The organism is Bacillus sp. F9_6S_D1_P_5 (genome assembly GCF_054823925.1).
This window is the reverse complement of sequence record NZ_JBTREW010000008.1, coordinates 1-115,343: the sequence shown is the minus strand read 5'-3', so window position 1 is coordinate 115,343 and position 115,343 is coordinate 1. Positions and strand designations below refer to the sequence as shown.

The 115,343-nt window shown below is 32.4% G+C and carries 123 protein-coding genes, 13 pseudogenes, 2 riboswitches and 1 other annotated feature (1 of these 139 running past the window's edge); of the genes and pseudogenes, 29 read left to right on the top strand and 107 right to left on the bottom strand.

Translation table 11 applies throughout. The features are described 5' to 3' along the window. The 4 genes from ACUXEY_RS12005 to ACUXEY_RS11990 all read left to right on the top strand — a co-directional run. A protein-coding gene (locus tag ACUXEY_RS12005) for an FAD-dependent oxidoreductase (protein ID WP_461300780.1) crosses the window boundary here: on the top strand, positions 1–458 show its 3' end. Its footprint begins 865 nt before the window's first position; only the last 458 of its 1,323 coding nucleotides appear in the window; its start codon lies beyond the left edge, outside the window; it ends in the stop codon at positions 456–458. A 63-nt stretch (positions 459–521) separates the two neighbouring features. Further along, complete coding sequence (locus tag ACUXEY_RS12000; RefSeq protein ID WP_461300779.1) at positions 522–1,049, top strand: GNAT family N-acetyltransferase; 528 nt, start codon at positions 522–524, stop codon at positions 1,047–1,049. Between the two features lie 16 nt (positions 1,050–1,065). Beyond that, a complete protein-coding gene (locus ACUXEY_RS11995) occupies positions 1,066–1,587 on the top strand; it encodes a YfiT family bacillithiol transferase (protein ID WP_461300778.1) in 522 nt (173 codons plus the stop codon). A gap of 1 nt (position 1,588) precedes the next feature. Beyond that, entirely contained in the window at positions 1,589–2,062 is a 474-nt protein-coding gene (locus tag ACUXEY_RS11990) for a GNAT family N-acetyltransferase (protein WP_461300777.1), read from the top strand. A gap of 121 nt (positions 2,063–2,183) precedes the next feature. Here ACUXEY_RS11990 and ACUXEY_RS11985 read toward each other — a convergent pair whose 3' ends face one another. Continuing rightward, entirely contained in the window at positions 2,184–2,561 is a 378-nt protein-coding gene (locus tag ACUXEY_RS11985) for a PH domain-containing protein (RefSeq protein WP_000522465.1), read from the bottom strand. 164 nt (positions 2,562–2,725) lie between these two features. Here ACUXEY_RS11985 and ACUXEY_RS11980 point away from each other — a divergent pair, with 164 nt between their 5' ends. From ACUXEY_RS11980 to ACUXEY_RS11955, 6 genes are all read left to right on the top strand, one after another. Beyond that, a complete protein-coding gene (locus ACUXEY_RS11980; protein ID WP_461300776.1) occupies positions 2,726–3,577 on the top strand; it encodes a patatin-like phospholipase family protein in 852 nt (283 codons plus the stop codon). Between the two features lie 13 nt (positions 3,578–3,590). Continuing rightward, a complete protein-coding gene (locus ACUXEY_RS11975; RefSeq protein WP_461300775.1) occupies positions 3,591–3,962 on the top strand; it encodes a YxiJ-like family protein in 372 nt (123 codons plus the stop codon). A gap of 269 nt (positions 3,963–4,231) precedes the next feature. Beyond that, positions 4,232–4,597 carry a hypothetical protein gene (locus ACUXEY_RS11970; protein ID WP_461300774.1) on the top strand — a complete coding sequence of 122 codons (366 nt, stop codon included), beginning with the start codon at positions 4,232–4,234 and terminating at the stop codon, positions 4,595–4,597. 75 nt (positions 4,598–4,672) lie between these two features. Next, positions 4,673–5,869 carry an alpha/beta hydrolase gene (locus ACUXEY_RS11965; protein WP_461300773.1) on the top strand — a complete coding sequence of 399 codons (1,197 nt, stop codon included), beginning with the start codon at positions 4,673–4,675 and terminating at the stop codon, positions 5,867–5,869. Positions 5,870–5,890: 21 nt separating this feature from the next. After that, positions 5,891–6,298, top strand: coding sequence for a DnaJ family domain-containing protein (locus tag ACUXEY_RS11960; RefSeq protein WP_461300772.1), 408 nt, complete (start codon positions 5,891–5,893; stop codon positions 6,296–6,298). A 78-nt stretch (positions 6,299–6,376) separates the two neighbouring features. Next, positions 6,377–7,192 carry a YwqG family protein gene (locus ACUXEY_RS11955; RefSeq protein WP_461300771.1) on the top strand — a complete coding sequence of 272 codons (816 nt, stop codon included), beginning with the start codon at positions 6,377–6,379 and terminating at the stop codon, positions 7,190–7,192. Positions 7,193–7,908: 716 nt separating this feature from the next. Here ACUXEY_RS11955 and ACUXEY_RS11950 read toward each other — a convergent pair. Together ACUXEY_RS11950 and ACUXEY_RS11945 are read right to left on the bottom strand one after the other, a co-directional pair. Beyond that, a pseudogene (locus ACUXEY_RS11950) lies at positions 7,909–8,088 on the bottom strand (RidA family protein); the annotation flags it as partial. A gap of 1 nt (position 8,089) precedes the next feature. Continuing rightward, positions 8,090–8,488: pseudogene (locus tag ACUXEY_RS11945) on the bottom strand (LAGLIDADG family homing endonuclease); the annotation flags it as partial. A 293-nt stretch (positions 8,489–8,781) separates the two neighbouring features. Between ACUXEY_RS11945 and ACUXEY_RS11940 the strand changes: the two are divergent. Continuing rightward, positions 8,782–9,727 (top strand): annotated as a pseudogene (locus tag ACUXEY_RS11940) (MBL fold metallo-hydrolase). Positions 9,728–9,787: 60 nt separating this feature from the next. On the opposite strand, the gene ACUXEY_RS11935 reads toward ACUXEY_RS11940, so the two are convergent. The 14 genes and pseudogenes from ACUXEY_RS11935 to ACUXEY_RS11870 all read right to left on the bottom strand — a co-directional run bounded on the left by ACUXEY_RS11935 (position 9,788) and on the right by ACUXEY_RS11870 (position 21,494). Beyond that, positions 9,788–10,726 carry a hypothetical protein gene (locus ACUXEY_RS11935; RefSeq protein ID WP_461300770.1) on the bottom strand — a complete coding sequence of 313 codons (939 nt, stop codon included), beginning with the start codon at positions 10,724–10,726 and terminating at the stop codon, positions 9,788–9,790. Between the two features lie 82 nt (positions 10,727–10,808). Continuing rightward, complete coding sequence (locus ACUXEY_RS11930; RefSeq protein ID WP_376903638.1) at positions 10,809–11,321, bottom strand: NUDIX hydrolase; 513 nt, start codon at positions 11,319–11,321, stop codon at positions 10,809–10,811. Between the two features lie 22 nt (positions 11,322–11,343). Beyond that, the gene (dnaN, locus tag ACUXEY_RS11925; RefSeq protein WP_431113487.1) at positions 11,344–12,474 is read right to left on the bottom strand and encodes a DNA polymerase III subunit beta; all 1,131 of its coding nucleotides are present in this window, start codon (positions 12,472–12,474) and stop codon (positions 11,344–11,346) included. Between the two features lie 30 nt (positions 12,475–12,504). Then, on the bottom strand, positions 12,505–12,948 hold the full coding sequence (locus ACUXEY_RS11920; protein ID WP_429603428.1) for an NUDIX hydrolase: 444 nt from the start codon (positions 12,946–12,948) through the stop codon (positions 12,505–12,507). A gap of 211 nt (positions 12,949–13,159) precedes the next feature. Further along, a pseudogene (locus ACUXEY_RS11915) lies at positions 13,160–13,543 on the bottom strand (GNAT family N-acetyltransferase). Positions 13,544–13,772: 229 nt separating this feature from the next. Further along, positions 13,773–14,399, bottom strand: a complete 627-nt coding sequence (locus tag ACUXEY_RS11910) for a cadmium resistance transporter (RefSeq protein WP_376903633.1) — start codon at positions 14,397–14,399, stop codon at positions 13,773–13,775. Between the two features lie 288 nt (positions 14,400–14,687). Beyond that, entirely contained in the window at positions 14,688–15,896 is a 1,209-nt protein-coding gene (locus ACUXEY_RS11905; protein ID WP_144611511.1) for an L-lactate MFS transporter, read from the bottom strand. Between the two features lie 284 nt (positions 15,897–16,180). Beyond that, positions 16,181–16,324 carry a hypothetical protein gene (locus ACUXEY_RS11900; protein ID WP_000653369.1) on the bottom strand — a complete coding sequence of 48 codons (144 nt, stop codon included), beginning with the start codon at positions 16,322–16,324 and terminating at the stop codon, positions 16,181–16,183. A gap of 31 nt (positions 16,325–16,355) precedes the next feature. Then, on the bottom strand, positions 16,356–17,372 hold the full coding sequence (locus ACUXEY_RS11895) for a serine hydrolase domain-containing protein (protein WP_431113486.1): 1,017 nt from the start codon (positions 17,370–17,372) through the stop codon (positions 16,356–16,358). 102 nt (positions 17,373–17,474) lie between these two features. Continuing rightward, the gene (locus tag ACUXEY_RS11890) at positions 17,475–17,747 is read right to left on the bottom strand and encodes a heterocycloanthracin/sonorensin family bacteriocin (protein ID WP_431113485.1); all 273 of its coding nucleotides are present in this window, start codon (positions 17,745–17,747) and stop codon (positions 17,475–17,477) included. 199 nt (positions 17,748–17,946) lie between these two features. Then, positions 17,947–18,393, bottom strand: coding sequence for an NUDIX domain-containing protein (locus ACUXEY_RS11885; RefSeq protein WP_098094794.1), 447 nt, complete (start codon positions 18,391–18,393; stop codon positions 17,947–17,949). Between the two features lie 25 nt (positions 18,394–18,418). Further along, on the bottom strand, positions 18,419–18,886 hold the full coding sequence (locus tag ACUXEY_RS11880; RefSeq protein ID WP_461300769.1) for a GNAT family N-acetyltransferase: 468 nt from the start codon (positions 18,884–18,886) through the stop codon (positions 18,419–18,421). 202 nt (positions 18,887–19,088) lie between these two features. Next, positions 19,089–20,441: a glycosyl hydrolase family 8 gene (locus ACUXEY_RS11875; protein WP_461300768.1), complete on the bottom strand. Its 1,353-nt coding sequence runs from the start codon at positions 20,439–20,441 to the stop codon at positions 19,089–19,091. 138 nt (positions 20,442–20,579) lie between these two features. Next, the gene (locus ACUXEY_RS11870; RefSeq protein ID WP_000551632.1) at positions 20,580–21,494 is read right to left on the bottom strand and encodes a DMT family transporter; all 915 of its coding nucleotides are present in this window, start codon (positions 21,492–21,494) and stop codon (positions 20,580–20,582) included. Between the two features lie 151 nt (positions 21,495–21,645). Here ACUXEY_RS11870 and norG point away from each other — a divergent pair, with 151 nt between their 5' ends. Next, positions 21,646–23,079: an efflux pump transcription regulator NorG gene (gene norG / locus ACUXEY_RS11865; RefSeq protein WP_461300767.1), complete on the top strand. Its 1,434-nt coding sequence runs from the start codon at positions 21,646–21,648 to the stop codon at positions 23,077–23,079. 44 nt (positions 23,080–23,123) lie between these two features. Here the strand turns inward: norG and ACUXEY_RS11860 are convergent. Then, positions 23,124–23,654: pseudogene (locus ACUXEY_RS11860) on the bottom strand (DUF4269 domain-containing protein). A gap of 174 nt (positions 23,655–23,828) precedes the next feature. Between ACUXEY_RS11860 and ACUXEY_RS11855 the strand changes: the two are divergent. Further along, positions 23,829–24,290: a DUF2306 domain-containing protein gene (locus ACUXEY_RS11855; RefSeq protein WP_098094804.1), complete on the top strand. Its 462-nt coding sequence runs from the start codon at positions 23,829–23,831 to the stop codon at positions 24,288–24,290. A gap of 271 nt (positions 24,291–24,561) precedes the next feature. Here the strand turns inward: ACUXEY_RS11855 and ACUXEY_RS11850 are convergent. Further along, positions 24,562–24,822: pseudogene (locus ACUXEY_RS11850) on the bottom strand (glycerophosphodiester phosphodiesterase family protein); the annotation flags it as partial. Positions 24,823–24,916: 94 nt separating this feature from the next. Beyond that, positions 24,917–25,705 carry a GNAT family N-acetyltransferase gene (locus ACUXEY_RS11845; protein ID WP_461300766.1) on the bottom strand — a complete coding sequence of 263 codons (789 nt, stop codon included), beginning with the start codon at positions 25,703–25,705 and terminating at the stop codon, positions 24,917–24,919. A gap of 508 nt (positions 25,706–26,213) precedes the next feature. On the opposite strand from ACUXEY_RS11845, the gene ACUXEY_RS11840 reads away from it, so the two are divergent. Further along, positions 26,214–26,912 carry a hypothetical protein gene (locus ACUXEY_RS11840; protein WP_097952155.1) on the top strand — a complete coding sequence of 233 codons (699 nt, stop codon included), beginning with the start codon at positions 26,214–26,216 and terminating at the stop codon, positions 26,910–26,912. Positions 26,913–27,050: 138 nt separating this feature from the next. On the opposite strand, the gene ACUXEY_RS11835 is transcribed toward ACUXEY_RS11840, so the two are convergent. Beyond that, on the bottom strand, positions 27,051–28,346 hold the full coding sequence (locus tag ACUXEY_RS11835) for an MFS transporter (RefSeq protein ID WP_144611502.1): 1,296 nt from the start codon (positions 28,344–28,346) through the stop codon (positions 27,051–27,053). A 245-nt stretch (positions 28,347–28,591) separates the two neighbouring features. Then, a riboswitch (purine riboswitch) is annotated at positions 28,592–28,691 on the top strand. A gap of 57 nt (positions 28,692–28,748) precedes the next feature. Between ACUXEY_RS11835 and ACUXEY_RS11830 the strand changes: the two genes are divergently transcribed. After that, positions 28,749–29,933 (top strand): MFS transporter, encoded by a 1,185-nt coding sequence (locus tag ACUXEY_RS11830; protein ID WP_461300765.1) that lies wholly within the window; start codon positions 28,749–28,751, stop codon positions 29,931–29,933. Between the two features lie 92 nt (positions 29,934–30,025). Here the strand turns inward: ACUXEY_RS11830 and ACUXEY_RS11825 are convergent, their stop codons facing one another. The 11 genes from ACUXEY_RS11825 to ACUXEY_RS11775 all read right to left on the bottom strand — a co-directional run bounded on the left by ACUXEY_RS11825 (position 30,026) and on the right by ACUXEY_RS11775 (position 42,461). Then, entirely contained in the window at positions 30,026–31,243 is a 1,218-nt protein-coding gene (locus tag ACUXEY_RS11825; protein WP_431113478.1) for a MerR family transcriptional regulator, read from the bottom strand. Between the two features lie 244 nt (positions 31,244–31,487). Then, the gene (locus ACUXEY_RS11820) at positions 31,488–31,901 is read right to left on the bottom strand and encodes a DUF6892 domain-containing protein (protein WP_431113477.1); all 414 of its coding nucleotides are present in this window, start codon (positions 31,899–31,901) and stop codon (positions 31,488–31,490) included. A 252-nt stretch (positions 31,902–32,153) separates the two neighbouring features. Further along, positions 32,154–32,960, bottom strand: coding sequence for a DegV family protein (locus ACUXEY_RS11815; RefSeq protein ID WP_431113476.1), 807 nt, complete (start codon positions 32,958–32,960; stop codon positions 32,154–32,156). 200 nt (positions 32,961–33,160) lie between these two features. Beyond that, positions 33,161–33,667, bottom strand: a complete 507-nt coding sequence (locus tag ACUXEY_RS11810; RefSeq protein ID WP_461300764.1) for a DUF3189 family protein — start codon at positions 33,665–33,667, stop codon at positions 33,161–33,163. A gap of 363 nt (positions 33,668–34,030) precedes the next feature. Then, entirely contained in the window at positions 34,031–34,624 is a 594-nt protein-coding gene (locus ACUXEY_RS11805) for a GNAT family N-acetyltransferase (RefSeq protein ID WP_429603414.1), read from the bottom strand. Between the two features lie 4 nt (positions 34,625–34,628). Next, a complete protein-coding gene (locus tag ACUXEY_RS11800) occupies positions 34,629–35,651 on the bottom strand; it encodes a serine hydrolase domain-containing protein (protein WP_431113474.1) in 1,023 nt (340 codons plus the stop codon). Between the two features lie 105 nt (positions 35,652–35,756). Next, a complete protein-coding gene (locus ACUXEY_RS11795; RefSeq protein WP_431113473.1) occupies positions 35,757–36,995 on the bottom strand; it encodes an MFS transporter in 1,239 nt (412 codons plus the stop codon). Between the two features lie 65 nt (positions 36,996–37,060). After that, positions 37,061–37,319: a binding site (T-box leader), on the bottom strand. 177 nt (positions 37,320–37,496) lie between these two features. Next, positions 37,497–39,635, bottom strand: a complete 2,139-nt coding sequence (locus ACUXEY_RS11790) for a penicillin-binding protein (RefSeq protein ID WP_461300763.1) — start codon at positions 39,633–39,635, stop codon at positions 37,497–37,499. A 324-nt stretch (positions 39,636–39,959) separates the two neighbouring features. After that, positions 39,960–40,559 (bottom strand): undecaprenyl-diphosphatase, encoded by a 600-nt coding sequence (locus ACUXEY_RS11785; RefSeq protein ID WP_461300762.1) that lies wholly within the window; start codon positions 40,557–40,559, stop codon positions 39,960–39,962. A gap of 261 nt (positions 40,560–40,820) precedes the next feature. Further along, on the bottom strand, positions 40,821–41,810 hold the full coding sequence (locus tag ACUXEY_RS11780) for a zinc-binding dehydrogenase (RefSeq protein ID WP_461300761.1): 990 nt from the start codon (positions 41,808–41,810) through the stop codon (positions 40,821–40,823). A gap of 147 nt (positions 41,811–41,957) precedes the next feature. After that, a complete protein-coding gene (locus tag ACUXEY_RS11775; RefSeq protein ID WP_166703886.1) occupies positions 41,958–42,461 on the bottom strand; it encodes a GrpB family protein in 504 nt (167 codons plus the stop codon). A 127-nt stretch (positions 42,462–42,588) separates the two neighbouring features. Here ACUXEY_RS11775 and ACUXEY_RS11770 point away from each other — a divergent pair, with 127 nt between their 5' ends. Further along, a complete protein-coding gene (locus ACUXEY_RS11770) occupies positions 42,589–43,470 on the top strand; it encodes a protein kinase domain-containing protein (RefSeq protein ID WP_166703887.1) in 882 nt (293 codons plus the stop codon). 86 nt (positions 43,471–43,556) lie between these two features. Further along, a complete protein-coding gene (locus ACUXEY_RS11765; protein WP_461300760.1) occupies positions 43,557–44,825 on the top strand; it encodes a LytS/YhcK type 5TM receptor domain-containing protein in 1,269 nt (422 codons plus the stop codon). A gap of 92 nt (positions 44,826–44,917) precedes the next feature. Here ACUXEY_RS11765 and ACUXEY_RS11760 read toward each other — a convergent pair whose 3' ends face one another. From ACUXEY_RS11760 to ACUXEY_RS11745, 4 genes are all read right to left on the bottom strand, one after another. After that, positions 44,918–45,025 (bottom strand): YjcZ family sporulation protein, encoded by a 108-nt coding sequence (locus ACUXEY_RS11760; protein ID WP_000120182.1) that lies wholly within the window; start codon positions 45,023–45,025, stop codon positions 44,918–44,920. A 135-nt stretch (positions 45,026–45,160) separates the two neighbouring features. Then, positions 45,161–45,961, bottom strand: coding sequence for an energy-coupling factor transporter transmembrane component T family protein (locus ACUXEY_RS11755; protein WP_461300759.1), 801 nt, complete (start codon positions 45,959–45,961; stop codon positions 45,161–45,163). Beyond that, positions 45,954–47,654, bottom strand: a complete 1,701-nt coding sequence (locus tag ACUXEY_RS11750) for an ABC transporter ATP-binding protein (protein ID WP_461300758.1) — start codon at positions 47,652–47,654, stop codon at positions 45,954–45,956. Before ACUXEY_RS11750 ends, ACUXEY_RS11755 begins: the two co-directional genes overlap by 8 nt. A 10-nt stretch (positions 47,655–47,664) precedes the next feature. Then, on the bottom strand, positions 47,665–48,213 hold the full coding sequence (locus ACUXEY_RS11745) for an ECF-type riboflavin transporter substrate-binding protein (protein WP_001038201.1): 549 nt from the start codon (positions 48,211–48,213) through the stop codon (positions 47,665–47,667). A gap of 139 nt (positions 48,214–48,352) precedes the next feature. Then, positions 48,353–48,468, bottom strand: a riboswitch (SAM riboswitch). A gap of 153 nt (positions 48,469–48,621) precedes the next feature. On the opposite strand from ACUXEY_RS11745, the gene ACUXEY_RS11740 reads away from it, so the two are divergent. Beyond that, positions 48,622–49,302, top strand: coding sequence for an aspartate/glutamate racemase family protein (locus tag ACUXEY_RS11740; RefSeq protein WP_429603404.1), 681 nt, complete (start codon positions 48,622–48,624; stop codon positions 49,300–49,302). A 49-nt stretch (positions 49,303–49,351) separates the two neighbouring features. On the opposite strand, the gene ACUXEY_RS11735 is transcribed toward ACUXEY_RS11740, so the two are convergent. The 7 genes and pseudogenes from ACUXEY_RS11735 to ACUXEY_RS11705 all read right to left on the bottom strand — a co-directional run bounded on the left by ACUXEY_RS11735 (position 49,352) and on the right by ACUXEY_RS11705 (position 58,428). Beyond that, a complete protein-coding gene (locus ACUXEY_RS11735) occupies positions 49,352–50,530 on the bottom strand; it encodes a macrolide family glycosyltransferase (protein ID WP_461300757.1) in 1,179 nt (392 codons plus the stop codon). Between the two features lie 337 nt (positions 50,531–50,867). Next, positions 50,868–53,004: pseudogene (locus tag ACUXEY_RS11730) on the bottom strand (peptidoglycan D,D-transpeptidase FtsI family protein). A 213-nt stretch (positions 53,005–53,217) separates the two neighbouring features. Beyond that, the gene (locus ACUXEY_RS11725; RefSeq protein ID WP_461300756.1) at positions 53,218–55,005 is read right to left on the bottom strand and encodes an ATP-binding protein; all 1,788 of its coding nucleotides are present in this window, start codon (positions 55,003–55,005) and stop codon (positions 53,218–53,220) included. Positions 55,006–55,465: 460 nt separating this feature from the next. Then, positions 55,466–56,317 carry a Cof-type HAD-IIB family hydrolase gene (locus tag ACUXEY_RS11720; protein ID WP_461300755.1) on the bottom strand — a complete coding sequence of 284 codons (852 nt, stop codon included), beginning with the start codon at positions 56,315–56,317 and terminating at the stop codon, positions 55,466–55,468. A 177-nt stretch (positions 56,318–56,494) separates the two neighbouring features. Further along, positions 56,495–57,073 carry a cysteine dioxygenase family protein gene (locus ACUXEY_RS11715; RefSeq protein WP_048529787.1) on the bottom strand — a complete coding sequence of 193 codons (579 nt, stop codon included), beginning with the start codon at positions 57,071–57,073 and terminating at the stop codon, positions 56,495–56,497. Positions 57,074–57,165: 92 nt separating this feature from the next. Then, positions 57,166–58,032, bottom strand: a pseudogene (locus tag ACUXEY_RS11710) (cytochrome P450); the annotation flags it as partial. Positions 58,033–58,125: 93 nt separating this feature from the next. Beyond that, a complete protein-coding gene (locus ACUXEY_RS11705; RefSeq protein WP_461300754.1) occupies positions 58,126–58,428 on the bottom strand; it encodes a hypothetical protein in 303 nt (100 codons plus the stop codon). 257 nt (positions 58,429–58,685) lie between these two features. On the opposite strand from ACUXEY_RS11705, the gene ACUXEY_RS11700 reads away from it, so the two are divergent. Together ACUXEY_RS11700 and ACUXEY_RS11695 are read left to right on the top strand one after the other, a co-directional pair. Further along, positions 58,686–59,207 (top strand): DinB family protein, encoded by a 522-nt coding sequence (locus tag ACUXEY_RS11700; protein WP_000568385.1) that lies wholly within the window; start codon positions 58,686–58,688, stop codon positions 59,205–59,207. Between the two features lie 217 nt (positions 59,208–59,424). Beyond that, positions 59,425–59,829, top strand: a complete 405-nt coding sequence (locus tag ACUXEY_RS11695) for a PadR family transcriptional regulator (RefSeq protein ID WP_461300836.1) — start codon at positions 59,425–59,427, stop codon at positions 59,827–59,829. Positions 59,830–59,930: 101 nt separating this feature from the next. Here ACUXEY_RS11695 and ACUXEY_RS11690 read toward each other — a convergent pair whose 3' ends face one another. From ACUXEY_RS11690 to ACUXEY_RS11665, 6 genes and pseudogenes are all read right to left on the bottom strand, one after another. Next, positions 59,931–60,086: a DUF1540 domain-containing protein gene (locus ACUXEY_RS11690; protein ID WP_000046091.1), complete on the bottom strand. Its 156-nt coding sequence runs from the start codon at positions 60,084–60,086 to the stop codon at positions 59,931–59,933. Positions 60,087–60,159: 73 nt separating this feature from the next. Then, the gene (locus ACUXEY_RS11685; RefSeq protein WP_461300753.1) at positions 60,160–60,789 is read right to left on the bottom strand and encodes a Vat family streptogramin A O-acetyltransferase; all 630 of its coding nucleotides are present in this window, start codon (positions 60,787–60,789) and stop codon (positions 60,160–60,162) included. Next, the gene (locus ACUXEY_RS11680) at positions 60,779–62,062 is read right to left on the bottom strand and encodes an MFS transporter (protein WP_461300752.1); all 1,284 of its coding nucleotides are present in this window, start codon (positions 62,060–62,062) and stop codon (positions 60,779–60,781) included. The genes ACUXEY_RS11685 and ACUXEY_RS11680 overlap by 11 nt, the downstream gene beginning before the upstream one ends. 267 nt (positions 62,063–62,329) lie before the next feature. Further along, the gene (cypA, locus tag ACUXEY_RS11675; protein ID WP_461300751.1) at positions 62,330–63,565 is read right to left on the bottom strand and encodes a cytochrome P450; all 1,236 of its coding nucleotides are present in this window, start codon (positions 63,563–63,565) and stop codon (positions 62,330–62,332) included. Between the two features lie 159 nt (positions 63,566–63,724). Beyond that, positions 63,725–64,129 (bottom strand): annotated as a pseudogene (locus ACUXEY_RS11670) (hypothetical protein). Positions 64,130–64,277: 148 nt separating this feature from the next. After that, positions 64,278–65,282 carry a DUF1835 domain-containing protein gene (locus ACUXEY_RS11665; protein ID WP_461300750.1) on the bottom strand — a complete coding sequence of 335 codons (1,005 nt, stop codon included), beginning with the start codon at positions 65,280–65,282 and terminating at the stop codon, positions 64,278–64,280. 228 nt (positions 65,283–65,510) lie between these two features. On the opposite strand from ACUXEY_RS11665, the gene ACUXEY_RS11660 reads away from it, so the two are divergent. Continuing rightward, positions 65,511–65,723 (top strand): hypothetical protein, encoded by a 213-nt coding sequence (locus ACUXEY_RS11660; protein ID WP_166703903.1) that lies wholly within the window; start codon positions 65,511–65,513, stop codon positions 65,721–65,723. A 234-nt stretch (positions 65,724–65,957) separates the two neighbouring features. Here the strand turns inward: ACUXEY_RS11660 and ACUXEY_RS11655 are convergent, their stop codons facing one another. After that, positions 65,958–66,161, bottom strand: a complete 204-nt coding sequence (locus tag ACUXEY_RS11655; protein ID WP_461300749.1) for a hypothetical protein — start codon at positions 66,159–66,161, stop codon at positions 65,958–65,960. A 229-nt stretch (positions 66,162–66,390) separates the two neighbouring features. On the opposite strand from ACUXEY_RS11655, the gene ACUXEY_RS11650 reads away from it, so the two are divergent. Both ACUXEY_RS11650 and ACUXEY_RS11645 read left to right on the top strand, forming a co-directional pair. Next, positions 66,391–66,567: a hypothetical protein gene (locus ACUXEY_RS11650; RefSeq protein WP_461300748.1), complete on the top strand. Its 177-nt coding sequence runs from the start codon at positions 66,391–66,393 to the stop codon at positions 66,565–66,567. 213 nt (positions 66,568–66,780) lie between these two features. Then, entirely contained in the window at positions 66,781–66,972 is a 192-nt protein-coding gene (locus ACUXEY_RS11645) for a hypothetical protein (protein WP_461300835.1), read from the top strand. A gap of 730 nt (positions 66,973–67,702) precedes the next feature. Here the strand turns inward: ACUXEY_RS11645 and ACUXEY_RS11640 are convergent. From ACUXEY_RS11640 to ACUXEY_RS11620, 5 genes are all read right to left on the bottom strand, one after another. Further along, a complete protein-coding gene (locus ACUXEY_RS11640; protein ID WP_461300747.1) occupies positions 67,703–68,182 on the bottom strand; it encodes a homoserine dehydrogenase in 480 nt (159 codons plus the stop codon). A gap of 373 nt (positions 68,183–68,555) precedes the next feature. Further along, a complete protein-coding gene (locus tag ACUXEY_RS11635) occupies positions 68,556–68,972 on the bottom strand; it encodes a DUF3995 domain-containing protein (protein WP_461300746.1) in 417 nt (138 codons plus the stop codon). A 129-nt stretch (positions 68,973–69,101) separates the two neighbouring features. Then, complete coding sequence (locus ACUXEY_RS11630; protein ID WP_461300745.1) at positions 69,102–69,872, bottom strand: DUF3959 family protein; 771 nt, start codon at positions 69,870–69,872, stop codon at positions 69,102–69,104. Between the two features lie 208 nt (positions 69,873–70,080). Next, positions 70,081–71,769, bottom strand: coding sequence for an RNaseH domain-containing protein (locus ACUXEY_RS11625; RefSeq protein WP_461300744.1), 1,689 nt, complete (start codon positions 71,767–71,769; stop codon positions 70,081–70,083). A 387-nt stretch (positions 71,770–72,156) separates the two neighbouring features. Next, entirely contained in the window at positions 72,157–74,478 is a 2,322-nt protein-coding gene (locus ACUXEY_RS11620; RefSeq protein ID WP_461300743.1) for a tetratricopeptide repeat protein, read from the bottom strand. Between the two features lie 564 nt (positions 74,479–75,042). Between ACUXEY_RS11620 and ACUXEY_RS11615 the strand changes: the two genes are divergently transcribed. Beyond that, complete coding sequence (locus ACUXEY_RS11615; RefSeq protein WP_000249931.1) at positions 75,043–75,951, top strand: WXG100 family type VII secretion target; 909 nt, start codon at positions 75,043–75,045, stop codon at positions 75,949–75,951. A gap of 12 nt (positions 75,952–75,963) precedes the next feature. Continuing rightward, a complete protein-coding gene (locus ACUXEY_RS11610; protein WP_001173690.1) occupies positions 75,964–76,317 on the top strand; it encodes a DUF6572 domain-containing protein in 354 nt (117 codons plus the stop codon). 196 nt (positions 76,318–76,513) lie between these two features. Here the strand turns inward: ACUXEY_RS11610 and ACUXEY_RS11605 are convergent, their stop codons facing one another. From ACUXEY_RS11605 to ACUXEY_RS11445, 33 genes are all read right to left on the bottom strand, one after another. Next, entirely contained in the window at positions 76,514–77,215 is a 702-nt protein-coding gene (locus tag ACUXEY_RS11605; RefSeq protein ID WP_461300742.1) for an N-acetylmuramoyl-L-alanine amidase C-terminal domain-containing protein, read from the bottom strand. Positions 77,216–77,231: 16 nt separating this feature from the next. Then, complete coding sequence (locus ACUXEY_RS11600) at positions 77,232–77,462, bottom strand: phage holin (protein WP_061129248.1); 231 nt, start codon at positions 77,460–77,462, stop codon at positions 77,232–77,234. A gap of 14 nt (positions 77,463–77,476) precedes the next feature. Further along, positions 77,477–77,770, bottom strand: coding sequence for a hypothetical protein (locus ACUXEY_RS11595; protein ID WP_461300741.1), 294 nt, complete (start codon positions 77,768–77,770; stop codon positions 77,477–77,479). A 29-nt stretch (positions 77,771–77,799) separates the two neighbouring features. Then, positions 77,800–81,705 (bottom strand): phage tail spike protein, encoded by a 3,906-nt coding sequence (locus ACUXEY_RS11590; RefSeq protein ID WP_461300740.1) that lies wholly within the window; start codon positions 81,703–81,705, stop codon positions 77,800–77,802. Next, complete coding sequence (locus tag ACUXEY_RS11585) at positions 81,702–83,192, bottom strand: distal tail protein Dit (protein WP_461300739.1); 1,491 nt, start codon at positions 83,190–83,192, stop codon at positions 81,702–81,704. Before ACUXEY_RS11585 ends, ACUXEY_RS11590 begins: the two co-directional genes overlap by 4 nt. A 41-nt stretch (positions 83,193–83,233) precedes the next feature. Then, positions 83,234–86,854 carry a phage tail tape measure protein gene (locus tag ACUXEY_RS11580; RefSeq protein WP_461300738.1) on the bottom strand — a complete coding sequence of 1,207 codons (3,621 nt, stop codon included), beginning with the start codon at positions 86,852–86,854 and terminating at the stop codon, positions 83,234–83,236. 230 nt (positions 86,855–87,084) lie between these two features. Further along, entirely contained in the window at positions 87,085–87,447 is a 363-nt protein-coding gene (locus ACUXEY_RS11575) for a hypothetical protein (RefSeq protein ID WP_431084185.1), read from the bottom strand. Between the two features lie 6 nt (positions 87,448–87,453). Continuing rightward, the gene (locus ACUXEY_RS11570; RefSeq protein WP_461300737.1) at positions 87,454–88,050 is read right to left on the bottom strand and encodes a major tail protein; all 597 of its coding nucleotides are present in this window, start codon (positions 88,048–88,050) and stop codon (positions 87,454–87,456) included. Further along, on the bottom strand, positions 88,051–88,380 hold the full coding sequence (locus tag ACUXEY_RS11565) for a hypothetical protein (RefSeq protein ID WP_461300736.1): 330 nt from the start codon (positions 88,378–88,380) through the stop codon (positions 88,051–88,053). Further along, entirely contained in the window at positions 88,380–88,721 is a 342-nt protein-coding gene (locus tag ACUXEY_RS11560) for an HK97 gp10 family phage protein (RefSeq protein ID WP_098082066.1), read from the bottom strand. The genes ACUXEY_RS11565 and ACUXEY_RS11560 overlap by 1 nt, the downstream gene beginning before the upstream one ends. 1 nt (position 88,722) lies before the next feature. Next, entirely contained in the window at positions 88,723–89,076 is a 354-nt protein-coding gene (locus ACUXEY_RS11555; RefSeq protein WP_461300735.1) for a phage head closure protein, read from the bottom strand. Between the two features lies 1 nt (position 89,077). Further along, on the bottom strand, positions 89,078–89,371 hold the full coding sequence (locus tag ACUXEY_RS11550; RefSeq protein WP_461300734.1) for a hypothetical protein: 294 nt from the start codon (positions 89,369–89,371) through the stop codon (positions 89,078–89,080). A 5-nt stretch (positions 89,372–89,376) separates the two neighbouring features. Then, entirely contained in the window at positions 89,377–90,528 is a 1,152-nt protein-coding gene (locus ACUXEY_RS11545; RefSeq protein WP_461300733.1) for a phage major capsid protein, read from the bottom strand. 3 nt (positions 90,529–90,531) lie between these two features. Beyond that, positions 90,532–91,275: a head maturation protease, ClpP-related gene (locus ACUXEY_RS11540; protein ID WP_002054371.1), complete on the bottom strand. Its 744-nt coding sequence runs from the start codon at positions 91,273–91,275 to the stop codon at positions 90,532–90,534. Between the two features lie 6 nt (positions 91,276–91,281). Next, positions 91,282–92,421, bottom strand: coding sequence for a phage portal protein (locus ACUXEY_RS11535; protein WP_461300732.1), 1,140 nt, complete (start codon positions 92,419–92,421; stop codon positions 91,282–91,284). A gap of 4 nt (positions 92,422–92,425) precedes the next feature. Next, entirely contained in the window at positions 92,426–94,081 is a 1,656-nt protein-coding gene (locus ACUXEY_RS11530; RefSeq protein WP_461300731.1) for a terminase TerL endonuclease subunit, read from the bottom strand. Next, the gene (locus tag ACUXEY_RS11525) at positions 94,078–94,434 is read right to left on the bottom strand and encodes a hypothetical protein (protein WP_078985595.1); all 357 of its coding nucleotides are present in this window, start codon (positions 94,432–94,434) and stop codon (positions 94,078–94,080) included. Before ACUXEY_RS11525 ends, ACUXEY_RS11530 begins: the two co-directional genes overlap by 4 nt. A 152-nt stretch (positions 94,435–94,586) precedes the next feature. Next, positions 94,587–94,922: an HNH endonuclease gene (locus ACUXEY_RS11520; protein ID WP_461300730.1), complete on the bottom strand. Its 336-nt coding sequence runs from the start codon at positions 94,920–94,922 to the stop codon at positions 94,587–94,589. Then, a complete protein-coding gene (locus ACUXEY_RS11515) occupies positions 94,919–95,089 on the bottom strand; it encodes a hypothetical protein (protein ID WP_461300729.1) in 171 nt (56 codons plus the stop codon). Before ACUXEY_RS11515 ends, ACUXEY_RS11520 begins: the two co-directional genes overlap by 4 nt. Positions 95,090–95,095: 6 nt before the next feature. Continuing rightward, on the bottom strand, positions 95,096–95,299 hold the full coding sequence (locus ACUXEY_RS11510; protein WP_461300728.1) for a hypothetical protein: 204 nt from the start codon (positions 95,297–95,299) through the stop codon (positions 95,096–95,098). Continuing rightward, complete coding sequence (locus ACUXEY_RS11505; protein WP_461300727.1) at positions 95,300–95,545, bottom strand: hydrolase; 246 nt, start codon at positions 95,543–95,545, stop codon at positions 95,300–95,302. A 6-nt stretch (positions 95,546–95,551) separates the two neighbouring features. Then, positions 95,552–95,767: a hypothetical protein gene (locus tag ACUXEY_RS11500; protein ID WP_461300726.1), complete on the bottom strand. Its 216-nt coding sequence runs from the start codon at positions 95,765–95,767 to the stop codon at positions 95,552–95,554. Continuing rightward, positions 95,758–96,111 (bottom strand): hypothetical protein, encoded by a 354-nt coding sequence (locus ACUXEY_RS11495; RefSeq protein ID WP_461300725.1) that lies wholly within the window; start codon positions 96,109–96,111, stop codon positions 95,758–95,760. The genes ACUXEY_RS11500 and ACUXEY_RS11495 overlap by 10 nt, the downstream gene beginning before the upstream one ends. A gap of 13 nt (positions 96,112–96,124) precedes the next feature. Beyond that, entirely contained in the window at positions 96,125–96,346 is a 222-nt protein-coding gene (locus ACUXEY_RS11490) for a hypothetical protein (RefSeq protein WP_044797994.1), read from the bottom strand. A 400-nt stretch (positions 96,347–96,746) separates the two neighbouring features. After that, complete coding sequence (locus ACUXEY_RS11485; RefSeq protein WP_461300724.1) at positions 96,747–97,694, bottom strand: hypothetical protein; 948 nt, start codon at positions 97,692–97,694, stop codon at positions 96,747–96,749. A 440-nt stretch (positions 97,695–98,134) separates the two neighbouring features. After that, positions 98,135–98,554: a VOC family protein gene (locus tag ACUXEY_RS11480; RefSeq protein ID WP_461300723.1), complete on the bottom strand. Its 420-nt coding sequence runs from the start codon at positions 98,552–98,554 to the stop codon at positions 98,135–98,137. A gap of 483 nt (positions 98,555–99,037) precedes the next feature. Further along, positions 99,038–99,439 (bottom strand): hypothetical protein, encoded by a 402-nt coding sequence (locus ACUXEY_RS11475; RefSeq protein ID WP_135277310.1) that lies wholly within the window; start codon positions 99,437–99,439, stop codon positions 99,038–99,040. Positions 99,440–99,489: 50 nt separating this feature from the next. Further along, positions 99,490–100,611, bottom strand: a complete 1,122-nt coding sequence (locus ACUXEY_RS11470) for a hypothetical protein (protein WP_461300722.1) — start codon at positions 100,609–100,611, stop codon at positions 99,490–99,492. Between the two features lie 535 nt (positions 100,612–101,146). Beyond that, positions 101,147–101,689 carry a site-specific integrase gene (locus tag ACUXEY_RS11465; protein ID WP_326275569.1) on the bottom strand — a complete coding sequence of 181 codons (543 nt, stop codon included), beginning with the start codon at positions 101,687–101,689 and terminating at the stop codon, positions 101,147–101,149. Then, positions 101,689–102,171: an ArpU family phage packaging/lysis transcriptional regulator gene (locus ACUXEY_RS11460; protein ID WP_098345036.1), complete on the bottom strand. Its 483-nt coding sequence runs from the start codon at positions 102,169–102,171 to the stop codon at positions 101,689–101,691. The genes ACUXEY_RS11465 and ACUXEY_RS11460 overlap by 1 nt, the downstream gene beginning before the upstream one ends. 26 nt (positions 102,172–102,197) lie before the next feature. Continuing rightward, entirely contained in the window at positions 102,198–102,368 is a 171-nt protein-coding gene (locus tag ACUXEY_RS11455; RefSeq protein ID WP_461300721.1) for a hypothetical protein, read from the bottom strand. 116 nt (positions 102,369–102,484) lie between these two features. After that, on the bottom strand, positions 102,485–102,607 hold the full coding sequence (locus ACUXEY_RS11450) for a DUF3983 domain-containing protein (RefSeq protein WP_461300720.1): 123 nt from the start codon (positions 102,605–102,607) through the stop codon (positions 102,485–102,487). 17 nt (positions 102,608–102,624) lie between these two features. After that, the gene (locus ACUXEY_RS11445) at positions 102,625–102,798 is read right to left on the bottom strand and encodes a hypothetical protein (RefSeq protein ID WP_461300719.1); all 174 of its coding nucleotides are present in this window, start codon (positions 102,796–102,798) and stop codon (positions 102,625–102,627) included. Positions 102,799–102,992: 194 nt separating this feature from the next. Between ACUXEY_RS11445 and ACUXEY_RS11440 the strand changes: the two genes are divergently transcribed. Beyond that, positions 102,993–103,277 carry a DUF4183 domain-containing protein gene (locus ACUXEY_RS11440; RefSeq protein ID WP_001123250.1) on the top strand — a complete coding sequence of 95 codons (285 nt, stop codon included), beginning with the start codon at positions 102,993–102,995 and terminating at the stop codon, positions 103,275–103,277. Between the two features lie 1,401 nt (positions 103,278–104,678). On the opposite strand, the gene ACUXEY_RS11435 is transcribed toward ACUXEY_RS11440, so the two are convergent. From ACUXEY_RS11435 to ACUXEY_RS11380, 12 genes are read right to left on the bottom strand one after another with little or no spacing between them, the layout of a single operon-like run. Further along, positions 104,679–105,134: a nucleoside triphosphate pyrophosphohydrolase family protein gene (locus ACUXEY_RS11435; protein WP_461300718.1), complete on the bottom strand. Its 456-nt coding sequence runs from the start codon at positions 105,132–105,134 to the stop codon at positions 104,679–104,681. 19 nt (positions 105,135–105,153) lie between these two features. Then, positions 105,154–105,405, bottom strand: a complete 252-nt coding sequence (locus ACUXEY_RS11430) for a helix-turn-helix domain containing protein (RefSeq protein WP_098849791.1) — start codon at positions 105,403–105,405, stop codon at positions 105,154–105,156. Between the two features lie 25 nt (positions 105,406–105,430). Next, a complete protein-coding gene (locus ACUXEY_RS11425) occupies positions 105,431–105,598 on the bottom strand; it encodes a DUF3954 domain-containing protein (RefSeq protein ID WP_461300717.1) in 168 nt (55 codons plus the stop codon). An 18-nt stretch (positions 105,599–105,616) separates the two neighbouring features. Continuing rightward, the gene (locus ACUXEY_RS11420; protein WP_461300716.1) at positions 105,617–105,976 is read right to left on the bottom strand and encodes a cell division protein SepF; all 360 of its coding nucleotides are present in this window, start codon (positions 105,974–105,976) and stop codon (positions 105,617–105,619) included. Beyond that, positions 105,969–106,247, bottom strand: a complete 279-nt coding sequence (locus ACUXEY_RS11415; RefSeq protein ID WP_461300715.1) for an AbrB/MazE/SpoVT family DNA-binding domain-containing protein — start codon at positions 106,245–106,247, stop codon at positions 105,969–105,971. The genes ACUXEY_RS11420 and ACUXEY_RS11415 overlap by 8 nt, the downstream gene beginning before the upstream one ends. Before the next feature lie 16 nt (positions 106,248–106,263). Next, positions 106,264–106,458, bottom strand: a complete 195-nt coding sequence (locus ACUXEY_RS11410) for a hypothetical protein (RefSeq protein WP_461300714.1) — start codon at positions 106,456–106,458, stop codon at positions 106,264–106,266. Positions 106,459–106,460: 2 nt separating this feature from the next. Further along, a complete protein-coding gene (locus ACUXEY_RS11405; protein ID WP_461300713.1) occupies positions 106,461–107,324 on the bottom strand; it encodes an ATP-binding protein in 864 nt (287 codons plus the stop codon). Beyond that, entirely contained in the window at positions 107,272–108,147 is an 876-nt protein-coding gene (locus ACUXEY_RS11400) for a DnaD domain-containing protein (RefSeq protein WP_461300712.1), read from the bottom strand. Before ACUXEY_RS11400 ends, ACUXEY_RS11405 begins: the two co-directional genes overlap by 53 nt. 6 nt (positions 108,148–108,153) lie before the next feature. Next, positions 108,154–108,330, bottom strand: coding sequence for a hypothetical protein (locus ACUXEY_RS11395; protein ID WP_461300711.1), 177 nt, complete (start codon positions 108,328–108,330; stop codon positions 108,154–108,156). Between the two features lie 29 nt (positions 108,331–108,359). After that, positions 108,360–108,524, bottom strand: coding sequence for a hypothetical protein (locus tag ACUXEY_RS11390; protein WP_088122880.1), 165 nt, complete (start codon positions 108,522–108,524; stop codon positions 108,360–108,362). Then, positions 108,524–108,790, bottom strand: coding sequence for a helix-turn-helix domain-containing protein (locus ACUXEY_RS11385; RefSeq protein WP_229138006.1), 267 nt, complete (start codon positions 108,788–108,790; stop codon positions 108,524–108,526). The genes ACUXEY_RS11390 and ACUXEY_RS11385 overlap by 1 nt, the downstream gene beginning before the upstream one ends. A gap of 56 nt (positions 108,791–108,846) precedes the next feature. Further along, positions 108,847–109,038 carry a helix-turn-helix domain-containing protein gene (locus tag ACUXEY_RS11380; RefSeq protein ID WP_000854271.1) on the bottom strand — a complete coding sequence of 64 codons (192 nt, stop codon included), beginning with the start codon at positions 109,036–109,038 and terminating at the stop codon, positions 108,847–108,849. Positions 109,039–109,237: 199 nt separating this feature from the next. Here ACUXEY_RS11380 and ACUXEY_RS11375 point away from each other — a divergent pair, with 199 nt between their 5' ends. Next, positions 109,238–109,591 carry a helix-turn-helix domain-containing protein gene (locus ACUXEY_RS11375; protein ID WP_053564396.1) on the top strand — a complete coding sequence of 118 codons (354 nt, stop codon included), beginning with the start codon at positions 109,238–109,240 and terminating at the stop codon, positions 109,589–109,591. A 35-nt stretch (positions 109,592–109,626) separates the two neighbouring features. Here ACUXEY_RS11375 and ACUXEY_RS11370 read toward each other — a convergent pair whose 3' ends face one another. The 3 genes from ACUXEY_RS11370 to ACUXEY_RS11360 all read right to left on the bottom strand — a co-directional run bounded on the left by ACUXEY_RS11370 (position 109,627) and on the right by ACUXEY_RS11360 (position 111,246). Next, entirely contained in the window at positions 109,627–109,755 is a 129-nt protein-coding gene (locus ACUXEY_RS11370; protein ID WP_000836785.1) for a hypothetical protein, read from the bottom strand. A gap of 155 nt (positions 109,756–109,910) precedes the next feature. Next, entirely contained in the window at positions 109,911–110,057 is a 147-nt protein-coding gene (locus ACUXEY_RS11365; protein WP_000720288.1) for a hypothetical protein, read from the bottom strand. Between the two features lie 37 nt (positions 110,058–110,094). Next, positions 110,095–111,246 carry an AimR family lysis-lysogeny pheromone receptor gene (locus ACUXEY_RS11360; protein WP_461300710.1) on the bottom strand — a complete coding sequence of 384 codons (1,152 nt, stop codon included), beginning with the start codon at positions 111,244–111,246 and terminating at the stop codon, positions 110,095–110,097. Positions 111,247–111,790: 544 nt separating this feature from the next. On the opposite strand from ACUXEY_RS11360, the gene ACUXEY_RS11355 reads away from it, so the two are divergent. Beyond that, entirely contained in the window at positions 111,791–112,900 is a 1,110-nt protein-coding gene (locus ACUXEY_RS11355) for a site-specific integrase (protein ID WP_461300709.1), read from the top strand. A gap of 83 nt (positions 112,901–112,983) precedes the next feature. On the opposite strand, the pseudogene ACUXEY_RS11350 reads toward ACUXEY_RS11355, so the two are convergent. The 4 pseudogenes from ACUXEY_RS11350 to ACUXEY_RS11335 all read right to left on the bottom strand — a co-directional run. Continuing rightward, a pseudogene (locus ACUXEY_RS11350) lies at positions 112,984–113,640 on the bottom strand (pPIWI_RE module domain-containing protein); the annotation flags it as partial. A 297-nt stretch (positions 113,641–113,937) separates the two neighbouring features. After that, positions 113,938–114,199 (bottom strand): annotated as a pseudogene (locus ACUXEY_RS11345) (thiaminase II/PqqC family protein); the annotation flags it as partial. A 268-nt stretch (positions 114,200–114,467) separates the two neighbouring features. Next, positions 114,468–114,554 (bottom strand): annotated as a pseudogene (locus ACUXEY_RS11340) (Bax inhibitor-1/YccA family membrane protein); the annotation flags it as partial. Positions 114,555–114,559: 5 nt separating this feature from the next. Beyond that, positions 114,560–114,872, bottom strand: a pseudogene (locus ACUXEY_RS11335) (hypothetical protein). Positions 114,873–115,022: 150 nt separating this feature from the next. Here ACUXEY_RS11335 and ACUXEY_RS11330 point away from each other — a divergent pair. Then, positions 115,023–115,220 (top strand): helix-turn-helix transcriptional regulator, encoded by a 198-nt coding sequence (locus ACUXEY_RS11330; RefSeq protein WP_327960740.1) that lies wholly within the window; start codon positions 115,023–115,025, stop codon positions 115,218–115,220. Positions 115,221–115,343 lie beyond the last annotated feature (123 nt).

Genomic DNA, 115,343 nt, shown 5'->3' with positions numbered 1-115,343 from the left:
ACAAAATTCCATATCAAGTACGTAGGCGATTTGATTTAGTGGATAATCTACCCGAAAGATTGTTAGTAGTTGGGGATGCACATTGTCGTTTCGATCCTGTTTTCGGTCAAGGTGTTTCAGTTGCTGCTATGGAAGCTCACCAATTACAGTTACTTTTACAAAAGAAACAAAAGCTTGATAAAGCATTTACACAGCAATTTTATAAAGAGACTGCTCATATCATACAAACTCCATGGGAGATGACTACAACGGAGATATCGCGTCATCCCCAGTTAAAAAGAGAATTAACGATAAAGCAAAAATTTCAGCTATGGTATACGAAACAAATATATCAACTATCTGCAACTGACTCTGACGTTTATATTCGATTAGTAAGAGTGATGAATTTAATTCGTAGTCCATTGCACCTATTTCATCCGAAAGTGCTACTTGCTGTATTACTGAAGCGAAAGAAATAGAAGGAAATTAATTGATTGAAAAAGAATATATAACAGTTAGTAGATATAGAAGGAGTAATCGAGATGAAAATATACATAGAACAATTAAAGAAACACGATGCTAATGATTTATTTACGTTTGAACTTACAAATAAATCTTTTTTTGAAACAATGGTACCAAATCGTGGCTCGCAATATTTTGAATTTGAATATTTCCAAAAACTACTAGATAATTTATTAATAGAACAGGCTGATGGAGATTCTTACTTTTATTTAATTCGTAATGAAGAAAAAGAAATTGTAGGACGAATAAATTTAGTAGATATAGATACAGAATCCCGAAGTAGTTCACTAGGCTATCGAGTCGGAGAAAAGTTTACTAAAAGAGGCGTTGCAACAGCAGCTGTAAAATTAGTTTTAGACGTAGCGAAAAATAATGAAATCACTGAAGTACACGCTAAAACAACTACTAATAATTTCGCATCACAAGTTGTACTAGAAAAAAGCGGATTTTCTTCTTATCAAAACGAAGCAGATACAAATTCTGTAGAATTAAACGGGGAACATGTGAAGTTTGTACATTATATATGGAGAAATACTTCGCACTTATAATAAGGGGGACTTATACATGAATGATTTACGTTATCCAATTGGCCAATTTACATACAAACGTCCTATAACTGAAGAAATGATTGATACATGGATTCAAGAAATTGAAGATTTACCTAATGAACTAGCAAAGGCAATTAAAGATTTAGATCAGAAGCAGTTAGATACACCGTATCGCGTTGGTGGATGGACAGTTCGTCAAGTAGTTCATCACGTTGTTGATAGTCATATGAATAGCTACATACGCTTTAAATTAGCATTAACAGAAAAGAATCCAACAATTAAACCGTATAAAGAAGAGAAGTGGGCGGAACTACCTGATTCCAAATTACCAGTAGATGTTTCATTAGTAATGTTAGATTCATTACATAAAAGATGGGTTAACCTTTTATATTCTCTAGAACTTGAAGATTTAGAAAAGACATTTAACCATCCAGATACAGGTGAAACAAAACTCGCTGCTGCAATTGGGTTATATGCATGGCACGGACGTCATCATACAGCTCATATCACTTCATTAAGAAAAAGATTAAATTGGTAACATGGAGATTATTTTAGAGAAGGCGATAGAAAATGATGCAGCAGCTATATTTCAAATGCAAATAGACTCGTTTAACTCTTTATTAAATAAATATAAAGACTACGCAACAAACCCAGCAAATGAATCTATTGAAAAAACGATTATAAGGATAAATAATCCCAGTAATAACTATTATAAGATGATAATAGATTCTAACCTTGTTGGAGCGATATGCATATCCAAAAAAGAAATACCTAATAAATTTTGGATCAGTCCAATGTTTATTCATCCAATCTATCAAGGGAAAGGAATCGCTCAGAGGGTACTTATTTTAATTGAAGAGATGTTTCCAGAAGCACGAAGCTTTGAACTTGCTACGATTTTAGAAGAAGAAAGAAATTGTTTTCTATACGAAAAGATGGGGTATAAAAGAACAGAAGTAATAAAGAAATTAAATGATAAAACAACACTTGTTTATTACAAAAAAGAAAGGTAAAGCATTTGAAATACGCTTTACCTTTTTCTGTTATTTTAGATTAAATATACAAAATTGATGAATATTCTTCCAAAATACTCGGGTTAGTAATTTCAGAAATGAATAAACATACGAAAAGACGTTATTTTGTCGTATATGTTACTAACGCTTTTTGAATGCTTAAAACACTATCGTCACCTTTAAATTCTTTCGTAATTGGCGTACTCAAACTAGATACCCAAATTTTAAGCTCAGCATCTAAATCAAAATGCCCAGCTGTTTCAATGCTAAATTGTGTAATGCTTTTATAAGGAATAGAATGGTACTCTGTTTTTTTACCTGATATCCCTTGTTTATCTACTAAAATAAGACGACGATTTGTAAATACGATTAAATCACGAATTAATTTATAAGCATGTTCAACTTTCTCGTCATCTAACATAATCTTCTCTAAATCACGTTCTACACTTTCTGTACTCGCATTTGATGCATTTCCTAAAATACCGCTAAATAAACCCATATGAAATTCCTCCTCCATTATTTATGGATAGTGTTACTTATATTGTACCATGATATTTACTAAGAGATTATGACATTGCTTTAGTAGTTTCTGGTTATATATAACCTCATCTTAAAATCTTGTGCTAACATATAAGTAAGAAAAAAGAAGCAGAGGGATATAGCATGAAAAATATCGGTTTAGTGTTAGAGGGCGGAGGAATGAAAGGATTATATACTGCGGGCGTACTCGAATATTTTATGGAAAAGAACTTATACTTTCCTTATGTAGTCGGTGTATCGGCCGGAGCATGTATGGGAGCAACTTATTTATCACGTCAAAAAGGAAGAAATAAAAAAGTAAATACAGAGCTCGTATCAGATCACCGTTATATATCTTATCGAAATTTCATTCAAAAACGTGAATTATTCGGAATGGATTTTCTATTTGATGAAGTACCGAATAAAATTGTACCATTTGATTTTCAAACTTTTTTACACTCAAATGAACAGTTTGTAATAGGGACGACGGATTGTGATTCAGGAAAAGCAGTTTATTACAATAAAATAGAACACGGTAATGACATATTAAAAATCATTCGTGCATCAAGCTCGGTCCCATTTATAGCGCCTGCTGTAGAATATGATAATCGAAAATTGCTAGATGGAGGGATTATTGATCCTATACCAGTTTTAAAAGTGCAAACTGATGGTTATGAAAAGAACGTCGTTATTATGACAAAGCCAGAAGGATATGAGAAACAGCGAAATAAGTTTTCTGGACTAGCTAAAATTTTATATAGAAAATATCCGAATATCGCACAATCTTTAGTAGAACATTATCGTTTTTATAATGAGACGATATCTTATATGGCGCAAATAGGACAAAAAGATTATTTTTATGTTATTCAGCCTAGCGTGCAGCTTCCTATAAGTGGAATAGAAAGAAATAAAGAAAAGCTCGTCAATCTATATAACCTTGGCTATACAGATGCTCAATATCATTATGAAAAATTATTAAGTTGGATAGAGAAATAAAGGGGGTGGAAAGTTGCTATTAGGTAAAAAAGTAATTTTTAATGAATTGCAGAAAATGCATAGTCCGCTACATAAACCGTTTCCGTATCGTGCTTCAGCAAAATTGCAGCGAGACTTAAAAAGTAAATTTACCGAAGATGACTGTATAAACGCTGATTTTAATCATTATTGGATGCATACAGCCGGTACTTTAAGTTCTGTACTAAATGGAAACGAACAGAACATTACGTTTCAACAAATAAAGTGGTTAAGGAAATCGTTTTTTGAATGGTTTCCGCAATATCGTTTTATTGAAACGGAAATTGTGAAGTACCCCATTTTATATCGAGATTTCATGAATTATGAAAAGACACGAAAACTATTACTATATTATCTTACTGAATAAAAATAAAAACGTACAAGTTATGCTGCTTGTGCGTTTTTTGTTCATAAAAAATACAATTTTAATACCTTGTTTAAATAGGGATTCTAATAAGAAAAAAGAAGTACATATAGAATGATATAAGGGAGGGAGAGGCGTTTAGATACCGTTTTCCTTTAATCCATTATCCAACTCGAATATAGTTAGTTATTTATGATAAAATATTTCGAGTGAATTCAAGTACTTATTATATCCAGTATTTAATAAGTTAATCTAGGAGGGACAACATTAAAATGGAAAACGTATCAAATATAGATAAATTGGAATCAATAAAATCTTTACAATCAACAATTCGTAAACTTGAAAATGCACTAACACAAATGACTCAAAAAGGTGCAAATACTACATTAGTGAAAAAACGACTTAAAGCTGTTAGCGTAGGATTAGCAGTGCTAGAAAACATTTGGAATCAAGAAAGTCACCAGTATAACCAAGAAGAGTTAATAGAAGCTCGTAATGTCCTTGCTGGTTTACTTCCATCAATTGAGAAGGCTTATGATAAATCTAAAACTGGAAGTCCGCAAAAAACGCTTTTAACAAGACGGATAAAAGCATTGGAACTTTCTATTCAGGCAATTGATAAACTTTCTAATAAATAACTCATCTAAATACATAACATCCTACCTAAATTTTATAAAAGCAATATTGAAAAGAAATACAAAGGAGGAAGATCGGTGACTCCGATAATTAGTCCTAAGTTAGAGGAGCTTAATAATCAATTAAAGAATGGAAACGAGAAAGCTTTTTATACTTTTTTGCATGAAATAAAGTCGAATAGTACGCCACTAGTAGAACAATGCCCTGTAGATAGTCAGTATAGGCTTATAACGTATATATGGTTAGGGGACCGAAAAACTGAAAATGTTTATGTATTCGGTAGTTTTCCTGGTTGGGATCTGTCTGTAAATCAACTACAACGGTTGTTACAGACAGATATTTGGTATGTAACGTTTAGGACAAATGAACGATTTATTTCAACTTACTATTTTTCAGTAAACGATTTTTTCGAAAATGACTGGATAAAGCGTAGTGAACTGTATCAACTAGACCAATTTAATAAAAATACATTTGAAGAAGATGCCAATAAAGCGTCTTTGTTAAATATAGGAATGGAAGTACAGTATAGCAGTCGTTTTCCTTCAAACCATTATCCATCCGGAAAAATTGAAACATATTCTTTTCATAGTTCAATTTTAAATAACACACGTAAAATTCATATTTATACGCCTCATGATTATTCTCACATTTCACATCTTCAAGAACTTCTCATTATATTTGATGGGAATTCATTCATTAATAACCTTTCAATCACAAGAACACTTAATTATTTAATTTACGAAAAAGAAATCCTATCGTGTATTGCTGTTGCTATAGAACCAGTTAATCGGCTAGAAGAGCTAACTTATAACGATAAAATGAATGCATTTTTAACAGAGGAATTACTTCCGTGGATTCAGGCGAAGTATCGTGTGCATCAAGAAGCGAACCATACAATAATTGCCGGTTTCAGTCTGGGTGGCTTAGCAGCTTGTTATGCAGCGCTTCAAAATCCACACATTTTCGGGAACGTGTTGTCAATGTCTGGATCCGTACATTGGAAAAAAGATGGTTATGAAAATAAAATTCCTTGGATTGAAAATCAAATTTCATCTATAGATTCAAATGCGACCCAACCTCATTTTTATATAGCAGCAGGAGAACTTGAAAACAAACCTCTTTTAACGGCTAATAGACGTCTGTATAAAGCTTTAAAAGAAAAGGAATACCAAATTACTTATGAAGAGTTTCAAGGCGGCCATGACGGTGTTTGGTGGCGAGAAAAGTTATTTGATGGGTTGAAAGCTTTAAAACTTACAAAAAAAACACTATAAAATAAAAAGGAGAGAGAATCTATGAATCAAGAAGAACTAGATAAAAAACTAAAAAAGCAAGAGATTTTAGTAAAAGATGAGAAAGTTTGGACCTTTACGTATGAGGACCATATTAGTTCTATCGTGAAAGAAGCAGAAAAGAAAGGGTCTTTTGATAATTTACCTGGTAAAGGGAAACCTTTAAATCTAGATAAAGATCTTTCGTACAATCCTGAAAAGCAACTGTATAGAACTTTGAAAAATAATCATGTATTACCTAGGTGGATTGAGCTTTCAAAGGAAATTGATGATTTAAAAGAAAAGCTAAAAAAAAATACAAATACTGCAGAAGCAGCGAATTTAATTCGAACTATTAATAAAAAGGTTTTAGAACATAACTTACTTTGTCCACCAAGTGCGCAAAAAACGAGGGTGAAAACGGATTTTTAACGATTTTTAATGAAGCTATCTTTTGCTATATAATTAAGTAAGGCATTTTCAATTCATTATTAAAGGGAGGCAAATGCAATGAAGAATACGTATCAACTTCAAATTCCGAAAAAACTAGAGCAGTATCGTAGTATTTTAGAAGAAAGTGTGAAACCATATATTAACGTGTCTGGAACATTAGCAGAGACAACGCTTTTTGAGAGTAAGTTTGGTGGTTATCCGTATTTACCTATAGATCAAGAGCATCCTAAAGATTCAAATGGACAACCTATGATGTTACTTGCGCAGCTAAACTTTGAAGAAATACCGCATGTTGAATATATGCCTCAGGAGGGAATGTTACAGTTTTTCGTAAGTGCTGATGATGAGCTTTATGGAGCCGATTTTGATCATCCAACAATACAAAAAGACTTTCGAATTATTTATCATTCTACAATTATAAAAGATTTAAATAAGGTAATTACTGATTTTAGTTATTTAAACACTTTAGAATTAGAGGACTTTATTATTCCCGAAGCAGCGAAATTAAAGTTTGAATTAGGTTATCAACCAGTAACATCTAGAGATTATCGATTTGAAAAGATGTTTAGTGAGGAAATTGATTGGGAGGAAATTGTTGATGAAGAAAATAATACAGAATTAGGCGAACTGTATGATGATTTATGTGAAGATCAAGGACATAAAATTGGTGGTTACCCATTTTTTACACAGACAGATCCAAGGGAATGGGATGAAAAATACCAGCAACATGACATGTTATTGCTACAAATCGATACAGACGATTCATTAAATATTATGTGGGGAGATTCTGGTGTTGCTAATTTCTTTATAAAGAAAGACGATTTATTAAATCTAGATTTTTCCAATGTTATTTACAATTGGGATTGTTATTAAAAACTTATAAATGAAATACTAGCAAGCTAAAAAATCTTCCTGAAGGTGAGGGAGATTTTTTTATGTTAAAAATAAACGTTATGTTAACTAGAATAAAAAAACGATGCGTGTAATGAAAGTCAAGCATAAATAACAACAAATAATACAAAGTTATAAAACGTGTGCAAATAGCAATAAATTCATAAAGTAATACATAAAATAAAAATATAAATTTATATTTTGTATAGAAATAATTTTTCTGTATTAAAATTTCTTGCCAATCAAAAATGTTTTTGATTCGTAAAATCGTAAGCGATTATTAATTAAGATTTGCTGTGATGAATTTATAACAAATAAAAACGATAAAAACTGTAGAAATTTGTTTAGATACGATTTTGTGTGAATCTCACTAAAAATCTCCGTTTCGTCTCATTAAGTATAGTTTACTTGGTTTTTGATACCTGATATCACTTTCGTTATATAACTGCCTATAATATATATTATGTTAACTGATTTAAAATAATAAACTTATTATATGTTAGTTGAAAGTTGTTAGGCTCCCCTTTTTACGAGATTCATTCTGTGTGATCAATTATGTAATGATTTGTTATTTTATAAGTTGTTAATGATAATGTCTCTAGATATTAATGATATTTAAGACAATAAAAAATACAATTCGTTTAATGCATTCATTTTAAACGAATTGTATTGATATGATTGCAAATACGTTTTTAAAATTAGTTTGCTACAACAATTGCTTCGATTTCAATTAATAAGTTATCGTTAATTAACTTTCTAACTTCTACAGCCGAACTTGCTGGTGGATTATTAGTGTCAATGTATTGATCTCGTATATCTCTAACTATGGCCATTTGAGAAATGTCTGTTAGGAAAAATGTTAATTTTACTACATCATTTAATGTTTAGCATATATACGCCTGTTTTCTTATTTTGATACAGTGGCTGTTTGGTGTGTAGTTCTTGTTTTATATCTTCTAAAATGTAACTTTCTTTTTGAGATATACTGACACATTGATTTTCTTTCTGTATAACACCATCTGCTGCTATAAACCCTAATATATAAGCCATGTTATTTGACCACGTTTTAAAATAATCTTCTGCTATTGCATATTTCCTCTTCCAACTCCCTATAGCACGCCTTGGAACGTTATTGTCTGTTAAAACCATACGAATATACCTAGCAGACACATTAGCAAGTATGGCGATTTCTGAGGTGCTCTTCCCTTCTGCATATAGCTGCGTTATTTCAGATTTTGATAGTTTACATTTTGATTTCTTTTTTCTCTCTATTTGCACTTACATCCTCTCCTTTCTTTTAATAATTAGAGACGTATTTTCTTCTATAACATATAACGAAACGTATGTTCTTTGTTACTTATAAGAAAGTATTTACCAAATTAAAACAATTTACATTTGCTTTATATTAGTTTTAACTGCTGCACGATTTGTTTTTTGTATATAAGAATAATGAATTTAAAAAATTTACGAAATGTACTGCATTTAAGATGAAAGGTAAAATGATTTCGTTTAAACTACAATTAGCTACAATAACAACATACGTATATTGTTAAACGTGAAAAGGAGAACGAATGAAAAAGAAATATGTAAATCAAATTCATACTGAGGTAAGTTTTAAACCGAAAGATATTATACGTTTAATGAATGATTACTTTAAAATGAAAACAAAGCTGCGTCCTGTAAAGAATTTACCTATTGTTTTATCAGATAAAAATAATAAGTCTTTAGAGAGTGTTACATGGTTTGGGCACTCTGCTTCTCTTTTAAAAATAGAAGGTAAAACATTGTTATTAGACCCGATGTTTGGAGATGCCTCTTCCCCATTTCCTCTGTTTAATAGTAAACGTTATAGTGGTGTTTTTTCTTTAGAACGTGAAGACCTTCAAGAAATTGATGCGATTATCATTTCTCATAATCACTATGACCATTTGAATTACAAGAGTATTCTGCAGTTGAAAGATCGTACAAAGCACTTTTATGTCCCAACTGGAGTTGCACAATATTTAATTAAATGGGGAGTTTCATCTAGTAAAATTAGTGAGCATAATTGGTGGGACGAAATTACGTTTGATAATATAAAATTAGTTTGTGCACCTGCAAGGCATTTCTCAGGACGAAGTATGACAGATAGAGATTGTTCTTTATGGTGTTCATGGCTTATTCTTGGACAAGAGACTAAAGTTTTCTTTAGTGGTGATAGCGGGTATGCCCCTCACTTTAAGGAGATTGGTGATAAGTACGGTCCATTCGATCTTACGTTAATGGAATGCGGGCAATATGATCCGAGGTGGTCTGCTATTCATATGTTGCCTGAAGAAACGGTACAAGCCCATATTGATGCTAAAGGAGAACTCCTTCTTCCAATTATTAGCATTACACGAATGGAGTGATCCGATAGAGCGTGTTACGAAAGAAGCTAACCGTTTAGGAGTTAAAATTACAACGCCTCAAATTGGCGAATCTATTACGTTAAAATCTACAGACTATCCATCATCTACTTGGTGGAGAGAAATTTAATTATAAATAAAAAAGAGCGAACTCTCTTATAAGGAATTCGCTCTTCTTCTGTATTTAAACTTATTTCACTATATTTGCTTTCCCGCTATCTAAAATTCTATTTGTTGATACGCTGGACATTTCAATCACTGTATTCATACTCTTATCAGTTAGTTCAATGAGTTCTTTTTCGTGACTGATTTTCTGTAAATCCCACACCATTCCACTGAACACGTTATGCTGTCCACTTACTCTTAATATATTTTTCGTTTTACTGAATGGCTGTATTTGTAGATTTGTAAATTGATTACCACTAATTTCATTTGGAGTAGTTACATTACTATCCATATAAATCATATTTACACAATCTTCGAGAGAGAAGTTCATAAAACGGTTGGCATTTATCCATGCATGTCCAGATTGTGGTTTCTTTGCTACTAATTTCACCCCAGTTTCCATTCCTACAACTTTTATATTTTCAAAATTAATAAATGAAATTTCATTTTCCTTCCCACCAGAATACAAAGAAATGCCGGTACCTTTATTCGTTTCTGTCCAATTAATAATATTTATATCTTTTATTTGAGTCTTGTGCCACGTGTTATAATATTTATTTTTGCCGTCTAAATATATAACTTCAGAATTAAATGTAGGATCGTCTATAGCTATATAGGCTCCTTCGATAGAAGCATTTTTTTCTAATTCTAAAACTCTAAAATTACCTTCGACAACAAATTGTGTTCCATACCCAAATAATAACTTTACACCTTGTTTCACTGTAATTGGTGAGGTGATTTTGTACTTCTTATCATCCAGCAATACTGTTTTAATTTTACTAGATTCTGCTTTATTAATAGCAGATTGTATTTTGTTTGAATCATTTTTGCCTTTAAAGTCTTCTACATACACCTTATCATTTTTAGATAAACCATCTTTTTTGTTATATTGATAAAAAGCAAAAGTAATTAGAACTACAGCTATGAGTAAAATAATTAGTTTCTTCATTACACTCATCCTCATATAAATTTTCTCCTTAGCTACTCTTCGAATCATTTACGTTAAAATTATTTTGCTGTGTATGATAGATTACAATTCCTGCTTTTTATAATTGAACTATATTATATATAGAGCTGTCCTGCTTAGCCAATTCTTCATTCCTATAATCTATTAGTTTATGATTAGATAAAATAAAATTGTGCTCTAATATTAGTTCATTGTGGAGTACTTCATATAAAAATTTTGGTATCATCTCTCCTACGCCGTAATTATAGTCACTTAGAATCCAAGAAATCTCTTTCCAATCTAAAATTCCTTCTGCTACTTTTTTAGGAGTTTGATATGTAAATTCATTAAGTATCTCTACTAGATAAATATACATGCCGCCAGAATATGAAGAGTCCTCCCACTTAATAATCCCTTTAAATTGAATTTGGTCATGCGTAACTTCTATATTAGTCTCTTCTTTTATTTCACGAATTGCATTTTCTAAAGGTGTTTCTCCCTTTTCGATCTTTCCTCCTACCCCATTCCACAATCCTTTTACAGGGTCATATTCTCTATTTAACATAAGTATCTCTTCATTTCTTTTTATAAAACATAAAGTATGCTTGTACATAATGTGATTCCTTCCTATGGTTTTAATAAGCTCTTACTGGTGATATAAGATGTACCGCTACAGATGGTGTCCCTGCTTCAATTAATATAGGTCTCATCGAACCGCTAAAGCTTAAAGTAACCGTTTCTTCTTTTATTGCTTTTAAAGCATCCATCATAAATCGTCCATCAAAAGATATGTTTAATTGTTTTTCACCTTGAATCGTATCTATCTGTTGTGTCTCGGATATTTTTCCAATCTGAGAAGCATTAGAAGAAATTTTAATTGTTGATTCGTTTATGATTTCTAAGTTGACATTGTTATTTGCCCATTCACTTGCTAATAAGCTGGATCGATCTACACCTTGTAAAATCCTTTTTCTATCTACGTTAATAACTGTCTGAAATTCATTTGGAATTAAACTAGATATATTAGGATATTTCCCTTCAATTAATCTTGAATATAACGTAGTTGTGCCGAATGTAAAAATAATGTGACTTTCTGAAAGATAGATGTATACGAATTCTGAATTACTACTCATTAATTTTAGCAGTTCACTAATAGTTGCACTTGGTACAATACAACTTGCTTTCGCAAACGAAGAAATTATCGTTTCGCGTATAGCAAGTCTATGAGAATCAGTTGCTACGCAAATTAACTTATTATAATCTAACTCTAAATGAACGCCAGTAAGAACAGCTCTAGATTCATTTTTAGCTACTGCAAAGACAGTTTGTTTAAACACTTCAATCAATTGTTCTGTTTCTACTTGTACCTTTGCATGATCGTCTATAAGTGGTACATTCGGAAACTCATTTGTTGGAAGTCCATTTAAGTTTAATATGATTTCTTCTGACTGTATCGTGATAATTTGCTCATCCTTACTTGTTATTGTTATATTGCTTGGCATTTTCTTTATAATTTCAATAAAATATTTTGCAGGTACTACAATAGTTCCTGCTTTTACTATAGTTGTAATTTGGTCATCTTCGTTGGAACTAGGGATGAATTTTTCAATGAAAATATTTGAATTACTTGCGATTAAAGTAATTCCAGATTGATCTGCGGTTATTTTTATACCAGATAGTATAGGGATTATAGCTTTGCTAGATATAGCTTTACTTACTTCTGAAAGTGCTTGAGTGAAATGTTTATGATTAACGATAAACTCCATTTTTTCCCCGCCTTACATGAAATGATAATGTTATGAAGATTGATGAATGATTGTTCCGTTAAAAAAGTAAGGTGCTGTTTCTTTCCTTTGTAATGTATTTAATAATTGCTCTGGTATACGTAAATACGGTGCTGCTCTATGTGATTCCATCCAAATAATCTCTTCGATTTCTTTTGGCCTTGATATATATGTCTCTCCACTGATTATTTCGCCTAAAAAATTAAAGAAAATTGCATGATGTCCTCTCTCTTCGAAAAAAGCTTCACTAATGTAACAAATACCGTTTACAGTTATATGTAGACCGGTTTCTTCTTTCACTTCCCGAATGACTGCCTCCTCTAACGTTTCCCCAAATTTAACTGCGCCACCTGGTAACGTGTAATAAGAACCATTTTTCCCTTTGTTTTTTACCATTAAAATCTTTTTATTTGTTTTATCGTATAAAAGTGCATATGTAACATTTACTTTTTTCATCTAAGTCCACCTCTAATAACAGGAATTTTCTGTCTTTGTTACATTCTACCATTTAATTGTTTTAAAATATAAAAAAGTTAATAGAGTAGTTCATTTATCTGCTCTTAGTAAAGTTAATAATCGATAACCCCTCATTGCTATATAAAAAAGAACGTATTTTGAAAGTGATTATTCAACGTACGCTCTTTTTGCTTTGATTTATTTTGAGATTCTATATATTTTCTAACCTTTTTTCTAAATAATATCGATTGTGCCCTTTAGGGTGACCTCCACTTACTCCAATTACTTTATATCCATGCTTTTTATAAAAAGCATGCGCTTGAAAATTAAAAGTATCTAAATTGATTTATCTACACTCTTTTTCAATTGCAAATTCTTCAATAAGTTTTAATAACTTGCTTCCGTAGCCTTCGTGTCTATACTCTTCAGAAATCCAAAGGAAATCGACATGTACGTGGTGCCAAAATATAATTCCAGTTATTCCGCCTACAATTTCTTCCTTTTCATTTCTCACTATAAAACTAATTTTTTATGAAGGCTTCTTCTCTTCATCTGAAATATGTTTTTGGTTATATTCAATTACTTTTTCTCTTATGTAATCACTATCTTCTTGGACCTATTGTTTTACTATTTTCATTTTCATTATCACACTCCTTTTAAAGTATCTATTCAATTTAATAACCGTAATATCCTGTCTAACTTAATAGTGGTAGAGCACTGTTTCATTTCGCTAAAATAAAGAAAAGCCGTACTACATTTTATCTGTAATAAGGCTTTATACGTAGTTCGATTCATTTAATAAAAACTTCCGTAAGTTCAATATGTTAGTACAATAATTCAATTGTATTACTACGCAAAAGAATGAATATTCCTAAACCAACTAGAACAATTGGAACGATTATATGACAGTTTTTCTCAAGTACTTCAGCTAAAATAGGGGCTCTTAACAATTTGTAACTAATAAAACACCATATTGCTATCATGCAAAAAAAGATAACTAATGTAACAATATTTGTTTTAAGATTTTGACTAGCGAACATTGGTATATAAATTGAAATATTGTCAGCTCCATTAGCTAATGTAATCGAGGCTACTTTAAATAACGAACTAGAAGCGTTATCAATGACTTCATTACTTTTATAAGAACGAAGTGACAACAGTCCTTTCACTCCCATATAAATTGGCACGAATCCTAATAACCCAATCCACGATATAGGAATGAAAAAAGTGCTTAAAGAGCCAATGATACTTAGTAAAATAATTACACTAAACCCTAAATATTGTCCAACAACAATATAAAGTTCTTTCATCTTAGTTTTTCCCCGGACAGCTCTACCTTCTTTCTTAATTATTCCTGTCTTTACTTGTGAAAATAAAACAAGGAGTATAAAAATGTCATCAATATTTGTTGAAGTGAATGCAATAAAAGAAGACATTATGGTTGTAACCAATATAATCCAACTACCTTTATAATAAAATAATGGTATACAAATGAATTGCATATCTAATAACAAAGGAGTTTAATGTAGTTTTATAACATGACTTCAGTACCTTTATAAAACAATATGAATATTTTACTAATCTGCTACTTAGTTCGTTGAGAAATAAATCACTTTATTACTTTTCAAATTATTTTACTTAGAATTAAGTAATTCTTTTCTTCCTACACGATTAGTAAAAGCGGAAAATCAAATATTTTGCAATATAAAAAGAGCCCTATATAAGGACTCTTTTTATATTTAAGCTACTTTCCGATATAAATGTTGCGTTTCTTTTTTCTTTTCTGCTTTTGGTGGACGAATTAATATCGAAATAATGAAGGAAATAACGCTTAAAACACCGATTATAATAAAGGTCGGTTGAAATCCACCAAGTAATGCTCCAATGAATGCTCCTGCAAGTGCACCAAACCCGAAACCTTGATATACAATCCCGTAATTTGTACTATGGTTTTTTAATCCGAAGAAATCTCCAACAATTGCTGGGAAGATTGTGATATTACCACCAAAGCAAAAGGCGACACTTGCTACACAAGCGAAATAAATACCGTAATTTAGTGGAATGAAACTTAAAGTAAAGACTGACAATCCAATTATAATAAACGTTGCAGAGACAATTTTCATTCGGCCAATTTTATCTGATAACGTTCCAAGAACGATTCTACCTACCGTATTAAAAATTGCAATCATTGCAACGGCATTAGCTGCAGTTGCTGCACTAAGTCCAACGAGCTGCACCCCGATATCTTTTACCATACCGATTAAATATAGACCGCCCATACACGATGTGAATAGCATAAAAAACAAAAGATACACTTGTTTCGTTCGCATCATTTCACGAGGCGTATAATCATTGTGTAACGTCTCAGTTACAGTATTACTCACAATTGCTTCACGTAAGAAGAACGATCCGGTTAATACTAAAAGTAAAACGATGATACCCCAATATAAAAATGCTTGTGATACACCAAGGCTATCGATGAGACTTCCGTTTATATATCTAAAGATTAGGCTGCCCATTCCATATGCAGAAACAGATATACCAGAAATAAGTCCTTTTCGATTTGGAAACCATTTAATTAAATTAGATAATGATGTAATATAAGCAGTTCCATCAGCATAACCAACTACTACACCAGCTAATAAATATAGTAATGGTAAGGAAGAAACTTGTGAACTAAGTATTAAACCGAGTCCCAGCACAATCCCTGCAGTAGCGATGAGTTTTCGAAGCCCTAATTTTTGCTGCAACTTTCCTGCAAATAAGGTTGAAAATGATAAAGAAAAACTTGTTATGGAGAAGGTTATTGCAACTGCATTGAGATTCCATCCAAACTTACTAACAAGGGGCTGATTAAATAAACTCCATGTATAAATTGTCCCAAGGCCAATTTGAACAATAATTGTACCTAAAACAATTAGTAATGGATTTATAGAAGTTTGTTTCATACTAACTGTCCCCTTCTTTTATCATGACATGAATTTTCACAGTTAGTATAACCATCATAAAAAGCAAGATACTGTACGGAAAATGGAAATTGAATTCATGTACACAAAAAGACACTCCATAATGAAGTGTCTTTTTGCAGGTTATATTAGATTTACTTAAAGAAAGCTTTGTTAAGATAAGACATTTTCAAATGCTTATGTAAATAGAATACCAAAAGATTTCAATCATGTGATGGGACTTAAGATGTATTTTTCATTCATCATATAGTCGGATGGACGAAAAATTAATATTCAATTTCATCAAAATCTTTCGGCTGCGGTACCGTTTGCATATTAGCTGCATCTTTCGGATCGCTATAAATCGCATTTTGTTCTGTATTTACATCTTTGATATTTTGCTTTTTGTTTTTATTCATTTTATCTTTCACTTTCTCTCACTCCTTTTCATTATAGGAGTAATTATGCCCTATTACCGTTACGAAATGTATCAGCGACTAAATTGCTAAATTCACGTAAATAATATAAATAATTATCACCGCCATAGTTATATCTTTTATTATACATTTTCGCAACAACTACTTTATATTCAGGTATTACTAAAAGAGTCGGTCCTGTAATTCCTAGTATTTCATACGATCCTTTTGGAACTCTTTCACCAAGCTCACTTAAAAGCGAAGGTTCATTTTGGACGAACCAAAACACCCCATTTTGTGGTAGTTCTTTGTTTACAAATGTTGGACTTTGCAAACTCGTAGCAATTTTTATAACTTCTTTCGGAACAATTTGTTTACCGTTTATCATACCTTGATTTAAATGAAGATTGCCCCACTCTGCAAATTCTCTAGCTGAGACAAACAGATTTTTTTCAGTACCATCATCTACTGTACCAATTTCACTAATCGCGTCTTCACTTGGATTATTAACAACTTTAACTAATTTTTCATCTTGCTGAATTCTCCAACCTGTTTCTTTGAAGTTAGCTAGATCAAATACACGCTCCTTTAACAATTCAGGAAAACTTTTGTTATATAGCTGATAAATCAGATGTGTCATCATTCTTACATTAATATCTCTATACGCCCAAGCTTGTCCCGGTTCAAATTCACGAAAAATTGTCCCGTCATTCGTTTCTCCTAAACCGTGCGAATGAGTTACTAAATGCCTTATCGTTGTTTTACCGAGCAATGCAGAATCAAAGTCTTTAACATACTTTATCGCTGCATCATCAATAGAGTTTATTTTCCCTTCGTAAAGTGCGTATGCTACCATTAAACCTAAATAACTTTTTCTCGCAGAAGCAACGTTGAATTGTGATGACGCGGTTACTTTTTTACTTGTAGAGGTATTTGAGTGGTAACCACTATAATGCTCTAGTACAATTTTATTATCTTTTATAATGCTCAGTGCTGCTGCAGAACTATGATTTTCTTCTTTTATATTTTCTACCCAAGAAATTAACTTATCATATGTATACAAATACATCCCCCTTAACACGAATAAAAAATTACCGCATGAAAGAAAAGTATAAAATAATATTTACACCTTTCTTTCATGCGAAATATTATTGATTTTCTACACTTATATGATCCACCAGTTCCAGCAGTTCCAGCAGTTAAAACAACCGAAACAACCAGCGCATCCTACACAACGACCACCACAACCTCCGCATCTTCCGCCGCCACATCCACCACAGCGACCACCACAACCTCCGCATCCGCCACAACGACGTGCATCGTCTTGGATGTAATAGTATGGATATTGATTTTGTTGTAGTTGATCCCAATACACAACATTACCAGATTGATAATCATTAAGATTTAATGATTGTAGTTCTTGTTGAAACTGATTCATTATGAAACCCTCCATTTATAAAAATAAATTCCGTCCCAATGTTAAAGTTCGTATATTTTTGCAAACAAGGTAGAAACAAGACTATAGACTAAATGCGTACATCAACAAAATATGAACTTACACTAGGTGATGTACCTTGTTTTTTAGCCTATTTTCTTACTTTCCTTTCGGTGGACGTATTTACTATTAATAGAGGTATTTAAAAATTACTAATCCAACAGTTTAGTAGTTCATCGCTTAATTTTCTTTCTAGCAACTCTTTAACTGAAGGCGCTGGCATGATTTTATACGTATGTAAAGCTTCTTGATTATAATCTATCCAGTGAAATGCTAAATGAGACTCTTTAGATTTTGGTATGAAGTCATTATGTAACTCTTGTGAATCTATTTCAAAAATGTGATTAATTTCATGATGAAGAACTTCTCGGTCTTCCCATTTGTTTTCTATTACACCTAAAAATTGTTTTATACTACAGTTAACTCCGAGTTCTTCTCGCAATTCTCTTATTAATGCATTCTCAGCCGATTCGCCAACTTCAACATGACCACCTGGTAAAAAATAATGATGGCCAATATACTCAGCCACTAACAATTTTTTATCCTTAATCATAACAGCTCGTACAATATGATGAAATTTAGTTTTCAAACGCTATTCCTCCCAGTCATTTACTTTATATTTGATTAACAAATAAACGATACACTTGCTCGCCATCATAATCATGTCCCAATGATTGAAAACCGTAACATTCATATAGTTTCCTTGCAGAAATATTATCTTTGTGTACTGTTAATCTAATTTCTTTACACGCCTTATATGTATTTTTTATTAAATCGATGCTCTTCTGTAATGCTGCTTTTCCATAACCATTACCTTGCTGCTTTTGATCGATAATAAATCCATTTATCCAATACATATCTGTTGTCTCTTTTATAACAGCATGCATAACAAAACCGACCATTAGCTCGCCGTCGTATATCGCAAATGGTATGTATTCTACATGGTCACCATCTGGTTTTATATATACTTTAGCAAGTGAAACTGCTACGGATGGAACAAATTTTCTTTGATCTTTTTTAACTTGTAACTTTAATGCATCTTCCCAATTTTCTCTCGTAACAATCTTTAACTGGACATTCAATATTTTAGGCTCCTTTATAAATAGGTTGTATTTTTATATTCAACAGAGTGACATATTCTCCCTTTTCCGAAAACAACCTACAACATGATCTTATTAAATTTTTCTTTATTTAAGTGTAAAGCTGTATTGCTTCACGAAATATTAAAAAGGAACTAGCATAGTGCTAATTCCTTTTACTAAAAAGAAAACCCTGTTATTTATCTTATCCTTTTTGAGTTTCATCATTTATTAGGTTTTCTATTTTCTTATCATCAGGTACAGGTTTCCACCAATTTCCTGTAATAAATAACATGGTTAATAAATTATAACTATCACTAAAGTAGCTTTCTTTCTTATTCTTCATCCAATCCCAACCGCTATTTACCCACTTTTGATTATTGCTATCCGTTATACTTGCAGCAATAAATGGCGAAACGAATACAGCAGTTGGATAACTACCAATATTAGACCCGTTTAATTGATAACCATCCACAATTTTAGAAGGATTTCCATTCGTTTTATTTTGAATCCACGAAGAGACTTTATCAGAAATGACTTTACTTCGCTTCTCACCGTACATCGCATAGTCCATTACAATTCTTAAAGGTACTCGACTAGCATTATAATAATATGCATTTGTATATTTTGACTCATCTAAGAAGCCTTTAGGTGCGGGTTGTGGTGGGTTTTTTACAACGAAATCTGAAATAAGCCCTGTATTTGGAGAGTACTTATTACTAAATTGCGTATAAACATCGTACAAATTATTAATAACAGTAAGCCAAGTTTTATCACCTGTAAATTCATAAAATGCTCTAAGGTGTGACATCATCCAATCAGATGGCCTCGTATCAAGTGAATTTTTAGAATCCCAATCTCCTAAATTTAGTCGGCTATTATTTGTAACATTACTAGCTTTAATACCTTTTGTAATCATGTCTTGTGCTTCTTTTAAATAATTAACTGTTCCATTTGATCCCCACTGCTTATGAGCAAGAAGAAGAGAATACGCAATATCTAAATCCCCATCAGTAGCAGAATCAAAATGACCTTGTGCTTTTTTACTATCTGCGACAACCCATCCCATTAAATTAGGATTTTGAGAGCTTTTAAAAGTTCTTGCTGTTTTAAATAAACCATCATAGATTTTTTGGGCATTCGAATCGTAACCAGCCATTAATACTGTAATTATCATCCCATACCCTTGACCTTCTGAAGTTCCAAGTGGCTTAAACCCATCCGCATCACCCGTAATCTCTCCTTTTACGTAATAACTACCAGGTAAAGAAGATAAATCATTTTTCAAATATTTCTTTTTCCAATTATCGTAGTAACTTCTTACAGAAGCATTTAAACTTTCCTGTGTAACATGAGTAGGTTTTATAACACCTGCATAATTAACTTGCTGGGGAAATGGTTTCATTTCCTTTGCAGCAGCTACTTGTTGATTAACTACGGGAATAGAATTTTGTACTGAATTGTCCGTTACATTTGCTGCGAAACTAGAATTAGAAAAACTAGCTAGACCGATTCCTATAATAGAAATACATGTGAAAATATTTCTTTTTCCATTCATTATGTTGTCATCTCCTTTTAAAATGCTTACTACATAAAATGTAACATACAATATTTAACTGAAATACAAAATATTATATTTATCAACATAAGAAAGAAACTATATGAAAAAGTATCATAAAATTATTATTGAATTACGTTATACGGATTGATTATTTGCTAAATTCCTATGTTTTTCTTTTCTTAATACTGGTATATGAGCAATCACGATACCAAGTATAGTAATCCCTCCGCCAATTATCGAAACTAAAGTTGGCACTTCTCCTAACCATAACCAAGCAATAAAACATGCAGTTACTGGCGTTAAATATAGAGAACTTGTTGCCTCAGCAGCACCAGCATGAGATATGATATAGGCCAATGCGATATATGGGAGTACTGTTGGAAATAAGCCTAAATATAAAACACTCACATTCACTTCAAGAGGAGCTGCTAGTATTTCTGTATACATTCCCGGTAAGAAAATAAGCATACATACAGTACTAGATAAAATTGTATATATGGTAAATGGTAAGAAGCCGTACTTTTTTAAGTAAGAAGTTTGAAAAACAAAATATAGGCTTTCTGAAATCGCTGCTAATAATATAAATAATCCCCCACTATTCAATTGAATAGCATCTCCTTGACTAAATGATATGAGAGCAATTCCTATAAAACTAATTACACCACCGATCCAACCATTTAATTTCATTTTTTCGTTTAAAAATATAGAAGCAAGAATTGCCGTTACTATAGGTGTGACCGAAACAATTAAACTTGCAGAACCAGCATTTACTGTTTTTTCGCCGTAGTTTAATGCAATGTGATAAAAAGTGAATCCTAAAGCACCGAACATAAAAATTGCTGGGATATCCTTTAAATCCGGTAGCCGTAACTTGTAGATAAAAGAAAACAACAGAAGTATAAATGAAGCGATTAATAAGCGTAGTAAAGTAAGATGCTCAGGTGTATAAGATTCAAGCCCCATACGAATTGCCGGAAAAGCAGTTCCCCATATAAGAATCGTAAACGCGTGTGCATATATAATGCGTAAATCCCATTTTTTATTATGCATGTTTTCTCTCCCTTTCTAATAAACCAACCATTTTTAAATTACTAATTATTTCTTTTCATCATATTTAATAGTTGATACAATGTCTTCAACCAGTTATTTATCGTAAAAACCAACCACTTGGCATTTTTAAATTGAACGAGGGAGTTTTTTTATGACAACGAATAAAAAACTGCCTAAATATCGGCAGATAGTAGATTATATGAAAGAAAAAATCGAAAACGGAGAATGGCCGATCGGAAGTAAGATCCCTAGTCAAAGGCAGTTAGCAAAATTATTTCATGTAAATCGAAGTACTGTAATAACTGCGCTCGATGAACTTATGGCAGATGGCTTAATTCAAGGGAAAATCGGAGCAGGAACAGTTGTAACAAATAATACATGGTCATTATTAGCGACGAATCCCCCGCCTGATTGGAGTGAATATGTAAAAGCTGGTATTCATAAACCTAGCAAGTTAATGGTACGAGAAATAAATGAAGCAGAAGCAAATAAAACACTTATCCATCTTAGTAAAGGTGAACTTGCACCTCAAATTTTCCCGCTAAAAACGATGCAGTCCATTATGAAAAACGTAAGTGACGAATTAGATTATTTCGGATACGAAGAACAAAAAGGTTTTTTACCGTTACGTGAGGCAATAAGTAAATACGTAAAATCATTCGGAATACATGTATCACCGGGTTCTATATTAATCGTCTCTGGTGCATTACAAGCATTGCAATTAATATCAATTGGTCTTTTGCATAGAGAATCAACTGTTTTACTTGAACAACCTTCTTACTTATATTCACTTCATGTATTTCAATCAGCAAATATAAATTTATCTGGTATAGCTATGGATCATCACGGTATTTTACCTAACGAATTATTAAAACGCATTAAATACAGTCAAAAGAAAAACATTTTATATTCTATTCCTAGTTTTCAAAACCCAACTGGGATATTAATGTCTCAAGAACGAAGAAAAGAAATAATAAAGATATGTGAAAAGGAACAGTTACCTATTATTGAAGATGATATTTATCGTGAGTTATGGATTGATGAACCCCCTCCAGCTCCTTTAAAATCAATAGATAAACATGGACATGTATTATATGTTGGTAGTCTATCTAAAACACTTAGCCCAGGACTTAGAATTGGATGGATTATTGGACCTGAACCAGTTATTGAAAGATTGTCAGATATAAAAATGCAAACAGACTATGGATCGAGTTCGTTATCCCAAAGAGTTGCTGCTGAATGGATAAAAAAAGGTTTTTATGAAGAACATGTTGCAAACGTAAGAATTCAACTAAAAGAACGAAGACAAATCATGATACGGGCTTTAAATAAGTATTGTGCAGATATTGCAACGTGGGATATTCCTAGCGGCGGATTCTTTATATGGCTAAAGGTTGTACCTAGCATTCCGATGAAAAAATTATTTTCAGAGGCACTATCAAAAGGAATTCTTTTAAATCCAGGACGTATTTATGAAGAAGAATCAGAACCGTACATTCGTTTATCATATGGATATGCTTCTCCAGAACAAATGACTAACGGGGTTAAATTGCTGAGTGAATTAATCCGTAAGCTAATAGCATAATAAAAACTCCTCTTTTTCTATAGAGGAGTTTTTATGTATCTTATTTACCACAACCGCATTTCCTGCCCCAACACAATAAGTCCTTCATAAGGATCTCCTTCAATGTTTAATACTTGAGCAAAAGCAGGTTCTGTTTTTATACCGTTCTCTTTTAAGCGAAGAATTTCTTCCCTTATATGTGGATGCTACATTAATAGCATGTGCTCTACTATCATATGTCTATATGCATTTTGGTTACGCACTGGCTTAGGCTGAGCAAATAATTCAAATTCAAAACCTTCAAATTCAAAATTTACCTGTATCGATTCTGTATTTTTAATTTTTTTCTTTTTTATTTTGAATCCTTCATAAGAACCATATAAAGATCTCATTTCCTGTTCAAAAACATAAAAGTTATGTACTTCCATTACTATATCTAAGTCAGATTGAAGAGTATCAATTCTTATAGGGATTGTCCCGCAAAGAACGGGACTATATAAAGCTAAATCCTCCATTATGTTTAGTTTGTTCAAAACATCATATACTTTTTGTTGCTTTTCATTCCCTGATTGTAAATATGTAATAGATGTAAACATGGAAGTCTCTCCTTCATTTCACGTAATACGTGTCTCACTAAATGCAAGAAAAATTTGTCCGTTTAAACTTGTTCTTGGAGTACCTTTATTTCAATATATTAAAGCGAATAAACAATATGTTTCAACTTTTCTCCTATACTGCAATACTATAACAATAAAAAGGGAGGAATTATTATGAGCATTTTCAACATTCTTTTAACCATCCACATATTATTTGGAACGATATGTTTAATCACTGGGATAATAGCGATGGTTGCTCAAAAGAAGAAAGGAAAACATACAGAATGGGGTGAAATATATCATGCATCCTATGTTGTGATCACCCTTACTGCAATTATATTATCCATTATAAACTGGGATAAAATCGCATATTTATTTTATGTGGCAATTTTCTCTTATTCATTTGCGATCTATGGATACCTCGCACGAAAAAAACGGTGGGAAAATTGGCTTCACCACCATATTAGAGGTATGTTAGGCTCTTATATCGGTGCTGTTACCGCACTTTTGGTAAACGTCGGTATTCATATTCCCTTAATTAATTTACTGCCACCTATATGGTTTTGGTTTTTACCTACATTAATCGGTATTCCTCTCGTAGCCAGTGTATCAAAAAAATATAAAAAGCGTAGTTAAAATTCATTACATTTTCGTTACTTTCTGATGATTATTATGAAAAATCATACTCAATGTAATATTTTATTAATAAATTCAAAATCGTATTGCTTTAAGTTAATCACTTAGAGCTAAATAAAAAGAATCCAATAAAAGTATTGGATTCTTTTTCGGATTTCATTTCAATATCAGTTCTATGTACTTAATGATGTAACCATCTGGCTGACGAACTATCATTGTATACTTGTGGATAATTAAATTATTGATTCAGCGATAGTTAAAACAATATATTTTAAGATTGTAATAATGAGTGTAATCGATCCGGGTAATTCGTAAACATCCCGTCAACACCCCATAAAAGTAATTTTTTCATATCTTTTTCATTATCTACAGTAAATGGATGAACTTCTAATCCATGTTTCTTTATTCTCTTTACATAAGCTGAATCAATATATCTATAGTTCATCCCAAGACCGATGCAGTATGTTTTATACTTTTTTATCTCTAATTCAGTTAATTGAATTGCCTTTTTGTAAGGTAGTAATTGTAGTACCTATTACTATAAAGGTGCAAAGTATTGTAATAATATATATCTTTTTCATAATGATGTATTTACTCCTACATGTAAGCAATTTAGCTTAGATAATTTATTCAATTAAATGTCGATTTTCAAATACAGTCATTTGTCCAACAGATTGAAAACCAGCCTTTTTATAAATATTAATCCCATCAGGTGAAGCTTGTAATACACATTGAGCAACGTTTAATTCCTTTGCTTCTTGCAGCAAGTAATGAAACATAGTAGAGCCAAATCCTTTTCCTCTCATTTCTTCTTTCGTTGCTATATCATAAATACCAATACTATCTTTTGTGCACACTAATGAACCAACCGATACAACTTCATCTTTATAAAGTCCTAAGTATAGTTTCATATTTTTACTATTCCATAAGTCGAAAGAAGCAGTTTCATTGTAGAATGATTGTACATGTACACATTCCTCTGATGTACCAAATAAATTAGCTAAAGTTTCTCCAAACTTTTTAATTTGTCCTGACGAAGATGCTTTTTCTATTATAAAACCTTCTGGCATGTTTATTGTTGGATGTATTGTTTTTAAGTCTGCTACCATCGCAATATTTTGTTCTGCTTCTTTTAAGCCAAGTTTTATTAATTCGTTTTTTATAGCCTGTTCGTGCCTATCATCCCAAAGCCAAACACTCATTGGAAATTTCTTTTGATTATAGATGTTTACCACTTTATATAATTTCTCAATACCTTCCGTTAAATCATTGTTTAATAAAGTAATGATATTAAATGTATCTGCAGGTAAACCGCAGTCAATAGCAGTTTCTTTTACATTCATTCCATGTAGCTGCCGCGCAATATATGACGTTTTATATGTGAAGTTATCTATTAATAACTGTTTATAATTCATTCATTTTTCTCCTTTCATAAAAATTCGTATTCGAATCGTTCAGTATTAAATATAACATATATGAAATGTGCCCATTTCTATAAAAATGGCTCTATACATCACTCTATTCACCCTAAAAGAATTAAAAATGATATAACGTTGTCGGAATGAAAAAAGTGGTATATAATAAATATTAACATTACTAGTAATTATTTTAGGTATTCCTAGAATAAAGGAGCGATACATATGAAAATTACTATTTATTTCGGAAGTCATGAAGATCAAGATGTTCGTACTATGGACTGTCATTTAGATGTAGAAGATACAGAAGAGATTGTCTCTGTATCATAATATAAATTGTACGGATGAACCCTCTTCCCTACAGCGTTTAAGACACCTTTTACAGGTGTCTTTTTTGTTGTTTTTTTCGTCAAAAACCCTTTACTTTAGAGCGTTTTAATAGTAAAATATAAATATACGAACAAACGTTCTTTTTATTTTAATTGTACATGAAGGGATGATTTTTACAATGGCTCAAGCAAAGCGCAGAGGAAGAAAAAAGCAAACACCTATTATTTCAAATACAGGCTTTATCGGCTCTGTCTTTATTGATACATTGGAGTTACAAAAGAAATCCTATTATTTCGCTCGTAAAAAACTTCAAATTGTTCATCACGTACTGGATGGCCTCTCTGGGGCAACAAGTTCTCTATTTAAAGAACATAACATTTCAGCATACATGTCATGTGTGTATTTACATAAACAAAAGAAAATCGGCTTTGTTCTCTCAACGAAACCATTCGAACAAAGTGATGGTGTGGCTTACTTTATAAATTATTTAATCGAAAAGAATTTTTACGGTAACGAAGAAGTAGATTATCAAGAAGTATTTAATACAGGTTTTATCGGTGTAGTATTCGCTGATTTATGTAGCATAGATCGCTTTAATTTCGAGTTTGAAATGGGTATGTTAACGAAATTAATGAAAGATATGATTATTCCGGTTAAAGAACTCTTTTTACGCCACAATGTACCGGCCTACATCTCCACTTCTCATTTAGAGGAACAAAACAAATTAGGTTTCGTTCTATCTGTAAAACCGTATGATGAACGTGCAGAAGCAGATTTATATTTTGAGGCCTATTTAAAAGAACGCGGTTTATTTATCGGTGATGAAGAAGATGATATTGATAAGATTGTTATTAGAAAAACAGCTGAATTACGATAAAAAAGCGCAGGATGATAATCCTGTGCTTTTTATAATTTATGAAACCGATTTACCAAATAAATTTTCATTTTATAGTATTTGCTTTTCTTAGCTTGAAAGAAGTAGCAGTATCCATTCTAAAAATAATCTAAGAATCTATTAAGCACTATAATCTTTCGAATGAACCTCTAATATGAAACGATTTGATGAAACTTTAATTACTATTAAATATAAGAATCCCCCTACAATTGGAATGGTGTACGCTGGGATATAATTTAATAATAGACCGGATAGTGCCATTGCTATAGGGAGCATCATTTTACCTATACTTAATCCAATGCTGAGAACCCTTCCCCTGTATTCATCGGGAATCTCATTTTGCATGAAATAAATTAAAGGAATATCAATTAGCGCTATAATAAACCCTAAAAAGATCATAACAAAACAATACGTAATAACGAATACTAAATCATTCACTTCAAAACTTTTGAATAAAACTGGAATTCCTAAAATAATCATAAAAACTGACAACATAGAACTTAGTTTTTTCAAAAGATAAGAGTAAGAAAAACGATCAGTTATCTTTTTTACTACAATTGCACCGATTATCATCCCTACTGGAAAAGTCCCTTGAATGATACCAAATTGCTTAGAACCAAGATTGAGTACTGTGTTAATAATGTATGGCAATGGAACAGTTACAGCAAAGCCTAAGAAGAAATTAAACGAAATTAAAATATGAAACGTATTCTTTAAGCTTTCCTTTTCAAGTAAGTAAGAAAACCCCTCTTTTATATCTTTAATAAAATTAACTCCTCTTTTTGAATTTCGCTCATTTATGTTGTACTCGAACAGTCTAAAATGAATAAATAGTAATGCTATCCCTGAAAGAATAAAAGAAATACCGTTTATAATTATAAAAGTTTTAATATTAAATATTGAAAAAACGATACCACCTAACATAGGGCCAAGAATTAAAGATACAGAATCGATAATTTTACTTATAGAATTAATACTCATAAGCCTCTCTTTAGAGACGATATTCGGTTTCGCAGCTTCTAACCCTATTCCAAAAAAGGTTGTAAATACCGTCATAAGAAAGGTAGTAGTATAAATGATGAATAAGTTTAATCCATAGTGGCTGCTTACTATATAAACAGCTATTAATAAGCAGCCACTAAGTAGATCCATACAAACGACGAGTTTCTTTTTATCAACTTTATCAGCAATGACACCAGCAAATGGATTCAAAACAATCATAGGAATTGTTCCTAAAATGAGCGTAATCGCGAAATTTAACGCAGATCCGGTTATTTGTAAAACATATAATCCTAATGCGAAACTATAAATAGAGCTACCGAGTATTGATACTGTTTTCCCAATGGAATAGAGACAAATATTTTTTAGTTCTTGGTTGCTTTTTTTATTTTCTATATGTAATCGTAAACTTCCCATCACTTTTCCCCCTGCCTAACTATATGTTACGTACATTGTAAGTTCTTGGGTCAACCCAATAGCAATATGTACAATTTGAAAAGTTTTAAGGGAAAATAAATAAAAGATAGGGTTAACCCCATCTTTATCAACTAAAGATTTTTGTCGTTCTCTATGTTGGTAAAAATAAATAATAGGATTACGTGTACAAATACAAAATTTTTTATTGAAATATAGAATTTAATATGGTATCTTCTATTACATTGATTAATTACATATGAGAATCATGTATAACTCCAAGAATATGGCTTGGAGGTCTCTACCAGGAACCAATAACTCCTGACTACAAAATGCGTATTATAGCGTTTGTAGTCAGGAGTTTTTTGTTCTACGGTAAATAATGACGAGAAGGGAATACATAAAATGAATTTCAAAGTATTTATATTAGTTCTAGCAACAATAGCAGTAGGACTTGTAGAGCTTATTGTTGGAGGAATATTGCCAGACATCGCTAAAGATTTTAATGTTTCATTAAGTTCCGCTGGGCAATTAATTACAATTTTCGCCTTTACTTATGCAATAGCAGGTCCTGTATTATTAATTTTCACAAATAAAGTGGAAAGAAAAAAATTGTATGTTATTTCACTTTATATTTTTCTAATTGGTAATATACTTACGTATTTCAGTCCAAACTTTACTTTTATGATGATAGCAAGAATTTTAACTGCTATGAGCACAGCTTTAGTTGTAGTACTTTCCCTTACAATTGCAGCAAAGATTGTTAAACCCTCTTACCGAGCAAAAGCATTAGGATTAATTTATATGGGTATTAGCTCTTCACTTGTTCTAGGAGTACCACTAGGCATTTTAATTTCAAACACATTTGGCTGGAGAGTTATTTTTTTATGTATTACTATTTTATCATTGGGATCCATCATCTTAATCTCAGTATTTTTAGAGAAGATACCTGGAGAGGAAAATCGAATTCCTTTATCTATTCAATTAAAGGCCGTTTGTAGTCCAAAACTAGGCGCTGCTCATCTAGCTACAATGTTTATGTTAGCGGGACACTATACTTTATATGCTTATTTTACTCCTTTTTTAGAAGATAAGTTTCACCTAAGCCCTTATTGGATTAGCATATTTTATTTAGTGTTTGGTATAGCTGCAGTAAGTGGCGGAGCGTTCGGCGGTATTTTATCAGATAAAATAGGTGCTCCAAAAAGTATTGTGATAGTTATTACTTTATTTGCTCTAATCTTATTTATATTACCGTTCACGACAGTTTCTATTATGCTATTTATTCCTGTTATGATAGTTTGGGCTGCATTGAGTTGGGGGCTTGCACCACCTCAACAAAGTTATTTAATCCAAACTGCCCCAGATACGTCAGATATACAGCAAAGTTTTAATAATTCAGCTCTACAAATAGGAATTTCACTCGGCTCTGCAGTTGGAGGTATAGCATTAAAACAAGTACATAATGTCGCCAATATGGCCTGGGTTGGTGGATCTCTAGTTTTATTATCTTTAGGTTTGGCTATCTTTTCTCTTACTAGACATACACGAACAAGAGACTGTCCAGTGAGTGCTAAACATTTAAATTAACATTCTCTTTTTCTTTTAATCACTAAAGTATAAATATGTATCGTCATAAAAAGTTCAGTTATAAAAACGGACTTTTTATGACAGGTTTAACCTCATCTTTTTCCAAAAAATGAATATGTATAAATTTCTTCTCCTTCAATAAAGAAATTCTCGTACTTTCCACCTCGTTTCAAATAGTTTGAAGTACTTTCATCGATGGATTGAAACTGTAGATTTTGAATTTCTTTTGTTACTTTTGAAAGTGTAAAATTTGCTCGAAAGCTATTTGTAATTTGGCTATTTGAGCTGAAATTTTTAAATAAAATAAATAAACTTAATAAATAACAATCCGTTTTAAAAAGTGGATTTAATTCGTGAAGTAAAAAATTCTCATGCTCAAAACTATAATTGCTCGTACCAGAATGATCAATTACAATATCAACAGACTTGTTCTGAATAGGGATGTTCAAAAAATCAGCACAGATAAAGAGAATATTTCTTTTCGGATTTCTACTCGCTAATACATCCTTTAAAAATAAAAGTTTATTAAAATCTCGATCCACTGCAATGTATAGGCAATCTTCTGGCAGTTCTTCATAAATGTTTCTCAAAAAGAACCCAAGTCCCGATCCTATATCCAATATTAATTTGTTATTTAAATTTAAATGTAATAGTTTCTTTTTCGCCCATTGCCCTTCTCTATGCATATTTTCCAAATACGCATTATCAGTTTCATGAATATAATCCGAAATAGTATTTTTATGTGTCGGTTGCTCATTTGCTTCGAATAATTTACTAGCAGTTATTATTCCTGAGGTAATTATATATTCTTCCCCACAATTACAAATTAACTTTCCCTCAGTAATTTGATTGTTATTAATAATTCCATCTTGAAGAATTAGTTTTTGTCTACACTTAGAACATGTAAGTAAATGTAGTACACTTAAATCTATCCCTATAATTGAATTAGAAGTTTCATTTGTTAATAATAAATCATGTAGTACTTCTTTTAATTTATCCCGTTTCTTCTCCAAAAGTTTTATTTCCTGTTCCATCTTGTCATATTTCAGTTTAAACAAAGATTGGTAAAAAGTATCTTTTTCGTAATTCATAGATTTCGCTAAATTTTTATAAAAAAATAGTTCTTTAATTTCATTCAAACTAAATCCTAGCTCTTTGTATTGTAATATAAGCTCTAAATCAGTTTGACAATACTCGTCAAAAAAATAGTGACCTCCCTTTTTTTCAGGAATAATGAGACCGAGATCCATGTAATGTCTAATTGTATCAATACTTATGTTATTTAATTCTCCAAATTTACCTATTTTCATCCCAATCACTACCATTTACATTTTTATTTTTACATACTTCTTTTTGTGGAAAAGTAGGCTCACAAGAAACCAGAATCTTCACCATTTTTCATCTAGTTTATATCTAAGTTGTCACAGTACCATCAATATTGTATAAAACAACAACTTATTCTGGTAGGTTATATGTTTCTCTAAATACTTTTCTGTGGTGAGAAGTAGACAAACCCGCGGAAGCTGTCTACGATTATACAAAACTTTCTCCTCATTAATCCTGAATTTCAATTCCAGCTTTTTTAAATGGCTCTAATACTTTCGGATAGCACATTGAAATATATTCCACTGATTTTAAATTTTTTAGAATCTGAAATCCTTCAACGGATATTACATCAAATAAACTGTCTTCACCATCCCAATCTGGCTTTAAAATATGATAAATTTCATTACCTCCATCAAAGCAAAGAGATTCAATCTTTTCCAAATCACTTAATTCTAAAGTCAACTCTTCTAAATACTCTCTAATTTCAACAATTGATTCAGCTCCAGAATACCACTTGAAATTATTCGTATACTTATCTATTATGTCTGTTAATTCTTTTAGAAATAGTGGCTCTTTATCTAATAAAGCTTCGATTACTACTAATTTAAAATTAAAATCTTTAAACATCTCATTCTTTCCCATGATAACTACCCCCAGTATTATCTTTTTCTAGCCTTTTCACTATAAGAGAGTCTTCTGTAAAATATCTAATCCAGCGATCACTACCATTTCAATTAAGTATCGAAATAAATATTAAGAACAAAAATACTTGCAGTTTAACACTAACAAATTATTACAATTATTACGAGTTTTTTTAGCTTGAAAGCAATGTATTAGTCCCCTTTTTCAATTTAATTAAATAAAAAAACCCGCGAATCATTCACGGGTTTCCTATTAATAACTAATTGCTATTGTACCTTCACCTGCATGAACCGCAAACGAAATAGGTAATGGATATAGTTTAAAGTCCATTTTAGGGAATGCTTGTCTAATATCCGAAATCCATTCTTCAGCTCCATCTTTATCGTTAGCATGGAACATGTGAAGTACTTTTGGTAATTCTTTTTCAAGTTCATTTTTAATGTATTCTCGACATTTTTGGATTTTGCGAACTTTCTTTTCAAGTAAAAGTTCTCCACCTTTTACTTCTAATATTAAGTTAACACTTAATAAACTTCCAAGTAAAAATTGAACTCCTTTTACACGTCCACTTGCGTAAAGGCCTTTTAAACTTTTCGGGAATACGTGGAAAGGTCTTCTTTTTTCATCTACTAATGTTTTGTGTATATCTTGTAACGTCATACCATCATTGTATAACGATTTCGCTTTTCTAATTAGTTCATCCATTGGATAACTTGTTGTTTCACTATCTAATACTGTTAACGGGAAACCTGCCATTTCTGCAGCTAACTTCATGTTTTGATAGGTTCCACTTACTTTTCCGCTAATAGCAACTGCAAATCCTTCTTCATATTCTTCTTTACATTTCGAAAATAAATCTACCATTTCCCCTATGTTAGGCTGTGATGTAGTGACAGTTTTACCTTCGTTCAAAGCATTATAAACGCGCTCACGCACACCTTCTTCACAATCTTTGTACGACACACCATCAATAATAACTTCAATTGGGATAACAAAGTTATCTCCTTCTGTTTTAAAACTCGCAGTTGTACTATCAGTAATCCAAGCAACACGCTTCATGTTGTTCCTCCCTTAATTCAATTCCTCTTTTCTGACTTTTCTATATATTTATGTTACGAAAAGAGAATATCCCTGTAATAGTAACAGGACTTTATTGTTTTGGCTATAGTAGATGCATATTAAATGTGAATATTTTTTGTCATTTTCACGAAAAAAAGAAGAAAATCGAAGTATTTACCCAATTTTCTTCTTATCGTGCATTATTTAAAAGTTTCATTATCTAAAATTACAACATAATCATTTGTCAATCGACCTGCTTCCTTCGTATAACTAACAAGTCTTTGCACGTTATCACAGCTAAGTTTTGCTCCCCATATGAGTAATGGTACACCTATAAAGTCGATGTGGAACCTTCTTGAAAACAGTCCACCGAAAGTCATCGGTAAAGGAACTGTTGGTGATGTATTAGAAAAAACAATCTTTTCCTGATTTTGATAATGTTTTTGCAGAATCTCTCCTAAATGCTTCATCGCAGGTACAACGACTTTTGATGCGCCGCATCCAATTGTATAAACCGGATTATCATTTTCATCTATTCCATGAAAAATGATTTTCCCCATATCTTCTGTTTTCAATTTATTAAAGTACTCTACATTCAAAATTTCTTCTTTCGTTAACTTACGATTAGTTGGTAATTTATTCAAATGATAAGCTGCAGCAAGTGCAGTTGAATGTGTTCCTCCGAAATCTGTGTAAATGAATATCATATTATCATCCCTTGTTGTAAATGTTCAATGTTATTTAGTATTACCGTTCACAGTATGGATAAACAAGGAATGAATGTATTTACACTTTTTTTATTAATTCATTATATATTATTGGGTTATACTAGCATCAATTTATAACAGTACATAATGTAATAGTCATAAGCATTATTTATAAAAGTAAACAGACGTACTTTTGACTCGTACGTCTGTTAGCATCTTTATTCAAAACAAACATATCTATTAACCCGAATGAATTGTTAGTTATCAATAGATTATATACTTTTAGGATTAGTCCTATGTAATACTTGAATATTAAATTTACTAGCTAGCATTAAAGTGATTTTATAAATAAAGGTTTTCTAGTTAAATAAAATACTTTTCAAAACAAAAACAATCATGAACCCGCTTAAATTGATTTCTTATGTTTTCTTTATTTTCACCTGTATAATGAGCAAATGTTTGAACTGGATATAACTGATCAATATTACTTTTCATTACACCTTTTATCTCGTCTGTATGATCGGAGTATACGTGTAAATATGAATCTACGTTTACAAATCCGTTCTTTTCATACCATCCATGTACCCATAGGTTGTCCCTTGTCCATGCTTCCAATCGATTTAGGTTAAGTTCTTTCACTAACTTCTCTGCTTCATTTAATAGTTGATTACCAATTTTCATTCTACGGAAATCCGGATGAACAGCAATATGCCAAATCATGCCGCCACGACCAGTCCCTCTTGAACAGACTGTACGTTCTTCTAATTCGTATTCAATATCTATTAAACCCACAATTTTATTTTCAAATACAGCTACTAATTCAATAGCAGGATTTTCATATTTTTCTTTCTCTCTAAAAACGTTATCGTAATATGCTGTATCTAAAAAAGATAATACACGGCAACGTACCCATCCTGTTTCATCAGATTTTTTATACGCTCTAATTTCTATATCCATATAATTAAAAAGCTCCTTCTATTTCTGTCATTAATTTTTCGGGTCCTGTCCCTTTATTTGATGGGATAACTAATGTAATTCCTAAGTCTGGATATACGGCCGAGCGAAAACTGACTCCTGGATCATATCCCATTACATGATATTTGAATATCTTGTTTTCTCTCGTTTCAATCCATACTCCATAGCCGTAAGATTGATTATTATTTACTTGAATATGTGGGGTTAAAAGTTTCGTTGTATATTCTCGGCTTACGATTTCATAGTTAAACAACGCTTCCCAGAACTTCAGCATGTCTCGCGCAGTAATAAAAGCTCCACCATCAGCTCCTCCTATTACTGGTATAGAATAGATGTTTGTCCTCCAATTTTGATTTATTTCATCTTTTATATAACCGATAGCTGTGTTCCTTGGTAATGTATCTAAAGAAAAATAGCCAGAATCGTTCATACCAATTGGTTTAAATATGTTTTTTTCTATATACTCCGTAAATATAAGTCCTGTCTGTTCTTCGATTATTAATCCTAGTATGATAAAACCTGCATTGTTGTAGTGAAACTTACTTCCTGGCGCAAACATCATATTTCTGTTTTGGAATAATGGTAAGAAGTCTTTTAAACTTTTTAAAAGATACATAGGTGTTTGTTTCCATAGATTTTCGAAGTTATCCATAATACTTTCATCAAAATAATCTGGAATACCCGAACTATGCGTCAAAAGGTGATGTATTGTAATATTTTCATTGAAGTTCGGAAAGTTAATTCGTAAACACTCTTTTAACTTTGTTTGAAAAGTAATTACCCCTTTTTCAACAAGTTGACAGATACCGATAGCAGTGAATATTTTACAACCGGAGGCAATTCCAAACCTTGTTTGCAGCGTATTGTTTATACATTCATTTCGATTTGCGTAGCCAAAAGCTTCTTCATATACTATGTCTTTTTCTTTTTTCACTAAAATTACCCCAGAGAAATCTATATGCCGATGCATTTCTTTTACAATGCTCTCTATTTGATCTTTTGTTTTCATTACAAAAACCACCCTCGTTTATCAATAATTGTTCACCCTTCTTATATTTCCATATATAGGAGGGTGAACCCTCCTATTGAATAGCGTAAATCAAAACCAAGAGAACTATTTTGAATTGATTGACTCAGAGGAATACGCCTTAGACTGTGATGGCAATAAAGTAAATACACACAATATGATAGTTATAAGCAGCATTACTAAAGAACCTACAATAACCACAAGTTGTATAGAAATAAATTGAGTGGCAACTCCAAACAAAATCGTAATTAAAATGGTGATACCTGCAATAAATAATCCATATATGCTCCCAATCCGTCCCATTATATGGACAGGGACATTATTTTGATAAAAGGTATTAAACCCTGTATTTGCATATGCCATAGAGAAAGATAAAATAAAGAATCCGATAGTAGCTATTAAAAACTCATTTGAAAAAGCATAAATTAAATAACCGATTGCAATAAATAATGATCCTATTCCAATTAAAAATGAAGGTGCTAATTTTTTTGATAAAATTGTATTTGTTATAGCTCCTAAAATAAACCCGGCTCCGCCGGTACTAACTAAAAAGCCATATTCACTATTTGTTAACAATAAAACTTCTTTCGCAAATGACAATTCAAGTGAATCATTTGCGGCAGCTAAAACCATCATCCCTTGAAATAAGAAGTATACAAAAACGATATATAAAGATTTTTTACTAAATTTTAAAACGATGTTCCAATCTTTTTTGAGTACAGCTAGAGATAACTTGTCATTTGATGTATGAATATCGAATTTTTCATCAAGATTAGGTAACAGTAATGTAATTACTCCTGATATGAGAAATGCTATAGCGTTTATATATATAGCAAACTCTGGTGTACTTGCTATTAACAATACTCCCGCTATCGCTGGACCAATTAAAAATGCACCAGATCCTATTAAACTACGTAATGAGTTAAAACGTTGTCTTTGCTCAACTGGAATTAATTTCGTCATATACGTCATAGCAGTTGGCTCATAAATTGCACTGGCCATACTGATAAAGAATACGAATACATAAACAATCCAAAGTGATGGAAGTAAAGGTAAAATAGTGATAAATACCGCACGATATATATCGAGGTGAATCATTAACTTCCGTTTATTTAAACGATCAATCATACTTCCTGACCATGCGTTTGTAAATAAAGCGGCTAATGGTTTAATTACATATAAAGTAGCAACAGCTAAGGCTGATCCTCCCATATTATAGACAAGTACATTCAGTGCTATTAAGTAAATCCATGCCCCTAAATTCGCAATACCAACTGCGGACAGTAATAATAAAGGATATTTCCAATCTTTAAGTAAGTTTTTCATTTTAGGCCCCCGCTTTCCAAATTGTATTGAAACAATAAAAAAATCCCACCCCCAAGACTTTTTGTCTTAGGGACGAGATTTATCATCGCGGTGCCACCCTAGTTTGTTAATATGTCGCCATATTAACCTTATTAGGTACTGCATTATAAATCATGCTTATACCATAGCTCTATAACGGGAGCTCCCGTCACACCACCCCCTAATAAAAGGTTCCGATGCGCTGCTCAGAGGCTTGGTTCAATAAAGAATTTTTACTCCTTTTCAGCTAAATGGAGCTCTCTGTGAAAAATTCATTTTATTTACTCTTCTCTTCACTGCATTTGATTTTTTCCATATTATCACAGAAATATTTAACTGTAAATAAAAAATAATCAGAAATTTAATAACGCATTTCTGTTAATTCTTTTATTTATTATTTTTTCTAAAAATTACGGTGCGTGAAATTACTTAAACCTATAAAATAAAGAGCCTATTGTATATAGACCCTTCACTTTGTCCGAATTAATTTGTATTCGCCTCTACTAACGGTTGTAAAGGTGGTTCTAAGTTCAGTTCTAATGCATCGCCTTCTTGTATATCTTGTCCCTTTTCAATGCTTTGACTCGTTATATAGCCCGTACCTGTAGTTTTTAAATCTAATTTTAATAGCTTAGAGAAATACATAACATCACGCATGGACCACCCTTGTAAATTAGGCATTTTTGCGTTGTTTCCTAATAAAAATATACGATCTCCTTCACTCATTACTTCACCAGAATGCGGATATTGTTTTTTTATTTTTCCTTCTCCTAAAACTATCGGTTGAAGTTTCTCTTTTTTTACACTATTCTCTACTGTATCCATTGATTGATTTACATAATTTTGTACTTTTAATTGGGATCGTTTCGTTGCATCTGCCATTTGTTTTTCTGTATATGGTTTCACTTTTAAATATTCAAGGCTATTTTTCATAACTGGTTTAAATATTTCAGCGAGCGGCTGAGCTCCATACTCATCTCCATTTAACTTTGGCTGCTTAATAGCTAAGTATACAATTAACTCTGGGTCATCAATCGGAGCCATACCTAAAAATGAAAAAATATAATTTTCTTTCCCCTCCATATATCGTCCATTTTCAGGATTCGGTATTTGCGCTGTTCCAGTCTTACCTCCTATTGGATAACCCTCCACTTTATACATTGTACCAGTACCTTTTGAAGACGTAATAACACGCCCCATTAAGTCTCTTACCTTGTCCGCTGTCTCTTTTTTTATTGGATTCCCAATTTCTTTCGGTTGATTTTCCATAATAACTTGTTTATTTATTGGATTTACAACTTTGTCAACGATATATGGTTGCATCATTTTCCCGTCATTTGCTATAGCGGTAGCAGCTTGGATTAATTGAATAGGAGTTACTGTAGAGCCTTGTCCGAAAGAAGTTGTGACTTGTTGAATTTGTGTATTTAATAATAAAGTATTTTTACTTTCACCAGGTAAATCTATTCCGGTTTTTTGATTGAATCCAAATTTATTCATATATTGCTTAAATTTATTTGGTTTCAATAGCTGATCTTCTAAAATAGAAAATGCTACGTTAGATGATCTTTCAAAACCTTCATCAAACGTAATAGATCCCCATCCAAATCCACCGTTATGATCTTTAATATCTGATGAACCGACTGTATATTTTCCAGATTGGAAATATTCTTTCCCGTTATATACACCTTCATTAATTGCGGCAGCTAACGTAAATATTTTCATGGTTGAACCTGGTTCATATGCATTTGCAATTGGATCATTTAAAAAATATTCGATATCGCCTTTATTAGGATTAAAACTAGGTTTACTAGACATTGCTAAAACTTTCCCTGTCTTTGGATCTGCTATGATTCCTACTAACATAGAAGGTTCATAGTGCTCTTGCGCCTTATTCATCGTTTCTTCTAAAAAACTATTAATTTGTTTATCTAGCGTAAGGTATACGTTATTCCCATTTTTAGCGGGTTCTATTTTCCCTATATCATTTGTAAGTGGGATCCCTCTTGGTGCTCCCACATATTCTATATTCCCGTTTGTCGAGCGCAAATATTTATCCAGACTCTTTTCTAGTCCAAATTTCCCTTCTGTATTTCCTTTATCGTCAGGTCTCGCAAAACCAAGTATATAGGATGCAAAATCTTCATTTGGATATACTCTTGCTTTTTCTGGCATAAAAGATACACCTGGGATTTTCAATTGCTTTATTTGTTCCTTTACTTCTCTAGATAAATTCCGGCCAACTTTTCCAATCTCAACTTGCGTGCGTCCCTCATGAAAATTTTTTAATACATCTTCTTTATCAATTTCAAGCGCATCAGCTAATCGCTCTGCAGTTTCCTCTTTATTTTTCACCTTATCTGTACCTTTCAAATTCACAACAACACGATACGTTGTGGAATCTTGGACTAGCACTTTTCCCGCTTGATCATATATTGTGCCACGATTTGCTTCCAATACACCATTTTTATTATGTTGTTCGTTTGCTAGATCCTTTACATCTACATTATGTACGACACCAACTGCCTGAATATAGAAAAATCGCAAAAGCATAATAAGAAACAAAACAATAAAAGCAACCATAAAATATCGCGCGCCTTTATTCGTTTGAAGTTTATGCATGTTTATCTCCTTTCTTTCACAATTAATTGCTGCGATGGTGTGCTATAAATTATGTAGTTTTTTGCTTTCAATACTATATGTTTCGAACTTTTCTTATTAATTCCTTTAAAACAATGTAAAACTAATTATTGTTATTGCTAGTTTATTTATGCACTTAAAATACAGTACGTGAAATTTTTAGAATATTTATTCTTTTGTTCTTACTCCATGACATTCAAATTCTTATTGCAAATAATCCATTCACTTATATACAATAAAAAATCCTCCTCTGGATTTCCAAAGGGGGATTTTTTTCCCTAATCTATAAAAGACTAGTTATGAAATTTAAGCTACATGATTATATTTTTCTAAAAAGGGAATTCGTTTTGCTACGAGTGCATACATTTTGAAAACAAGTTTTGCGATTGGTTCAAATATACGTTTTTTCTGCAACAATAAACTGCTTGTTACAATTGTTATTATAGCCGCACCTATTACATCTAAAGGAAAATGAACACCTACATACAAACGTGATATACAAACTAAACCCGCCCATAAAAGTGCAATATATCTTAACTTTTCTCCTCTAAGAACAAGAATGAATGCAATCGATAATACAAGTACAGAATGATCACTAACAAATGATGAGTTTTCTGCATGAGGTACTAATTGATTCACATCATATGATACAAAAGGACGTGGATGATAATATACTACATGAATAAAAACATTTACTAGTAATGCAATTATTACTGAAAGTGTCGCATACAACACTGTATATTGTTTCCTTATCGCATTCTCTTTCTTTCCGTTATGAAACCATAAGATAAACATGAATAGAATAGCCACATATGCAGCGCTATTTGTAATAGCAATCATAATCTTATCTAAGAGCGCAGATGTACCCGCTAAATTGTTTATCCACTGAAATACTGTGTAATTCACGTTACTCTCTCCTTATAATTTCTTATATTACTTGAAATAAAGATACAAGTTTACTTGATTTACACAGTATACAACATTTACACATATTTAGATTTTCACTTTGTTCATTTTACTATTTTTCATTTGACAATTATGTAACTATTTACATGAATTAAAGATATATAATGTTAAAAAACCTTTTAAATCAAATGATTCACGAACTATAAGTGTATATATTACATAACATATCTATATAAAAAGATATGTTATTAAATCATATTTTTATTCCATACGTAAAGCGATATTACCGAACTGTTCTCCCTGTTCCATACGTTTTAATGCTTGAATAGCCTCTTCTAACGAATAAACTTTATCCATAATTGGTTTAATCTTATATTTCTCTATAAACGTAATCATTTCATCAAATTCCTCACGGCTACCCATAGATGTTCCCATTATATCGATTTGATTATAAAATAATGCTCGTAATGGTAATTCAATTTTATCTCCTGAGCTTGCACCAAAATTAACAATTCTCCCATTAGGTTTCAATACATCAAAGTATTTTAAGAATGTTGCTGATCCTATACTATCAATTATTAAATCTACTTTCTCTCCGCGTAAACTCTCTTCCCAATTTCCAGAACTATTAAAAGAAAAGTCTGCGCCATATGTTTCGGCAAACTTTCTTTTGTTCTCAACTCTTGAAGTAACACTGACTTTTGCGCCAATTGCTTTCGCAAATAACATGGCAAATGTCGCTACACCGCCACCTATTCCTGGAATTAAAACATGTTCTTCACATTTCAATCTACCCTTTGTAAAAAGCGCTCTATATGCAGTTAATGCCGATAAAGATAATACGCCAGACTCTTCCCAAGTAAGATATGACGGTTTTGCCACTACATTTTCAGCTGACACAATGACATATTCAGCAAACGTTCCATCTTTCGGTCCCCCTAACACCTCTGGTAACTCTGGTACTTCGGCAATATTATCCCATCCAATGCTAGGATTTATAATAACCTCGTTATTTAATAAATGATTTGAAACGCCTTCTCCGATTTCTGTAACAATTCCTGAACCATCTGAGCCTACTACTAACGGCAGATCCATTTCTTTTCTATTGTTTATAATAAATAAATCCCTATGATTTAATCCTGCAGCTTTTAACTTTACTTTTACTTCACCAGCATTAGGATTTATTTCAGATGACAATCTATATTCTAATCCTTCTACCCCTTTTTTATATTGATGTATAATAGCTTTCATTGCTTCATTCCCCCTTAATATTTTCAATGTACTAGATATATCAAAATAAATAAAAGAATCTGCCTCCAATAATTAGAAATAATGTATATCATTGTGATAAAAGAAAAAATCCTTCCCTATAAATAACATAGGAAAGGCAAGGGATTTTTAAGTTTTAGCCAATTCTAATATTTTTTGAATAAACGGCGCTTTGGCACTTGTATATGAAGCACGATCAAATGGATATGTAGCTGCAAGTGTCTCTTTTAATTCACTATATTCTTTTTGTGCCCATTTATGTTCTATAAGAAAATCACGAAATAAAATGTTATTCTTCCACTCCTCACTATTATAAATATAAACATGTAAATGATGAGTACCAGCTCTCCATTTTCCCTTTCTAAAAAAACGCCAATTAGGTGTTTCTTTTGGAACATACTCATACCCAATTTTTAATAGCGCTTCAATCCACTTTTCGGTAATTTGCAAATCCGTTACACCAATCATCATATCTATTAGAGGTTTCGCTCCTAATCCCTCTACGGAAGTACTTCCTATATGTTCAATAGCAATACAATCTCCTCCGAATAAAGAAATAAATTTCTCTTTTTCTATTAAATACTCTTCATGCCAGCCTTTTTCATATGGTTTAATGACGATTTGTTGATCCATTTTATCCGCCCTCTTAAAATTATTTATTATTATATTTATAAAATTTCATGTGATTAACATAGGATTTTCACAAAATATGTCGAATACTGAGATATACAATTTAATTATAATAAATGCGAGGTATATTATGAAAGATATTCCAGTTAAAATTCAGTTGAATCAAGTTACATTCCAGTTAAAAGAACATCATAATTTTGATTGGCTATTGAAATTAGGAAACGTATTTGCAGTTTTTGACCAGCAAGATTCAGGTAATCTATCTTTCGGTGTAGAAAAAGATGGGCGCAAGAAATTTATTAAATATGCAGGGGCACAAACACTTGCATATGAAGGAACTATGAAAGACGCTATTGAAAGATTAAAAAATTCAGCTTCCCTATACGAGGAATTAAAGCATGACTCGCTTATAAAACTAATTGAACACTTTCCAGTTCATTCTGGATATGTATTAATTTTCGATTGGTTTGATGGTGAATGTCTTCATTCACATTGGAGTTTCCCGCCTCCTGAAAAATATATTAACCCAAGCTCTCCATTTTATAAATTTAAGCATTTATCAGTTATGGAACGAATTCAATCATTACATTCCATTTTTTCTTTCCATACATTTGTTGAAAAGAAAAACTATGTAGCAATAGATTTTTATGACGGTAGTATTTTATATAATTTTCATACAAATGAGACGAAGATTTGTGATATTGATTTATATTGTAAAAAACCATACGTGAATAAAATGGGAAGATTATGGGGCTCCTCGCGTTTTATGTCTCCTGAAGAATTTGAACTAAATGCCATGATTGATGCAAAAACAAATGTATTTAATATGGGGGCAATGGCGTTTGCTCTCTTGGGCGGTGGAAAAGATCGTTCCTTTACAAAATGGGAAGCAAGTGAAGATTTATATGAAATAGCGTATCGTGCTGTAAATGAAAACCGGAATGAACGATATGCGTCGGTTGAAACGTTTTATAGAGAGTGGCTAAACGTGGCTAACTCTGAAAAGATATAAACTTATATTATTAAAAACAAATAGTTTCTACTATAATCATGTATAATATATTTGAAATGGAAATTCAAAATAATGAGGCATATATTATGGACTTTGTTTATATTAATCAAAACGTATTAAATAATCTTCTATACATTTTAAGTAGTCTATTTATTTTTTATTTTATATATGATAGCGGTCGCTATTTAAAAAAATATAAAAAACTCCTTATTATACTTTGTACGAGTATCCCCCTTATTTTATGTATGCGCTATCCTATCTATATGGATGAAAATTGTATTCATGATTTAAGGCAAATACCCGTAATAATAGGTACGCTTTATGGGGGATTCCCTGTTGGTATAATCTTGTTTGCTATTTTACTAATTACAAGATTCACATTTTATGGTTTTAGTATGTTAACAATATTAGTTTATGGCACAATGTTTATCATTACAGCATTCGCATCTGCAAAATTTAATAAGTATAACAGAAAAGTTAAAGTAGCTTATGGAATGTTTTTAACATTTTTTCTAGCAATATTTACAACTGTAATTGTATTGACTTTATCAGATTTTGAAGTAAATAATTTATACATTAATTATTTCATAATATTACCAACTATTTTGATGTTGTTTGTAATTTATTTTAATGAAGTTTTAAAAGATGCAGTATGTATGCGATCGAAGTTAATTAAAATGGAAAAAATGGAGATTGTTAGCCAACTCGCTGCTAGTATATCGCACGAGGTAAGAAATCCCTTAACTGTCGTAAAAGGATTTACTCAACTTTTAAAAACACCAAATTTAACTGCAAAATCAAGAGATGAGTATATTGAACATATACTTGAAGAGTTACATCGTGCCCAAGGAATTATTGATGATTATTTAACGTTTGCCAAACCTGCTTCAGAAAAATTAGATCATATTTCAGTAGAACAAGAGTTAAATCGAGTTATTAATATGATCTTACCTTTATGTAACATGAACACAATACATATTACCAAAGATTTCTCAACGGCAACAATTGTAGGTAATAAACAGCACTTTCAACAATGCTTTTTAAACTTAATAAAAAATGGTATTGAAGCAATGCCGAATGGTGGTACTTTAAATATCTCCTCATCTATTAGTAATAATAAAGTTATTATACGAATTGAGGATAGCGGAATTGGTATGTCGCAAGAGCAAATAAATCGATTTGGTGAACCGTATTTTAGTACGAAAACGAAAGGTACAGGATTAGGTACTATGGTTGCTGTTAAGATCATTGAAACAATGCAAGGTAGTTTAAAAATCCGCAGCACCGTTAATAAAGGTACAACTTTGACAATTACATTGCCGAAATGTAATGTGAATTCATCTGAAAACAAATAAAAAAGGAGCAAATACGCTCCTTTTTTATTTGTTTCGATACATAAGTATCTTCTATGTTTTTTTAGTTTACATTTGTGGAGACTAATTCGTAATTAGTACCCTCCGCCCCAGCAGCTGCATCCAACGATAATTAACAAAATGAATAACACAACTAATAAAGCGAAACCTCCACCAAAACCACAAGAACCACCGTAACTCATATTTTCTCCTCCTTTTGGTTTGAAAACTAATAGGTAGTTGATCATTTTAACTGGTTCGTATTATACATTATGTAAATATCCCCTTTTTGAGCATGTCTATATAAAAATAAGTAAAAGCACTCATTTGAGAGTGCTTTAAAATGGATACCAGAAGTTTTGAAATACATGTAATTTTAAATACACAGCAACAATTAAAATAACAACACCTACAAATAACGAAATGAAATCCACGCTTTTCGCTTTATTTGTATAAAACCACGTACGTGTATCATTCTTTCCAAACCCTCTTAAATCCATTGCATTTGAAACTGTATCGATTCTATCTAGAGAATGAATAATTAAAGGCCAGAAAATTAAGACACGATTTTTCATACGAACCCATAGACTTGCTTCTCCTTTTTCAAAAGCTACTCCTTTCGCCTCTTGCGCATATTTTATAATTTTATATTCAGACTGTATATCAGGTATGTAACGTAATGCAATATTTATCGCATATATAATCTTATAATGAATTCGAAATTTACTTAAGCTACTCACAAATTCGCTTGGATTAGTCGTATAAATAAAAATAAGTGTAAATGGTAATAACGTAAAATATTTTAATGAAAGTGTAGCTGCATAAAATAATGTTTCATAAGTTATTGTTGCATATCCAATATGTAAAAATGAAGTATATGATTCGGTTAATTCAGATCCATGTGTTGGTGTAATAAATAAGATCATGACAGAATTTAATAAACTAAATGTAAATATAACAGTAAAAACAATAATGATTTTACGAAATGGAATTTTAGCAATTAGAAGTCCGATACATCCAATCATAAATACAAAAAACAATACGCGAAAATCAAAAAATAAAAAAGTAAGCGTCATGCAAAAAATAAATAACAACAATTTCACTGCTCCATCCATACGATGAAAATATGTATTATACACCTTCCTCCCTCCTCATAATATCAAAATAAAGTTCTATAAATCTTTCAGGATTTGCAATACCACTAAATTTAACTAGTTTGAATAAAGAACTCTCCACTAAGTGCGCTCTATGTAAAGTTTCTGAATGCCCTAATACAGTAGAGGCGGTATTATTCGCAATAATTTCTCCTTCATGTAGAACTATCACTCTGTCTGCATATTCTAATGCGAGATTCATATCGTGAGTAATAAAAATGAAAGATATTCCCTTTGCAGCTAGTTTTCTTATAAACGTCATAAACTGTTTATAATGATAATGATCTTGTCCCGCTGTCGGTTCATCTAAAATAATAAGTTTCGGATTTGTTGTTAGTACAGATGCAATCGTTACTCTCTTCTTTTGTCCATAACTTAATGCCTGGATTGGCCAATTTCGAAATGGATACAAGCCACAAATTTTTAACGTTTCCTCCGCTCTATGCTTAATTTCTTCCTTCGAAAACTTTTTTAATTTTAATGAAAATGAAACTTCTTCTATAACAGTAGATTGTGTAATCATATGATTTGGATTTTGCATCACATAACAAATAATCTCACTGCGTTTACGAATAGACCAAGAGTTGATACTTACTCCATCAAATAAAATCCTATCATTTTTTGTTTTGTTTATCCCTATTAAACTATGAGCTAATGTTGATTTTCCCGCGCCATTATGGCCCAAAAGTGCAACAATTTCCCCTTCTTTTATGGAGAAATTTATATTGTCTAATACTTTTTGTTTATTAGGATAGGAGAATGACAAATTTTCTACTTTCAATATTTTTTTGTTTTTAGGAGTACTTTTACAAAAAACTTGCTTCTCCACCCACTCATTTATTGCGCTACAAATACGTTCTCTTTGAAGATTTTTAAGTGGGTATATTATCTCATTATTACTATCAAACTGTAATCTCTTTAATCCTTCTATGTACATAGGTTCTCTTAAACCGATTGATGGTAATATATTTGACGCTAAAATCTCTTCTGGTGTCCCTATCGCAACAATTTCCCCTTCATCCATTAAAATAATTTTATCTAAATCCAGATTTAACATTTCTTCTATTCGATGTTCAATAATTACAATTGTTTTGTTATATTGTTTATGTATATCTTTAATAAGATCTATCGTATGTAAGCTACTAGCTGGATCTAAATTTGCTAACGGTTCATCGAATAATAATATATCAGCATTTGTCGTTAACAGACCTGCTAAAGAAACAGTTTGTTTTTGCCCTCCAGATAATTCATGCGGACTTTGTTTATGAAAAGAATGCATCTTTACCTTTTTTAATGATTCCGAAACAATCTTTTTCATATCGTTTTGATTTACACATTCATTTTCTAAAGAAAAAGCTACATCTTCTTCTACTGTAAGACCAATAAATTGAGCGTCTTGATCTTGCAAAATTGTTCCTACCTGTTTACTTTGTTCAAAAATACTCCCTTTCCTCGGATCTTTTCCCGCAATAGAAATAGTTCCAGTACTACTCCCTTCATAAGAAAACGGGATTAGCCCATTGATACAATGAGCTAACGTTGATTTTCCTGAACCACTTCGTCCAGCAATTAATACTTTTTCACCAGGATATATATGAAACGTAATGTCTTTTACAGTAGGCTGCGCCGCATGCTTATATTGAAAGCTGAATTGTTCAAAAGAAATAATTGGTTGCATGTTAACATCCCTACTTTTCAATTTTTAAGTGTGTATGTTTTTTATTAGATTTAGCTAGGCCAATCGTAATTGGCAATCCAAGAACTAAAAATACGATAACATCAGCAATTGTTGCACCTAATACTTGTATTACAATTTTGTCAAACGGTTCTCCCATGACAATAATATCGAATGCACCCGCAAATATGATAGCAATGACGATACCAATTAACCCAGTAATAGCTAAATAAGAAATATCGCCTTTATTATACGTCCCGTTTTTCACACTAAATCCAACTCTTTTTTGAATGAGTCCCATTGCAAAACCGATAATGCCTGAACTAATAACCCATCCCCACCAAATACCCCATCCAGCGATTGTATCTGTTACGGTATGACCGATAAGTCCTATTAACAGTCCTGCCACTGGACCGAATAACGCTCCAAAAACGGTTAAAATAGCTAACGCAGGTTTAATAAATGTATTTGGTGCAATAGAAAAGCCCCAAAGTCCTAATATGCCGTACAATGCTGCTCCAATTCCGATTGCTACTACTAACTTTGTTGATAATTTGTTCATTACAATTCCCCTCTCATATTAGTCAACTTTTATTACTCTATATTTATTTTGAAAATGAATTATGCATCGACACTCCCTTTCTATACAACAAAAAATGACCTCTTACATAAGAGGTCATTTTCTTTCACGTTCAAGAATCCTCTTATCTTCCAAAAAACACATCGTGTCCTCTGCGGAATTAGCACCTTCCTACAAAATTACATAGGGGTTGCTGAGGTTTCATAGGGCCGTTCCCTCCACCTCTCTGGATAAGTATTAATTTGTAATTCGTATTATTGCATTAAGATGAATAAATTTCAATACTTTTCTAATTATTTTAATTTTTTATTTAACATTACATTTAAATCATTGTATTCTTATTGGAATTATGAAATGATGAATTCAACATAGTTACGGGAGGAATGTACGATGAAAGTAATCGGTTTAATTGGTGGACTAAGTTGGGAATCTACATCATTATACTATAAACATATTAATACACTTACACTCTCTCAATATGATCAAAATGCAAAGCTTGTTTTATATAGCATGGACTTTGGTGAGGTAACTACTTTATTACAAAATCATCAATATGAAGAAGTGAAAAATGAATTAGTCACAGTTGCAAAAAAGGTTGAAAAATCTGGAGCTGAATGTTTATTAATGTGTTCCAATACGGTTCATTTATTTGCTGAAGAAGTAGAAAATGCAATATCCATTCCACTTCTTCACATCGGTGATGTAAGTGCTAAAGAAATGGTAGACCAAAATATAAAGCGTATCGGACTATTAGGTACGAAACAAACGATGGAACAAGACTTCTACAAATCACGTCTAGCGAACTATAACATTGAGACAATCATTCCAAATGAAGAGGAAAGAAATTTTATCCATCATGTTATTTTAAATGAATTAAGTAAAGGAATTATTTCAGAAGCATCAAAAGAAAAGCTATTACAAATTACAAAATCATTAATTCAAAATGGCGCAGAAGGTATACTGCTAGGCTGCACTGAAATACCATTGCTCATTTCCCAAAACGATCTTACTGTTCCTGTTTTTGATACCGCTTTTTTACATGCAAATACTGCTGTACAGTTTGCAGGATAATAATATAAAAGTATAAAGGTAGTGCCTCTATGCTTTTATATTGTCTAAACTATTTATTTAAAAGAGATGTAATTACTGCAATCGCTTCTTTTGGACCACCACATTCTAAAAAACTATCATTCAGTTTTCGTATTCCATGCTTATACTTTTCATTTGAAAGAACATCTGATACCGCTTCTTTTAACGTTCGCACATTAACATTGTCTTTCAATAACCTATGGGCTGCTTCAAGTTCAGTTAATCTTTGCGCTATCATTGGCTGGTCTTTATCATGTGGAATAATGACAAAAGGGACTTTAAAATAAATAGCATCGTGCACACTATTCATGCCGCCATGTGTAATAAAAACATCTGCTTCACTTAATATTTCTGATTGGGGTACATATGAAGCAATTATAAAATTGTCTGGCGCTTTCTTAATTTTAGAACTATCATTTCTATCACCAATTGCCATTACTACTATCCCATCAAAATCTGAGAAAGTATCAATGCACGTATTAAAGAATGGTTCGATCCCTTCAAGCAGTGTTCCCATTGAAATATAAATAACTTTCTTATCTTGAAGTAATTCTAGTGGAAACTCTACATTTGTTTTACGCTTTGAAATACTCGGCCCAATAAAAATGTTATTTTCTCCGAACGCATCGCTATTCGGTTGAAAATAACGACTTGTGTACACAAGAGTAATATCTCCCTTGTTATGCATAAATTGAAGATTATTTTTAGGCTTTACTCCAAATTCATGTTCCATTTCATATAGTAACTGTTCAGAAATTTCATCAGGTTGAAATGGTATTTCTGCATTTGGATGAAAAGGTAATGTCTCCAAAAATTTTGGAGGAATTAAAAATATAGGAGAAGAAACTATGCCAGGAATTTGTAAATACTCCTTTACTAACTCACCAGCGCCAAATATATCATAAATTACGAAATCAAAATGTATGTTTTCACATAATTTTTTCGTAATTTGTAATATATCTAAAGAAGTTTGAACATGTACATGAAAGAATGAACTCAGCCCATCTCGAGTTTCAGAATCAATAGAAATTCCCTTTAATAAATCTGGATGTGTATATACAGTAGCTCCCAAATCTTCAATTCTTCTTTTAAATTGCTCTGTTGTAATATAATGTACGTAATCACCCTGTTCAATAAAAGCTTTGACTAAACTTAATGTAGGATTTACATGTCCCTCTGCAGGAAAATTCACCACTAAAATATTTAGCACTTATTTCTCACTCCTTACATTTCAATTCGCTTACTAAGCATACTGTAATTATTACCTTCAATCTTCACCTAATAGTCCTAATATGCTTGCTACTTTAGGTTGATAAATAAATGGTTAATGATTAAATTAAAAAAGGCATCTACAAAAGTAGATGCCTAACCGTGATAAGGAGTGTTCTGTGAGGTTAGAATAAGCTTTTCAGCTTGTCCTATGCTATCAATATATGATTTATTTTATAAAACGTGAATAATTGATAGAATGATTTTACCTTTCTATCACCCATTTTGAATCTATTCCTAAATTAAACGAATCTAGTTTCTATACTATTTCATATGTTTTAACCTTCTTGAGAGCTATCTACTTTTATAGTTTCTCCAGTCAATCTCTTATTTTTCAAATCAAAATAAGCATCTAAAACTTCTTTTCCAATATCAGAGTTAATACCGGATTTATCATTAATAACCCACGGCACAACTACAGAGAATGCTACTTCAGGATTATCATATGGCGCATATCCTGCTAAAGTTAAATTATAACATTCTCTTCTCTCACCCTTTTCATTTCTTCCAATATCACTTTCTCCACCGTAAACTGTCTGTGCTGTCCCTGTTTTACCTGCTGGTTTATAAGATGCTTTTTGGAACGCCCTTACTCCTGTTCCATCCCCTTCCTGGAATACCCTTCTAAATCCTTCTTTTACTTGATTTATATATTCCTCTTTCATATCTATTTTATTTAAAACGATTGGTTCTACTGCATGCACCACTTTACCAATCTCATCTTTTTGCGACGTTTGCTCTCTTACCTCTTGAACGATTTGTGGCTTCATTCGATATCCACCGTTTGCAATTGTTGAAATATATTGTACAAGCTGAAGTGGTGTATACGTATCATACTGGCCAATTGAGTAGTCTAATAAGAAACCAGGTTGATTATCTTTTTTACCAATTTGTCCAGCTGTTTCATTCGGTAAATCGATACCCGTTGGAACACCTAATCCAAATTGTCTGAAATAATACCTCATTTTATCAAAGTACTCCTGTTTAATGTTTAATGAACTATTTTTCACATAATCCACACCTGCAATTTTTAATGCTGTATGAAACATATAAACGTTTGAAGAGACTTGTAACGCTCTTAAATCATCAATATTTCCAAACTCTTTCCAAGACTTTTTTTCCTTAGTTCCTTTAAACTTCATTGGTGCATCATAAAAATAAGTACCTGGTGTTATAGCTTTCGTTTCAAATCCGGTTAAAACTGTCGCACCTTTCACTGTTGATCCAAGCTCATAAGAACTAGTCATTGTGCCTAATGCATAGTCTTCAACTTCTGTTTTTCCGTCTTTTTCTACAAGTCTTTTCCCAGCCATGGATAATACTTGTCCGTTTTTTGGATTCATCATCACAACGAAAGCACGGTCCAACATGGATTCTGACCCTTTATATGCCTTTAATATTTTTCCAATACTTTCTTCTACTTTCTTCTACTTTCTTCTGTAATTCCATATCTATTGTTAAAGTCAAATTCTTACCGCTTTTCCCCTCGGAAACAGTTTCCGTTCTAATTGTATTACCTTGTTTATCTGCAACGCTTCTTACTTCTTTTTTTGTACCATGAAGTACATCTTCATATTGCTGCTCGATATAACTTTTTCCAACCCTATCATTTCGGCTATAATCACGTACCAAGTAGTAATCTAATCGTTCACTCGGTAATCCTTCATCGGAATTAGAAACATTTCCAAGAACAGATCGGAATAATCCATCATTGACATATACTCTCTCCCAATCAACCGATACGTCTACACCTGGGAGATTCGCTAAACCTTCACTAATTATAGTAAATTCCTTTTCACTAACATCTTTTTTAATAATTTGAGGAGCCATTTGATAACCAGAAATCATCTTACTTTTAATAGCTAACACTTTTATATCTTTATCTGTTAATTCCTGAAGATTTTTATCTGTTACACGCTTCCTTTTTAACTCTTCTATTTTTTTATCTAAATTTTTTCCGGTAATATCTTTATCTCTGAACTGATTTATTTCTTTTTTAGATACTAACTTTTCGGTAAGTTTCGGATTTAATTGCATCCAAAAATCTTTTTTATCCGTCTCAGTTAGCTTATCTATATCTTCTTGCGGCATTTCAATTATGTCTGCAAGTTGTCTTGCAGTTTTTAATATTTCTTCAGATTTTACACCTTTCATCTTTGTATATGTAATTGTACGTAAAGATTTATTATCAACTACTGGATTGCCTTCTCTATCAAATATTTTTCCGCGCGGGACAGAAAGACTTACGGTCGCATTTTCTTTCTTCTCTACTTCATTTTTATACGTTTCTCCATCGATAATTTGTACTTTACCTAATTGTATGATCATGGCAGAAAATAATAAAAATACACAAAAGAATAAAATATTTAACCGCGTCGGTATTGCTCTACCTGTTGTTTTCTCTCGTTTTTTCACTTCGTCTAAATCTCCTCCTTACAATATTTCAAATAATATTTGTTTTCTATATTAAAAGTAACGTACAACTTCCATACATTACCTTGCACAAATATTAATATAATATTTAAAACTTAATAGAAATTAAAACAAATCTAAAGAAAAGGTAAAGTTTACTAAATTAAATGTAAAAATACCCAATAACCAAAAACTAAGCTTTTGGTTATTGGGTATTTAGGAATTAATAATGGGCCGCATTGATTCAAATCTATCATCATAATTTGATAGAGATTTTTCACTCTGAGCTTTCGGCAAGTAAATCGTTACTGTTGTCCCGACTCCAACTTCACTCATAATACTTATATTCCCTTGATGACTTTCAATGATTTTATAACTTAACATTAATCCGATACCAGTACCTTTTTCTTTCGTACTATAAAAAGGCTCACCTAATCTCTTAATTCTTTCTTCAGGTATCCCTATTCCTTCATCAATTATATGAATAATGACACCTTCATCGTTTATCTCTTTAATATGAATTGTAATTTTCCCGCCATCCGGCATAGCCTCGATTGAATTTTGCAAAATATTAATAAACACTTGTTTCAATTGATTTTCTGAGCACTCAATACTTATATCTTTTGTGTCTGCATATAATTCCACTTGAATATTCGTCATAATTGCTTTTGTATTCATTAACGAAACGACATTTTTATAAATTTGATAAATATTTTTTTGTTCTGTATTTATTTCATCTGTTTTAGCAATTGATAAAAACTCTTGAAGAATCGCTTCTATTCTTTCAATTTCAGAAAGCATTAAATCAAAATATTTTTCTTGATCTTCTTTATTAATTTGGAATAACTGTATAAATCCTTTAATGACTGTTAGTGGGTTCCTCACTTCATGAGCAACACCAGCTGCTAATTGACCGATTGCTGCAAGTGTATCTGACTTATTTAGCAATTCTTCTGTCTTTTTTCGCTCTGTAATATCACGTACAATGATCATAATTTTATCGTGTAATAATGGTAAACATCTAGCTTCAAAGAAATCGATACTACCATTAATTGTAAGTGGATATTCAACAATTACATTTGTTGCTTTTTCCTTCACTTGATGAATTGCTTCCTGAAACTGCTGAGCCACTGGAGATGGTAATACTTCGAAAAACTTTTTTCCCATAAAAGCTTCTGCCGGTACGTAAAATTTCGAAGGAGATCCTGCTTTATAATCTATAATTGTGCCATCATCTTCTGTTAAGAAACATAAATCTGGTAAAGCCTTAAAAATTAATTCCAATTCAGACGTTTGTTGTTTTAACTGCTCTTCTATCGCTTTTAAATGTGTAATATCTACACCAACTGCCCAGTAGCTATATCCTGTTACAGGAAACTGTTCTGATATATTGGACCACATAATTGTTTTGGTTTCACCATTTTTACATGTTAAGTGCATTTCCCAATCTCTGAAATTTTTTCCACAAGTTAAAAATTTCGATTGTATTTGGTGACGATAATTTTGATCAGGGTACAATAATTGAAGCGCATTAGGATTCCCTATTATTTCTTCAGCTGTATAACCTGTTACAATTTCACACTCCCGATTCCACAAAACAAAATCGCCATTATAATCAAGCGCATCTACCATAACAGGCATGTTTTGTAAAATCGTATGAAGTTCCTCCTCTTTTCGAGAAAGCAACGTTGTATTTTTACTCTGAAATACTTTTTTTGCCCCATCAATAATTAGATTTGCAAGCATTTCAAAGTATTTTTGACAATTGAAAATTTCACTTTTGTTTGACCATACTACAAAAGATCCTAAATGTTGATTGTATAAAAAAATGGGGATTTCAATTTTGGGAAGTTTACATATTTTCGTCTCATTTATTCCAAAAGAAAATATACATTCTTTTTCAGCATCAAGAAGTTGATGTGATATGTTGGTTAATTGATAAAATTGTTCTGCCATGGTTTCTATTGTACTCACATCAATAAGTTCCATTAGCCGCGCATTCATTCCTTTTTCACCTCAATATGTAAAATTAATACAAATTCAAAATTTATACTTCTCCATTATACGAAGAATGTGCCTTTAGGTATATAGCTGTAGAATAATTATTCGAACAAATTTTATTTTTCAATCAAAAAAGAGAAATATATACGTATAAAACGAAACTATTATTAATACATATTTTATTCATCAAACACCAATTCTAATATGATAAGCATCATAAAGCGTGCCCTCATATATACATTTAACTATGAAATTAGCATTATACACATCATTTATAGCAGTATAAAAATGCAAAAAATATAAAGTTCATAAAATTTTCACAATTATCATGAAAAATTTAAACATTTATTCCAATATATTCTATATAATAAAGTGTAATAAGGCTTCTATGAATCTCATAGAATACCTTACCCCTAATAAAAAGAAAAAAAGAATCTATTTGGATTCTTTTTTTCTTTTTATATTACATTACATATTTATATAAAGCATGTGCAACGCCGTGTTCTTCATTTGATAAAGTTTCGTATTGACACATTGCTTTTATTTCTTCGACTGCGTTCCCCATTGCAATTGATATGTTTGCTTTTTCCATCATAGATACATCGTTTAGCCCATCACCTATCGCTACAGTATTTTCAACCGGAATATTCAGATGTTCTGCTAATGTATATAAGCCATTTCCTTTTTGAGCATCTCGATGGTTAATCTCTAAGTTATGCCAATATGAAGATGTAATTGCTAAATCAGTATTATGCAAAAACGTTTCTTTTAACTTTTTTAGTTTTTCTATGTCATAAGAAAATGGTAAAAGCTTATGCACATGTATATCTGTTTCTACAATTGGTTTACAACTTTCTGCACTAAGAAATGCTGTATGTTCAAGGTATAATGCAGCAATCGTTTCTAACTCTTTCAAGTCGATATTTTCATTTAAATTTTTCACGTACTCGATTTCATTACGTACACTCTCCACTCCATAATCCGGTACGTACACACCTTTATCAGTATAAAGCTGATAATATAAACCATTCTCTTCAAGATAGTTCACAATCTCAAGTGCTTGCATATTTTGAATTGGATATCGTTTCATCATTTTTTTATCTTTATATATAAGCGCACCGTTTTCTGCAATAATTGGACACTCTAAATTAACTTCTAACAATAATCGTTCAATGTCGACGATAGAACGTCCTGTACAAATTGCTACAACGTGGCCTGCTTCCTGACATTTTCGAATCGCTTCTGCATTCTCTTTACTAATCATTTTATTTCCCGAAAGAAGAGTTCCATCTAAATCAATTGCAATTAATTTCATTATTTCTTCACCACTTTCTATATATACACGAATTTATATTAAACGAAAGGTATCGTTTTCATACTGATTTCGTGAAGTACTCCTTATTTATAATTTATGAAAAGCGTTTCAGGTCAAGAAATAATTAAAAATAAAATCAAAAGCTTTTCTTTTTAAAGAAAAGCTTTTGATTTTAATCTATGAACTATAACTAATATATTTCGTCTCACACATGTACACATTCTTTTCTTCAGTTGGGACATATATTTTAAACTTTTCTAAACGTTTTCCGTAAATATGAATAGTGACAACGCTTTCATTTTCGGCTATTTCAAGAATATGACAATCAGCTGGTGGAATGACTTTATCTGTTTCTCCTTCTCCCAAATAAAGATTTCCTGTATGTGTTAAATAAACAAGTGAATTTTCAAGCTGTTTAGTTTGTATAAAGTTTTGCACCATTATCCTTCCTCTAAAAACACCTTCTACTCCCCATGTACCATCATGATCATGTAAAGGTGTAGATTGTCCATCTTTCCATACAAGAGCTAATACTTCAAAACGATTAAAGGGATCTTCATATAACAAGTGTCGTGCGTATTGAGCCGAATTCGCCTTCTGTTTTTCTAACGGAAGCCATGTTTTCTTTTCTAAAAGTTCTTCTAGTAATTTTTCAATCGCACAAACAATTTGATTTTCTAATAAATTACTATCCATTAAATCCGTTACACCTTTAATGAACGTTTGAAACGTTTTACTTCCATTACACGTTAACATAAGCGTCCTCCTCCATACTAAATAACCAACCAAAAATTTACAATTGAGAAATAAAAAACAAGGTACAGTAAATTTGTACCTTGCTGAGCGATTTACCTAGTTTTCAAAAGAATAGGTAAGTAATTTAACGTTTGTTCATTTTCCAATAGACATTTTTCTAAATTGAACGATGGAGATAACTCTATTTTTTCAAAGGCATTTATGAAAGTTCTTAATGCAATCTCAGCTTCTAAACGTGCAAGTGGTGCCCCTAAGCAAAAGTGAGCACCTTTACCAAATGTTAAATGCTTTTCATTTCCTATTCGGTGTATATTAAATTTAGAGGCTTGCGAAAACTTTTTCTCATCTAAATTTGCTGCACTTACCCACGCAACAATCATTTGATCCTTTTTCATAAAAGGTCCAAATATATTTGTATCCTCTGTAATCCTCCTAGCTAACGTAACAGGAAAGCGATAGCGCAATACTTCCTCAATTGCCTTTGAAATTAATTTAGGTTCTTCTCTTAATTCTTTATATGTTCCAGGTGAATCCACTAAAAAGCAATAAAAGCTATTAATAATTAAATTAGTAGTTGTTTCATTACCTGCGGCTAATAAACCTAAAGAAAAAGTTACAATTTCTTCATCTGTTAATCTTTCGCCTTCATATTCAGCTCGTATTAAATCCGAAATAATATCATCGGTTAAATGGTATCTCTTTCCCTGAACAATCGGTAGAAGATATGCTTTAAATTCATTTAGTGCTATACCCTTTTCCACATCCAGATCATTAAACTTTTCTTTACTATACGGCATAAATAAAATATCAGACCATGCTTTAATTTTTTTACGGTCCGTTGTTGGCACTCCTAATAAATCGGATATGACGGTAACAGGTAAAGGTGCAGCAAACTCTTCAACGTTATTAACCTCACTATATTTTTCGATATGTTGTACAAGTTCATTTGCGATAGACTGATATGTAAATATAATAAAAAACGAATGATTAATAGAAATATTCTACGCCACTCGTTTTTTATCGGACTTCTTTTTACTGTACTTTTATTTTCTTTATGAGTTATTAGAAAAATAATTGTCTATATAAGTCTTTATTTTTTCAAAATCCTTTTCCATAAATAAGATTGCTGGTACTTCAATTATTGGAAGATTATTTTCATTATCAAAAGGTGGACACGGTTTGGGAACTACCAAATAGTCAACTGAGTTTTTATCCCTAATATAATTAATTGAAACATCATAATAGTTAGAAAAATATCCCTTCAAATCATCCTGATTCCTTAAAAATGGTAGAGAAAATATTGAACCATAATTTATACCAGCGTCGACAATTAATACAAAGCATATTTTTTTCATGATACACCCTCCTCGTATAATAAGTTTTAAGTTAATAACTGTTCCTTGAAAATTAAATAGTTTTTATCTTCAAGAGCTACATCAAAAAAATGATGTATGGGTAAAATTTAGTCTTGGATAAGGTAACACTGATAAAAACAGGTTTCCTTTTTCTTTATATTCAATTAAATTATACCATTATTTTACATAAATTTTCAGACTTTGTTTTTTTTATTTTATTGGTAAACTTATGCTTAGCATGAATTGGAGGGATATATATGATAGATTATAGAATAATTTCAAGAGAAAACTATTCAAATAAGATTGGAGAGCTTGTAACAATGCTTGAACATACAAGAGATGTTACATTGAGCGAAATCTCCAATTTAAACCAAAGTGATTTAGATTTCTTACCAAACGGTAGTTCAAACACTATTGGTTCTCTCTTATCACATATTGCAGCGATGGAGTTTGTTCATCAAGTTATCTCGTTTGAAAAAAGAGATTTAACTGAAAGTGAATATCTAAAGTGGCGAATTTCTTTAGAACTTGGAGACAAAGCAAGGGAAGGAATAAAAAAGCAATCTTTAGATTATTATTTGAATGAATTATCACAAGTTAGAGAAAATACACTAACATATCTGAAATCAAAACAAGATAGCTGGTTATTCGAGGAAAACAAGTGGGATAATGGTGTGCCTTATAATAATTACTACTTGTGGTTTCACGTTATGGAAGACGAAATTAATCATCGTGGACAAATAAGAACAATTAAGCGATTGATGGGAATGAATAAATAAATCTTATTCAACCAAAGGGTGCTTTACTTGAGAAAGTCACTAGAAGAGTCAAATGATAACTATGAACTGCCCCAATTGCTAGGTTTTGTTTAACAATTGGGGGCAGTTCATTTATAGCGCATAGGTAATCAGCTTTTTGTTAATCATGAGGTAGATATTTTTAACTAAAAAACCAATAATGGAAATATATTACAGTTCATGACCCGTTTTTACACGTATCTCGGCTGAACCCCATAATACACTGTATCCCGCTCTTCGGCGCTTCGAAAATATGGGGGCTATAATTAAACAAATACATAAACAAGTCGGAAAGCCGAATCGAAATATGTACGACATAACTGAAACAGGAGAAGAAATTTTTTATGAAATGTTAAGAGAGTTTCCCGAAAAACTCGCGACAAACAATGCAGAATTTCTTGTTCGTATCGCACTATTTGAAAAACTTGATTACGAAGCTAGGAAAGAAATTTTAACAATACGCCAAGACGTACTACATAAACAGCTTACTGCTATTCAATCTTTAGATGTTAGCTCATTTTTCATTACAGAAGTTATTGAATTTAGTAAATCACGTATTGAACATGAATTGCTTTGGCTTACATCACTTATGAAGAAAATATGAAAAAATAAAAAGAAAAGTTAAAAACAATGAATGAAAATGAGATTTATTATCAATACTATAATTAATAAAAGGGCAACCACGATTTGGCTACCCTTCAAAATTTATACTTCTGGATCGAAAGTTTTGCAATCTGTTTCTTCCGTAGTAGATGCTTGTTTCCCTTTATGACTTACTACATAAATTGCGTCTGCGCTACATTTATTGCCGTTAGCCCAAAATTTACAGTTGTTTACTTCACATAAAACGTCTTGTGCCATAGTATCACACCTCCTTGTTCTATTATCATTAACAAAATTCGGAGGTATGATACTCTTTGTCATACATTTTTTATTACCTTTTTAGCTTTCTTAATGGTTCAATATCTCCTTTTACAATAGCATCTATATTTTCAGTTATTTTTTCAATGTCAAAATGCCACCATTGAATTTGCAATAATTCTTCTATTAATGCATTTGTAAATCGTTCTTTTATTTTATTTGCAGGGTTTCCACCAACAATTGTATATGGTGCGACGTCTCTAGTCACAACAGATTTAGCTGCAATGATTGCACCATCCCCTATTTTTATTCCAGGCATAATCGTTGTATCCATACCAATCCAAACGTCATTTCCTATTACTGTATCACCTTTGTAAGGTAAATCAGACAAACTCGGTGTATACTTCTCCCACCCATTTCCAAATATATTAAATGGATATGCCGAAAATCCATCCATCCGATGATTGGCTCCGTTCATAATAAAGGTAACTCCATTTGCAATACAACAAAACTTTCCAATAGTAAGATGATCTCCAAGAAATTCATAATGATGTAATACTCGATCTTCAAATGTTTCTCCATCTTTCGCATCATAATATGAATAGTCTCCAACGAGTATATTTGCTTTCGTTATTGTATTTTTTATAAAATGGACATTTTGATTTCCTTCAATAGGATATTTAACATTTGGATTAGGATTCATGTTGTACAGCACTTCCTTTACCATTTATTTCACTCTCTACCGCTATTACTGGCTTTAAATTGTATATAGGTAAAATAAATAATAATCCAATTATAAAAAGTAAAGCGGTCCCTTCATACATCATACTTAATGAAAACATCTCCTTTAATGAGCCAGCAATACTCATCGTTACTACCATTGAACCGGTAAATAACGGACTTAAAATGCCATTTACACGACCAATAAAATCAGTATCGCTATTTTGGATAATGAGCGTATTAATACCTATTTGGATACAAGGAAGAGCTAACCCACTAAAGAGTTGTGCTGTGAGTGTTACCCATAAATTTGTGGAATAACCTATAATACCAATACCGATTGCCTGACCGAGCATACCGATAATTAACATCTTTTGCGGAGCTACGTTTTTCGCAAATACCATCGCTAAAGCTCCGCCAACAATCATACCCGCGCCATTTACTGTTAGTAACCATTGTAAACTCTCTTTTGATAAACTTAACTGCTCAGTTACGATAAATATACCTAATGGCTGAATCAATCCTATACCTAGTCCTGCCGCCATAAAACAAAGCCCTAGTAAAGTTAATGCTTTTTTCTTTTTCACATATTTAATACCATCAAGCATCTCCTGTAGTAGCGTGATTTCTTTCTTATCATTATCATTCTCAAGATCTTTCGGAAGAAATAACAACACAGCAGCTGCCAGTAAAAAAGCGATACCTGTTATGATAATTGAGATATAAATTCCAAAACTATGAAAAATAAATGTTCCAAGAATCGGCCCTAATACCATAAAAATCGCAAATATTGTTTGATATATAGACATGGCTAATTGGATCTGTTCCGCCGATAAATGCTGTTTAAACAATTTCATACCAGATGGTTGAGAAAACTGCGAAAGTATTGCAGAAATAAGTGTGACAAAAAACACAATTTTCCATGTTCCAAACATAAGTGTAATTAATACAGCGAATACTGAGATAGAACTTAACGTTTCACACCATATCATTGTCCTCTTCGGCTTCCACCTATCAGCAAACGTTCCACCAATAAAGGAAAAGATGAAAATTGGAGCAAACTCAGCAACCGAAATCATTGAAATAGCAAAAGCATCACCTTTTGTCATTTCCATTACATACAGTAATACCGCAAAGTTCCGAACCCATATTCCAATTTGTAAAAATAATGCTGATGCAAGAATTCCTTGGACAAAACGATTTTTTAATACTTGTGATACCCCATTGTTTTGTTTCGTTACTACATTTGTCGACATAAAAAAGCCCCCTATTTCATGTTCTGAACAGGAGGCAGCACAAATCATATAAAAAGACTATATATTCGCAGAGCGAAATACATCCTTTTTCTATAAATGCACAGACTAATCCTATTCAGAAGAATATTTCGTTTTTTAACGAAGATCTCTTACAAATAGAATTAGTTGATCATTGGGATGTTTTCACCCTTCCGTTTCGAATTTAAATAACACATACATACTCTATGTAAATCATTTTCGATGTATGCATGTCTAAAAATAAATATTCTAGAATGTTAATGGTAATTCCTCTAAAGAACGCATTAAATAATTACCTTGCCATTTAATTTCTACGCGATTTCCTTTTATTTGCAAATCAGGCATTCGATTAAACAAAGTAGTAATAGCAATCTTTGCTTCCAGCCTAGCAAGTGGAGCGCCTAAGCAGAAATGGCTCCCATGGCCAAAGGCAATATGACGATTATTCTCCCGAGTAATATCAAATACTTCTGGGTTCTCAAATACTGTTTCATCACGGTTTGCCGAAGCTAATGCAATGACAACCATATCCCCTTTTTCAATTGTTCGATCGTGAATTTGAAAAGATTCATCTGCCCATCTTGAAGTTGTAACCTCAACCGGAGAATAATATCGTAATCCCTCCTCAATAGCTACATCAATTAATTTTGGATTTTCTTTTAATAACTGTAATTGGTCCGGGTTTTCAAGAAGCGCTAATACCGTATTTGTAATTAAATTTACCGTTGTTTCGTGTCCCGCCACTATTAGTAACATTATCATTGAATATAGTTCCCGAGCGCTAAGTTTATGCCCTTCACTTTCCGCAAGTATTAAAGCACTCACCAAGTCCTCTTTTGGTTCTTGTCTTTTAACATCAACTAAATATTGGAGATATGTAATAAACTCAGATAGTTGCTTTTCGGTTTCTTTTATTTCTTCTGGCGTTTCTGGGTAAGCGATGACAGCATGAGACCAAATTCTAAATTTCGCTTGATCTTCTTTCGGAATGCCGAGCATTTCACTTATTACAATAATCGGTAAAGGGAACGAATAATCATCCACAAGATTTAATGAACCTTTTCGCTGCGCATCACTTAACAAATCATCTGCAATATCCTGTATTCTTCCTTCCAATTGTGTGATCATCTTCGGTGTAAAAGCTTTTTGTACGAGTGATCGTAAACGATTATGGTTAGGTGGATCTGAATTTAGCATGTGCGTCGTTAAATAATCACTATTGTCAACAGTAAGAAAGACATTCAATGCATCTTGAGAAAATACATTGGCCGGATCTTTTTTTAAGCGATTATCTTTTAATAGTGGCAAAGCATCTTCATATCTTGTAATAAGCCACTCTGCACCTAATTCAGTTTTATTCACAAATAAGATAGGTTGCATTTTTCGAGATTCTTTATAAATTTCATATGCATCTTCTTTAAACTGAGCTGAAGCTAAATTAATGCCATCCTCTATTCTTAGTCCAACTTTGTTTTTCATTGACATCGTATTCCCTCACTCCCATATGTTTTTGAAAACCAACCAACATATGCATTATACTCTAATAAAAACGTGAAAATTGTAAATTTTTAATCAAAATCTTACTTCATATATTGAAAAATAAAAAAGTGAGGGAGTAAAATCTTTCTACTCTCTCACTTTTCTTTATGCGAAACACATGAAATTACTAATTTGCTGATAACGATAACTTACTTTACGACGACGACCACCTTGCCAAGTGTAACCTGATACTCCGTTCCTTCTCACCTCAGTCGGGAAGAACCATAAATCTCTTCCGAAAGGACCAGGACGATGTAAACGTAAAAAGCCCCATCTTCCTAGACAGTTACACATCCATGATTTCATATTACCTGGTTGTGCTGGAGACGCAAATGTAGACGGTAACGACGGCGCTTGTGACGGTGGTGGTGACGATGGAGCATCCTCCGCATCATCTGGTCTATAATCTTCTTGTTACAAATCTCTCACTTCATTTACAGGTTCATACCCGTAGTTTTGTGGATTATAATACATCCCTTGATCATATGGATAATTTTGTTGGTTATACATATTAACAAATCACCTACTTTTCATTCAGTACCTTTAACATTTATATGTGATATGTGCTCTATAGGAAGCTTATGTATAGCCTAAATTTAACAAAAAATAAAGCTCGGATTTTAAAAATACGAGCTTCTTCATAATCGGAATAGATGTATTATTTTCTTAATTTCACACTATAGAAACGCATTTCATCTAACGAACCTTCAAATTCAAATACTTCTTGTTTAATTAATTCCTTTAAGCGATATTCTAAAAACGTATCGCCAACTAACTGCTCTACATGACCAAGTGCTTCACCAATTACCCTAGGGGCTTTTAGGAATTCTCGATCAGCACCTATACTTTTCGCACATTCAATAATAAATTGATCAAAATAATCTTCTTGTACAGAACGCACTTCATTGTCTCTCCAAACTCTTAAAAATTCCGTACTTTTCGATAGACTCTCCCACTCATGTTCAAGCTGCATACGTTTCTCTACAGTTAAATACGGCAATTCTACAAAACTTTTTTGAATTAGAGCTAAACTTTCAGGTGCTAACTCTCCAGTTCCACGAATAGCATACTCTTTTTTTAATATTTCTTTACTTGCTTCAGATGTATTCATAACGCGAATATTTTTCTTATCTTTTAATTGCGCCATTACAAAACATAGACCTACATGTTCATGTGCGTTATCGGCTTTCCAAATTGTAATAGGCGTTTCAATAGGAATAGTATGTAGTTCTTCTATAGTTTCTAAAAACCTTGGTAAATACTCTTCTTCAAAATAATTTTCATAAGCAGTTAAGTTGTTTACTAACCATTCCTGTCTCGCTAGTTGCCCTTCATTCATATGTAACTTGTTTATCGGCCCAATTGAAAAGAATTCAGAAAAAGCAACAACCATCTCTTCCAACCGTTCTTCTTGACTCAGCATATACTTTAAACATCCAGCTGTTGAATCATCAAAAGCTATATGCACGTGTAAGCTTTCTTTTACATTTCTTTTATAAGATGTACTACTCGTTAGTTGCTTAGGAATATCCATCAAATTTTTAATAGTATCTTCACTATAGTTTTCTTCTAATAAATTTAATTGGATTAAAATACTTTGAAGTAAATGTTTTGCTTCATCTTCGTACATATCCTCTACAGCATTTTTAATTTTATTTATCACGTAAATCCCTCTATTCATTTCAAAAATAACGTAGATTATAGTGTATCATTTAAGTGTTACTCTTTAAAAGTTTTTTTAGTCAAACCATGTATTAGAAAGATTGCTACAGCTATATAAGGTTTCAACAAAAGCTTTCCCTACAATTCTTAAATGCTAAATAATCCTTTGAAAATCCTTTTATTTAAATGTATAATTATATAGAAAATAAAAAGTACAGGAGCTATGTTTATGGAGAAAGTATTTCCTAATTATAAACAGTATCTAAAAAATTGGAGATTTATATTTATTTGTATATTACCTACTATCGCTTTTTTATATGCTTTTGATGTCATCTTTGAATTACTATTTCATCAAGATTTCTATTTATCTAACTTAATTTTTGCTATTATATTATTTTTAATATTTATTAACATCAAAGATATGTTTAAAATTGAAAGTTAAAGTGCTGAATAAAAAAAGAGCACCCTGCAATCGGATGCTCTCATGTGATAGAGGTTTTTTCTGAGTATTAAGTAGGACACGAAGGTCTTGTCCCACTATCTAATATATGCTTGTACTTATTTTTTGTGCATGTACGAAGTATCACTATACATTCTCCCCATAAATTCATTGTACAATTAACATATTTATACATAAAAAAAACATCCCCCGTGGATGTTTTTTATGTACCGATTTTTAAGCTTCCATAAACTTAGCTGGTATACCAATTTTTTCAACTACAGAAGATATATTAGTAGGATTAATCATTACATTTTCAATACTAACTAATTTATTTTCTAATAGTCCATTCTCTGTTGTAATAAGTTCTTCAAACCGTTCTAAAGTCATCGAAAATTTGTGTTCACTTCCGCCATTCATACTGACTTTTACATACTTCATCGTGTCACCGCCTTTCTTAAATATTTATAATTCTATAAGAATGCGTTTACATCCTTTTATTTAATTATGGTTTTATTACCTCCCAATATAAATTTAAAATACTTTCGAAAAAACAGCCAAAATACACGTCTTGTTCTTTTTATTAAAATGACATTCAAACGTTTCTAGTATTCTATATCTTTGGGAAAGATTATATAATAGTATTGATTAAATATTAGGAGTGTTATGAATGGCTGATATAATCCGTCTCTTAATCATCATACTTATTGCTGTTTTTTTATTTTCATCTATTATTATGGAGTTTAAAAAACCTCAAAAAAGTATGTTTTGGTTCTCTATTGAAGTCTTGTTTTTGCTGGGAATCATACTTTTAATTAAAGAATTTTTTAATGAATTTTTCGCATAAACCCTTAAGTAAAATATAATATTTTATCAGTAACGCATAAGAAATTATGATTTTGAACTCTTTTCACTAAAGTTAAGAATATAACTTCCAATAATTATCCTTTATTTATAATCGCCTTATTAGCATCTGCTAAGTCTTATTGGTTTATTACCATTAAGACTAGAACAAGCATGCCTTGTCATATATTAAAAAAAGATAAGGGGTGTGACTACATTGAATAATAATAAAAATCAATTTGTTTTTTATGTAATAAAAAGTTCAACAATTAAAAAATTTATTATTATTGATTTAATTGCTGGAACAGGAATTTATTGGTCAGTAAACTTCATTTCTTCAAATGCAATACTCGCAATGATTAGTTGTATTTTTGGGACAAAGAAAATGAAGAAAATGCATCATTCATAGAATCCAAAAGTATATCCCAATTATTCCCTTTCGGTTATATCCCTTTTATACTCCGCGTAATTGTGTACTATTTATTATCTTCTTTCGCCTTTATCTTCAATGATTAACTGAATAATTTCATATACACCGTAATAGATACATTCCACTGAAAGCAGGTAGATCCTTCACTTTTTGCTCTTCTTGACATGGGAAAAGAAGAGTGAAAAGTTGGCTCATTCATTAGATTCTCTAGCAAACAACATTTTGGCTTGTCTGTTTTGTATGAGATTTTTCATTTTACATATACTACTTTTGAACCTGCATATGAAACTGCATACCAATGCAAACCATTTTGGTGTTTTGGAATTCCCTTCCTGGGATAAGTATATTTTACTTATCCTTTTTTTGTATAGATATGTATATTTAGGGTAAAACTAATTACAAGCAGTTTTTCTGTTATTCGTAGTTCTTAATCAAAAGACTTTTCTCCTTTAAAGGACAGCAGATACGACTGCTTGTCCTTTTTTATTTACATTTCACACGAGATTTTTTGACTAAGTCTAAGCATTCTAATATGGATCCCAAATAGCCGATGTTTATATTCATTCAAAATAAGCATTTTCTGATGCTTTCCTTTTTAAGTTACACAACAAGATAAAAATGAACTTATACATTTGAATCCATGTTCCCTATCTCAGAAGCTCTTCTAAATAACTAAAAAAGAACACCTTAAGTAAGTGTTCTTTTTTCTTTATGTAAGCGAACATACAGATAATATTAATCCTCCAAATGTCACTGTTCCTAGTAAGCCTAATACAAATCCTGTTAAACAAACACAATCAGCAAGACAAATGGAAGATTGCGATAATGGAACAAATGCCCTACTTGTGCTCGATCCATAATGTTTTATTTTCTCATAATTTATATCTAACATTAAATGTAGAGACGATATACAACCTTCAATAGTTTGAAGAGATTCAGTTTCTAATCGCTCCAATAACTTGTTATGTAAAGCAAACGGAAGAAGGAACTGTTTATCTAATTTCATATTTTGATAAATTAATTGTAAACGAGTTAGCATACTATTTTTCTTTTTTTCAGATACAACTGTACATTTCATATTATTAAATTCATTTAATAATATCGTCAATTCATCCCTGGTGCCGTATAAATCCCTAGCTATTCTTCTCTTTAGTTTGTATGAATGAATAATAGATTTAATCCCAATCATTTAATTACACTTCCTAATTAAATATTATCTATCCTTATAGATAAACAGTACTTTTAAACCATATTAAAAATACACTCAAACACTTTAATTTACTATCTATTATCATTACATAAACCTTACATTATTGTAATAATTCCTTTTACTACTTACCAAATAGAAGCAATCCAACTTCTTAATTATTGTTGTATACATCTCTATAGAAAGTGCAATCATTAATAAAAATAACTTCAATTTATTTTATTAACCGTTCCCTTTACTCCGTAATAAAGTATTAAAATATTGTTGGTTATATTTTTTTAATAAAATGTAATCACACAAAGCAAACGGTTTATGATTGCATCGAAACCGTTTGTTTGATATCCGTATTTTTATCTTACGTTATAATTGCTAATAAGAATGATAGAGATAAAAATGCACAAAGTGGTATATATAAAGCAGTATCCATTCTAGCAAATTGAGTATCTTTTTTCCGCTTAAAAATACCAAAATAATGAAACTCACCAATTACTCTTATGAAAAATACAATCATACACACCCAGGACCCCACTTGAACAATAATATTAGGAAATGCAAAATGAACAATATTTGTTTTTTGTAATAAAATCATCGCTGCCATACTTAATAATAACGCAATGATCAATGTCACTCCTGCACCTGGTGTAAACACCTTTTCTCCATTTTTTGTTGGAATAACACTATTTGTTGCCCACTTACCTCCGAAAGCCCAGTAAACATGTAAAAAGCTAACTAAAAATAATATACTGACGGCAATATATGTAATAATAAGCATTTTGTTCTCCCATTATTTTATTTAAGTCTTCAACTTCAGAGTATGCTACAAGTTCCACATTAGCAATCTATATTTAATTACATAAAAAACCCTTTAATGCTAAATCATTAAAGGGTTTACTAAAATTTTTTATACATTATACCTATTTCTACGACGTTCCATCCTCGTTTGTCCTTGAGCAGTTTCTTCTTTATATTGATGCATTTGCTCTGCCATTTCATATGTTGCAGTTGGAGTTGTTTCTTCGTAATTATGCTCACGTATTTTTTCAGGCGTTTTTTGTTTTGATACTTTTCCACCAAACTTAAATAATTTCATCTTTAATTTCGGTAATTTTGGAAGTGGAATCTTAAATGATAGCTTTTTACGTTTCTTTTTTTGTTGAAATAGATTTCTATTTTCTTTATTATCTTCCTCTTTACGGTGTAACAACATGGCGATTAACCCACCTAATATAAGCCCGCCAACTAAAAGCATAAGGTATTTGAAATTACTTATCATTAAACTAGACATACGTTCAAGTATGACTAACGACTGTACTTCTTTTATATCCCATAAGAAAGCGGCCCATAATGCGAATAAACCGAAAGTAAGTCCATATGTACGAAAACGGAATAAACATGGAATTAAAGCGACACAAGCGGCAATTTTCGCATTCGCTATAATTGAACTTGTTGAAATATCTTGATGCCAAATTACTAAAAGTAATGTTATAAATGGCGCATAAGCTATCCAGCTACATATACGTGAATATATTTTTTTCGCAAAATAGCTACCAAAACTAGTGAAAAATAAAAGACCTCCAATATATAAAGATTGTTCTAGTTGGATTTGCTTCATAATTCCTGCAACTGGAAAGAGGCCGCTCAATAGCATTAATAGCACATCTAATTTCTTCACAATTCCTCATTCCTTTCAAATTTCTTTTGAATCAATTCATATAACTTTTCCATATGATGTAGTTTTTTATTTCTAAAAAACATCTTAATCCTGTATGGAAATAAAGTAAATATGTAAAAGGAAAGATACATGACAAAAGATATCCTTATTTACATAAAAAAATGACAAATCCTGATTGATATAATGAGCAGGATTTGTCTATTATTATTTAAAGTAGAATAATTGAATCTTTCTTTTCTATTTTTATAATATCTACATCCAATTCATCATCAAACTCTTTAAACTCTCTTGCATCTATATCCGTCATATAGCTCTTTATTACTTTCGCCATATGCATGGAATATGGCATGTGTATATTCTTTTCCAAAAGCATACTTGAATTACAGCACATGTAATGTACCATTTTGGCAATATAGTTCCTTTCAACAGCTTTTACACCTAGCGGTAATATTTCAAGTATATATCGGTGCAATGTTTCACTACCATTAATCGAATACTCACCAGTGCTATAATACATTCCTTTTCGATCTATATATAAACTCGTACTATCAAGTACATCATCACATTCTATCGCACCGTATTTTGGTACATCAAAAGATGTATTTATTCTTACAGCATTTAAGTTTGGAACCTTTAGCATATCTGGTACAATGTCAGGGAAAATATCTATATTAATTTTTTTATTTTGTAACTCTTTTATCCAATGTTTTCTTACATTCGCATCTATAATGAAGTATACTTGCTCATTTTGTTCTTTTGCATGTTGTAAAATTTCCGTTAATGTTTCAGAAACAAATTGTTTAAATTGAATGCCCATATCATTTCTTTTTGAAGGCTGCGGTAAAAAGGCATTATGTTTATTTACACTTAACAATAAACAATCAATCGTTTGCCACTCTGTATTCCCATATAATTTATATGAAATTTCTTTTCCTTTTATTTGAGAAAAAATGGGCAAAAAATCAAATTTCGAGATTCGTTCAATTGATAAATTAACATATGTACAAGGTAAATTTATCTTATTCCAACTACGTTTTAAAAATCCTCTTTGTTCTAATAAACTAAAAATACCATTTATAATAGTTTTACGAGATACACTTTGGCCTATAAATAAATTAATAAATGCTGAAATACGGTTTGTTCGTGCAAATCCTTCTCTAACAATTTGCTTCGGATCAATTTTTTCACGTCCATCACAATTTTTCATTGCAATTAACGCCAATGTCGCATCATTGCGATTACCTGCAGTAGCATAAACCGCTTTCATAACATCCTCTACTAAATTCGTTTTATACTTCTGGCAATATTGCATCTTATATGGATTTTGCAATACCTTTTCAATATTACATCTTACTATTTTTAACAATACTGGAGAATCTGCATTTAATACATATGATGACTCACTGATTTGAGCTAACACCATTTCACTTTCAAATAACGCTTGCTCTACTTCCATCGATATTTTTTCAGACCATATTTCTAACGTTATAGTCTCTAATCCTTTTGGAGCAATTAAAGGGAATATTTCGTTTTTATTATTCGTTTCCAGTCTCTTACATTCTGGTATTAATGTGAAATAAGCGAATTTTTGCTGAAACGCTTTAAATAGATACTCTCTTTCCTTTACTTTTATACCTTGTTTTATTTTAGTACCTTGAACTTTATATATTCTCTCATTGTATGGAAGCAATACTCTAAGATTTGTTCCTAGCATATAATCTTTCGGATATTGAAGAATATGCTCCAATTCAACTTCTCCACCTATATGAAAATCATCTTTTAAATTTCTAAATATCTTAATCCATTTTATACCGTTTGTAGCTTGTTGTACTTTTAGTTTTACAAACCGTAATTTTTTATTATTGGATGCAAATCCCGGAGTGGAAATTAAAATCATGCCCCGTTTTCGTCTCAAAAGCAAAGGAATATCTGGATGATTATATTCTTGATATTAAGACTATTTTTATGAGCATTTCGTATAAGTGTGATTTAACTGATTAAAGCTATTTTCAAAGAAGGCATATCAGCGATAATTTATGTCTATTCTGTATAAGTGTTAGCAAGTTCGTTTGCAAACTTGTTAGCACTTTTTTCATTTCATCCATATATATTTAATTTAAATTAAGTCTCCTAACTTTTTATTGAACAAAACATTTGTAAAAAATGAAACTATATAAGTCTAGCTTTATATTATCAAAATAAAAAGTGTTTATTCTTTCCTTATAAGCCCATGTAAAAAATTCGACTCAATTAAGTCGGATTTTCTTACATCGCACATATGCGGCTAACTATTAATATTTATTAATTTTTGATTACAGCTCTCAATCCACTCTTGATATTCAATTTTCTCCTCTTCGATAGATGTACTTTTCAATAGTTTTTCACATACCACTTTAAAATTCTTATAAAATGCTTTTGCTTTATAGGTAAGATCATTTGATAAGTTTTTATATTCTTTAAAAGCTTTTCTATATGAATCAATAGACTCTTCATTCTTATTTAATTTCTCATAAATAGAACCTTGAATTGCATAAATGTATGAATCCTGCTCACCATTACCAATAATCGGCTTTACAGCTTCCAAGGCTTTTTCATATTCCTTTTGTTTAATATATAAATTTGCCTTTCCAATGTATCCTCTTATATTTTTTTTATCTATTTTTATTGCATTATTATATGCATCCATAGCATCTTCGTTGTTTTTTAATTTTACTAAAGCATTTCCTAAATTAAAATACATTAAAGCATTTGGTGTTATTTCTATAGCTGTCTTAAGGTCATCTACAGCTTTTTCTGGTTTATCTAACATTAAATTTATTACACTTCTCACATTATAAACTTGCCAAGAATACCCCTTTAACTGTATAGCACAGTCTATAGCTTCTAATGCATCTTCCAGTCTCCCATCGATATTCGCTAATATACGTGCTTTACTTAAAAATGTTTCAAGCCTTCTTGGATTTAAATCTTGCAATTCTGTAACTAATTCTAAAGCCTTTTCAAATTTCCCTTCACTATATAAAGCACTTATCTGGTTAGCTAGTTCACTAATTTGTTTCTCTATTTCACTTTCAGGAATAATGTCAATCATACCATCTTCTGAGATTACTACAATTACACAATTCCCTTCAATGCCATCTCCATTTTTATATCTTAAAGCTGAATTATACCTGGCTCCCCTTGATGAGTCACCCTCTCCAATTTTTGCATATCCATCTAATATCACCCCAATCGCATGAACATGCCCATCAATATCCATATACAGAGCACCGTCTATATTGGTTATTTTTTCAACCACTTGCCTAAAATAACTACTCTCTTTGGTATCTATTATATTAATTTTTATCGATTGCTCTTTTAATCTTTCCACTTCGGTTTCAGCTATCTCTGGTGTAGTGATAACTATTGTTGTCCCATGTTTCTGGCTATATGCACATTTTACAACTTCAATAATATTTGTAATTTTGTTATCTATCTTAACCGTGTCTTTATTTTCTTTCTTAGATAAGTACTCATTAAATACATTTTGCAAGGATTTCTTTAACCTAATTTCCGAAAATGTATTTTCTACCAATTCCATTTTCCCATGCTTTACACTTAACAAATTATTCTCTTTATAGAACCAATGGACTATTTCATCCATTTTAGTTTTTCCATCCTTAACATTATGAATAATTTTTATTTCTTTTACTTTATATTCAAACTTACCCAAAAAATCAATCAATAAAACCTTGTTGATTGATTTTAATTTCAAGTTATATAAATCCCTTAAATTTCCTAATCCGTAAATATGTTTGTTATCACCTATAAGATAAATACTATCATCCGTCATCTCTAATAATTTTCTTATCTTTCTGTGCTCTTTGTATGCTATTACAACATCAAATTTAATAACAAAGCGGACATGTTTCTCTATTATCTTTTCATCTATTAAAAGTAATTTAGCATTTATACTTTGACCTTCATAGTTTAAAGTTGAGATTACGTTTAATTCATCATACAAATTATGATTTTCATTACCCTCTTCGTTACATACACGGTTAATTAAGTTATTGATAAAATCTCTCCCTATAGAAGATATAGAATCATCAATATTTTGTTCTAAAAGCTTATTTAGCCCTAAATCCTTACATTTTTCAAATATGCAATCCATAACATATCTAAAGAATGAAAAATGAGGGATATTTAAAAACACTTCCTTTGTATCATCTTCAAAATCCTTAAAAGTTAAATAAAATAATAAATATTTCCCCTCTTCAATTTCTAAGTAATTCAAGTAATTCAACTTCTCGAAATTCACAAAAGAATTATTCTCTTTATCATCAATATTATCTAATTGAATTTGTTTTAAGACTTCATCAGATTCAATTAATGTGGTCTCATTTAATTTATTATTTAAGTTATGTAATTCTTTTTGGTTCTCCAAAAATGAAATATTATTAATATTTAATTCAATAAGTCTATCTGGTATTAGTATGTCTTTTTCATCCACCTTACCAGTAAATTCAATTGTTTCAACTGTTAAATTAACTATCGGATTAAGAGTCTGGATATAATTTTTAATTAATCCCTGTATTTTGATTTGTATATTTTCTGCTTCATTCACTTAATTCTTCTCCCCTTATAATTTTTTCACAATACATAATTAATAAATAAAAACATTTAATTTTTATATTAACATTATACAAGGTAATTTTTATTGTAAATACAATTTTTGCACTTTCAAAAGAAAAAACTTAAACATTTCTAACTGAAAAATTAATAGATATAATATAACGGCAGATGTTATGAGGTTATTAGGTGTTGTCAGTGAAGTAGTAAAAGATAATTAATATCTAAATGTAAATTTATATTTTTTATGAATTGATAAATAGTATGATGGCCCTAAATAAAAGAGCAGTCTATGCAAATTTGAGCAGACTGCTCTTTTTACTTTTCACATACATAAAGATTAGTTTAAATTTTATGAATTAGTAAATACAAACCAAACCCCCATAAAGGCGACTCCTATTTTTATTCATAAAACTATTCTTTTATGAAAAATCACTTCGGCTTCATTTATAATGTAAGTAGGTTCTAGTGTATATAAAACCTTGTTTAATCTGCAATTTCTGTGTTTACATTTTTTTCTTTTTATCCCATAATTTTAATTGGGAGAAGGAGGGGAAAAATGGTTCAAATCAAGGTAACGCCTGAAATGCTAGAAGAAGTTGCAAATCGTGCAAGTAATACCAGACACGCATTAGAATCCATACATAATAATTTATGTAATCAAATTGATCATTTGTGTTCTCAATGGATCGGTGCTTCTAATCAACATTTCGTTCAAATGTTCAACGATGCGAAACCAAAGGCTTTTACATCTATCAATTCGATTGTACAAGTAGAAGAAGATTTGAAGCGAATCGCCGAGAAATTTCGCAATACAGATAATCAAGATGTTACACTAGAAGAAGATACAGCTATTAGTAAACCCTCTAGTGAAGAAGGATTTGATGGCGGGAAATTAGCTCGTGATATAGCCGGAGAATTGACTGGTGAATATGATGCAAAACGTGTTATGGAAGGTGTCGACCCTGAAACTGGTGAGAAACTTTCAAGATGGGAACGTGGGCTTGCAGGGGTAATGCTTGTAGCAGGTCTTACTCCAGTTGGTAAAGGAATTAAAGTTGTTAAAGGCGCTAAAAAAGTTGCCGATGGTATAGATGCAGCAGCAAAATTAGAAAAACAACGAAAAACCTTAAAAGCAAATCAGATAACAGGAAAAGAATATGAGACAAAAATGTTCGAGTCTATCAAACAACAAAAGCCTAAATCAGAAATAACGGAACAAATAACTGTTGAAACAAAATCAGGGGTAAGAACACGTATAGATATAGGAGGTAAAGATCCTAACGGGAAGATTGATTTAGTGGAATTAAAATCATCAATGACAGCACCTCTTACAAAGAATCAGAAAAAAGCATTCCCTGAAATTGAGGAATCTGGCGCGATTGTTAAAAGTAGGAATAAACCGCCATTTGAGCATTTAGAGGAAATCCCACCAACTAAAATAAATGTAATAAGAAAAGAAAAATAAGGAGGCTTTCATATGGCGCTACATGATACAGATCAAGTCGATTTAGTTTTAATAGATGATGAAAATGAAAATAATGTATATTTAACGATATTTGATGCTTTAAATTGGGAAAATGAAGAAATAGAAGGTGAACATATTTTACTTTTACAAGATAAAATCAATACATATTTAGGTTTTATTGAAAGTGAAGAAATATATGAAAAAGTTCCTAATACAGCTGGCAGAAAGTATTTTATCATTCAAGTGTATGCACAACATGTTCCTAGTTACTATGGTAAGAAGTTTTATAACATGGTAAGTGAACAATTAGGTGAAGCAGGTTATGGGTTTGAATTTCATCATAAACCAATTGAATCTTTAAGTTAATTCGTATAAAACAAAAAAGAGCATTGTCCAAATGCTCTTTTTTTATGTATCAACCCATATTCGATAAAACAAGAGTACAAAGAAAATAAAAAGGCTTTTAAGAAGAAGGGAAAACAAGTTAGAAAAATATCTGATTTATAATAAAAAAAGCCGTAAAATGACGGCTCTTTTTTGTTCATCAAACTATTCTTTTGTTTTATTTAACTTCATACCACCAACCTTTTTTACCTAACCAATCTTTCATACCTTTTAATTGCGCATCGCTAGTTGGATCCGTAACAATATATGTTAATCCATCTGATTGTAATTTGAAGTCCGCTGTCATTTTTAAAGAAGTTAAAGCTCCCATAACATCAGGAGTTTCATATGGTGAGAACGCGCCAGTTTGGATGACATTTTGTTTAGTTGGCATAGCGGTTGCTACGCTACCACTCTTAACCTTCTGAATAAACGTTCCCCATCTACCCTCAGCTAGCATTCTATGTGGACAATATTTACCTGACCAGGATTGATGAGTTCGGACATTTTCAATCGGAATATTGTACATAGACATGAGTTGGCGTATAACATCAACAGCATTATCTTCAGCTTTATAGTATCTATCTCCTCCTGATTTTGAATAACAGATTTCTACAGAAATGGATTCACGATTCCCCGAACCATTGCCGTCTCCGCAAGCCCAGGCATTACGTTCCAACGGAATACCTTGAATTGCTTTCTTGTCATCTACTGCAATATGAAACGACACCTCATTATTGTTACTAATCATGTAACTTACTTCATTTTCAGCTGGAGCATCATTATATGTGTTGTGAACAGTGATATATTTAGGTTTCATTGTATACGGACACTTTGTACCATATTTACTTGGTGAAACTAAATTTTTTCTGATTTCCATTATTCAACATCTCCTTTTAGTGTAAGTTATTTTTTTCTAATACATCTTTTTGTTGTAAGCCTTTATTACTCAAATAGTTGTTCTTCCAAGCCATATACAAAGTGAATGCCCCTGTAATTACAGCGACTAAATCGTTTGTGATTTTATCATCAATCGTTTGGTATCCCACAAGATTTAGGACACTATTAATCACAGCAATTACTAATACGACATAGCGACTAATTGAAGCTGTATCAAAGTTCTTCATACTCTCACCTCCCTTCATTTCATGAAATTTAAGATGTTAAATAAAAACAGGACCGCCAATGACAGTCCTGAAATCCACATAGATATATGAGCTTTTTTGTTAGCATCATTTTTTTCTTGTTCTTGTTTTAAATCCTCAATCTCACGATCACGTAGTTTGAACATCTCAATTACTTCAGTACGAACCATATAGTTACTGTGATTACGTTCTAAATTCTTTTCGATCCGCATCATCGTCTCATTCATAGCTTCGAGCTTTACTTCAAGTTTTGTGATGCGCTCGTACTCTTTTTGATTCAATAAACTCACCCCTTTTTAGGCAATAAAAAAAGACCAGCTTACAGCTGCTCTGGTTTCTTATCAATTAATTGTTGTAATAACTCTTCTAATATTGCTATCTTGTTTTTCATTAATGTAATCTCTTCATTATGCTTACTCTTCATTTCTTCTATTTTCGCATTTTGATTTTCTTCAAGTTCCTGTAAAGCTTTGATTGTAAGTGACGCATATGAGTATAAGTGAATTCCTTTACCACTTTCATCGATAAACGCTTCATCAGTTTCATCTACAATTGCCCCGTAGTATGTTTTAATGTCATCAGTTGTCAACGGAGGATCATTAGGATCTTTTTCTTCTCTCATTTTGTAAAGTTCGTTTACTGCATTCTTATAGTTGAATTGTCTCACTCTTACATTCCTGATTTTTTCTAAGGCGGAAAAAGAAACATCACGAATGTTAGATTTATATTCTCTTAATGAAGGACTCATGAAATTACCTTGAACAGATCCCCAGCCATTCTGAGTAACAGATGACTTGACTTGAATAACACCTGTATATCCAGCCACACGGCTATTACGTAATGTAATGTTTGGCAATCTTAAATCTGCATCTGAACCGTTATCTTCAAGGACTAACGAAGTTTGATATAATCCAGGTTTTCCTCGTCTAAAATACCAATTCCCATTTCCTGTATAAAAAGCTTGGTAATCATTAGCATTTAGAACACTTATTCCGTTCCTTTGCAACTCCCAATACACAGATTTTTTGATTTCACCATTTTCTATTCCATCACCAATACCAATGTTTGCATAAGCTCCAGGCCATCCTGCACCTGCTTGAGACATAAATAAAGCGCCTACTGGAGCGCTAGTCTTTTCATCCGTTCCAAGGATAAATGTTGGTTGTACTGCACCATCTTGTCTACGATAATAACCAAGAAACGCTCTAGCAACTCCACTTTCATATAGACGTACAAATTGATCATCTAAACTAACATAGTTATTAGTGTTTGATGTTCTAATTTGACAACCACTTAACAAGCCAGATTTAATCCATTCAGCGTTAACTTTACCAATTAAATCTATTCGTGCTGCATTAAGTTTGATGTTTTCTTTACTCATGTTAATGGCTGCGATTACATCATTTTCTTTTACAGATATACTAACTCCCTTTTCTGTTAGTTGAAGGCGTGATTCCATATTTCTTACATAGGAATCTGTAGCAAATTGCCCATCTGCTTGTATCTTCGTATATACTTCCGTCTTTTTTGCTGCTGCATTAATTCCCTGTTCATTAATAGTAAAGCGATTATCAATTAGAGTCATTTTTTGATTAAATTGCTCAGTTGCAAGTTTATTAGCTAATTCGCCCAATAAATCTTGTTTATTTTTATCAACTGTTTGTTTCAGATCAGGTATCTTAAACCCAGCAACATAATCCTCCACTTGTTTAAGCTCGACTTTTGCCCCAATCGCTGTTGCCTGTTGTTCAATTTTTGTATTTGCTTCAGTAAGCTTCTTCCCTTGATCTGATACTACATTGTTTAAATTACTAACGGTGGAGGACAATCCGCTTGCTGTTTGTTCTACTGTAGTCATGCGCTTTTCAAATCCAGCTTGGCTGTTTTGAACATTTGTCACAGTAGTTTTAACACCATCCACACTTTTCTCAATCTCGGTTGTTTTCTTGGTGAATTCATCTGTTGTCACTTGATCTTCAGGAGCTGGTGTCCATTCGGTAGCTTTATTGCCTATTTCAATTTGAAAATTAGAAACGATAATTTTTGCTCCAGTTGTAAAATTATCTAATCTCATATTTATAGATTTAAAAGCACTACCACTAATCGTGATTACTCCTAAGTATTTTCCGCTTAAGTTTTGAGGAGAAAATGTAATTTTGGATGCAATAAGGGGATAAGGATTACTCCCTTGCATATACATAGTGCCCGATGGTGTCGTTGTACCTTCAACTTTCCAATCAAAGGAAACACAAGTTTCCTTATTTAAAATTGAACTAGAATCCCCACCTGCAAAATTATAAATATTTACAGTTTGATTCGCTGTATTATTACCAATTACACTAGCTGGGATTGATGTGCCGAGAACAACATTTCGTCCACCTATTTTAGTGTTATTTACTTTGGTCTCTACACTCGTTAGCTTCTCGCTGATTTTCCCTGCTTGTTCTTTAATTTCAGTTGTTGTCTTAGTTAATTCACTTGTTGTTTGCTGCACCTCAGAAATAGTTTTTTTTGTACCTTCCACAGTTGATTCAACTGTATTTAATTTACTACTAATTTCAGTATCTTTTTTCGTTAACGATTCAATAGAAGTTTTGATCCCTTCTGAAGTTTGCTCTATTCCAGTCACTTTTTTATTTATATTTCCTTGTTCGTTTTGCACATCAGATATTGTACGGCTAACACCCTGCAAGTTTTCCTTTACTTCGTTAAATTGTCCTGTTGCTTGATTTTGTGCTTCTTGAACCTTTTGATTTAACTCTGTTTTTGTGGTTTCAATATCTTTATTAACCTGATCTAATGTTTCTTTTTTTACAGATTCAACATCAGGTACAACTGATTCCCAAGCTACGCCTGTCCATATTTTTAAAATACCGGGCTTTCCATTACTAATATCACGCCATAGCGTTTTATAAGGTTTAAGTCCTGTTGTTGGTGGATTCTTAGATTCTATAATATCAACGGTATTATTTTTAACGTTTTCTTGTACTTTTTCAGCAAGTGTTTTCGCTGCTTCTGATACTTCCTTTGCATTACTAGCGGTTTCATTGGCTTCTTTCACTAGCTGATCTAACTGATTTATCATTTCTTGCTTATTGCCTAATGAACCAATGATCCGATTGTAAATCTTTCTTAATTCTTCATTTGGATCAACAATTTCACGATAATCCCCAAATATATATTTATCTTGCAATGGATTTTTAAACGATTCATCACCTGCAATTGCTCTAGCTTCTAAATAAAGCTTAGGTGTAAATCCAGTGTCTTTAATTCGAATCGTATCGCCCTCATTAACTAATTCATGAGCCAATCCGAACACACGACCAATTGATTGTGCTTCAACCTCATAAGAGACGGATGTATTTACACGTTTTGCTAACTCTGTTTTCATAAGAGTCATTAAACGTTTTGAATCCATGTCTTCGTTTTCGGTCTCCGGACTATAGAAACCGAATTTATGATTCCCTTTCTCGTTCCATCTTTGGAAAGCATCATTGTCCACAAGATAAGGAACGCCATTATTTATTTCGGTAATCGTAATAAACTCTCCGCCTTCTTTTTTTACGAAACCTAATAAGGCTGTACAGATGTTTTGGGAGTTCTCAATACGCTTAATTCCCATTAAATCTTTACCAAGGGTTATTTCTTTTCCTGTTTCTCGACCACGCTTCTTGACCATATCCACATAACGCCCAACGACTTGAGAACCTACGACTTCAGCGCGATATTGTATTTCTAGTTCAAACAAGGAAGCAATCTTTTTAAGAAAAGACAACGGATCAATAAATTCATCGATCGTCATAGAACGGAAACTAGCGTATTCTAAATTCCCTTTTTGCCACTTCGTACCTGCAAGAGCGATATCAACCATTTCAATTACGGTTTTACCTTCTAGTTTTTGTGGAGGAATAATTCCAGCTTTGGCAAGCTGAATCCATTCACCTGATGCATAAGCGATTACTGATCTATCATCAGAATTCTTTTCAATTTCAGTAATTACATAAGGAACGATACGACCATCACGCACTTCTTTTAAAACTAAATTTTGTTGCATAAGTGTGGAGGAATGCCTTGTATTATCAAATACATGAAACTCTAATGTATCAATGTTATTTTTGATTTCCCAATGCCTTTTATCATCCCAATAATCTGTAGGCTGGATAGATGCTACAATTTGTTCTGTTTTAAAATCAACAACATGCAATTCACCACTTGGCGTTCTCATCTATATCTCTCCCTGTAACTGACTGTAGCTGTAACATCTGGTGGCATAATATCAATACGATTATCTCCACGGATGATCTTAGGAAACTCACTAAATATATCTTTAATATTAATAGCATCTTTTCCGTTAATCGTAACAAGACTTCTTTCTGTATCAATAATCACTTTATCCCCTGTATCGAAAATATACGGTTTTGTATTAGATGGAACTTTGTTTACTTTCCATATTTTTAAATCTGTTATGCACATATTATCTATAGCAGGATGATTATCCCATCTACATACTGCAATCATTACTTGTGCAATTTTCCGAGTTGTCATTGGATTACTATTGTCAACATCATTAAATTGTTCCACAAGAGATGCCCCGTCTGTGTACGTACCATCGATAAATTTAGCTACATACACAGACCATTTCTTGCCCCTTCTAGCGATACGTAAGCGCCCTCGGAACTGATTGAATGTAGTGGAGTAACCGCCGCTGGTATCTACTAATTTCTTAATACTATTAGGCGTTCCATTATTCCCAATTCTCATATATGCTTTTGTAATTTCTGCATTATCGTATAGATCGTTCATATTGATACGAGCCACTACATTACTTGCTTCATCTAAAAGAAGGACTTCAACGCGACCCATCTCAGCTATACTTTTGGATTGCAAAGTAATCCATGTCTCCATTTCAAAATCTTGTAACGGTCCACCAGGGATGTTTTTCTTAGCGATAGCTCCATAAAAACCACTAGTTCCTTCTTCTCCATATTTTTCACAATACAGAGCATGTCCATCTTTAACCTTGAAACTACCTGTACCTTTCATTTCTTCAACTTGTCCAGTAACAGGCGTCCATCCTACAGTTGAATTCATTTCATCCCACATAACACGTTCACGCTCTTGCACTGGTGTTTCCTCCACAGTTCGAGGATAACCAAGACGGAAATAATCGCGATCATTCGGATAATCACCAAACCAAACATCTAAAAAAGTGCTTGGTTTTTTTACAGTCATTTCAAGTAATGCTGGAGCTTCTACGCTTCCTTTATTCGTGAAATAAGAAGTAATCTCAGTAGACCAACTTTGTGTGAATGTGTGAGTCTGTACTTTCCCTAGTTTATAAGGTGTTGGGCAGACAAATTTAATTGTACCGATTCCGAGTGTTACAAATTCATCCGGATCAAAACTATCATCCACAACAGCTAAATATGTTCTATTTGGTTCTATATCGAAAATAAGCTCTGTTGGTTGATCGGTAATCAGCCAATCTGCAATTTCTTCTTTTATAGTTTCTAAATCAGATCCATCAGGAACAATAATTCCTACAGGAATAGATAAAACACGCATTTCCGTTTGGGTATTTAATAGTCTCGCACCTGGATATCCTGGAACACTTAGAAAATTCCTTTTTAATGGCGCCCAAGTCGGTCTTTTCCATCCTTTTGCGATTTGAACAAAGTCTTTTCGTTCGTTATTAAATGTAAAAGAACTCATGCTGACACCTCATTTCTTTATAAAATAAAAGAAACCCAAACCTAAAAGTCTGAGTTTCTTTTTGTTTCTCGTTCTTGATACTCGGTTGTATATCGATACGTGCCACGCGCCACATCTCGTCCCTCTAAAACAACAGGAACTTCAACAACTAAATCACCCCCAAGCATTGGAAATGCTCCACCATCAGATGATCCTGGAGAGTAATTAAATACTTGATTTGATACGCTGCTTGTCATGGCTTGTCTACTATTTGACATACTTCCATACACACCACTCATGACAGTCTTTAATCCTGATAATTGACTTACAGAACTAGCCATCATACGGCTCATATCATTCATTAATTGATTGATTTCACCAGGCATAGCAAATTGTTCGCGCGGCATGGCTGCTGCAATTCCAGCACCAATTGATCCGAGTGTCTTTTTATTTAAAGGTAAAACTGCTTCTGGTCCAGCTTCTCCAGCTCCTTGCAAGTTTCCACCGTTCATTCCAAAGATAGTTGGTTTAGTGAAGATACCACCTTTCGCGCGCCAGTCAATATTTATTCCGGATGGATAAGTAATATCTTTACCTAAAACATTTTTTGTATTAGTTTGTAAGCTGAAGTGTGGAAGAGGTGGCATTTCAGGTTTAGGGATTTTCAACTTCAGATTTTCAAAGAACCCCTTTATTTTACCGACAAACTCTTCTACTTTTCCAACTGCATCTCGTATTGGATCAATAATAAATCGTTTCGCTGCTTCAAATTTTTCTTGTGCTGCACTCTTTACAGAATCGAATTTTTCTCTAGCTGAATTATATAAATCAGTGAATTTTTGCTTTGCCTGATTATAAGCGTCTGTTACTGGCTGAATAACATATTGTTTAACTAAATTCCAAGCTGTAAGCGTATAGGATTTTATAGAATCCCAATTTGATAATATCCAATTGGCTAGATCAGCAAGCTTTTGCTTGGTTGTATTCCACAATTCTTGAACTGGCTGAATAACGTACTGTTTTACCAAGTTCCAAGCCATAAGAGTATAAGATTTGGCAAGTTCCCACTGTGAACTTAACCAAGAAATCAAATCACTAAATTTCTCTTTCACTAAGCTCCAAGCTTCCTGTACAGGCTGGATAATATATTGTTTAAACAATCCCCATGCAACTTGGGCCACAGCTTTTGCAATTTCCCATTGTGTACCGAGCCATGTAACTAATTCACCTATCTTTGTACTTACCCAATCATAGGCTTGTTGAATTGGTTGAATTATATATTGTGAAATGGCTGCCCATGCAATTTGTACCCCTGCTTGTATTAATAGCCATCCAGCTTGTAGTACTGTTGAAATTAATGAAATGATTGGATCTAAAACAGTAACGATGGTATTCCAAGTTTCTTGCCAAGCTTGTACGAGTGTCCCCCACAATTCTGAAGCTGTTGTAACTAAAGAAGTCCACCAAGAAGACGCTGTTTCAACAATTCCGGACCATAAACTACTAAAGAATTCGCCTATAGGATCAAAGAAACTATGCATCATTTCAGTGAATGAAGCCCAAGCACCTGAAAAGAATTCAACAATAGAATTCCATGTACTACTACATATTTCGCCTATCCCTGTCCATAAATCACTAAAAAACTGACCTATTGGATCAAAGAATGCATGCATTGTTTCTAAGAAAGAACTCCAAGCTTCACTAGAAGATTGAACTATCCCATCCCAAAGCTCTATTAAATATTCCTTAATAGAATTCCATGTATCTATTGTCCACTGCTTTATAGAATCCCAATTTTGATAAATGGCAATTCCTAAAGCGACTATAGCTGCAATAATAATAGGGACAATAGCAACAAGTCCGGCTGCTGCTAAAGCTCCAATTTCAAAGAAGCTCATGACTGTCATGACTATAGGAGCAAGTGCCATAATTGCACCTGAAATTATACCAATAGCCATTGCAACAGCTGTTAATGTGGCTGCTAACTTTGGATTGTTTGAAACCCATTCAGCTATTTTGGAAATGACATCCGCTATGACACTAAGAACTGGCTGGAGCGCAACTTGTAAATCCTGCATCGCTTTTTGAAATTTAACTGCTGGGTTTGCATCCATTTTCTTAATGGAATCATTCAATTGATCTTGGTTTTGTTTCGTTTTATCTTGTACATTAGCCAAACCTTTATAAACGGCAAGCATATTTGTACCTTGATCTTCCCATTTTGTTTTAAAGATTTCTGTTGCAAGTGCATTTTGTAATGATTTGTCTTTTATTCCATCAATCCATGTTGCGACTTCTGCCATTGCTTTCGAGCCGCCTTCGCCACCATCAGCTACAGCTTTTCCCCATTCTTGCATTTTTTGAATGGATACATCTGTACCTTCCAATAAATCGGACATCGCTTTTGGAACTTCCTGACCAAAAGCCGCCATGTTAATCCTTCCCTCTTTAACCCCATCGTTGAGATTATCCAAGTTCCAGCTCTTAGTATTTATCCCTTGTTCAAAAATAGACTGTATTTCTTTAGCACTGAATCCCGCATTCTTCATCTGCATTCCATACTCTGACACTGTATCTAATTGTTCTGGTGGAAATCCTGCTTTTAATAGAGAATTCATTAGTGCTAAAGCTTGGTCATTCGATACACCTATCCCTGCGGCTACCTCATTTGTTTCTTGAATTAACTCAGTAAAATCTACTCCTTCAAAGGAATTTGAAATAACCGCTGCACCTTTTACAATTGCGGCATTCGCTTCATCACTAGCATTTTTATTTAATGCCCATTGTCTACGTACACCTTCTAAAGATGCCTGAGCATCAACGCCATAAGCGGTAACACCTCTCACAGCTTCTTCTACAGACTTTTTAGAGGATTCTGGGACATCAAATGTTATATCAATCTTCGTTTGCAACTTTGACATATCCATTGCTTTTTCAATAGCGGCTGAAATACCACCGCCAGCTGCTAACCCACCAATAACATTTTCTAATCCTATTTTTAAACCTTCAAACTTCTTCTCTGTTTTTCCGGCTTCTTGCTGTAAATCTCTTAATTCATTTCGCACTTGTTGAATTGAATTACCAGCATCCACAGATCGTAGAGCTCGTTGTAGTCTTTCAATATCCGCTTCAGTTCCTAATGCTTCACGACCAATAATCCCAATCGCTTGCTCTAACTGACGACTTGTAGCTGTACCGCTTTTAATTGCATTCACAAGACGATTTCCTAATGCTCCTGCAAAATCATCAACACTTTTACCTGTAGCTCTAAACAATGTTTCTAGTTGTCTTGTGGTACTCGCTACATTTTCTTGTTCAGCCTTCATATTTCCAAGCTTATTTTTCAGACCATTAAGAGACCCTTCTGTAAATTCAATCTCACGCCTGAATGCACGGTATTGCTCTTCAGAAATCTTTCCGTTTTGAAATTGTGCTTGAACTTGTTGTTCGGCTGCCTTCAATTTATCTAGCTTTTCCGTGGTATTTTCAATTTGTTGAGTTAATAACTTTTGTTTCTGTGCTAACGCTTCGACATTACCAGGATCGAATTTTAAAAGACGTTCTACATCTTTTAGTTCTTTGGCCAAATTGTCACTCTGCTTGTTAACATCTTTTAGAGCATTTTGCAATGGTTGAGTATTTCCGCCAATTTCAATTGTGATTCCTTTAATTCTTCCTGCCATTTTCTCACCCCTTTCTTAGAACGCATCGTAATCTTTTTGAGTTGCTTTTCTAACTTTTTCTTTATCCGGATTCTCCATTTCAGCAAATTCAGCAATGTAATCAAAACAATCACCAATTGTCATGTCTTCTAAATCCCAACTTGTTAGTTTCGCTTTATAACAAAGAGCAAGGAACAAATCAGTGCTTAATTCTTCATCACTGAATGTCCCTTGCTCTCCCTTATTTTTCTTTATTTTTTTTTTGCTCCCATTGTCTTTTGAATCATATCGTTTATTTCTGGCATGATTTCATAAATTGGGAACTCATCAAATCCATCTAACCATGTGATTGGATCTGGAATGCTTGGATCGGCTGTTTTAGCGTATAGCCAAACCAAATCATAGATTACTTCAAAATCTACATGTTTAAAATCTACAGACGACAAATCAATGGTACCTTCTGAAGCATCTTGCGAAGCAAATGTACCAATAGCCCCTAATGCCAACATATCCGCAAATAAATCACGTCTAAATTGAGCTTTATACTTTTTAACTGTCGCTGCTGTACTTTTTAATCTGACTTGTTTTCCGTCTATTGTAATTGTCTTTTCCATTTACTATTATGCTCCTTTTGGTGCTTCTGTTTTTTTGATATACACTTCTTTGTACCAGTTGTTATAAATTTCTTGAGTTGTTTTAGAAGTTGTTTTTGTTTTAACCATAGGTCTTCCACCAGGAGCTAAAACGATTGGACTAGAAACAAATTTCAATTCATTTGTGTTCGGTTCAGCAGAATTTGTTTTTGTTTTAGATGCAATTGTTGGACGACTTGCTGCACAGTTATACATAACGTGTCGAGTTGCGTTCACATCTCCATCGAATTCAAATAGTAATGCAAATGATTTTCCTTTGGCATCAGCTAACTCATTTAATACACCGTCTGTTTCATCTAATTGCTCACCTAATGCATCGATAGCAAATTGCTCCGGAATAGTTGCAATAGATAGCGTTCCATCATAACCTTGGTTATTACTTGCCGCATAATAAAGCATGTCATCAGCATAAAATTCAATTAAATCACCGCGCGGCTCAAAAGTTAGTTCAACCCCACCGGGTAGTGGAATTGGTGTACCAAATTTCACTAAAAAGTCTTGAACATCATATGGAACATAATGTACATTCTTCAGACCAAACGTAACTTTATTTTCTTTATTCACCTACATCAACCTCGTTTCATATATTTTTTGAAATAATTTCTCAGATTCAATAAAAGTCCCATACAAATCATAAGGAATCTCATGGTCGTCTAGGACTTTTTCAAGTTTCGCCTCTGCAACTAAATCTTTTTTAGTTGTGTAAAGTTCAATATTTGCATCGTCTATCTTGTGATAAACCTTGTTATCAGCCATTAAATTTGCTGATCCATCCACAAGAATACAAATATAAGGTGGCGCTGGCACTGGCTTACCTGGCGTTGCTATGAAATGCGAATAAGCTACAGGATAACCTGTAGCTTCAAGGATTTTTGTTAATTCACCTAATGTCATTATTCAAGCGCCCTTTCAATTCGTCTTGGTACTTCATTAATTACATACTCTTCAACAGGACGAATATGCACTTGAGCTGGAACACGTCCACCACCAGCCTTCGCATGGCCATTTTCCAAAAGATGCGTTAGTTGCCCTTTTATATTGTGGACGACAACTCCATTACCTTCTTTTTTCTTACGCCACCCTTTACGATAAGCACCTGTTTTTTTAGGGCCACTTTGTCTTAATTTACTTACAGCAACATCAGCTACTTCTTCTTGCGCGGTTAACAATTCTTCTTCCACAACATTCGCATACCTTTGTAATTCTCTAGCAATTTCACTCGCAAAATCGTTCATACTAAACGTGCTCCTTTGCGATAATAGTCAATGTTTGATACATTTCATCATCATTCATCGGCGGTTCGATAATGTCAAAGATACGATCCTTCATAGTAATTCGCATTAATTCTGTAATACCTGTTGTATAAGGCATTACAAACCGATAAATTCGTGTAGACTGCGAAGCTGAAGCTTCAATGTACTCCGAACCTTTTACCGTTTTTATCATTGCCCATACCTTTTTAACTTCTTGCCAATTGCCTGTTTCAACTTCTTGATTCAATTCATCTTTTATTACTTCAGGTTGTTCAATGATAATTCGATTTCTACAATCACCAGTATTCAGTGGTTTCTTGTATTGGAAAGGACGCATATTATTCACCGTCCAACTTAATTTCTTCTAATGCTTTTGCAATACCAAAACTATTAATTTCGGTTAAAAAATTCTTAGTGAAATACTCAAGTGCATCATTATAAACGTAACGAGAACGTTCAAAAACTAATTCTTTGAACGTCTCATCTTCGTTTATGTTATATGCTCCACAATCTTTTATTAAAGCTTTTGTGGATGCAAAAAGGATGCGTCTCAGGTTATCATCTTCATCATCACCTAAGTGCATCCTGTCTTTAAATTGCTGTAATATTTCATTCGAAATTACCTTATCCATTCACATCACCCTTGTGTTGGTGGGGTTACTTCTTCAAGTTTCAATGTGTAAACTTGTGAAGTGTATTTATCCTTTGGTTTACCTGTAGCGTATTGTTTGGCGATATAAAGCGTTGCATCTTCTAAAGCTAGTGTTTCTTCAAACTTTTTGATTGGCTCCGTTCCACCCATCGCTGCAATATACTCTCCTTTAACAAAGAACACCACTTGTCCTTGAGGTACAAATACAGATTCTGTTGGGATTGGATTAAAAGGTAAGCTCGTTACATATACACCTGCCGCATTTTGAATTGTAGCATTTGCTTGAATGTCAAAAGTATCAAATGGATTAGTTACCATAACAACTTTACCAGCGATATTTTTTGGTCGATCTGCATCTGAACCATCAGCGTTTAGCTTTTTAGCCAGTAATTTAACAACGCCTTTCAGTTCGTTGATTGTTTTACGACCAGGCTCAAAAGTTAAAGTTCCTGCTGGCTTTTTATCTGGGTACACTCCACCAACAACACTTCCACTTGGATCTTTTAACAATCCGATAGGTTCTTCTTTACCTGTTCCAGTTACAAATCCTCGTTCTAATCCTACTGCCATCGCTTCTGAAATCATTGTGCGAACATATCGTTCCACCCAAACTGGACCAAGTTTGAGCATGTCATTTGCTAATGGAATAAATGCTGTTAATTTCAGTTGAGTAATTGATTCTTTTCGGAATGTAGCATTTAATTGTCCTTTAATATCACCAAATAACGGTCCCCATACTGCCGCACCATCTGGATCTCCATAAATAAACTCCGTCACAGCGCCTAAATTCTCTAAGCCAATATGTCCTAGTAACGGATGACTTTGAACTAAATCATCAAAGATTCGTTCTTGCGTTGTTTTAGGTAGTGTTTCAGTAGATTTAAAACCACCTTCTTCCACAACTGCATTAAAGAACTTCATTTCTTCACTTGTTAATACATTAGCGCCACGAGACTGCATAATAGAACGATCTACCATTGATTCATTTACTTGATTTAAAATATCAGCTCGCACATCTGTAGCAAGTGCTTCAATCATAGAATTTAATGCTGCTGTTTGTTCTTCTGGCGTACCTTCCTGCGTTGCCTTCGCGAAAGCTAGTTTTTTCTCTTCAAAATTATTAAATTTAATCACCATATTTTATTTTCCTCCTAAATTTAAAAAGAGCGTACTCAGATTCTGTTTTACATTAACAGGCTCTTGAATAGGCTCTTCTGGATTTTGATTATTTGGTTGTTTTGTATACTTAGCTACTAACCCTTCTTTGAAGTTTTCTACAACTTCCTCTTCTTCATCTTCTTGCGTATCATCAATTTCGATTTCATCAGCAATTTCATCAGCTAAACCAAGGGCAACTGCTTCCTCTGCCGTTAGCCAAGTTTCATCTTTTAAAAGTTGTTTTAATTCTTCATCTGTCCCAACAAAACGCTTCTTATAAGATGCTGCTAAAGCTGAATCAATTTTACGTAGATCTCGTGCTGTTTTTTCAAAAAGATCTGCATTTCCATATTCAAAGGTACTCGCTTGATGAATCATCATCATAGTATTACTAGGCATAATGATTTTATCACCTGCCATTGCAATTACAGACGCGGCACTAGCTGCCCAACCATCAATATGAACTATAATTTCTGCACTATGCTGCTTTAACTGATTACAAATTGCTACACCATCAAAAGCGGAACCTCCACCAGAATTAATATGAACGTGAATTTTTTCTGCTTTAACATCTTGAATTTTTCGTCTTACTGCTTCAGCATTGTTTTCACTAAACCATCCACCAATTGACCCATAAACAGTTAATTTGTATTCATTTTCACCTTTAGCTTCAAAACGAATATCTCTTTTTAAGTTCAAAAGCTTATTCATATTCACATGCTCCATCATTTTTCACCCCCCTTCAGATTCATTTAATTTTGTATAGTTCTTCGTAATATGATGGATATTTAGATTTGGATCATCTGACTCTTCATAATCTACTTCTGAACGAATTTCATTTCCTGTAAATGCACTTGAAGAAATGAGTTTATCAATACTTGTCGCAAGATCAAATATACTTTGATAGGAAACAGCCTTAACCTCAATTTTTCGTCCTAAAAGATATTCACTCATTTCAAAGAATTTAACGTTCGCTTCATCAGATAGCTTTTTTAATAATGGTCGTACTGTGAAAAGCATATAATTTTTCGTTTGCTTTTCTACATCAGCCATTTCTCCATATATCAGAGCTATAGGAGTACCAATTGCCATAGCTACTTGATTCAAGAAACCATTTGTTACTTTATTGATTTCTTCCACACTTGGACCATTTGCAACACCATTGTATATCTCGTTATAATTAATACCTTTTTGCTGTGGAACAATAGCTATATCTTTCGAACCGATTGACTTATACATATTGTCTATAAACTCTTGTAACTTTGCTATTTGTTCCTCAGTTTTAGCACCAATCATATCCATATCAACCGTGCCACGAACTTGATTTTTACGTTTCTGTGAGTTTAATATCCTACCAAACAAATCACCGTAATCTGCAAACAATCCATCAATAAGTGGAGATAATTTATCATTACGATACTTCAAATGAATAACTTCGCTTTGCTTAAAACTTCTCTTAAACGTATAATCTTTTACCCTTACATCAGTAAAAGTATCTTCAAACACAGCATACTCATTATGTTTAAATCCATCTGCAATAAGTAAATCACCATCATCTGCTTGTATGACTAAACACTCATTATCATAAATAAGTTTGCGAACAAACCTTTCCCAAAAGGTACTTGCGGTCATATTCTTGTTTGGTCTTACATTTAATCGATAATAAAGCTCATCCTTCTTAAATGCTTTACCATTTCTTACTCTAAATTCAGATTGACTAATTGTCCTTCCTAAAAATGATACGCATGTATCAATCGCCAATCGTTTCATATGAAGCCTGTTTGCTGTATCAGTTATTACATCCAAATCCAACATGAATTCTAGTTCTTTATTTCTTTTAAATACTGAACCTAACCATCCAATGGTCATCACCCCCTTAAAATTTAATACTATCGAGCATAAACTCAACTTCTTCCTCAAGAATGTTATCCGCTTGCCATAATGCATGAATAAAAGCTTGAAACCCATCAGTTTTTCGTCTGAATTCATCTTTTTTCAGATATTCTTTATTGCCATCCTTTTTAATATGAACGTAGACGTTATTGGTGTACCAGCGCATTAACGGATTATCACCAAAGATAATACGGTTGTTTGCAAATAATGTTTCGACCCTTGGCGCTAATAATGAATGAATAGCTTTTGGATTACGAATATATAACAATGTAAACCCTTCTGCTTCGAGTGCTGTTTTAACAAGATCCAAACGGAATGTATCTGCAACAATCGTATTAACTCCATACATCTCACGCATTCTCACGAACCAATCTACTATGTGAGCAATATTAATTACAGGTTCATCCACAATTGTTAATAATCCATTTTCAGCCCATTCATAAATAGGTGCTTTTAATTTCACCTTGTCCAAGAATCCTTTACGCACAAATGAATGACCTTTCCAAATATAATCCTCACCATGTTTAAATAGTAAACCGACTGCCGCGAAGTCTTTAATGCTGGCGAAATCTAGTCCTCCCACAGCTACTTTATGTTTTAGCTCTGGAATTTTTCTAAGTGTTTCTCCATCTTCTTCAAAACCAGTACGCATTATTTCTTCCCAGGTAGCAACAGATTTTGTTAAATCCACTTCTGGTAAATTCATTCTTTTAGTCATGAAGTTTTCTCTGTTAGATGGATCATTCTCAAGGTTTTTATATTGACGCATAACCTTTTTGAACAACCCTCTAGCATATTGACTCATAGGTTTACTAAACATTGGATTTGCTTTTTCCCACATATCTGGATTGTCTACTTCTTCAGCGTTATCAAGCTTACAAATAAAAGGGAACAACCTATCTTCTTTTTCTTTTCCTTTCAAGATGTTCATTGCTCGCTCTTTCATCTTGTCAAGGTAACCTTCACGGACAAACCCATCTGTGGTAATAAAAAATTCCCTAGAGTTAGGAACTTTACCTAAACCACTAGAGAATACTTCTACAACATCGCTATTTTCATATCTGTGTATCTCATCATAAATAACACATCCATCTCTTAATGAGTCTTTACTTCCTGCATTTGATGTATGAAATTCAAAAGTCGAACGAGTCGCTTTATTCGTTATCAATTGTTTGGTTGATACAAATAGCTCGTCTAATATTTCATGTTTTTTATTCTTTTCAAAAACATCTACAAAAGATGTTTTTGCCTGCCTTTCTGTATTAGCAACTACAGATACATTATAATGCTCAATACCGTGCAATTCGCTAATAAAGAAGTGTGTCAATGCGCTAATCAATCCGTTTTTACCAGCACCCCTTGCCATCATCCAAAAATGCTGATCAAAATAAACATCCTCATATTCATCAAACAAAAACACAAATGCTATTAAAAATTTTTGAAAGTAATTTAATTTAAAGTGCCACTTTTCTATGAAAGTTACGCACTTATGGATTAAATCCATATCAAAATGCAAATCATTACGGGTTAATATATCTTGCTTTAAGTAATTAATAAGCATGATACGTTCCCTATTTAATACTACCGTTCCCGTTTCATATAATTCTATATATTCACTTACATACTTATGGGAAATCATATTAAATCACTTGCCGAATACTTCTTAATTTCTTTTTTATTACTTCCTTCTGGCAATAAATCTGTTAGTTGTTTAATGACTCTTTGATATGATTGATCGCGGGTATTATATAGTCGGGCAACAGGTCGCTCTCTTTCATACGGCTCTGTTTTATCAGATTGTGAGAACATTTCATAGTCACCATTCTCAGATATATCTACCCACATCTCATTTAATAAAACTCTTAATCTTGCTGCCTGAATAATTAACCCTTCAACTACTTTCAACTTACTAGGTGGGATATCTTTAAATAATCTTTTTAAACGATTTTTTTCTTTGTTAACTAGCACCTCACGTTCATCAATGTCCGCCATAATATCACCTCGATTCAATCATATTTTTATGCTGGGTAGGGGTCCTATGCGATACTGCTCAAAAATCTGGAAAAACGACCCCCTCCTCCGGTGCCCCTTAGAGCAATTTTTGATGAATTTTTTTAAGGGGGGGTGTTATTGTTGATTCTTTTTTACCACTTTTCATCGTGTTCCCATTTATTTTGTTTCTTTTCGTACATTCTTCCATGTTCTTTGTTATGACAATTTACACAAACTGTTTCAAGATTGTTTATGTCTAATGCTAACTCAGGATGATGCTCGAGCTCTTTGATATGATGGACAACTAGCTGTATCTTCTTACGCTTTGCACTCTCACTGTACTCATTGGTGTCCACACTAACACTACCGTTACGTTTACACTCTTGGCACTCATAGTTGTCACGCTTCTTTACTTGCTCGCGTATACTCTTCCACTCACCACTGTCATAGAACTTACGCTTCTGTTGTTTGGTTTTATATTCGTTCATTGTTTCTCATCTTCATTACTCCAGTTACACGCAAAAGGATATCGCTCAATTGATACAGTACCAACGTCTCCTTCTTCTGTTAACGTTAGTTCTAACTTCCTTATACCTTCTCTTCTTTGCCACTCTTTATCTATTTGTATATCATCAGTACTGTTAAACTTAATCATCTATCCTCACTCCTTATCACAAACCATATTTTCAGTTGTACTTACAATTACTTGATTGTTTACTATTTGAGTTGTTGTTGTATATTCTCCTGTGCCAACCATCTTACCGCCCTTATCATGACACTCCTTCATAGTTATTAAGAAGCCGACAAACGCAAGAATAATTAATATAAAGCATATAACTATAAGCGAGTTAAGTAATCTTTCCATCTACTCAGCCCTTACACTTAAATCCTTTCTCCATTTATCCTTTTCCAATAATTCTTTTATTGATGTTCGTTCCAGGTATTCCACAGAATAAAACATAGGTTTCTCGCCATACAGCTTATAATACTTAACATCTATTCCGGCTTTTTTGTGTGCTTTTTCAAGTGGCTTAAGGTATTTGATATATGCTTTCTTATCAATAGATGTAAGACCAAGCGCAGCAATCTTACCGTTTAAAACACTATCCAATCATCCTCACTCCTTATCATTTAATAAACAATCAATTAACTTATTGATTACATTTATATGAGTTTCCTTTTCTTTCTCTGGTGTTGTTTCTTTTAACTCTTCAAACACTTCAACCACATCTGATACTTTTTCCTTGCTTACATGTCCAATTAACACTTTATTATCAATAGCATTAAAAACAATACTAAGAGCAACAGCCTTCTCAAGTTTCGTTAATTGCATCTCTTCTTTTCTCCTTCCTCAATCTTTCCGCGGAATTGAATATCAAGACACTTTTCGCAATAGAAACTCCCAAAGATATGGATAGATACTTGTCTGTTATCAGCTTGTATCTGTGTTGTTTTACTATCCATCAATCGATACTTATGTTCACATTCCTTATGCTTGTTGATGTGTTTCTCATACTTCCCTAACTTCCACATATCTACAAAAGCACCGTTACACTTTGGACAAACAGTTACTTCTTGATATTCTTCCTTGGATGAATGATACACTTTGTCTTGATGCCTGCACACTAGACATACAGCTTTATTAAAGTATCTGGTTTCTGTACGTACCTCACACATCTATACTCACTCCTTATGCCCTAGGAATTAAGAATTCATCTATCGCTTTATCCAGTACATTAATAAGCGCTTCTCGTACTTGCTTCGGTGTCATATCATCATTCATTTCGTTATGCAATGCTACAGCCTTCTCTAATTTTTGTGGATCAATATGTTGCTTTGCTAACTCCACACCGATAACATTATTGATTAACTTACCGATAATAACTGTTTGTTCTTGTTTGTTTAGTTTCATGTATTTCACTCCTTAACAAAATAAAAAAAGCACCCGAATGGATGCTTTTTTTATCATTTTCTTATTTACTTGCTTAATTACGGTATGTGAAGTTTTATTTTTCTCTCAGCTAACAACCACGACAGACACTATCGGAAAACTTATCAGGTTTCCCTCATTCCATCTACCTAGGATGTTGTTAGCTCAGAGAAGAGCAAAAGCTCTCCTTATTAACGGTAACATTCAATCAGTACCATCTGCTGGTTTCGGATTTTATGCGCCGTCATTATGAAGCCGTTTAGAATTTTAGAAACAACATAGTGAGTTGTGTTTTCCGCCACTTCTCACAATACAAATATATCACTTTGATTCCAAAACAACCGGCACATTTCCTGCCAAAAAGCGGCCAAGACTCTGCCACTTATTTAATCGTCGCTTTAATTCTATTCAGTAACAGTTTATACAAATCTTGTTCTGTTTCCCATACAAGGTGACTATATTGTCTTGTATCAAAGTGTAAGTTATCCAAATCATTCTTTCTACATGACCAAATTACTGGTATGCCTAACCCCATAGCATATCCAGCTTCAAAGTAAACACCACCTCGATGACCGGTAAAATCTGCAATAACAAATTTGCTTCTCTGTATTTGAGCAATGATCGCATCATCTATTTTATTATTATGCTCCAACTCATCTATCCTCATTGCGTTATATCCAGCATCTTCTATAGCTCTCTTAATTGCCCTTTGATATACAGTATTCATTTCATCGCCAAACCACATTGCTACAAATGCTTGTTGACTTTCATTTTCTTTATTTCTTTCTAACTCTACAACTCTATTCCATCCCTTTGCCGTCACTTTGACTACTATTTGTTTACTCAAACTTCCCGAACGTGTAACTAATCCAGCATCAACCAATTGATCTATTATAAAACTTACTTCTTCTACACTCGAACTTTTAGTGTATAAAAGATGGCATCTATCATATGGTATTGAAACTTTTTCACCTGGGAAATCTGATAAACCAGCAATATTCATTAATGCACGATCCATCTGCTCAGAAACAGTTCTAGGAAATTGTTTTATCAATTCATCCAATGTAACTAACGGATACTCTCTTAAAATCTCTGCGTTATCTGCTGATAAATCAATACAAATATTAATACTACCTTTTCCTTTAATATGTCTCTCTAGCAGAATAGCTGCTAATTCTCCTTGTAATTTACTATTATCCATTACCGCCCTTACAGTATTGGCTACCATACCAAACTCCCCACATTGAGAACATTCTATATGCATGCCTCCACCAATCTGACGAATCCTGACATCTGCATTTTTACAAACAATACAATTTGAACCGTACATATACCCAACTCCTTAATCATCATTATTAATATTACTATCTCTTTATATTTAACATTAAAAATAACTATAAGTTCAATACCCACTTACCCATATCTTATATTGTGTGTAACTGACCCCTTCGCCAAATCCCTTGGTATCAATGGTTCCATTTAACTTTCTCTTTTGAGTTACACAGTACGAAAATTATGAGTAACTGTATAAGGATACCACCAACATTTTGCAAAATAACCTACGCTATGCACAAAAATAAAATAAGCTGCCCATGTGGACAGCTTATTTACATAATTTTCGTTATCGGTACTGGAAAAGGATCTTCGATTGAAGATCCTTTTGTACTTATTATTTTCCACAATCGCACCCGATTGCGGAAGAATGATTTAACTTAGTTGGCACCATATTTATTCCTGAGAATCCACTGTTTATTGAATAATCAAACTCTCTTATTGCGATATTAAATATTTTTCTTTGAAGATGGGACTTAATTCACTCCAAATATCAAATTTATTACCATCTAAATCATAAAAAACAAAGTTCTTTCCAGTGTGTCCTCTGTTCTCGATTTCTCCAACTTTTATTTCCTTTTTTATAAAATCATTATGGATTGATTCAAGTGTATTTAAACCATTAACTTCAAATGTTAAAGAGAAGCGCTCTTCACCACAAAAATCGTAAAAATTTAAGCTTTGATTTATTTGGGATTTAACCAGAAAAAAACTTTGGTTTGCGAAGTTAAGAATAGCCTTGTCTTTGTCTTTATAACTTAACTCTGCATCTAATTTGTTTACATACCATTCTGAAGAAAGCTCTACATTGATAACAGGAATATAAATAGTTCCAACCCTCAATAATTTATTTTTCATTCTATTCTCTCCTTTTAGTTATTCAAATAACATTAATAAATATGTTCTCTTTTTATGTACCTATTGCCTTTGAAAATCTTACAATTTTCTTTATGATGTTTCACTAGTTTCACAAACTTGTTCTATTAGGCGTACCGCCAGCATTTCGGAAAAAAACCAAGCTAAGCAAATTGGAATATTAAAAAGACTGATTAATCCACGTTTAGGTTAATCAGTCTTTTAGTATTTAATAGAGTTAATTTATCCATTCTTCAAGAATTGTTAATAAATTAATAGTTTGACTATCTTAATTATATAAATCCTCTTTAGAAAATTATCACAATAATATGTTTTTAAATGCAAGACATAATTTTACTTGAATGATTTAGACTCAATACAGTAATGTCGAAATTATAAGTAGGATTTATATATATTTGGACATAAACAAAGACGAAAACGAAGTATCGTCAATTATAAAAATATAATAAACACTAGTTTTCTTGATTAAGAACCTGTAGCATACAGGGTACCTTTTGTATTTGTAAACCATTCATCTGATTGAACATATATTTGCCAATTGTCACCTGTCTCAGGAAGCTTAAAAGAAATATTATTGTTAGAGCCACTAAAAGTTTCATCTAAGAGGTATTCTACTCCAGTTCGACTATTTTTCACTTTAACATTGGTGGCAGCTGATCCATTAAGATAATAGATATCAATTGTTAAAGTTTTGCTTGGAACACATACTGTAGTTGCCCATTTCCATTGAGTATTAGTATCAAATTTTCCATTACTTGAAGTACCGACACTACATCCAATAGCTGCATTAGTAACTTGAGAAGGTTGTACTCCAAACAATAATAAAACTGCTAAAGTAATTGTAAAGATAGATTTTCCCAATTTCATTATAAAGTTCCTCCTAATATAATATATATAACAAATTATTCATAAAATCATTATTGCTTAGGATGAACGGTACCATTTGAGTAATAATCAACCATATACTCCCATGTATATTTATTAAATGGTGTCTTTTTATCCAAATATCTATTATTGTCAATGCCTGTAGAACCCATATAGAAAGTAAACGGATACTTTCCGGACTGTAATTTTTCTTTAAAGGTTAATTCATATTCAATTAAACGGTTATATTTCACTGAATTATTCGCTAATCTCTCATCAAATTCCATATCTACCCCAATATTTCCTACTCTCTTATTAACATAGGCTTGAGGAAGGATATAGCTTCCATCAGTATAAGAGAGTGCTCCATTATTCATACTTCTTTCAACAACTTTTAATAAATAGTTTGGTTTATTTAATACTTTCCCATTTTGGATGTCACCATGAAAATACCAATTTGGTTGTAATAGAATAATATCGAAAAGGCTTGTTTGGTTCGCTACCCAAGCTACCCTTCTTAAAATATCAGTATCTGTATCGACATAAGGAGCCCACCCTAACTTTTTCTTACCATTTGAAGTGGCCCATGAATCTAAGGCTTTAAAAAGTTTAACAGTAACATTTGAGTTCATGCTATTATTCAATTTGTTCCAATAGTCTCCAGTATAAACAGTTTCATCAGTTCCTTTTGGATCAGCAGTATCTTTATAAACGTGTTCAATATTCACATAAATACCTTCTATATTATTTTTCCAAATAGTGCTCCCTAAATCTGCTTGAAACTGGTTAAGTTCGGTAGTAAGTTTATCAGCTGTAAAATCATTACTATTTGCACCTCTATGTAAAGTAGAAATCCAAATTTTTGCACCACTATTCTTTGCAACTATTTTACGAATTAGATTAACCTTTTCTTTATGGTCAGTATCGTCGGGATTAGAAGCAAAGGCGGATAGAATAATAAATGTATTAGCCCCCTTCATTAGATTTGTAAGGTCAGCATCAGTATACTGATTATAAGTTGTAGTTGAATTGAATTTTCCAGCATACATAAGAACGGATTTCATTTCTGGTCCATAAGAAGTTGCGGCATCAGCAGGTGTAGTTGTGGTAAAAGATAAACTCAATGTAGCAGCAGTTACTACTGAAAGTACAGTTTTTTTCATTTTTTTAATCATACACTTTTCTCCTTTTATGAGTTTGAACTCCTTAGATCCTTACATAAAATGTGGTATTTAGGCAATAAGGAGTTGCTACATTCATATTATCATGCGAAAAATAGTAAAGTTATTGAGAAAAATGAAAAAACTATTAAAATGGGTTGCTAACGTAAAACAATTTAAAACAAGCATAAAATGACTCAAAAACTCTTAGCGTGGTTTTTTTCCAAAATGCTGGCTGTACCCCTATTAAATGGTCCTTTAGTTGAATAAGATTTGAAATGGTTGAATGCATGCTCTATACAAATCTAGTTCACATAACACCAAATTATCGGTAGCAAGAAAAAGGCGAATACCTACTTTCAAAAGAAATTCGCCTTTTTCTTTTTCTATAACCCTATGCATCTTTTTATACATTCCTATCCTGGCGTAGATTTAGGGTTCTTGTTTGTTACTGGATTAGCCAAAAAACTGGATAAAATCTTGCATACTTTTAACGTGTTTTTTCTAAAATGCTGCGATACCCCTATATTTAAAAAGAAATAAACAATGATTAGATTTTAAACCTAGTCATTGCTTTATCCATTGCATCTTGGTTTACGCCTATATAACGTAATGTGACCTTCTCTGACGAGTGATTGAATATCTCCATGAGTAATGCTATGTTTTTTGTTTGCATGTACATATGATAGCCGTACGTCTTTCTCAGCGTATGTGTTCCTATTTCATCTAATCCAAACTCTGCCGCTGCCCCACTTAATATCTTATATGCCATGCTACGCCCAATAGGACGATTCCTCCCTTGTCTACTTTGCAATAGATACTCATTATCTTCTCTTTCTTCAATAAACCATTTAAGTTCTCTTTTCAAAGCTGCAGTAATTTGTATTCTTTTCTGCTTCCCTGTTTTCTTTTCCCTCATAGATATATGACTGCCCTTAACATCTCTCACCTTGAGTTTCAAAATATCTGAGATTCTAAGCCCAGTATTAATACCCATAATGAAGAGAATGTAATTACGTAGGCTCTTTTCCTTAAAATACTCTTTAAGCTGCTGTATTTGCTCTGGATCACGTATCGGTTGAACAAAGTTCATTATTCATTACCTCCCGTTTCTTCTGTCTCGTAAACTTCTAATCCAAGTGCAAAAGCAAGTTTATAAAACGCTTTAGACTTCCAACGTCGATAAGTACGCTCTGACATCCCTATTTCGTTATAAACCATGTAATCACATACGTCCTCTTCTTCTAAATAACGTTTATAAATAATATCTCTTTGAATGCTTCCTGCACGTCCGTTCCCTAATCGATTTAGAAACTGATCAATACGTACTGACATTCTTTCAAGCCACTCTTCTCTTTTGCTTTGCTGAATATTTGCTATAGCAACATCTTCTAACGGCTTCCCAACTGCATGTGTAGGGCCGTGCTCACGTATTTCATAAGAAGGAGTGACTTTCATTTCTTTACGCATCATCCCAAATTGTCTATGTATACGTACGCTTTCCAACACACCTTCTAATTCCTCTTGTGTCGCTGTTCTATCAATTTTTGGTAAGAAAGATAATTGTTTAGTCATGGAAGACCACTCCTTTTTATTTTTAATTACTTTTGTCTTAAAGCTCCACGTCTACGTTCATAACGTGGGCCATAAATTCCCATTAAACCTTCAATGTCACGAGTACTTAACTTCTCTTTTCGCTTTTTCTTAGTTTTCTTTTTCATTTGATTTGATTGTTTTTTCCACTCACGTAATTCATCCTTAAGTGCTTTCATAATTCCCCATCTCCCTTTTCAAAATAAAAAGGACACCTATTCTTAAAACAGCCTTAACTGCCGCTTTAATGAATTGGTATCCTCTAGTTTTCTAGCCGGACTATATTCTGTTTGCTTTACTTTAAAATACCAGCTTGTACAAAGATGTTTCTCCAAGCTTTATTAACTGGATACTTCTCCACTTCTTTTTTACGACGAGCAATTGCTTTTCTAATTTTTCTTTTCTTCAAAGGTTTCATTCTGCTAACCTCACTTTCTATTCCATTTGTCCTTTGCACTCTTCAAGAAAATCAATAACTTCCTGAACCTGCTCCCTCGTTGTCATACTCTCCATCACGTATCCTGCATCGTTATAAACATTAACCTTACTTCCTGTGAACTCCATTCCGTACATTCCGTCCTCACCTAATAGTTTTACATTACCTTCCATTCTTTTAACCTCGCTTTCTATACAAAGGATTATTTTGTTTAATTTTATACAACATTTAATAAACAAATAAGAATTATACTTTTTTACTAGTGTACAAGCCGTATCTTTTGAAGGAAGCACAACATAGAATACAATACAGGACAAGACTTTAAAAAAACTTGTCTGAGTTTATTCTCAAAAAGAGGTGAACATAAATGCCTATCGTTAAGCCCTTTATAGCTGGAAGACGATTTGTAAGTACAGCAGCAACAGGGACTGTCGCTGGAGCAGATTTAACTTTTGCTAACACAGACTTCACTGATGACACTGGTGCTGTAACAACATTCCCTGCTTCTTATGCTTTTTTAACGCTTTATATTAATGGCGTTATTCAAACAGGTGATACTATTACTGGTGTGACTACTACAGCTGCTACTATTGTAGGAGGAGCTGTCCTAGATGGAGGAACTCCTATCGCAATCGAATTTACAATAACGTAAATTTAGTTATCTTTTTAGAGGTTTCATTAAAAGAAACCTCTAATTTTAAAAACTGAAATTAATTTTAGTAACAACTACATAATGCAGTGCATATACTAATATAGAATGATTGGTATTTATACTCACTCTCGAAAAGAGCACTTATATCGTGCTCTTTTTATGTTTTATACGAATAGAATTCTAAATATTTTCCGATACTATAGAAGAATTTAAAAGGTAGTTTTAAATTCTTCCCACTCTTGCTCTCTTGGTCGAGAGGCGGGCAGTTAACTTTTGTTAGCTGCTCTTATATTGAATAAATTTCTAAAACATGTTAACAATATAGGTACACCAAGGTTGAATACGAATGACCATTGGGTTCTTCTTATTCACAGAGCAGTTAGTTTTTGCTAGCTGCTCTTTTGTATTGAGCTGAAAATAAATTTTAGGTCTTATTCCTTTTCTATATCATATACTTTTAACCTAAACATTCAGCTCAAAGTGTTACCTCCTATCTTAAAGAGCACTTATGCATGGTGCTCTTTTTTATTTTGTTTTCTTTCATTTCTGAATAACATTTTCAACCCTGTTCATACTATTTTTGTAACTTAAAGTTACAAACTATTTCTGTAAGCGCAGCGTTTCTTTTATACAACAAGCAGTTAGTTTTATTAACTAGCTGCTTTGTTGTGTAATAGAAAGATTTTGTTTTAAATTTACACCTATGTAAAAAACATATATATAATATCTTGGGTATTCTTTTCAATATTAGTTTTGGTCAGAGAGCACTTCTAAAAGTGCTCTTTTAATGTATTGTAATGTATCACGTTTTACATACCATAAACATAGAATGCAATGAGCACACAAGACATAATTTTTATATAATCGTGTACATTTTTTGTACACGATTTTTTATTAAATAACTATTTTGTTATATTCCTTGCACTTTTAAATGAGACAAGCATATGTTGTAGTATAGTGTTTCATCACTTATATACACCTCCTTTTTTTTCAAGAGTACATATTCGATATGTACTCTTTTTGCATCACTATAAAATAACGCTTTTGTTCGCTTCAAAATAATTTACTATTAATTGAAAAATCGTAAATATTTATTCAATGTTTTTTCTGAACACTCATGTTATTATCTAGTTGCTGATGTTCACCATCCCTAGAACTCAGCATTGTTATCCACAAGCTCTACTCTCACCCTTTTGAGAGTAGAGTTTTTATTTATAAACTTATCTTTGATACTCTTTTTATATTTTTTACAAAATTCAAATTTTATAACAATTAATTTACCTTTATTGTATTTATTTGGATAATTGTGATACTATTTATCTATAAAGTCATTAATTTGACTTTACCCTTATACAATGAGCCATGAGCCTTCACAACTCGTGGCTCTTTTTATTGCAATCTTTACTTCACGTCAACACGTGCTTGACTTGCTTCTCGACTAAACCCTTCTGGATACCTTTTTGCTAATTTTGATATATTCATTTGAGCGATATCTTCTAAGGTATATCCCATCTCATGAGCCATAATGGAGATATAATACATAATGTCACCCAACTCTAAAGCTAACTTATGAGTATTACCGTTCTCTTCACCTAAACAATGAGCCGGATCAAATCCATGACCATGGAAAATAGCTTTTTTTACAATATCAGCAACCTCACCAGCTTCTCCCGTAAGCCCTAATGCTGCATTTAAAACACGTCCACCGAAATCATTATTTGTATTCCATGTACGTAATGCCGCTTCTTGATATTGATCTAATTCACAAATTTGATTGATATTCATTTCAGCTTGTCCTTCCTTTGATTTACTGATTAATTTAGTTGCTTCCAATACGCCATTTTCCATAACGTTCATTTTGTTGTCCCCTTCCTATTTAGCAAATTCCTAATCCTATCGGACGATTTTCAATTAAATACTTATCAGCCTGATCTATTACAAGGAGCGCAACCTCCGCTTGATGCCTCCTTAATGCTTTTGCCATCTTTGGCAAGCTCATACCCTGACTCCACATTTCACGAAAACGAATTACATCTCTTTCATCCCAAATGAAGTTAGCTTCTTCTAAAGCGATGTATATTTTCAAACGCGATTCTTTCATCGCTTCATGATTTCTTGCTACACTCATAAGCGAACCTACTTTCTAAAAATGATTATTTTATCTTTTCAGTAAACTTAGTATCCACACGATCAACTTTACCGTTTACCCAAACCGCGACTTGCTCACCAAATCCGCTCATTGGTGGATTTACTGCTATTACATTTCCGTCCTTCACTATTAAAAGCTTGTTGCTGCTAACATCGATTTCTATTTTTTTCATATGTCCCTCTCCCTTTTACTACCGCATGTACTCGACAACATCAGGTTTAAAACCACTTCCTAAATAAATCCTTACAGGAATGATTTCTTTTTTATCCCTTGCTGCCTTACATAACTCTTCCGCTGTTTCCCAACTAAAGAACTTATCTACAGCTCGTTGAAACCTCCAAATTGCCATTACATATTGTTCAAAGATGTCATAACGATCATCTTGTTTAGTCGTGCGTGGTAATTCATCCGTACCCTTTGCATTTCTTGGGACTTGGACACGTACATCTGCATATGTAACGCGTCCAGTTCCTTTTTTTACATTTGCTTTCATTACATCAAACTCGCAAATCGCTGGCTCTACATCGAAAATATTTAATTGCTTAGGCATGTACCTTCACGCTCTTTTCAAGAGCATCAAGTAACTCGCTTGCTCCTGCCTTACTCAAAAACATTCGACCGCCCAGTAATTCTATGTTTGATTCGGAAACTTCACCTGTTACAAAACATGACTTTTCTTGTTTTCTTAAAATGACGTTTTCCTCATCAACATGAAATTCTAGTGCCGTTCCTTCAGCTATCCCCAAAGTTCTGCGTAACTCTATTGGAATTACCACACGCCCTAGCTCGTCCACTTTTCTTGCAACACCTGTATTTTTCATAGCTTTCTCCCCCTTGTTAACTAACTTTTTGTTGTTTATTACGTTGTAACTCTTGTTTCATTGATTCGAATTTTATTAACCATGCTTGCCAACGTTTATCATTTTCTGCTTGCTGTCGCTTTGCAACTTCACAATTACACCCTTCCGTTAGAGTTATACCTGGATAAGTTTCTTTACGAATAATTCCTGTATCATGACATAATACACACATGCCTATTCCTCCTTTTTGAAATTACGTAAACTGTAATTTTCACCATGCATTTTCAAAACTTGTGTATCTTCCATAATCCGACTAAACTCACGCTCTCCGTACATTCCAGCTAACTCCATAACTCCAAAGTTTGTTGTAAATAAGTTCGTTCTGCCTAGCCTGCGCTCGAGAATATCCTTTGTTTTCGTTTTCTTCCAAGTAACTCCCTCAGCATCTTTTTCTGTGAACTCGGCTCCAAAATCATCTAATACAAGTACATCCACATTTGCCAGGATAGACATTAGCTTGTCCTCTGTTAATTCGCTATTTTTATTCCAAGTAGATGTAATCTTTGTAAAGAGTGCGTTCATTTCTATAAACATTGCACTGTAACCTTTCCTCATAATTTCTTTTGTAGCCGCAACACATAAATGACTCTTTCCGACTCTATAATCACCTGTGATTACAATGCTTTCCGAATTGTTAGGATCAAAATTTCTAGCAAAATCCATCATTACTTCTTTAGCCTTTGCTAATTCCTTTGAAGGTGGTTCATAGTTATCAAATGTCGCTTTTTTTAACTTAGGATTAATAAGACTGTTATCTGAAAACGAATCGTATAAATGAATAATTTCGTTTTTCTTCTTAATATCAAGGGTTTCTTTTGCAAGTTGCTGGTCCTCTTGCTCTACCGATCTACATTGTGGACAAAACTCTTCATTTGTTTTTGTATCTATAAGTAAACGTTTATTACAAACGTCTTTAATTTTGTCTTTCCCGACCAAGAAAACATTTGTACATCTATTAGGAGACAACACATAACTTTGAGCAAATTTACTCAAAATCGTATTTTTCGATGAAGCTACTGTTTTTCCTAACGCTTGCATTGTTTTTCTCTCCTTTTTTACCTTTATTTTTAAACTCTATTTCTGCTGCATTAACATCAGCTAAAGTTCGAATATTTTTATTAACCCACTGTTTTAAAATGCCCTCAGCATAATTCCATTTCTTCTGCTGTTTCAAAGCACGTTCCATAGCTGCTTGTACAAGTTCTTCGCCTGTATCATTTACCCATTGCGAAATACTTTCAGCTATGAATGAATTTAAAACACCGAAATTATTTTCATAGAAAGAGAAGATACTACTACTTACATTCTCTGTAGTAATCTTTGTAGTAATCTCTGTATTTGTCTTTACTTTAAAATTAGGAGACTCCTTACTTGTAAGTGAGGAGAGTCTTGACTTAGAAGTAACCACCCTATTTACTTCTAAGTAACCAGGGCCTTCCTCTATTTGTTGATACATACTAGAAATTTTCTTTATTTCTGTTGGTACAGGCTCCACAAACATTACGTTATTCAAAATCTTTCCATCAGCGTTGATAGTCCTAAACTCGATTTTTATTAGTAGCATATCCGTTAATAAATCACATGCTCTTTTCACTTGTAATTTTGTAAATCCAAAAGTATCGGCTAACTGTTGATAATTTTTTTGTAACTTGTCTGCTTTGAATTTTTTCTTGTAAGTTACTTTCCCATCTATTTCATCTCGAATAACTGTAGGGCGATACCAATAAACAATTTCACTCAAAACCATAATCGCTACAATATGAGGTTTACCATTACTAAAAGTGATGTAATTAAACCATTCATGATCTACCACATTACCTTTGAAATTTAACCCACCAATTTCAGTTACTATGTTTGACATAAATATTTACCTCCTTGTACAAACCGCCACATATGCTTGTCCACTTTGGATAATTCGTTGAATTTCATAATGAGGATAAACAACTTTGAAATACCGTTTAATCATCTTTTTTAATTCATCCTTGCTCTCTGCTAAGTCCCAGAACTTATTAGGTAATAGCACTTGATATTCAATTAAATCCATGTACTATTCCCCTACTTTCCGTGGTATACTTATAACAACTTGTTTTTCTTAAAGGACCCACTGCCATGGGTCTTTTTATTTTGTTTTACGTCACTCCAAGCCCATCGTTTTATTGGTTCGTAAGTAATGTAAAGTAGCGATGCACTGCACGCGATAAACATTGCGAATACTGCTAATGATGTTGTATCTTCCACTAAATCACCTCCTTTTGTGCTTCTAACCACGCTTCCAAATCTTTTTGTAGAAAAAGTAGTTTACGCCCTTCTCTTATCACTGGAAACTTAGGATGATTTGCTAATTCATACACCCTACAAACCGCTATGTTTAAGAAAGCTGCTGCTTCCTTCACTCGCATTACCTTGTTTGGTTGTGATTGTTGTTGGAATGAAGCTAAAGCTGCTTGAATTTCTTCTCGAACAACTTCGCGGATTGACTCTTTAATGATTTGATCTAATCCCATTTTGTTTTGCTCCTTTCTAATTTACTTAACCAAACATAACTTAACCTTCAGTTAAGTTATGGGCAAAAAATTTTAATTGCATCTAGCTTCACTTTAAAAAACTCAGCAATTTTTACAATTAAGTCATAATAAGGTCGACGCTTCCCGTTTTCAATATACCAATAATAAACCTCAGTAATACCCACGGCTTCAGCTACTTCCCTACATGTATATCCCTGTTCTACACGTAGCTGTTTTAGAGTTTTCATAAACAACTCCTCTCTTCCGTTTTTGTTGTTATTTACATATTAACTTAACTTTAGGTTAAGTTCAAGTGTTTCCCAAAACTTTTTTAAAAAAAATTACCTTTCCACTTAACTGATAGTTAATATATAATGACAGTGTGACACCATAATAGTGATTTAAAAAAATAATTTCATATAAAATAAACTTGGGGTGTTTTTTATTATGTTTAGTCATGAGAGGTTAAAATCATTAATTGAAAAGAAGAGCATCACCCAACAACAGTTAGCTGATGTAATTGGTGTTAGTCATGTTTCTGTTTATAATTATGTCGAAGGGAAAAAAGCACCCGGTACACGTACACTTCAGAAGATAGCAAATTATTTAAAAGTAACAACAGATTATTTGTTAGGTTTATCTGATTCACCAGATTTAACAGCGGGCCAAGATTTGCAGCTAACAAAAGAAGCACACGAAATTCTTCAAATCATTAATGACTTACCCGAAGAACAACGAAAAAAAGCATTAGAACAATTAGAGATGTTTGTGAACTACGAAAAATCTAAAGGAAATATGTAGTGTAAAAAGACTATCAAAAAGTTAGATAGTCTTTTTTACATAACTTTTTCTTTTTTTGTTTCACTCAAACAGATAGAAAATAATGCCTCTTTCGGATCATCCTCTTTTTGCAAAAGTAATAACGCTTGTTTAATTAGATTAACTTCCCCTTCTTTGCTCTTCATCTTCTTCTATCTCCCTCTTTGTGTTTTTGTATTTTTTTTACAAAAATTTCTTTTTTCTTTTTTCAACGAAAAAAGAAATTTCTCCCAAAACTACAAATGACATCGTCAATTAAGACGATGTCATTTGTAATATATATAAACTTTTATTATGTATTTTACCAACCGCCACCAGGGTCAACCATCATTTGTTGAACTGTAGGTTTTGAATCATTTGTACTAGGTTTTTCTTTTATAGAATCAGTGTTAATGAATAATGTAGCAGCTATTAATAGTGCAGGAATAATTTTAATTATTTTTTTCATTATTTCACCTCTTTCCGAAGACAATTATACCAATTATTCAAATTAAACCCAAGTGTATTTTTGGTAAATTCGAATAAAATATATTCCCTGACTTTTGACACATCAAAAGAGAACGTTTCATTAACTCTTCTTTTTTAGTACCTTCATATGTTAAAGCTAAATATGCAGTCTGTATGTCTGTTAAACTTCCATTCTTCTCTTTTAATCGATTTAATAGTTTTCTCGCCTCCATTTTGTTACCTTGTTTAATCTTTAAATATGCTAGTTCACCTGAATGAACAACATCTAAGCTACTAATTTCTTTATCATGATGAATCTTTAGAAATGATAATGTATGTTGTACCATTTTTCTTTTTGTCTCAATTCCATTAGTCTTACTATCTCCTATCACTTCTAAAGTCTTTTCCAAATAATATTTTGCTCTCTCATATTCATTGGCTGAAAAAATATACGATTCACCTAACTTTAAATATGCATTTACTTTTGGAAAAGAAAAAAAGTTATCCCACTCAAGATCATCTAATAATTCCATACTAACATGCCTTGCTTCAATGACTTCACCACCCTGCAAAGAAGTAACGGCAATTGCTTCTTTATATCGTAATTTATAACATTCTCGAATATACCTATTACTTATTTTATTTATTTTTATTTCAAGAGATTTTAATCGCTCAATTAAAGAAGTAAAGTTACCCGATTGATATTGCGCTTGACATAATAAAATTTCAATTAACACTTCCATCTCTATTGTTCTTATTGATTTGCTTTCCAAGCTTAATGCCTTATGGTACTGTGCAGCATCAATTTCACCTATATATCGTTTATATATAATTCGATACACATTAGCAAATTCTCTATTTTCTGCTACCTTTGATTGTGATTCACTATTTATAATATTAATTAATAGATTAAACTTTCCTCTTAAAGCTAAATCTTCCATTGCCTCACGTAAGTTTTCTGATTTTGGTTTCGTTACATATATATAATCCATTAATAGATTTTCTTGAACCCGTATGCCTTTGTTTAATAGGATGACTGTTTTGGAAAGAAAGCCAAAACTCATGTCTGTGTTACCTTTAAAAATTTTCGTAACAGTACTTGGCTTAACTCCCCAATAATTTGCTAGTTTATTTTTCCTTATTCCAGCTGCACATAACTCTTTTTCAATTTGATTTAGAGCTTTCCACATGTTTTGTCCCCCTTATTGGAACAAGACACACTTCCCTATCTTGAAAACGCACCTTAATGATGAATTACGTCTAAAGGCTGTGTTATACTAGCCGTATATGTTACGCATAGTCGTAACTGAAAGGCTCATGGCAAATGTTTTCCCTACTACAATTAGGGCAAACGGTGTAAAAGTGTTCCCAGCACAATTACACACGCTATGGGTCTTTTTCGTTCCGTCAAATTATATTATTAAGAATATTCTATCACAAATAACCCAAACATCTATTCTCTCATATTCTGAAAATACTTGAGAAAGTTGAAAATATTAATATACGTCTTGTTTTTTAGACCCCCAATAAAATATGCAATATTGCATTTGATAACTAGAGTAGAGATTTCAATATTTTTTAACAACAAATGAAAACTCTATCCTATAACTCAATTTATTTTTATATGGTAAAATATATCCATCGCTGATATGTCCAAACATGTAATTTTCATAGCAGCAAAATTAAAACTAGACTTATACAACATGATTCAAAACAAATGAAGGAGTGTTTTAAGTGAAAGGACATATTCGAAAAAGAGGAAATAAGTATTGTATTGTTATTGATATCGGACCTGATCCAGAGACAGGAAAAAGAAGACAGAAATGGTTTTCTGGATATAAGACAAAAAAAGAAGCACAGGCTGATGTTGCGAAGAAGATTACAGAGTTGAATGAAGGGACTTTTATAGAGCCGTCTAAAGTTACCTTAGAAGACTACCTAAATCACTGGTTAGAAATTAAAAGTATGAGTATAGAAAGGAGTACTTTTGTCGGTTATAGGGCATTTATCAACCAACATGTTATACCTAGTATTGGAATGGTCGCACTCCATAAATTAAATGTTATGCACATTCAAAAGTGCTATAAAACCGCGATAGATAGAGATATTGCAAACAATTCTGTTCTCCTTATGCATAGAATTTTAAAGAGTGCTTTAAATCTCGCTGTAAAACAAAATATTATTTCTCGAAATCCAGCTGATTTTGCTGAGATACCTAAAAAAGAAAGAACCTCTATCCAAACTTGGACAGAGGAAGAAGTAAAAAAGTTTCTTTTGCATTCACAAGAATCACGATATCACATTGGGTATCTTCTTGCAATAACTACAGGTATGCGTATGGGTGAAGTTCTAGGCTTACGATGGCAGGACGTTGATTTTGAAAAACATACCGTTACAATAAACCAAACATCTGGCCATGACAATAAAATCAAAAAAACAGCAAAAACAAATTCGTCAAAACGCACCATTCCCGTACCTAAAGAAACTATAGAATCCTTAAAAAAGCATAAGGTTTTAATTAATCAAGAGAAATTAAGGCTTGGTTCTGCTTATCAAGATTTTGATTTAATTAATTGTAATGAGTTTGGAATGATAATAAAAAAAGCAAATTTCAGAAAAAATTTTATTAGAGCGATACACAACGCAGGCGTAAAAGAAATTAAATTCCATGATCTAAGACATACACACGCAACTATACTATTGAAGCAAGGAGTTAATCCTAAAATTATCAGTGAAAGATTAGGTCATACAGACATTTCAATGACATTGAGTGTTTATTCTCATGTTTTACCGAACATGCAAGAAGAAGCCGTTAAAAACTTTGGTAAAAGCATCTTTGGATAACTTATGTTTGCAAAATGTTTGCAATTCAAAAAAATAGGTCAAACAAACGTTGTTATATCAGGGTTTGTTTAACCTATCATCTTATATTCTTGATAAAATCTCCGAATTCCAATTGAAACATTTAATAATGGAATATTCTCTCCTCCGCGTGTTAAATATTCGAATCGAAATACATAGGCAAAATAGTCTTGTGTTTTTTCATCTTTAATAGGCTCTGACATCGCCTCACAAATCTTTTGTGATCTAAGAGGAGAAAAATATATATCTTTTTCGTTTATATTTTCTAATAGTACGGGATGTTCACAAAAAATATGTGAAATTAAAGCGGGCACCCACTTAGAATATACTTCTTTATCATGTAGTACGTTTAAATTAGAAATTAAATCGTAATGCCATTCATATTTTGGCGATTCTATTAATTTATTAGGTTTCCAATCATGAATAATCTCATACCAACTTTGAAAAATATAATCAAGTTGTTCTTTTCTAATAGGTTCTTTACATACAATCCATGGTGTATTTTCATTTAATACATATGGATTATGCTGAATAAATAATATATCAGAAAACATATCATATAATCTTTCATTCAACCGTTTCAACTTACTCGTTAATAAAAATGTTTTATAATGTATCTCTACAATATCAAGCCATTCAATAGGAAAATATATAAATGATACGCTTTCGTTTAAAAGAGGTTCTACTATATTTTCAAATGTTAACAACTTTAATTTTTCCATAAAATGATTACTTCCTTTCTTCATTTTTCTTGATCACAAAAAAACTAAAGTATGATCACATAATCTAATTACTTAAAAGAGAAGCAAATACCGCTTATCCGACTAACATATTAATGAAATAACTCTGATAAAAGTTAAAAGAAATTATCATACATAGTCCTCCTTATTTATCGTAAATATATTACATTAGAATTATAAAATATATATTGCGTATTGTATTTGGAATTTACAATAATTTTACAAAAGAGTATAAAAAGAGGTATTGTCCATACATTTGTATAGCAATACCTCTTTTCACTATCCTATTACCTTTTTCGCTTCTGTATTCACTGGCCACTGTTCTAATGTATATGCCATTTCCCAAAATGAATATTCATATTGACTGCTAATAATAAAATGCTGTTTTATTTGCTTGCGGTCAGACTCTGTCACTTTTTCAGCAATCGTATCTAATCTTGTAATTTGCTCTTCAACTAGAGTACAGGACCAATCCAATCCATACTTAATAAATTAGCTCTTCTGGCTGACGCCCTTTTAAACGTTCATTAATTGGGTAGAAATCAATATCATGCCCCGTTTATGACTCGATAGTCATAAAATATCTCGATGGTTAAACTCTTGATATTAAGACTATTTTTATGAGCATTGCTTATAAGTGTAATTTAACTGATTAAAGCTATTTTCAAATAAGACACGATAATTTATGTCTATTCTGTATAGGTGTTAGCAAATTTGTTTGCAAACTTGTTAGCACTTTTTTTATATTTCTTCTATTACACAAACCTTCACAAAAACATCCTGCATGTTTGAAACATGCAGGATGTTTTTTAGTCTTTGTTTTTCATAATGTAAGAAACCAGACGAAGGATCTCCAAGTATAACCATACTAATGTCATAATAAGCCCTACTACCGCTTCTCCTACGATTGGCATTTGAATCCCTCTTTTCGAATGTGTTGTAATCCCTTAGATGTCATAACTGGCTGATACTCATTAATTACATCTCCCCACTCAAGCACTTCATACTCATCTTCATATAAATCATCCATTATATCGCTTGATAAACGTTAATATGCTTTGTATTCATGATTATTAAAAACTTCATATCTTTCCCTGTAGTCTACAATTGCGTTTGTTTCTTTTTTTACCCCTAGTACCTCTATACATATTTCTCAATTCTTTTGATGGATACAGGTAAGGCGATTCATTCAAATGTGAATATTGCCAACGCATACGCGCCCTCTCCCCTCTTGATGTACTTGATTCCACTTAGTATTCCTTGTGGTCTTGATATAGGTATATGACCTAGAAAGAAGGATTTTGCCTGTCCATTCTCAAAATATTTATATGGACAAGCAAAAATTTAAAATGGATGTGGAAATTATGCGAAACCAATTAAAACAAATCCTTGATGAAAAAGGCATTAAATATGGATATATTGCAAAGAAAGCTAATATAAGTAATTCTGCAATGACGAACTTATTAAAAGGTGGACTTCCAACCTTGCCTGTTGCATATCGTATTGCTCGTGCACTGGAAATGAAATTAGAAGAAATTTGGATCGAAGAAGATATAAAATAAAAAAAGACGGTATTCACCGTCTTTTTCACAGAGTGTTGGGAAACCCTGAAGGGGTTCCCAACACTCCGGAATCTTTTTTGATTTTAGTGAAAGAAAACAATATAAAATCATAGAATTTAGAAA

What these genes read in the sequence shown, in the direction of transcription:
- ACUXEY_RS12000 (WP_461300779.1), top strand. Translation starts at nt 522, where the DNA reads ATGAAAATATACATAGAACAATTAAAGAAACACGATGCTAATGATTTA.
- ACUXEY_RS11995 (WP_461300778.1), top strand. Translation starts at nt 1,066, where the DNA reads ATGAATGATTTACGTTATCCAATTGGCCAATTTACATACAAACGTCCT.
- ACUXEY_RS11990 (WP_461300777.1), top strand. Translation starts at nt 1,589, where the DNA reads ATGGAGATTATTTTAGAGAAGGCGATAGAAAATGATGCAGCAGCTATA.
- ACUXEY_RS11985 (WP_000522465.1), bottom strand. Translation starts at nt 2,561, where the DNA reads ATGGGTTTATTTAGCGGTATTTTAGGAAATGCATCAAATGCGAGTACA.
- ACUXEY_RS11980 (WP_461300776.1), top strand. Translation starts at nt 2,726, where the DNA reads ATGAAAAATATCGGTTTAGTGTTAGAGGGCGGAGGAATGAAAGGATTA.
- ACUXEY_RS11970 (WP_461300774.1), top strand. Translation starts at nt 4,232, where the DNA reads ATGGAAAACGTATCAAATATAGATAAATTGGAATCAATAAAATCTTTA.
- ACUXEY_RS11960 (WP_461300772.1), top strand. Translation starts at nt 5,891, where the DNA reads ATGAATCAAGAAGAACTAGATAAAAAACTAAAAAAGCAAGAGATTTTA.
- ACUXEY_RS11955 (WP_461300771.1), top strand. Translation starts at nt 6,377, where the DNA reads ATGAAGAATACGTATCAACTTCAAATTCCGAAAAAACTAGAGCAGTAT.
- ACUXEY_RS11935 (WP_461300770.1), bottom strand. Translation starts at nt 10,726, where the DNA reads ATGAGGATGAGTGTAATGAAGAAACTAATTATTTTACTCATAGCTGTA.
- ACUXEY_RS11930 (WP_376903638.1), bottom strand. Translation starts at nt 11,321, where the DNA reads ATGTACAAGCATACTTTATGTTTTATAAAAAGAAATGAAGAGATACTT.
- dnaN (WP_431113487.1), bottom strand. Translation starts at nt 12,474, where the DNA reads ATGGAGTTTATCGTTAATCATAAACATTTCACTCAAGCACTTTCAGAA.
- ACUXEY_RS11920 (WP_429603428.1), bottom strand. Translation starts at nt 12,948, where the DNA reads ATGAAAAAAGTAAATGTTACATATGCACTTTTATACGATAAAACAAAT.
- ACUXEY_RS11905 (WP_144611511.1), bottom strand. Translation starts at nt 15,896, where the DNA reads ATGAAACAAACTTCTATAAATCCATTACTAATTGTTTTAGGTACAATT.
- ACUXEY_RS11890 (WP_431113485.1), bottom strand. Translation starts at nt 17,747, where the DNA reads ATGAATCAGTTTCAACAAGAACTACAATCATTAAATCTTAATGATTAT.
- ACUXEY_RS11875 (WP_461300768.1), bottom strand. Translation starts at nt 20,441, where the DNA reads ATGAATGGAAAAAGAAATATTTTCACATGTATTTCTATTATAGGAATC.
- ACUXEY_RS11870 (WP_000551632.1), bottom strand. Translation starts at nt 21,494, where the DNA reads ATGCATAATAAAAAATGGGATTTACGCATTATATATGCACACGCGTTT.
- norG (WP_461300767.1), top strand. Translation starts at nt 21,646, where the DNA reads ATGACAACGAATAAAAAACTGCCTAAATATCGGCAGATAGTAGATTAT.
- ACUXEY_RS11855 (WP_098094804.1), top strand. Translation starts at nt 23,829, where the DNA reads ATGAGCATTTTCAACATTCTTTTAACCATCCACATATTATTTGGAACG.
- ACUXEY_RS11845 (WP_461300766.1), bottom strand. Translation starts at nt 25,705, where the DNA reads ATGAATTATAAACAGTTATTAATAGATAACTTCACATATAAAACGTCA.
- ACUXEY_RS11840 (WP_097952155.1), top strand. Translation starts at nt 26,214, where the DNA reads ATGGCTCAAGCAAAGCGCAGAGGAAGAAAAAAGCAAACACCTATTATT.
- ACUXEY_RS11835 (WP_144611502.1), bottom strand. Translation starts at nt 28,346, where the DNA reads ATGGGAAGTTTACGATTACATATAGAAAATAAAAAAAGCAACCAAGAA.
- ACUXEY_RS11830 (WP_461300765.1), top strand. Translation starts at nt 28,749, where the DNA reads ATGAATTTCAAAGTATTTATATTAGTTCTAGCAACAATAGCAGTAGGA.
- ACUXEY_RS11825 (WP_431113478.1), bottom strand. Translation starts at nt 31,243, where the DNA reads ATGAAAATAGGTAAATTTGGAGAATTAAATAACATAAGTATTGATACA.
- ACUXEY_RS11820 (WP_431113477.1), bottom strand. Translation starts at nt 31,901, where the DNA reads ATGGGAAAGAATGAGATGTTTAAAGATTTTAATTTTAAATTAGTAGTA.
- ACUXEY_RS11815 (WP_431113476.1), bottom strand. Translation starts at nt 32,960, where the DNA reads ATGAAGCGTGTTGCTTGGATTACTGATAGTACAACTGCGAGTTTTAAA.
- ACUXEY_RS11810 (WP_461300764.1), bottom strand. Translation starts at nt 33,667, where the DNA reads ATGATATTCATTTACACAGATTTCGGAGGAACACATTCAACTGCACTT.
- ACUXEY_RS11805 (WP_429603414.1), bottom strand. Translation starts at nt 34,624, where the DNA reads ATGGATATAGAAATTAGAGCGTATAAAAAATCTGATGAAACAGGATGG.
- ACUXEY_RS11800 (WP_431113474.1), bottom strand. Translation starts at nt 35,651, where the DNA reads ATGAAAACAAAAGATCAAATAGAGAGCATTGTAAAAGAAATGCATCGG.
- ACUXEY_RS11795 (WP_431113473.1), bottom strand. Translation starts at nt 36,995, where the DNA reads ATGAAAAACTTACTTAAAGATTGGAAATATCCTTTATTATTACTGTCC.
- ACUXEY_RS11790 (WP_461300763.1), bottom strand. Translation starts at nt 39,635, where the DNA reads ATGCATAAACTTCAAACGAATAAAGGCGCGCGATATTTTATGGTTGCT.
- ACUXEY_RS11780 (WP_461300761.1), bottom strand. Translation starts at nt 41,810, where the DNA reads ATGAAAGCTATTATACATCAATATAAAAAAGGGGTAGAAGGATTAGAA.
- ACUXEY_RS11775 (WP_166703886.1), bottom strand. Translation starts at nt 42,461, where the DNA reads ATGGATCAACAAATCGTCATTAAACCATATGAAAAAGGCTGGCATGAA.
- ACUXEY_RS11770 (WP_166703887.1), top strand. Translation starts at nt 42,589, where the DNA reads ATGAAAGATATTCCAGTTAAAATTCAGTTGAATCAAGTTACATTCCAG.
- ACUXEY_RS11765 (WP_461300760.1), top strand. Translation starts at nt 43,557, where the DNA reads ATGGACTTTGTTTATATTAATCAAAACGTATTAAATAATCTTCTATAC.
- ACUXEY_RS11760 (WP_000120182.1), bottom strand. Translation starts at nt 45,025, where the DNA reads ATGAGTTACGGTGGTTCTTGTGGTTTTGGTGGAGGTTTCGCTTTATTA.
- ACUXEY_RS11750 (WP_461300758.1), bottom strand. Translation starts at nt 47,654, where the DNA reads ATGCAACCAATTATTTCTTTTGAACAATTCAGCTTTCAATATAAGCAT.
- ACUXEY_RS11745 (WP_001038201.1), bottom strand. Translation starts at nt 48,213, where the DNA reads ATGAACAAATTATCAACAAAGTTAGTAGTAGCAATCGGAATTGGAGCA.
- ACUXEY_RS11740 (WP_429603404.1), top strand. Translation starts at nt 48,622, where the DNA reads ATGAAAGTAATCGGTTTAATTGGTGGACTAAGTTGGGAATCTACATCA.
- ACUXEY_RS11725 (WP_461300756.1), bottom strand. Translation starts at nt 55,005, where the DNA reads ATGAATGCGCGGCTAATGGAACTTATTGATGTGAGTACAATAGAAACC.
- ACUXEY_RS11720 (WP_461300755.1), bottom strand. Translation starts at nt 56,317, where the DNA reads ATGAAATTAATTGCAATTGATTTAGATGGAACTCTTCTTTCGGGAAAT.
- ACUXEY_RS11715 (WP_048529787.1), bottom strand. Translation starts at nt 57,073, where the DNA reads ATGTTAACGTGTAATGGAAGTAAAACGTTTCAAACGTTCATTAAAGGT.
- ACUXEY_RS11705 (WP_461300754.1), bottom strand. Translation starts at nt 58,428, where the DNA reads ATGAAAAAAATATGCTTTGTATTAATTGTCGACGCTGGTATAAATTAT.
- ACUXEY_RS11700 (WP_000568385.1), top strand. Translation starts at nt 58,686, where the DNA reads ATGATAGATTATAGAATAATTTCAAGAGAAAACTATTCAAATAAGATT.
- ACUXEY_RS11690 (WP_000046091.1), bottom strand. Translation starts at nt 60,086, where the DNA reads ATGGCACAAGACGTTTTATGTGAAGTAAACAACTGTAAATTTTGGGCT.
- ACUXEY_RS11685 (WP_461300753.1), bottom strand. Translation starts at nt 60,789, where the DNA reads ATGAATCCTAATCCAAATGTTAAATATCCTATTGAAGGAAATCAAAAT.
- ACUXEY_RS11680 (WP_461300752.1), bottom strand. Translation starts at nt 62,062, where the DNA reads ATGTCGACAAATGTAGTAACGAAACAAAACAATGGGGTATCACAAGTA.
- cypA (WP_461300751.1), bottom strand. Translation starts at nt 63,565, where the DNA reads ATGTCAATGAAAAACAAAGTTGGACTAAGAATAGAGGATGGCATTAAT.
- ACUXEY_RS11660 (WP_166703903.1), top strand. Translation starts at nt 65,511, where the DNA reads ATGGAGAAAGTATTTCCTAATTATAAACAGTATCTAAAAAATTGGAGA.
- ACUXEY_RS11655 (WP_461300749.1), bottom strand. Translation starts at nt 66,161, where the DNA reads ATGAAGTATGTAAAAGTCAGTATGAATGGCGGAAGTGAACACAAATTT.
- ACUXEY_RS11650 (WP_461300748.1), top strand. Translation starts at nt 66,391, where the DNA reads ATGGCTGATATAATCCGTCTCTTAATCATCATACTTATTGCTGTTTTT.
- ACUXEY_RS11640 (WP_461300747.1), bottom strand. Translation starts at nt 68,182, where the DNA reads ATGATTGGGATTAAATCTATTATTCATTCATACAAACTAAAGAGAAGA.
- ACUXEY_RS11635 (WP_461300746.1), bottom strand. Translation starts at nt 68,972, where the DNA reads ATGCTTATTATTACATATATTGCCGTCAGTATATTATTTTTAGTTAGC.
- ACUXEY_RS11625 (WP_461300744.1), bottom strand. Translation starts at nt 71,769, where the DNA reads ATGATTTTAATTTCCACTCCGGGATTTGCATCCAATAATAAAAAATTA.
- ACUXEY_RS11615 (WP_000249931.1), top strand. Translation starts at nt 75,043, where the DNA reads ATGGTTCAAATCAAGGTAACGCCTGAAATGCTAGAAGAAGTTGCAAAT.
- ACUXEY_RS11610 (WP_001173690.1), top strand. Translation starts at nt 75,964, where the DNA reads ATGGCGCTACATGATACAGATCAAGTCGATTTAGTTTTAATAGATGAT.
- ACUXEY_RS11605 (WP_461300742.1), bottom strand. Translation starts at nt 77,215, where the DNA reads ATGGAAATCAGAAAAAATTTAGTTTCACCAAGTAAATATGGTACAAAG.
- ACUXEY_RS11600 (WP_061129248.1), bottom strand. Translation starts at nt 77,462, where the DNA reads ATGAAGAACTTTGATACAGCTTCAATTAGTCGCTATGTCGTATTAGTA.
- ACUXEY_RS11590 (WP_461300740.1), bottom strand. Translation starts at nt 81,705, where the DNA reads ATGAGAACGCCAAGTGGTGAATTGCATGTTGTTGATTTTAAAACAGAA.
- ACUXEY_RS11585 (WP_461300739.1), bottom strand. Translation starts at nt 83,192, where the DNA reads ATGAGTTCTTTTACATTTAATAACGAACGAAAAGACTTTGTTCAAATC.
- ACUXEY_RS11580 (WP_461300738.1), bottom strand. Translation starts at nt 86,854, where the DNA reads ATGGCAGGAAGAATTAAAGGAATCACAATTGAAATTGGCGGAAATACT.
- ACUXEY_RS11575 (WP_431084185.1), bottom strand. Translation starts at nt 87,447, where the DNA reads ATGGAAAAGACAATTACAATAGACGGAAAACAAGTCAGATTAAAAAGT.
- ACUXEY_RS11565 (WP_461300736.1), bottom strand. Translation starts at nt 88,380, where the DNA reads ATGACATTAGGTGAATTAACAAAAATCCTTGAAGCTACAGGTTATCCT.
- ACUXEY_RS11560 (WP_098082066.1), bottom strand. Translation starts at nt 88,721, where the DNA reads ATGAACGATTTTGCGAGTGAAATTGCTAGAGAATTACAAAGGTATGCG.
- ACUXEY_RS11555 (WP_461300735.1), bottom strand. Translation starts at nt 89,076, where the DNA reads ATGCGTCCTTTCCAATACAAGAAACCACTGAATACTGGTGATTGTAGA.
- ACUXEY_RS11550 (WP_461300734.1), bottom strand. Translation starts at nt 89,371, where the DNA reads ATGGATAAGGTAATTTCGAATGAAATATTACAGCAATTTAAAGACAGG.
- ACUXEY_RS11545 (WP_461300733.1), bottom strand. Translation starts at nt 90,528, where the DNA reads ATGGTGATTAAATTTAATAATTTTGAAGAGAAAAAACTAGCTTTCGCG.
- ACUXEY_RS11540 (WP_002054371.1), bottom strand. Translation starts at nt 91,275, where the DNA reads ATGGAGCATGTGAATATGAATAAGCTTTTGAACTTAAAAAGAGATATT.
- ACUXEY_RS11530 (WP_461300731.1), bottom strand. Translation starts at nt 94,081, where the DNA reads ATGATTTCCCATAAGTATGTAAGTGAATATATAGAATTATATGAAACG.
- ACUXEY_RS11525 (WP_078985595.1), bottom strand. Translation starts at nt 94,434, where the DNA reads ATGGCGGACATTGATGAACGTGAGGTGCTAGTTAACAAAGAAAAAAAT.
- ACUXEY_RS11520 (WP_461300730.1), bottom strand. Translation starts at nt 94,922, where the DNA reads ATGAACGAATATAAAACCAAACAACAGAAGCGTAAGTTCTATGACAGT.
- ACUXEY_RS11515 (WP_461300729.1), bottom strand. Translation starts at nt 95,089, where the DNA reads ATGATTAAGTTTAACAGTACTGATGATATACAAATAGATAAAGAGTGG.
- ACUXEY_RS11510 (WP_461300728.1), bottom strand. Translation starts at nt 95,299, where the DNA reads ATGGAAAGATTACTTAACTCGCTTATAGTTATATGCTTTATATTAATT.
- ACUXEY_RS11500 (WP_461300726.1), bottom strand. Translation starts at nt 95,767, where the DNA reads ATGCAATTAACGAAACTTGAGAAGGCTGTTGCTCTTAGTATTGTTTTT.
- ACUXEY_RS11495 (WP_461300725.1), bottom strand. Translation starts at nt 96,111, where the DNA reads ATGTGTGAGGTACGTACAGAAACCAGATACTTTAATAAAGCTGTATGT.
- ACUXEY_RS11490 (WP_044797994.1), bottom strand. Translation starts at nt 96,346, where the DNA reads ATGAAACTAAACAAACAAGAACAAACAGTTATTATCGGTAAGTTAATC.
- ACUXEY_RS11485 (WP_461300724.1), bottom strand. Translation starts at nt 97,694, where the DNA reads ATGTACGGTTCAAATTGTATTGTTTGTAAAAATGCAGATGTCAGGATT.
- ACUXEY_RS11480 (WP_461300723.1), bottom strand. Translation starts at nt 98,554, where the DNA reads ATGAAAAATAAATTATTGAGGGTTGGAACTATTTATATTCCTGTTATC.
- ACUXEY_RS11475 (WP_135277310.1), bottom strand. Translation starts at nt 99,439, where the DNA reads ATGAAATTGGGAAAATCTATCTTTACAATTACTTTAGCAGTTTTATTA.
- ACUXEY_RS11470 (WP_461300722.1), bottom strand. Translation starts at nt 100,611, where the DNA reads ATGATTAAAAAAATGAAAAAAACTGTACTTTCAGTAGTAACTGCTGCT.
- ACUXEY_RS11465 (WP_326275569.1), bottom strand. Translation starts at nt 101,689, where the DNA reads ATGAACTTTGTTCAACCGATACGTGATCCAGAGCAAATACAGCAGCTT.
- ACUXEY_RS11460 (WP_098345036.1), bottom strand. Translation starts at nt 102,171, where the DNA reads ATGACTAAACAATTATCTTTCTTACCAAAAATTGATAGAACAGCGACA.
- ACUXEY_RS11455 (WP_461300721.1), bottom strand. Translation starts at nt 102,368, where the DNA reads ATGAAAGCACTTAAGGATGAATTACGTGAGTGGAAAAAACAATCAAAT.
- ACUXEY_RS11450 (WP_461300720.1), bottom strand. Translation starts at nt 102,607, where the DNA reads ATGAAACCTTTGAAGAAAAGAAAAATTAGAAAAGCAATTGCTCGTCGT.
- ACUXEY_RS11445 (WP_461300719.1), bottom strand. Translation starts at nt 102,798, where the DNA reads ATGGAAGGTAATGTAAAACTATTAGGTGAGGACGGAATGTACGGAATG.
- ACUXEY_RS11440 (WP_001123250.1), top strand. Translation starts at nt 102,993, where the DNA reads ATGCCTATCGTTAAGCCCTTTATAGCTGGAAGACGATTTGTAAGTACA.
- ACUXEY_RS11435 (WP_461300718.1), bottom strand. Translation starts at nt 105,134, where the DNA reads ATGAACGTTATGGAAAATGGCGTATTGGAAGCAACTAAATTAATCAGT.
- ACUXEY_RS11430 (WP_098849791.1), bottom strand. Translation starts at nt 105,405, where the DNA reads ATGAGTGTAGCAAGAAATCATGAAGCGATGAAAGAATCGCGTTTGAAA.
- ACUXEY_RS11425 (WP_461300717.1), bottom strand. Translation starts at nt 105,598, where the DNA reads ATGAAAAAAATAGAAATCGATGTTAGCAGCAACAAGCTTTTAATAGTG.
- ACUXEY_RS11420 (WP_461300716.1), bottom strand. Translation starts at nt 105,976, where the DNA reads ATGCCTAAGCAATTAAATATTTTCGATGTAGAGCCAGCGATTTGCGAG.
- ACUXEY_RS11415 (WP_461300715.1), bottom strand. Translation starts at nt 106,247, where the DNA reads ATGAAAAATACAGGTGTTGCAAGAAAAGTGGACGAGCTAGGGCGTGTG.
- ACUXEY_RS11410 (WP_461300714.1), bottom strand. Translation starts at nt 106,458, where the DNA reads ATGTGTGTATTATGTCATGATACAGGAATTATTCGTAAAGAAACTTAT.
- ACUXEY_RS11405 (WP_461300713.1), bottom strand. Translation starts at nt 107,324, where the DNA reads ATGCAAGCGTTAGGAAAAACAGTAGCTTCATCGAAAAATACGATTTTG.
- ACUXEY_RS11400 (WP_461300712.1), bottom strand. Translation starts at nt 108,147, where the DNA reads ATGTCAAACATAGTAACTGAAATTGGTGGGTTAAATTTCAAAGGTAAT.
- ACUXEY_RS11395 (WP_461300711.1), bottom strand. Translation starts at nt 108,330, where the DNA reads ATGGATTTAATTGAATATCAAGTGCTATTACCTAATAAGTTCTGGGAC.
- ACUXEY_RS11385 (WP_229138006.1), bottom strand. Translation starts at nt 108,790, where the DNA reads ATGGGATTAGATCAAATCATTAAAGAGTCAATCCGCGAAGTTGTTCGA.
- ACUXEY_RS11380 (WP_000854271.1), bottom strand. Translation starts at nt 109,038, where the DNA reads ATGAAAACTCTAAAACAGCTACGTGTAGAACAGGGATATACATGTAGG.
- ACUXEY_RS11375 (WP_053564396.1), top strand. Translation starts at nt 109,238, where the DNA reads ATGTTTAGTCATGAGAGGTTAAAATCATTAATTGAAAAGAAGAGCATC.
- ACUXEY_RS11370 (WP_000836785.1), bottom strand. Translation starts at nt 109,755, where the DNA reads ATGAAGAGCAAAGAAGGGGAAGTTAATCTAATTAAACAAGCGTTATTA.
- ACUXEY_RS11365 (WP_000720288.1), bottom strand. Translation starts at nt 110,057, where the DNA reads ATGAAAAAAATAATTAAAATTATTCCTGCACTATTAATAGCTGCTACA.
- ACUXEY_RS11360 (WP_461300710.1), bottom strand. Translation starts at nt 111,246, where the DNA reads ATGTGGAAAGCTCTAAATCAAATTGAAAAAGAGTTATGTGCAGCTGGA.
- ACUXEY_RS11330 (WP_327960740.1), top strand. Translation starts at nt 115,023, where the DNA reads ATGCGAAACCAATTAAAACAAATCCTTGATGAAAAAGGCATTAAATAT.